Genomic DNA, 114,620 nt, shown 5'->3' on the forward strand with positions numbered 1-114,620 from the left:
CCGTATGTTCCCCTCACCCTAACCCTCTCCCCGGAGGGGCGAGGGGATTGCTCAGTGCTCGCATTAATTTGTGGGGATCCCTCAGCCCACAGGGAGAGGGAGAATCTCATTTCGCAATTCCTGCGCTTTAACTTCTCGTTTCTTGATACTTACCCTGATAACTATTATTGTGACCGCGTGTGACGAGAGGTTTCCCCATGAGTGAAGAAGAACTGTTTAGCCGCAGGCCGATGGGCATGCGGATGGCGATGATCGTGCGCCAGTGGCGTGCCGTCATTGACGACGCCATTCTCGATACCGGGTTAACCCAGTCGAGCTGGACGGTGATGATGCAGTTGCATCAGCTCGGGGATAACGTCTCGGTGAGTGAGCTGGCGGAGGTGCAGGGCATTGAACTGCCGCCGCTAATGCGCACCCTGACACAGCTGGAAAAACAGGGTTACCTGCTGCGCACCGTCTCGCCGTATGACAAGCGCATCCGGCTTCTGACGCTGACGCCTGAGGGAAAAGCTGTACTTAACAGGCTCACCCAGGTAATTGAGACGCTTCAGACGCGCGTATCGCAAAACATCGCGCCTGAACATCTCGACATTTTCAGCGCCACCCTAAATCAAATCGCCTGCAATTTGCGGACAATCCGCGAAGAAGATAACAAGACCGAAAAATAATGACTCCTGAACAAAAGTTTGCCCGCTGGGTAAGGGTAAGTATTGCCTCTTTCCTGCTGATGTTTGTCTACTTTATCGTCGCGGATATCTGGATCCCGCTGACGCCGGATTCCACCGTGATGCGCGTGGTGACGCCGGTGTCTGCCCGTGTCTCCGGCTATGTGGCGGCGGTCCATGTCCACAACAATAGCCAGGTGAAGAAAGGCGATCTGCTGTTTGAGCTCGACGACACCCCGTTTCGCAATAAAGTGGAAGCGGCGCAGATCGCGCTTGAGCAGGCTCGCCTTTCCAACGAACAACTGGACGCGCAGATCGCCGCCGCGCAGGCCAGCCTGAAGACCGCCGTGCTGACCGCGCGTAACGACAAAGTGACTTTCGACCGCTACCAGAAACTGAGCACCCTGCAGAACGTGTCGCAGGCGGATCTGGATAAAGTCCGCACTACCTGGCAGAGCAGCGAGCAGTCCGTCAGCTCGATTCAGGCGAATATTCATAACCTGCGCATTCAGCGCGGCGAGCGGAATGAACACCGTAACGTGACGCTGCAAAAATACCGTAACGCGCTGGATGAAGCGGAGCTGAATCTTGGCTGGACGAAGGTCTACGCCGAGGCGGACGGCACGGTGAGTAATCTGCAATTAAGCCCCGGTTTTTACGCCTCGTCCGGTTCGGCAGCGCTGGCGCTGGTGAATACGCAGACGGATATTGTGGCGGATTTCCGCGAGAAGAGCCTGCGTCATACCCACCAGGGGACCGACGCCGCCGTGGTGTTTGACGCCTTTCCGGGACGGGTTTTCCGCGCCCACGTGACGAGCAGTGACGCGGGGATCCTCGCCGGTCAGGAAGCCGTTAACGGTCAACTTTCTGAACCGGAAACCTCTAACCGCTGGGTGCGCGATGCCCAGCGAATGCGCATTCACGTGGCGCTGGACGAAGCCTTACCGAAGTCGCTGCCGACCGGCGCGCGCGCCACCGTACAGCTCTACAACAGCGAAGGGCCCTTTGCGCGCTTCTTCTCCGGGATGCAAATCCATCTGGTGAGCCTGCTTCACTATGTCTATTAGCACCCTGGCGCGGGTATTTACCCCGCACGGCAACATCGTCTACACGGCAAACGACTTCCGCCAGACCCTGCGCATTGTCTTTGCCGGGATGATTGCGCTCAGTATTTCGAGCTTCTATAACACCAGCTACGGCGTGTTTTTTGTGGTCTACCCGATCATGCTGCTGTCGCTGGTGCCGGTGTTTAACCGCCACGTGGCGAAGCAGTTTATCTTCAGCGCATCGCTCAACTGCGTCGAAATGGTGATCATCATCGGCTTTCTGTCGCAATGGCCGGTCATTATGACGCTGGTGGTCTTTGCCCTGTACGTGATGCGCTTTCGCTTTATGAGCAAGGGGCCGCTGTTTCTGTTCGGTTCGATGGGCGTGGTGTGCCAGAGCGTAATGCTCAACTTTATGAGCTACCCCACCACCAACTGGCACACGCTTTTGTTCTCCAACATTGAAGCGAGCGTGATGGCGGTGTGTCTGAGCGCGCTGATGAATTACCTGCTGCCGGACGTGGAGCCACGTAAGCCGCCGCCGCTGATAGAGAAAGACGATGCCCGCGTGCGCCACGAGTCGCTGCTCTCCGGCACCGTGGCGACGCTGATTTTCGTGGTATTTCAGATGAGCGACTTAAGCGATTCGCTCTCGGCGCTGATGGCGGGCATTCTGATCCTGTTCCCGATGCACTACCGCGGCGCGGTGATGAGCTCTATCTGGCGCGTGGTCGGCGTGGTGCTGGGCTGTCTCTATATCCTCGTCGTTCAGCTTATCCTGTACGATCACAGCAGCCATATGCTGCTGATGATGCCGCTGATCGGCCTCGGGCTGGCATTTGGCGCGCGCCTGCACGTGATGGAGAAGGTCGGGGCCGGGGTGGGATTTTCCAGCATTACCACCATCGGCATTATGTTCGGGCAAAACATGCATCCGGACAGCGATCTGGTGTTCAGCGATCTGTACCGCATCACCTCCGTTACCTTCGCGCTGGTGGTCACGCTGACGATGGTCTTTCTGGTGCACCTGATCCTGAACCGCTTCGAGGCGACGCGCTACGTTATCGCGCCGCCAAAAGCGGATTAATGCCCCAGCACGGCGGGCAACTGAGAAAGTAAAAACAGGATCAGGCCAATCGTTCCGCCTACCAGGGTACCGTTTACGCGAATGAACTGAAGATCTTTACCGATATTGAGTTCTATCTGGCGTGACATATCTTTGGCGTCCCAGCTTTTCACCGTGTCGCTGATATGGCGCGTCAGGAATGCCGCAAAATCCGGCGCGACGCGGTGCGCGGCCTGCTCCAGATGCTCGTTCAGCGACGCACGCAGGCTGGCATCATTCGACAGCGTCTCACCAAACCACAGCCCGGCGTTGGCGATACGTTGCTTCACGCGGGAATCGTCGCTCTGCATGTCATTTTTCAGCCACTGGCGCAGGTCAGCCCACATTTCACCCAGGTAGCGGTTAAATGCTTCATCATTCTTCAGATAGTGCTTGATGTTGTCGGCTTTGGCCGTCATCTCCGGGTCGTTTTTCAGGTTGTCGATAAACTTCAGCGTGGCGCGGTCAAATGCCCGACGGATCTGGTGCGTGCGGTCGTGGCTGATATCATCCAGCAGCGTGTTCACCGCGTTCGACACCATCTCTGCGCTCTGATCGCCCAGCCACTCGGTGGGCAGCACCATCGCCTTGCGCGGATGCTCGGTCTTCAGCCAGTGGACGATCTGGTCAGAGATAAATTCCCGCGTGCTCTCGCGCTGAATCAGGGTAATCAGACGGTTGATGATGGCGTCCAGCAGCACCTGGTGACGGTTGTTTTTGGTCATGCTTTCCAGCATGACGGCGCTGGTCTCGGTTAAATCGACCTTGTCGATAGCCTTATGCACCGCGCGTTTGAGCAGGCGCTGAATGCGCCCGTCGTCAGTTAGCTCAAGAAAACCGCTCATCACCTGCATCAGATGCAGCCCGACGCGCTGGGCGTTGTCGGGCTTGCTGAACCAGGCACCAATCATCTGGGCCGGCTCGTAGCGGCGAATTAATGCGACCAGCGACTGGGTATCCAGAAACTTTTCCTGCACGAACTGGCCAAGATTGTCGCCGATGCGGTCCTTATTGCGCGGGATAATCGCCGTATGGCGCGAGATAAAGGGAATTGGCACCCGGCGGAACAGCGCGACAACGGCAAACCAGTCCGCCAGCGCGCCGACCATCGCCGCCTCGGCAATAGCTTTTGCGCCGCGTACCCAGAAGGTTTGCGGCAGGAACAGGGTAGTGATAAAGGCCGCAGCGGCAATCAGCAGCAGCGACAGCGCGAGAAGCTTGGCGCGTTTGAGTTCGGTATGTTTTTCCATGGGTTAAGGATAGAGGGATACGGGGGAAAAGTGCAAAAACCGCCACAGCACCCACCCACCAAACCCCATCAATACCACCCCCGCCGTGCGCTCTATCAGCCAGAGCGAACGGCTGAGCTTTCGCTGAACCGCCGGTAACCCCATCAGCGACACCAGCGCAAAATCCCATACCAGTACTACCATCACCATCCAGACGCCGCAGGTCGCCTGCTGAAGCAGCGTGACGTCCGGCCCGAGTAACGCCGTCATCAGCGCCAGGTAGAACAACGCGTTTTTGGGATTCAACAGCGCCGAACCCAGCCCCAGCAGGATCTGCTTACGCAGCGAGGGGCAGCGCTCATGTGTTTCATTTAGCGCCAGCGTCTGCGGTCGGCTGCGTACAAGATGCGAGCCGATCCAGAGCAAATACAGTGCGCCGGATAATTCAATCAACGTGAACAGCCACGCGAACTGACGCAGCGCGCTCCATCCCATAATGACCAGCAAAATGTAAAGCCCGTTTCCTGCCGCTATCCCGATGCACAATCCGGCGCTGCCGCGCAGTCGGTAGCGGGCGGCGTAGCCCATCAGCAGGAAGAAATCCGGGCCCGGGCTTAACAGGGCAACAAAATGCGCCAGCGCCAGGGCGAGAAAAGCGGAAGGGAAGAACAGTTCCATAGCGACCTCTGAAAGCAAAACTGGGGCCAGACTACGAAAACACAGAACCTATTTATTGTCTGATATTGATCGGCCCGTAGCGTACTGGCGCGGTGTGGCGGCGGTGTAGCGCACAAAGGTCTTATGAAAATGGCTCTGGTCGGCAAACCCGCTCTGGTAGCCGACATCGGCGATATCATCCCCGGCACGCAGCCGCGCTTTGGCGTACTCTACGCGGGAGATATTGAGGAAGCTGCCAGGCGTCAGGCCCGTGTCCTTCTTGAAGGTACGGATCAGCGTCTCCTTTCGCAGCGAGAATCGTTGCGCAAGTGCGTCGAGGGAAGGCGGGCTGGAAAGACTGGAAAGAAATGCCTGCTGAACCTGCTGGCTGGTTGATCCAGGCTTTTCTGCCTCATCCATGCAATGGGGAAGGGCAGCAAGCAGCTTGTCCACGGACGCAGGGGACATCCTCTCAACAACTTCCCGGTAATACATAAACAGCGTAGCGTTGCGAATCACCTGAACCGCAAGGGGAAGGTCCGTATCGATATAAAGCATATGATAACTACGCGGCTGCCCGGCAACAGGGTTGCAGCTGTGTGGGACATAAGCCGGGATCACAATCAGGTCCCCGGGCTGGAGGATGTATTCTCTGCCATTACACACGCAGCATGTCTGGCCTTCCACAATTGCGCCGATGGAGAGCTGAGGGTGGCAATGGCGTTTGTACGCCTGCATGCTCTGCCACGTGCTGCGTAGTTCAAGGCCCGAGGCGCGGTGAAAGGTCTGACGGATGTGGCGGGTATCGGTCATAGCAACTCCTTATGAAGGTTTTTTATACCACGCCAGCCACGGTATGGCATCGCTTTACTCAGAACCTTCCGGATATACCCAACTTTACGTCCATAGCCAGTCACATTGACTACCCTTAATACCCTAAGCGGTAAAACATGGAGATTCGATATGGCTTATCAGACAGTAAATCCTGCCACTAACCAGCTCATCAAAGAATATCCCTCCCACACTGACGCAGATGTTGAAGCGGCGCTGAAGGCAGCCGATGCGCTCTATCACTCCGACTGGGCGAAAGGCGACATAAGCCAGCGCCTGCCGGTACTGCATAAGCTGGCGGACCTGATCGACGAACGCGTGGAGGAGCTGGCGAAAATCGCCAGCCAGGAGATGGGTAAGCTCATCGAACAGAGCCGCGGCGAGGTGAAGCTGTGCGCGCAAATCGCCCGCTACTATGCGGACAACGCGAAGCAGTTCCTGGCCCCGGTGAAGTATGACTCTGAACTCGGGGAAGCATGGGTTGAACATCACCCCATCGGCGTGCTGATGGCCGTCGAACCATGGAACTTCCCGTACTATCAGCTGATGCGCGTTCTGGCGCCAAACCTGGCGGCGGGTAACCCTGTCATCGCTAAACACGCCAGCATTGTGCCGCACTGTGCGGAAACCTTCGCCCATCTGGTGCGTGAGGCGGGCGCGCCGGAAGGGGCGTGGACCAACCTGTTTATCTCGTCCGATCAGGTGGCGAACATCATCGCTGACGATCGCGTACAGGGCGCGGCGCTAACCGGTTCAGAAAAAGCGGGCAGCGTGGTAGCGGCCCAGGCGGCGAAGCACATTAAGAAATCCACGCTGGAGCTTGGCGGTAACGACGTATTCGTGGTGCTCGACGATGCGGACCTGGATAAAGCGGTGAAGATCGGCGTTAACGCACGGCTCAACAACGCCGGGCAGGTCTGTACCGCGGCGAAGCGCTTTATCCTGCATGAAAAGATTGCCGATGCCTTCCTGAGCAAATTCACCGAGGCATTTAAGCAGGTGAAGATTGGCGATCCGCTGGACGAAAGCACCACGCTGGGGCCGCTGTCCTCTAAAGACGCGCTCGACACGTTGACCAAACAGGTTAACGAGGCGGTGAAAAACGGCGCTACGCTGCACTATGGCGGCAAACCTGTGCAGCGAGACGGGAGCTTCTTTGAGCCGACCATCCTGACCAACATCTCACGCGACAACCCGGCGTACTTCGAAGAGTTCTTTGGCCCGGTAGCGCAGATTTACGTGGTGAAAAACGACGACGAGGCGGTCGCGCTGGCGAACGACTCCCACTACGGACTGGGCGGCGCGGTGTTCAGCCAGAACATCGAGCGTGCGAAGAAAATGGCGTCGCGCATTGAGACCGGGATGGTGTACATCAACTGGCTCACCGATACGGCGGCAGAACTGCCGTTCGGCGGCGTAAAACGTTCGGGTTACGGACGCGAGCTGTCGGATCTGGGGATCAAAGAGTTTGTGAACCAGAAGCTGGTGGTCGTTCGCAAGTAATGTCGGACATAAAAAAACCTGCCATCCGGCAGGTTTTTTTATTAACAGTCTCATCGCCTTTTTTGCCTGGTGGCGCTGCGCTTACCCGGCCTACAAGGTGCAATAATATTCATAAATTGCACCCTTCATTGTAGGCCCGTGCAAGCGTAGCGCCGCCGGGCGAAACGGGCAAACAGGCTTAGAAGGACACGCCACCGCCTACATATGCGCCGTCAATCAGCGTGTGGTTTGGACGACCGTCTTTACCGTCTACGCTCACGTGGCGGTAGCCCACTTTCAGCGTAACCGGTTTGACCGGGGTCCAGCTTACTCCGCCGTTCGCTTCAACGTAGTTCTTCACGCTGTTGTTCAGGCCGTCTGGCGCAACGTAGCCTTCACCGAATACCCTGATGCTGTCGGTCAGGGCAACGTTCACACCGCCGCCGACCGGGAACGCCACGCCGTTATCGCCTTTTTTCGGGCCAACGTAGAGGGCCTTAGCGCCTGCGTTCAGCATCACCGGGCCGACTTCAAAGTTGTAGCCTGCTCCTACGCCACCGGTTGTGGTGCCGTCATCTGTGTTTTTCAGCCAGCTACCTTCGGTGTACAGACCGGAGGTTGATTTCCCCATTTCCACATTCAGGTTGGTAAAGTTTTTACCCTGCTCAATGCTGCCGCCCATGGCCAGTGCGGAGCCCGATACGGCAGTCAGAGCGGAAAGAAGGAGAACGTTGAGCTTTTTCATGAGTTTTTCCTCGTCATCAAATTAATCTGAGGGCACCTTAACAAGAGCTGTTTATCTCTGCAAATGCGATGCTTGTCACGTTTTTATGCTGTTTTTGTTTGGTTTTTGAATTTTAAATGTTGTTCGAATGTTGACCCGGCAAGGAGTCAATACGTAATGCATTCGCGTTTAGGAAGGGTTCAGGATTCTCATTAAACGTACGCTGAACGGGTCGGAAAAAGTAGTTCAGGATGAATTAATTGAGTTTCTAATAATTTCCAAAAGTGTTTCAGTTGTCACAGATAAAGACACAGGTTTACATTTCTGGAGGTGGCTATACGCCCCGTTGTGCCGAACCGCTTTCACCATGTCATTTTTCTGACACGTTTCTTCATTACGTTGTTGGCTTCACTTACTGGGTGCTAACACTATGAAAAGAAAAATCATTCCTGTGCTAATTGGTTGTGCGCTCTCTTTCTCTGGCCTGGCGGCACAGCCAACCGCGGAGCGTTACATCGTCAGTTTTCCCGAAGGCGCGCATGTCAAATACAGCGGTGCGTTTGCCAGCGCGTTTCCGAACGGGCTGCCTGTGGGGATTGGCTCTGGCCTGCTGTTTACGGGCAAGCAGGGCGATGCCTTGACGTTTACGACCGTGACCGATCGCGGTCCTAACGCGGATTCGCCAAAAATGGGGAAAAATGACGCTAAAATCTTTGTTACCCCGGATTTCGCCCCGCTGCTAATGACGATCCGCGTGCAAAACGGTAAAGCGGAGGCCGTGGACGCGCGTCCTTTGCATGACGATAAAGGCGAAATCAACGGTCTGCCGCTGCAAAGTGGCGTGATTGGTTCCACCAACGAAATCGCGCTAAGCGACACCTTAAAAGTGCTGAAAGGCGATAACCGCGGGCTGGATACGGAAGGCATCACGCCGGACGGGAAGGGCGGCTACTGGCTGTGCGATGAGTATGGCCCGTTCCTGATTAATATTGACAGTAAAGGGAAAATCCTCGCGATCCACGGTCCACAGGCGGCGGAAGGGGAGAAATCCATCGCGGGCGGTCTGCCAAATGTTATCAAATGGCGCCAGGCAAACCGGGGATTTGAAGGCCTGACCCGCATGCGGGACGGACGTATTATCGCCGCTGTCCAGAGTACGTTGGATATCGACGGGAAGAGCAAAAAGCAGGCGCTGTTTACGCGACTGGTCAGCTTCGATCCGGCGACCGGAAAAACCGCGATGTACGGCTACCCTGTCGACAGCGCGGCCTACAGCAAAAACAGCGACGCCAAAATCGGCGATATCGTGGCGCTGGATAACCACACTATCCTGCTGATTGAACAGGGCGAAGATAAAAACGACGTAATGCGTAACCTCATCTACAGGGTGGATCTGAGCAAGGCGAGCGATCTGGCCGCCTTCGACAAGCCGGGCGAATACCCGGAATTTGACGATGAGAAAACGCTGGCGCAGCGCGGCATTACACTTGCGGAAAAAACGCAGGTGGTCGATCTGCGTGCGCTGGGCTGGCAGCAGGAAAAGGCCGAAGGGCTGGCGCTGATTGACGACAAAACGCTGGCGGTGGCGAACGATAATGACTTTGGCGTGAAGGTGGCGATGCACAACCCGGCCGAGGGCAAGAAGCTCAAGGATTATCGGGTGAACGCGGAAGGCAAGCTGACGCTGGATGACAAAGCGGTTGAAACTACCCTCAGCGTCAAGCCGCTGAAGAAGCCGGAGTCCGACAGCGAGCTGTGGATTGTGACGCTGCCGGAGGCGTTGAAATAATATTGGACTTTACCCCTCACCCTGGCCCTCTCCCCACAGGGGAGAGGGGATTGTTCGGTGCAGATACTTTTCAACGCGGAATAGTTAGATCGACTTAACGCTCTTTTCCCAGGTCTCGACCAGATGATCTCGCAGGCTTCCGGTTCCGTGCATTGTCACCAGAAGATTCTGTCGTGCGCGGGTAATGCCGACGTAAAGGCGCTTGATATCGTCACTCAGATCTTCACTGTCCCTTTCCTTTGCCGCATCCATAATGGCGACCGAATTAAACTCAAGCCCCTTGCTGCTGGGCAGCGGCATGACGCAGAGGTAATCATTCTGCGGGGACCAGTGCTTTTTATCATCGCTGGAGACAATCATCTGGTATGGGATCTTGCGGGCTTCAAGCCTTGGCGCGAGCATGCCTGAAATGCTGTAGGTTGAGGGGCACAGTATGGCGATTTCTGACCACGCAACACCTTCCTGTCGCTGCTCTGTGACCCAATCGAGGACGCGCGTAATCTCCTCGTCCTGATTATCAAAGCTGGCCAGCGCGGGATACTTCCCGGACAGGCCACCTGCGGCAGGCTGCTGGTATTTGAGAGAAGCTTCTATGTGATTATTGAGATAATTAAATGCTACGCTGCTGGCAAAATGGAGTATTTGCCGGGTGTTGCGATAATTGGTATCCAAAATAGTTGTACGGCCCTGAGCCTTTATATCGACGCTGGACAGGGTAAAATCGAGAGCTTTCTTTTTCTGATAAATTGACTGAGCGTCATCGTACAGAAACAGCAGGGAGCTATCTTTATTGTCCGGCATTTTGGCGAGGATTCTTAGCCATTCCGGTTTAAAATCGTGTCCTTCATCTATCAAAACGGCGCTGTACTGCTCCGGTTTGATTGCTCCCTCTTCAAATGCCACCGTCAGCGCATTCTCCATCAGCTCAATAAAGTTTTTGCTCCTGGGGGGAAGACGCCGATGCGCGTTTAATTGCTGATAACACCAGGCGTGGAAATGGATAACTTCGACGGGAAGTCTGAGGCTATGCTGTTCGAGCTGCGCTTTGAGTTTTTTAGCCAGCGTAATGTTGTAGCAAATCACCAGTATCGGTTTGGTGTTTTCAATGTTGTTGGCAAGCTCAATACATCGGTGGTGCAAAATGAGCGTTTTGCCCGAACCTGCCACGCCATGAATTACCCTGTGTCCCGCCCCCATACTTCTGGCGAGTTGTTCCTGGTTCCTGTCCATCATGCATACCACATCAGGGGTGTGGAAAGTAAAATTATCCAGGTCAACCCGCGTAACGGATGGGTTAATGCGGACATCGGGATAAAGATGCCACCGGATGCGGTCGAGCTGCTGTGGTGTTGTGTTATGAACAAAGTGATGTTTGAGAAGGGATTCGAGCCGGCCAGAGATTTGTTCTCGAGTCATAAACTCGTTGAGTTCGTCTTTGCATATCACCTGGCTGGCGGGCAATATTTCATTCAACTCCTCAGGTGTAAAACTCTTTTCCAGCTGTGCCCGAGTGATGTTGCTCAAATAAACACCGTATCCATACGGCATAATAAAACCGCCCTCATGCTCTCCCTGTTTCTGGCGAAGCAGGGGATCTTTTTTCAGGCTATTGATGATATGAAAGGTATATTGTCGAACTTGTTCGAGTGGGTTCTTCAACGGCTCTATGCCGTTTTTGGTTTCATAATTAATATGGGTTTTATTAGCCGATTTTATTTTTGTGATATACCAGTCTTTCACTTCTATAAACAGCAGCCCTTTATCGGGGGCCAGAATCACAAAATCAGGATGTTCGTCTTTGTCTCCCATTCGGGTATCATACCAGCAGGTACATTGTTCGCTGAGCCCACCCTCCAGAAGCCTTGCCAGTCTTTTTTCTCCTGCCGTAATTTTCTCGCTACAGCTGCTAACCGTGGGAATAATGATTGCCATATTACGCCTACCAATTCATGAAAATTATATGAATCCAATTAATTAATATTGTAACCAATATTAATCAAAGCATGATTTCATTCATGATAAGAACATTAACAGACAATATTGCAAACAGAAAGGGCGAAACCCGCATTTTGCCCTAATGAAATACGCCCCCTTTACTGTTTAAAGGGGAGCGACGATTTACTTTTTCAGTCCCGCAAACGCTGCCCGAATTTCCTCTTCCGGCAGCTGTATTCCAATAAACACCATCACGCTGTGCGGCGGTTCATCGCCCCACGGACGATCCCAGTCGGCGCTGTACAGGCGCTGCACGCCCTGGAACAGCAGGCGGTTCGGCTCGCCGTCGATCCACAGCATTCCTTTATAGCGCAGCAGATTGTCGGCAAACGACAGCAGCAGGTTCTCCATCACGCGCGAGACCTCGCTGATGTCCACCGGGTAGTCCAGCTCCACCACAATCGACGCTACGTCATTTTGCTTGTCTGCCATAAAGTGGAAGCGCGGTTTCGCGGTGACGTTCTCCTCCAGCATAAAGCCGTTGGTGTTGAACAGCTGAGACAGGTCGATATCGCCGTGCGTCACGGTATAAATGGGTGCGCGCGAGTTGATGCGCGTCAGGCGCTCACGCAGTTTTTCGCTTTCACCCGCCACGTCGGTTTTGGTCAGCAGAATGCGGTCGGCGTAGCCAATCTGAGACTGGGCGATGGTGAACTGGTTCATCTGCTCGTCGGCGTGTACCGCGTCGACCAGGGCGATGACGCCGTCCAGCAGGTAGCGCTGGCACAGAATGTCGTGGGAGAAAAAGGTCTGAATAATCGGGCCGGGGTCGGCCATGCCGGTGCACTCGATCACCAGACGGTCGAAGACGATGTCACCGCGATCGCGGCTGTCGAGCAGGTCCAGCAGGGCGTCTTCTAATTCACTGGAGCGGGTGCAGCAGATGCAGCCGTTGGTCAGGGTTTTGATCTGCGTGGCGCGGTCGCCAATCAGCTGATCGTCAACGGAGACTTCGCCAAATTCGTTTTCAATGACGGCGATTTTGAAGCCGTGCTGTTCATTCAGGATGTGGCGCAGCAGGGTGGTTTTACCGGCGCCGAGAAAACCGGTCAGCAGGGTAACGGCAATCGGGGTCATGGTTTCTCCTTTAGCAGCAGCGGACGCCGCCTTCTCCACTTCCGCCGTAGCGCGCTTCCTGACGCTCGCGGAAGAATTCAGTGTAGGTCATGTACGGCATATCCGGATGGTTGGTCTTCATATGCTCAACGTAGTTGTCATAGTCCGGAATGCCAATCAGCATTTTCGCCGCCTGACCGAGGTATTTTTTTGCTTCGCCTAAGTTACCAAACATAACGTGTCCTGATAAGAAAAAGCCCGGTGGCGCTACGCTTACCGGGCCTACAGTAACGTTGTAGGGCTGGTCAGCGCAGCGCCACCCGCCATTTTATTAATGGTGTGAAGACGTCTTCACGCCGCCTTCCGGCACCGGCACGTACGGGGTTTCTTTGTCCGTACGGCCATCGGCGTTACGCACTTTCATCCAGGTTTTAATGCCGTAGAAGATAATGCTGTACACCACCACCAGGAAGAGAATGCTCAGACCCGCGTTGGTGTAGTTGTTCACCACGATATGGTTCATGTTGGCAATCTGCTGCGCGGTCAGATCCGCGCCGCCTGCGGCAATCTTCTCTTTGTACTGGTTAGCCATGAAGAAGAAGCCTTCCAGCTGCGGGTTGGTGCTGAACAGTTTCAGACCCAGCGCCCAGGTAGTGCAGAGCAGCAGCCACAGCGCAGGCACCACGGTTACCCAGATGTATTTGGTGCGTTTCATCTTCACCAAGACAACGGTGCCCAGCACCAGGGCCACAGCCGCCAGCATCTGGTTAGAGATGCCGAACAGCGGCCACAGGCTCTTCACGCCGCCCAGCGGGTCTACAACGCCCTGATACAGCAGGTAACCCCACAGACCTACGCAGCCCGCAGTACCCAGAACACCTGCTACCAGAGAGTCGGTTTTCTTCAGGAACGGCACGAAGTTACCCAGCAGATCCTGCAACATGAAGCGGCCTGCACGCGTACCGGCATCCAGCGCGGTGAGGATGAACAGCGCTTCAAACAGGATACCGAAGTGGTACCAGAAGCCCATGTCCGCCCACGGCAGCACTTTGTGGAACACGTGTGCGATACCCACCGCCAGCGTCGGTGCGCCACCTGCGCGGTTCAGCACGGATGGTTCGCCGATGTCTTTCGCGGTCTGCATGATCTGCTCAGGCGAAATCACAAAGCCCCAGGAGCTGACGGTCGCCGCCGCGTGTGCGCTGGCCTCTTTCAGCTGCGCCATGATCAGCGCGGTATTTTCGCCGCCCATCTCATGCAGGTTAGGCATGGTGATGCCCAGACCCGCTGGTGGCGTGTTCATCGCGAAGTACAGGCCAGGCTCGATAATCGACGCCGCAACCAGCGCCATGATCGCCACGAAGGATTCCATCAGCATCGCGCCGTAACCGATGAAGCGTGCGTCGGTTTCGTTGGCCATCAGCTTCGGCGTGGTGCCGGAGGCGATCAGTGCGTGGAAGCCAGACACGGCACCGCAGGCAATGGTGATAAACAGGAACGGGAACAGGGCGCCTTTCCACAGCGGACCGGTACCGTCAATGTACTGCGTCACCGCCGGCATTTTCAGCTCCGGGTTGATGATCACAATCCCGATTGCCAGCCCGACGATCACGCCGATTTTCAGGAAGGTCGCCAGGTAGTCACGCGGAGCCAGAATCAGCCACACCGGCAGCAGCGCTGAGATGAACGCGTAACCAATCAGCGCGAAGGTGATGGTGGTGTCTTTAAAGGTCAGCGCCGGGCCCCAGTACGGGTCGTGCGCAATCACACCGCCGAAGTAGATGGAGGCGACCAGCAGCACGATACCGATGACCGACACCTCGCCAACGCGGCCAGGGCGCAGGAAACGCATGTAGATGCCCATGAACAGCGCAATCGGCACGGTAGAGCAGACGGTGAAGACGCCCCACGGACTTTCGGCCAGCGCTTTCACCACGATCAGGGCCAGCACAGCCAGGATGATGATCATGATCAGGAAGCAGCCGAAGAGGGCGATCGTGCCCGGCACGCGGCCCATCTCCTCTTTGATCATCTCGCCCAGCGACGAACCATTACGGCGCGAGGAGATAAACAGCACCATAAAGTCCTGCACCGCTCCCGCCAGCACTACGCCCGCCAGCAGCCAGAGCGTACCCGGCAGGTAGCCCATCTGCGCAGCCAGCACCGGACCGACCAGCGGACCCGCGCCTGCAATGGCGGCGAAGTGGTGACCAAACAGCACGTAACGGTTGGTTGGCACATAGTTCAGGCCGTCATTGTTAATGACCGCCGGGGTGGCGCGCGTCGGGTCGAGCTTCATGACCTTCTGCGCGATGTACAAGCTGTAGTAGCGATAAGCCACAAGATAGACGGAAACCGACGCGACCACGATCCACAGGGCGCTGACGTGCTCGCCCCGGCGTAATGCGACAACCGCCAGACAGAAAGCGCCAATGATCCCGAGGATGGCCCAGGGCACGTGCTTAAGTAGTTTTTTAGTATCCATAGTAAGACCTGGTTTTTTATGTAAAGAAAAAAGGGTCAGGGTTCGTTGTGAGGAGGTATTGATTAATGCTGGAGCGATCGTGCCAGATCCTCGCGCGTGTAAAGCACGGTAAATGGGTGAGTGGTTGAAAGCGATGCGTGAGCGGTCAAAAGCGAGGGTGAGTGGTTAAGGCTCACCCCCGGCGGGAGAAAATATGTGATTGAGATCACTGAGAATAATCTAGCCCTGCGGGGTTTCGTCGTTCGCATCAGGGCATTGCGTGCAGCGGCAGGGCTGATATGCGGGCAGCAGCTGATAGCGTCCTTTGCCGTCGTGTTCGATAATTGGGGAAAGGGCCTGTAGATCGCGGTACACCGTACGTTCGGTAATGCCAAATTTTTGCATCAGATCGCGGCGATTAACGCTTCCGTTGCGGTGCAGGGCAATAATGATGTCAACCAGACGTTCAGCCGAGCGGCTTCGGGGTGAAGGGGCCATAAGACTTTCCAGCGTTAAGGGGGCGGCTGACGACGTCGTCAGCCGCCCCGAAAAATTTATCTTATGGATAGTTAACGGCGCACCTTTGCGGAAACCTTAGCGTTTTTTTGTGCAACGGGATCAAACCGCGGCTTCCATCTCCATCATCACCGGGTGGAAACGGCGTTTGAAGTAGATCAGGCCGTGCCCCTCGCTGCTGAGGATGATGTTCTTAATCTCCACCAGGTAGACCAGATGGGTGCCGATGGTTTGCACCTGGGTTATCTCACCTTCCAGGCTTGCCAGGGCGCCTTTCAGCACCGGCTGCGCCAGCGGTCCTTTCTGCCAGCAGGAGAGAGCAAAGCGCTCCTCCATGGCCATGCCGGTCATCCCGGCAAAGTGGCGGGCCATGATCTCCTGCTCGTGGTTCAGCACGTTGACGCACAGTTTGCCGTTGCCCTGGAAGACCGGGTTCATGGCGCTGTTGGCGTTGATGCAGACCATGACCGAGGGCGGGGTATCCGTGACCGAACAGACGGCGGTGGCGGTAATGCCGCAGCGGCCCGCATCGCCCTCGGTGGTGACCACATTCACCGCCGCCGACAGGCTGGCCATCGCGTCGCGAAAACGCAGGCGTTCTTCAGATTGCATTGAAACCTCCTGCTGCGTTATTTCAGCAGCTTATCCAGCATGTTGATATCAGTGTTGTTGTGCAGGTGCGGTACGGTCCAGCCGTGCTGGTCGTACTCGGACATGCAGCGGTCAACCATCGCCATCATCTTGTCCATGTTGCCGGAGCTTTGCGCCTGACGCAGGCATTGCAGGCGGATCTCATCCTGGCTACCGGAGTAGTTGATTTCGTACAGCTCGTGACGTCCGCCAAACTCGCTGCCGATGGCATCCCACATCAGTTTCAGAATCTTGATGCGTTCGACGTGATCCATCCCGTTGGAGCCGCGCACATACTTCGCCAGATACTGGTCGATCTGCGGGTTGTTCAGGTCCCGCGCGCTGGACGGCAGGTAGATCAGCCCGGAGGTCACGTTGCGTTCGATGATGTTCTTGATTTTCGCGTAGGCCATTGGCGCCATCACGCGGTAGGTCTGTAACGCCGCGTGGTCTGGCAGGTACGCGCCGTTTACCCACGGCGTGGCTTCGGAGCACATGGAGTCGCTCAGCGCCCAGAACATGTTGCGCCACGCCACCACTTCGCCGAGATCCGCCTGCACGCCGCGGAACTCGAGGGTGCCGGTACACTCCAGCGATTTCTTCAGCAGAGCGGTGATGAAGTCGAGCTTCACCGCCAGACGCACGCAGGCCTGAAGCGGGTACATGCGGGCGAAGCCACCTTCCATCGTCCAGCGACGGCAGCGGTCGAAATCGCGGTAGATCAGCACGTTTTCCCACGGGATCAGCACATGATCCATCACCAGAATGGCGTCGTTCTCGTCAAAGCGGCTGGAGAGCGGGTAGTCGTACGGGGAGCCGGTCGCCCCTGCCACCATCTCGTAAGAGGCGCGGGAGATCAGCTTCACCCCTTCGGCATCCATCGGCGCGACGAACATTAGCGCGAAGTCCGGGTTTTCGCCCATCACCTGCGCAGAGCCAAAACCAATCATGTTGTAGTGGGTCAGCGCAGAGTTGGTGGCCACCACTTTCGCGCCGCTGACGATGATCCCGGCGTCGGTCTCTTTCTCCAGCTTGATGTAAACGTCTTTCACCTCGTCCGCCGGTTTATGGCGGTCGATAGGCGGGTTGACGATGGCGTGGTTAAAGTACAGGCCGGTTTCCTGAATACGGGTGTACCAGTTGCGGGCGTTCTGCTCGAACTGACCGTAGAAGGCAGGGTTAGCCCCCAGCGCGCAGCCGAACGCGGCTTTGTAGTCTGGCGTGCGGCCCATCCAGCCGTAGCTCAGGCGCGACCACTCGGCGATGGCGTCGCGCTGCTGGCGCAGATCGTCGGCGCTTTTCGCCACGCGGAAGAATTTATGGGTGTAGCCGCCGCTGCCGGTGTCGGTGCCCCAGCAGAGTGTATCCTGCATGTCTGGCTTGTGCAGGGCATCGTACATCTGGGCGATGGACGCCGCCGCATTGCGAAATGCCGGGTGGGTAGTAACGTCCTTAACGCGCTCGCCGTAGATATAAATCTCACGGCCATCTTGCAGGCTTTTTAAATACTCTTCACCGGTTAACGGACGTTTGGCATTAGCGCGGAAATCTTCAGGCTTCATAGGGACCTCGTATCGGAAGATGGTTGTTAAATTTATGTTTTGTTTTTGTTGTTTAATTGAAGCGTGAGAGGGGCGGAACGTGAAGGGACGATTGGGACAACGGCAGGTACTTTTCGGGTGGGATGTTGTTTTGTGATCTGTGCGGCTTTTCGGCGGGTGGCGCTGCGCTTACCCGCCCTACGAACCGTGATGCGTTCAGGAAACCGGTACTTTCTGCGCCCGGTATGCGCTGGGTGAGCACCCCGTCAGTCGGTTGAAAAAACGGGCGAAATAGGCCGGATCTTTAAACCCCAGTTGCCAGGCAATTTCGCTCACTGTGCTGTCGGAAAACAGCAGCAAGCGCCTGGCTTCCCGCAGCTGGCGGTCGAAGATCAGCCGTTTCGGCGAGCGGTTGGCAAAGCGGCGGCAGATATCGGTCAGGCGGGATTCGGTAAGATGCAGTTCGCTGGCGTATTCCGGCACCGTCCAGTGCTCGTGGTAATGCGCATCTGTCAGCTGGTTAAAGCGCTGAAACAGCTTCAGCTCGCCGCGCATGCCGCCTGAAGCGTGGTCGTCGAGCTTCGCGTTGCGCAGCAGCAGGGTAAATACGGCCTGCGCCAGCAGAACCAGCGTATGCTCACGGCCCGGCAGCTGTTCCGTGGATTCCCGGGCAATGAGCTGCCAGTAATGCTTCAGCGCCGCCAGCTCGTCAGGCCTGTCGGCAAGCGACAGGCAGATCCCCGGCAGACCGAACGCCTCCCGCGTGCCGGGGTAGAGCACTTCTAACAACGGCCAGATAAGATCCTCGCGCACCGTCAGCACGTGGCCGTCGCTGTCGGATTCAGTGATAAACGCGTGCGGCACCGACGGCGGCGTCAGAACGAACAGCGGCGCCTGCACCGAGTAGCGGTGGTCGTCGAGCTGCAGCTCAATCTGCCCGGTGTCGAGAAAATGCATCTGAAAATACTGGTCGTGGCGGTGCGCCTGCATGTCGCGGCCAAAAAAGGCCGCCATGCGGGCGAACGACTGGTAGTGCACATCGTCGGTGCCCAGACTTTCGTCGTACTCCTTGCTGATATCAATGTTGGCGATAGGGCTCTGGCACATGATCGTTCCTCTTTTGAACCCGCTGCGTCATCGGAATGCGCGTCAGCACCAGCGCGCCCACTACCAGCAGACCCGCCACGAACCACAGCCCCGAGCTGAAGCTGCCGGTCGCGTCGCGCAGAATACCAATCAGCAATGGGCTGACGGCAGACCCGACGTTGCCGATGGCGTTGATCACCGCCAGCGCCACCGCGCGGGATTGCAGGCTAATCACCTGGTCCGGCGTGGTCCAGAATATCGCCATGGCGGTAAACGATCCGGTTGAGGCCATGATGATGCCAAGCAGCTGGATCAGGCTGTGATCGGTCGCCGAGGCCAGCATCCATCCCGCCGCCGCAAACAGATACGGCAGGATGGTGTGCTTTTTTCGCTCTTTCAGCCTGTCGGAGCGGCGGCTCCACCAGATCATCCCGAGGATGGTGCAAAACTGCGGGATCGCCGCCAGCAGGCCAATCACGATATTGCTGCTGCCGGTGTTGAAGCTTTGCAGGATCTGCGGCGTCCAGATGTTGATCGCGCTCAGCGTATTCGTCAGGCAGAAGTAGGCCAGCGTGTAGAGCAGTACGGCGGGCGTCAGCACCTCGCGCAGCGTCGATCGCGGCGTGGCGACGTGCGCAATGGCCAGTTCCTGCTCGCGGGCGATCATCGTTTTGAGTGCCTGCTTTTCATCATCATCCAGCCAGGTGGCCTGATCCGGGGTGTCGTTAAGGTAGAACCAGGTCACCACGCCGAGCACCACCGACGGCAGCCCCTCCAACAGGAACAGCCACTGCCAGCCCTTCAGGTTCCACAGCCCGTCCATCGCCAGAATGTACCCGGAGAGGATCGAGCCGAGCATCATGGTCACCGGCATGGCGATCATAAACAACGCGTTGGCGCGGGCGCGGTGATACGCCGGGAACCACCAGGTGAGATAGACCAGGATCCCCGGCAGGAAACCGGCTTCGGCAATGCCCACCAGCATGCGCAGGACGTAGAGCGTTTCGGGGCTGGTGGCGAACATGGTGCAGGTAGAGGCGATGCCCCACACCACCATGATCCCGGCGATCCAGCGCCGCGCGCCGATTTTCGCCAGCATGATGTTGCTGGGGATCCCGCACAGCACGTAGGTGACGTAAAACAGGGTCGCGGCCAGGCCAAACATGGTCGACGTGAGGCCCAGATCTTTGCCCATCGTTAGCCCGGCAAAGCCGATGTTGATGCGATCGAGAAACGAAAAGACAAACAGGATAAAGAGAAACACGATCAAACGACGGAACAGCTTGTTGATAACGCGATGTTCTATATCTTTCTTATCTTGCAGGGTAGAGGTCGTCATGCTGCGCTCCAGATCTTACGTTTAGTAGACGGATTTATTGTTATTAACTGACGTAACCGGTTGTTCGATAAAGCGTGCCGCCAGCGCTTCCGCGCCGCGGGCGAGCAGGGTGGTGTCGACGCCGACGGCGACAAACAGCGCGCCGAGTGCAAGGTAACGTTTCGCCAGCTGCTCGTTCGCCATCAGGATGCCGGGCGCTTTACCGGCGGCGCGTATCTGCGCGATCGCCTGCTCAATGGCGGCCTGCACCTCCGGGTGCTGCGGATTACCGGCAAAGCCCATGTCGGCACTCAGATCCGCCGGGCCGATAAACACGCCGTCGACGCCGTCCACGTCCAGGATCTGCGGCAGGTTTTTCAGCGCTCTTAGGGTTTCGATTTGCACCAGCACGCACATGGCGTCGTTAGCCTGATGCAGATAGTCCGGGATACGGTTCCAGCGCGACGCCCGCGCCAGCGCGCTGCCGACGCCGCGAATGCCCGCGGGCGGATAGCGGGTGGCGCTGACCGCCAGCCGCGCTTCGTCGGCGTTTTGCACCATCGGCACCAGCAGGGTTTGCACCCCCACGTCCAGCAGCTGCTTGATCTGCACCGGATCGTTCCACGACGGGCGCACCACCGGCTGGCTGGGATAAGGGGCGATGGCCTGTAGCTGAGTCAGAACGGTCTGCACGCTGTTTGGCGCGTGCTCCCCGTCGATCAGCAGCCAGTCAAAACCGGCCCCGGCCAATAGCTCAGCGCTGTAGCTGCTGGTTAGCCCCAGCCATAACCCGATTTGCGGTCGGCCCGCTTTCAGCGCCGCTTTGAATGCGTTTTGCATGATCATCTCCTTACACAAAGCGGCAGCTGATGGAGCCCATGTTGCCGTAGTCGACGTGGAAGGTGTCGCCTCTGCTGGCGGCAACCGGGCGGGTAAACGAGCCGCCGAGGATGATCTGGCCTGGCTCAAGCTGCACGTCGTATGGCGCGAGTTTGTTCGCCAGCCACGCCACGCCGTTCGCCGGATGATTAAGGACGCCTGCGGCCACGCCGGTCTCTTCGATCACGCCGTTGCGGTAGAGCAGGGCGGAGATCCAGCGCAGATCCAGCTCGTCGGGTTTAATCGGGCGGCCGCCGAGGATCACGCCCGCGTTGGCGGCGTTATCGGAGATAGTGTCGAATACCTTGCGCGGGCGCTGGGTTTCCGGGTCAACGTTGTGGCAGCGGGCGTCGATCAGCTCCAGGGCAGGGATGACGTAATCCGTGGCGTTGTAAACGTCGAAGATCGTGCAGTTCGGGCCGCGCAGCGGTTTTGCCAGCACGAAGGCCAGCTCCACTTCGATGCGCGGGACGATAAAGCGATCCACGGGAATGTCGCTGCCGTCGTGGAAGAACATATCGTCCAGCAGCGCGCCGTAGTCTGGCTCGCTGATCTGCGAGCTGGCCTGCATCGCTTTGGAGGTGAGGCCGATCTTGTGGCCTTTCAGCACGCGGCCTTCGGCAATTTTCAGGCTCACCCATTCGCGCTGGACGGCGTAGGCGTCTTCAATGGTGATCTCCGGATACTCAAGCGAGATCGCGCGGATCTGCTCCCGGGATTGTTCCGCCTGATGCAGGCGGTGGGCGATCAGGGTATGGGTGTGTTTGTCGAGCATGGCGATATCCTGTTGTTGCCGGGTGGCGCGTAGCGATCCCGGCCTACGTTCGAGCCGTTGTAGGCCCGGTAAGCGAAGCGCCACCGGGCGAGCAGACGGCTACTTAAACAACGCGTGCACGTTGTTCTGCTTGTAATTGAGCGTCGGGTGCAGCTCGTCGAGCTCGAAAGACAGCGCCAGATAGCGGGCGGTCATCAGCGCTGCAAAATGCGTTTTGATCAGCGCAAACAGCATTTCACCGACCTCTTCCCGGCTCTCCAGACTGCGCCCGGCGCCGATTTTGAGCGTCATATGCACAAAGGCGTAATCGTGCTTGCCGTCGGCCATCTGCCAGGTGTCCAGCCAGTGGGCGCGGCTGCGGATACCGCCGAGCGGGAAAATACCCGTGGCGGCGAGCGCCTCGTTCACTTTGGCAAACAGCCCCGGCAGGTCGGCCTGCTCGCGGATGTTGTCGGTACATTCAGCAATAAAGTGCGGCATGGTGGCTCCTTACGCGGGCAGCGGGAAAACGGCGTTGACCTGGCCGGTGCCGGAGCTGGCGAACGGCTCGGTGAGAAACTCCACCTTACCGTCGTAGTTGTCCCAGCCGAGCACCCCCAGCAGCATCACCGTGTCGTGCATGTTGCCCTCGCCGTAGCAGTAGTCGGCGTACTCCGGCAGCATGCTGCAAAACTCTTTGAACTGCCCCTCGCGCCACAGCTTCACTACCCGCTCATCCATCTGGCGGTCAAACTCGCGGGTATAGCTGTTCATCCCTTCCTCCGCGCGCTGGTCGTCGATAAAGCGGTGCGACAGCGAGCCGCTGGCGAGCACCGCCACGGTGCCGTCGTATTTTTCGATGGCGCTGACGATGGCCTCGCCCAGCCTGCGGCTGTCGGCGAAGTCGTGAACCGTGCAGAACGCCGAGATGGAGACCACTTTGAAGTGCTTATCCGCGTTCATGTAGCGCATCGGCACCAGCGTGCCGTACTCCAGCTTGAGGCTCGGGATGTTGTGCGCCTTGGCGCGCACGCCAAGCTTCACCGCTTCGTCGGCGATCAGCTGGCCGAGTTCCGGGTTGCCGTCGTAGTCGTAGGTCATGTCGCGAATAAAATGCGGCAGCTCGTTGCTGGTGTAGACGCCTGAAAAATGGTCCGCACAGTTGATGTGATACGCGCTGTTCACCAGCCAGTGGGTGTCGAAGACGATAATGGTATCGACGCCCAGCTCGCGGCAGCGCTTGCTGATCTCTTTATGCCCGTCGATGGCTGACTGGCGGCAGCCGTGGTTTTTGCCCGGCAGTTCAGAGAGATACATTGACGGCACGTGGGTGATTTTTGCCGCTAACGCTAACTTTCCCATGATCAGATCCCCCATTTTGGAATCGGATGGTCGCCCATGGAGATACAGACGTTTTTCATCTCCGCGAAGACCTCAAAGCTGTACTCGCCGCCCTCACGCCCGGTGCCGGAGGCCTTCACGCCGCCAAACGGCTGGCGCAGGTCGCGCACGTTCTGGGTGTTAACGAACACCATGCCGGCTTCAATGTTGCGCGCCAGACGCAGCACTTTGCTGACGTCCTGCGTCCAGATGTACGACGCCAGGCCATACTCCACGTCGTTTGCCAGGCGCAGGCCTTCCGCTTCGTCCTTAAACGGCAGCAGGCAGGCCACCGGCCCGAAGATCTCCTCCTGCGCCACGCGCATGCGGTTATCGACATCGGCCAGCACGGTCGGGCGCAGGAAATTGCCGCCTTTCAGGTGCGCAGGCAGATCGGTCGGTTTGTCCGGGCCGCCCGCCAGCAGGGTTGCCCCCTCTTCAATGCCGAGGCGGATGTAGCCGGAGACCTTCTCCCAGTGCTGCTTGCTAATCAGCGCGCCAATCTGGGTGTTCGGATCGGTCGGGTCGCCCACGCGCAGGCGGCTGGCGCGCTCGGCAAAGCGTTTGACGAACTCCGGGTAGATGCTCTGCTGGATGAAGATGCGCGAGCCGGCGGTGCAGCGTTCGCCGTTGATGGAGAAGATGGTGAACAGGGCGGCGTCCAGCGCGCGCTCGATGTCGGCGTCTTCAAATATCAGCACCGGAGATTTGCCGCCCAGCTCCATGGAATACTTCTTCAGCCCGGCGTTTTTCATGATGTTACGCCCGGTGGCGGTGCCGCCGGTGAAGGAGACGGCGCGCACGTCATGATGACGCACCAGCGCGTCGCCCGCCGTGGCGCCATAGCCCTGCACTACGTTCAGCACGCCCGCCGGAATGCCCGCCTCCAGCGCCAGCTCGCCCAGACGGTCGGCGGTCAGCGGGGAGAGCTCGGACATCTTCAGCACCGCGGTGTTACCCAGCGCCAGGCACGGCGCGACCTTCCAGGTGGCGGTCATAAACGGCACATTCCACGGCGACACCAGCGCACAAACGCCTACCGGCTGCACGAGGGTGTAGTTGAGCATCTTGTCATCGACCGGGTAGGTTTTGCCGTTCATCTGCTGGCACACCTCGGCGAAAAACTCAAAGTTGTGCGAGGCGCGTGGAATGAGCACGTTTTTGGTCTGGTGGATCGGCAGGCCCGTGTCGGCGGTTTCCATGGCGGCAATGTCCGGCACGTTCTGGTCAATCAGATCCCCCAGGCGACGCATCAGGCGCGCACGCTCCTTCATCGGCAGGTTGGCCCATTTCGGGAACGCCTCTTTGGCGGCGGCAACGGCCTGATGGATTTCGGCTTCGCCGCCGGAGGCCACTTCTGCCAGCACCTCGCCGGAGGCCGGGTTAGTGGTTTGGAAGTACTCACTTCCGGCGACGTTTTTCCCGTTGATCCAGTGGTTAATCTTTTTCATTTTGCAGTCTCCTCACTGACAATTCGGTTTACCAGGCGGCCTACGCCTTCCACTTCCACTACCACTTCATCGCCCGGTACCACGTCGGACAGCCCCTTCGGCGTGCCGGTGGCAATCATGTCGCCCGGTTGCAGGGTCATGAAATCGCTCAGATACGCAATCAGGAATGGGATGCTGAAAATGAGATCGGCGGTGGTGCCTTCCTGACGCAGTTCACCGTTGACGTAGGTGCGAAGACGAAGGTTGTGCGGGTCAGGGATGGCTTCTTTTGGCACTACGTTCGGGCTGATGGGGGTCAGCCCGTCGCGGCTTTTCACCCGCAGGTTCGGGCGATAGTAATTTTCGAGATAATCGCGGATGGCGTAGTCGTTGCACACCGTGTAGCCCGCAACATAGTCCATCGCCTCGGCTTCGCTGACCTTACGCGTGGTTTTACCGATGACCACCACCAGCTCGGCTTCGTAATGCATGTATTCAATGTTGTTTGGGCGCACCGAGGTCTGGTTGTCGCCGTTAAAGGTGTTCGGCGCTTTGATAAACACCAGCGGCTCGGTGGGCGGTTTGAAGTCCAGCTCGCTGGCGTGATCGGCGTAGTTCAGGCCGAGGGCGAACAGCGTGGCGTGCGGCGGCGTGCGCGAAGCGATGGTAACGTCGCGTTCCTCCACCACCGGGTTTTCCAGCGGCGGAAATCCCTCCGCCAGAATGCGTACCCGATCGCCCGGGCGAATTTCGACGCGGCTTTGCGGGGTACCGAGCAATATCGCATCGCCGGGGTTCAGGGTGGCAAATTCGCTCAGGGCGCTCAGCAGTTCGGCGGCGTTGCGGTGCAGATCGGCCGTGTTCCAGTGGTCCGCTTCGCGACCGTTGATCTCGGTGATGATGGTCAGGTTGTCCACGTTATCAACGGCGACAGGTTCGCCGAGCGGGCAAAATCCATCCCGGCATTTGGCTTTAATAGCCGGGCGGTAGAAGCTCTCTTCCGGCAGGCTGATTTCGTTGGCCAGCGCGTAGCCGGCGATGTACGCCGCCGCCTCTTCAACGCGTACTTTGCTGGCGGTTTTGCCCACCACCAGCGCCACCGTTGCGCCGCTTAACACGGTTTCTCCCTGCGGGAAGGGAATCGGCTCGCCTGCGCGAATAACAGTGTTATGTGGCTTGATAAACCACACCGCCGTTTTTGGCGGCGCGTTATAGGGGGCTTTTTCAAACGCCTCAGCCCAGGCCGCACGCTGGCTTTGGTGGTTTAGCGCTACGGCAAAAACAGTACCTTTCATTCCCATACTCCTCAAACCGGCTGTCCGGTTTTTATTTCATTAATATGTTAATGATCTGGTTTTATGCTTTTGCTGTTCGTTTCGCAATCAGAAGTGAATAATTTGTGATATGAATAACAATAAATTTACACCAATGGTTTAATTATCATTTAAATCAATGCATTAAAAAAATGACGTTGTTTCTGTTAGACTTTTTGGGTTACAACGTATTGTCTATAAAAGCATCTGTTTTAAATTGTTTACTTGTTAATGATGTAAGGGGAAGGTGATGCATGATTCATTAACCATCGCGCTGTTGCAGGCGCGTGAAGCGGCGATGGGCTACTTCCGCCCGATAGTGAAACGGCATAATCTGACCGAGCAGCAGTGGCGTATCGTCCGCGTACTGGCCGAGCATCCCTCCATGGATTTCCATGATCTGGCGTTCCGCACCTGCATTTTGCGCCCAAGCCTGACCGGCATTCTGACGCGGATGGAGCGCGACGGTCTGGTGCTGCGCTTAAAGCCGGTGAATGACCAGCGCAAGCTGTACGTATCGCTGACGAAAGAAGGCAACGCGCTGTACCAGCGTGCTCAGGCTCAGGTGGAAGAGGCGTACCAGCAGATTGAGGCGGAATATACCCCGGAGAAGATGAAGCAGCTCACGGCGCTGCTGGAAGAGTTTATTGAACTCGGAAACCGACATATTGCCGCGCGGGACGAAGCGTAAAAACCCTAAATTCCAGGATGATTTTCGTAAAGTTTTCTCATGCCAGGCCGAATATTCTGTATCTGTCTGAGGAAAGAGAAAACATGTTAAATCGTATCAAGATTGTCACCAGCTTACTGCTGGTTTTAGCGATATTTGGCCTTTTACAACTCACATCCGGTGGTCTTTTCTTCAATGCCCTGAAGCATGACAAAGAGAATTTCACCATCCTGCAAACCATTCGCCAGCAACAATCCACCCTGAACGGTAGCTGGGTGGCGCTGCTGCAAACCCGTAACACCCTGAACCGCGCGGGTATCCGCTATATGATGGATCAGAACAATATCGGCAGCGGCTCAACCGTCGCCGAGCTGATGCAGATTGCCTCTGCGTCTCTGAAACAGGCGGAAAAAAACTGGGCGGATTACGAAGCACTTCCGCGCGACCCGCGTCAGAGCGACGCTGCGGCACTGGAAATCAAACGTAATTACGATATCTACCACGGCGCGCTGGCCGAGCTGATCCAGCTGCTGGGGGCGGGCAAGATCAACGAGTTCTTCGACCAGCCGACCCAGAGCTATCAGGATGGCTTTGAGAAGCAGTACGTCAGCTACCTGCAACAAAACGACGCGCTCTATCAGACCGCGGTTGAAGACAGCAACAGCTCTTACCGCCAGGCTATCTGGGTGCTGATTAGCGTGCTGGCTGCGGTGCTGGTGGTGATTGTTGCCGTCTGGCTGGGTATTCGTCAGGCGCTGATTTCGCCGCTGAACCGTCTGATTGACAGCATTCGTCATATCGCCAGCGGCGACCTGGTGAAGCGCATCGACGTGGAAGGCTCCAACGAGATGGGTGAACTGGCTGACTCCCTGCGCCATATGCAGGGCGAGCTGGTGCGTACCGTGGGTGACGTGCGTAACGGCGCAAACGCCATTTACAGCGGTGCGAGCGAAATCTCGATGGGCAATAACGATCTCTCATCCCGTACCGAGCAGCAGGCTGCCTCTCTGGAAGAGACCGCCGCCAGTATGGAACAGCTGACCGCCACCGTGAAGCAAAACGCCGAGAATGCCCGTCAGGCGAGCAACCTGGCCCTGAGCGCATCCGAAACCGCGCAGAAAGGCGGGAAAGTGGTGGATAACGTGGTGCAGACCATGCGCGACATCGCCGGCAGTTCGCAGAAAATCGCCGATATTATCAGCGTGATCGACGGGATTGCTTTCCAGACTAATATTCTGGCGCTGAACGCGGCGGTAGAAGCGGCACGTGCGGGCGAGCAGGGCCGCGGCTTTGCGGTGGTTGCAGGTGAAGTACGAAACCTGGCGCAGCGCAGCGCCCAGGCGGCTCGCGAGATCAAGAGCCTGATTGAAGACTCCGTGGGGCGCGTGGAATTGGGATCAACGCTGGTAGAAAGCGCCGGTGAAACCATGGGTGAGATCGTGAATGCGGTAACGCGCGTGACGGACATCATGGGCGAAATCGCGTCTGCGTCTGATGAGCAGAGCCGCGGTATCGACCAGGTGGGGCTGGCGGTGGCGGAGATGGATCGCGTGACCCAGCAGAACGCCTCGCTGGTGGAAGAGTCTGCGGCGGCCGCGGCGGCACTGGAAGAGCAGGCGAGCCGTCTGACGCAGGCCGTTGCGGTGTTCCGTATTCAGCAGGAACAGATGAAGGCGCGCGAGTTCGCCTCCGCGAAAAGCGTTGCCGCACCGGTAGTGGCGCGTAAACCGGCGACCGCAGATGCGGGCGATAACTGGGAAACGTTCTGACGTTGTGTGTTTTGCCGGGTGGCGGCTACGCCTTACCCGGCCTACGGATTGTGGGTTTTGCCGGGTGGCGGCTACGCCTTACCCGGCCTACGGATTGTGCAATTTGCCGGGTGGCTGCGTCTGACCTGGCCTGCGGAATTGGGTTTTGTAGGCCCGGTAAGCGCAGCGCCACCGGGCGATTTTACAGAGGCAGGCGCATGGCGCAGCGGGAACCATACGCTAAACCGTGCGCCGTCTCTTCTTCACGTTTCTGGCGCATTTCCGGCGTCAGCGTCGTCATCATTTCAAACCCTAATCGCCTGTAGTAGGGCGCGTTCCACGAGACATCACGAAACGTCGTTAACGTCAGCGAGGTTAGCCCCAGCGTGCGGGCATGCTCTGCGACACGGTTAATCAACCGGCGTCCGAGACCTCGTCCCTGCCAGTCCAGATGAACCGAAAGTTCCACAATAAACAGCGAAGATGGCTGGGCTTCGGCGAGAATAAAGCCCACGGGCCTGTCATCAGCCAGTGCCAGCCAGCTTAATCCGCGTCCGGCGTAACCGAGGTGATCTTCAACGGAAATAACCTCGCTGTCTGCCAGCCAGGCCAGCTCAGGAACGTCGCGAAATCGCTGCCCCGCCGCGCGTTCAATGGCGGGCAGGGCAGCGACGTCGTCGATGCGCGTCGGGCGAAGGGTGAACGCCGTCATCAGCCAGCGCTGCTCACAATTTTAATCTCCACCATGCCGATCCCCAGCTTGCGCGGAGCGTGACCGAGAATATTCCCTTCGTTAGTGGACTGCGGCTCGGGCGGCACAATGACCAGCGTATTGCTGCGTGTGGGGTTATCGAAATGCAGCGTGCTGGTGGTGACATCATTGCTCAGCGTCAGCATCTGTTCTTTATCGCCGACGCGCACCGGCACAGGACGGTTTGCGTTGGGACCAAATGCCCTGGCGGTGATCACCAGATCGAATTTCTCCGGCAGCGGATGGGTATACTCAATTTTCACCTCATCACCTAACTGCGCGTTAGACCAGCGCCCCCACGATTCGGGACGTGAAATACCGCTGAACTGCTTCACCTCTTCAGGCGCGCCGGCAACGTTAAAGATAAAGCTGTCAGCTTTATAACGAATGTCGTTGTCGACGATTTTCAGCAGGTCTACGTTGCGCTGATAGCGTGCGGTATCAATAACCGTATCTTTAAACGCGGTTTTCCCCTGCCACTGCGGTTTATCAACGTGTTGCACGGTCTGCTCGCCACCGAGTTGCCCCTGAGAGACGCACCAGTCGGTGGACAGTGACAGCTCTTGTGACCAGAGCTGGCCCATTTTGTAGCATTTATCGACCCAGACGAAATTATCGCGCGGGGCGAATTCCGCCAGCTGGAAGCGCAGTGGCGCGGAGTATTCGCTTTCCGGTAGCGGCTCGACGCGGTTATCCGATACGCGCAGCAGCAGAGGCAGGCGGAAATGGCTGCCGGAGAACGCGATCATTTTTTTATCCTGATCGATGGTGAAGTCGTTTATCTCTTTCGGGAAGTTCCACAGGCGAATGATATCCGGCTTCCAGGCGAGGATTTTTTCCTTCATGTTGAGGAAGATTTCCGACAGGGACTGGCCCGACAACGTACTGCGGCCCAGGCCAATGAAGTTATCGCCACCCAGAATATCCAGCACGGTGGCGCCGTTATCCATCGAGTTACGTTTAGCGGCAATGATCTCCTGCTGCGGTTTATCGCCGCGCAGCACAAAGAACAGGTTGCTGCGATCCAGCTTATTCAGCTCATCCCAGGCGCTGTTTTTCATCGCCAGATGGTCAGATGAGACGACGATGACCGTATTTTTGAAATACGGCGACGCTTTGATTTTCTCGATTAACGCCGCGATATGTTCCTGGCTACAGGTCACAGCGCTGAACGACTTGTTGTTTTTACCGTCAATGTCGTAGCCCTGACGTTTACAGGTGCGTGAGACGAAACCATCCGGATGATGCGTGTCGACGGTCAACGCAAACAGCGAGAAGCGTTTACCGGCGCGGGAAAGCTCCTCGAATTTCTTCCAGGTTTCATCCAGAACGGTATCGTCGTAAAAGCCCCAGTCGTTGCGGTAGGCCGGATCGGCGACCGTGGTTTTCAGCTCTTCGGAACCATATAAGTGATCGAAACCGTGGGATCTCAGGAACACATCTTTCCCGGCAAAGCGCAGGTTAGCGCCCTGCATAAAGTAGTTTTCATAGCCCGAGTTTTTCAGGATATCGCCGAGGCAAATGTTCTGCGGGAAGAAGCTCGACATCGAGGCGGAGGCGTTGCCTTCAAACGGGGCGAACAGGGGAATGCCGCACTGGGAAGCCACCATCCCGGCGATGGTGTAATCCGTGCCAGGCAGTTGCATGGTGTGGCTGAAGTCGAGGCCCTGGTTTTTCAGCGCGCCGAGCTCTGGCGTCAGGTTCGGGAAAGCATCGTTATCAAACCAGGTGCGTTCCAGACTTTCGCCGTATATATAGACCAGGTTGAGTCTGGGATTGTCGATCTTCTTCGAGGGTTCTTTGTAATAGGCCGCAAAGTCCGGATCGCCATCGCGCGACTGGGATTTTACCAGCTCGGTAATTTGATGGAATGCCGGGCTGGCATCCACGGAGGCCAGCGCCAGGCACAGCGCCAGCAGGCTGTAGCCATGATGATGCGGACGGTGACGGCGACGGCGCAGAACCCAGGCCAGCGCGGCGAAGATGCCCACCAGGGCGACCACCAGCCCCAGACCCGGAAGGATGTACTTACCCACACCAGCGCCGGTGAGGCTGTTGGTCAACGTGTAGAGCACCGCGTCGTTAATACCGTCGCCGGTAAAGTAATCGCTGGCATATAACGTAATGTTTAAAACAATAAAAATGCCGAGCACCACCAGGGTGGCCACAAACCACCAGGTGTGACGACCGGCTTTCCAGGCATAAACGCCGATGGAAGCCAGGAAAAGGACAAGGGACATTAACTCTGACAACAGCAGATCCTCATCATGCCGGACGCTTAGCCGGCTAATTGCTTATTTTTTGGGTAATACAATGTAATTGCGATGTCGCTTAGCTGCAATTTTAGTGTCACGAAAGTGTGCTGTTGTTAGGATTTGGTTTATAAAATCGGATTTTTGAATACAGTCGCATCGTGGCACACGGAGGCTGAGGTGGTGGCAGGGGGTAAAAAAACGCACTTCACGCCGCGGTGTAAGACTAACGTAATAAACCCGGCGTGTTGTGGCAGAAAATGGGAGGCGATCAGGAGAGGAAATTAACGCCTTGTTTCAGCACCAGATCGCAGGCTTTCGTTTTCACCTGTTTCGCCAGAGATGAATTTCCAAGGGTGCTGAGGTTCAGCTGCTGACCATTTTGCGCGTTCAGCAGGCCCTGAATACCGTCCATATAGTTGGTGTCCGCTTTCTGCTCCTGGGTGTCCAGTCCCAGTTTACCCAACACCTGGTTTTTGATGTTTTCGGTATCGGTGACGGAAGCCAGTTTCTGCTTCGCGCAGTATTCCAGAATACCCGCCGCGTTGTTCATCGTTCCGGCACTCAGGCTTTGGGAGCTGTTGCCCAGCAGGCCGGTGAGGGACGAGGCTGACAGTCCGCCCTGGGACGTGCCGCTCTCTTTGGTTAACTCACTTGCTGCGCTGGAGAGCGACTCCTGCCATGATGCGGCCTGCGCTGCGCCAGTCACCAGCAGGGCGCCAGTAAGGATGCTGATAAGAAATTGTTTTTTCATAATGATTTACTCAACAAGGTCCGTTTTGGGCCAGAAGTGGGTTCAGTATATACCTCTGCTCTTCCGGCGCTCCCTGGAAATATCTTAATACTCTTTGCCGGTGACGCGGCTGCGGTAGCTGTCCCAGTCGAAGATGACGTACAGGCTGTTACCCAGCTTCATGCGATCCATCACCCGCTCGCCAAGAAGTCGGGTCATCTCGTCGATATTGTGGTTCGTCAACATACCGGTTGGGCGTTTTGACGACGAACGGCGATCGACAATCTGGTTGATGATCACTTTTTCGTAGCGGGACTCCGTCTGGACACCGATCTCGTCGATGACCAGCAAATCCACGTTACTTAAATCATTCAGCAACTGTTCTTCGCTGGTTTCGCGATTACTGAAGGTGTCTTTCATGGCGGACATAATATCGGCCACGGTGATAATCAGCACTGACTTCCCGCGCAGCAGCAGCTCGTTGCAGATAGCGGCGGCGAGGTGATTTTTCCCGGTGCCGGGTTTTCCGCTAAAGATGAAGCTGGCGATGTTGCCGTCAAATTCATCCACGTACTGGCGCGCCTGGTTAAGGGCGTTCATCTGCCCCTGAGACTCGACCTTATAATTCTCGAAGGAGCAGTTCTGGTGCAGAGGGCGAATGCCCGAGCGGTTAAAGGTGCGCTGCATTTTCATCGCGCGGTTTTCGCGGGCGAGGGCTGCCGCGCGAATTTTACCCTGCTCTTTTTGCCATGCCAGCAGCTCTTCACCGGTGGTGAAGGCGGGCTTCACGTTGGCAGGCATCATCTTCTGCAAACGTTTCATCAAGTCGCCGACGTTTTTCATTTCGCACCTCGGAATCCATCAGGGATTTTTTTGTCCGGTTCTGAAAAAGCATTGATATCACGTTTTGGCTGGCCGTTGTTGCTGGCGCGGTTGATTTGCAGACTGCGCGCGAATTTTTGCTGCCACTGAACATGGTGGAAGACTTTTCCTTCAGCTTGCCAGTATGCGGTAAAGGCTGCCAGCTCTTCCGGTGTCGCGGGCTGCGAGAGGGCTATTCCCCATAAGGCCGCCTGCCGCTGAAAATCGGCGTCCGGCTGCCAACCGGCGTACATGGGAAATTTCCCCATTGGAACGGCCACCGGGGCGCTGGCGGGTTCGTCAAAAAACTGATTATCCAGCATGACATCGCTCGCCGGGCGCGACAGCTTCTCTTCAATTTCCAGAAGCTGCGCCAGACGTTCCGGCGTGACCGCATAAAACGCCGGGGCGTTGTCGGCAAATACCGCGAGCGTGCCGCCTTCGGCGTGCGTCAACACACCGCGAGGATCGCGCATAAAGGCATCAATGCCAGCAATGCTGGTGGTCAGAATTCTGGAGGACATAACACTTTCTCAACTGATTACTACGGGCGTGATTGAGGGTTATGGTAGCACAGAGAGAGGGGAGGAAAGGAGAGGATTTCCCCGGTGGCGTTACGCTTACCGGGGCTAAAATCACAGGGGCTGGTTACGCGATGATATTCAGCGTCACGTCGATATTGCCGCGCGTCGCGTTAGAGTACGGACAGACGATGTGCGCCGCATCCACCAGTTTTTTGGCTTCCGCTGCGTCCATCCCTTCAACGTGGATGTTCAGCTTCGCTTCGATACCAAAACCGGTTGGCAGCGGGCCAATCCCTACTTCGCCTTCAATAAAGGCGTCTTTTGGCAGAGCGAATTTATCGCGTGCCGCAACGAACTTCATTGCGCCCAGGAAGCAGGCGGAGTAGCCCGCAGCGAACAGCTGTTCAGGGTTGGTTACTTCACCCCCCATGCCGCCCATCTCTTTTGGCACACCCAGTTTGACATCCAGAACGCCATCGGAAGACGTGGCGCGGCCATCACGGCCTCCGGTTGCTTTGGCTTTGGCAGTGTAGACAACTTTTTCTAAAGACATGGCAGGTTCCTCATCTTACGTTTATATGCGCTATTAAATAGCGCGCGATGTTTTAAGTTAAAATTAGACGCGTAAAGTACAGCCTTACGCGCGATGCAGCTGTTGGCGCAAACTTTCGAGCTGTTGCTTGAGCGCCAGCATGGTGTCGGTATCACACTGCGCTGCACAGCCCACGGCGTGGGGTATCGTCACGGCCTGCTGTTGCAGCGCCCGACCCGCGTCGCTCAGGGTGACGGCGACCTGACGCTCATCCTGACGGGAACGCTGGCGGAGGATCAATCCTGCGCTTTCCAGGCGTTTCAGCAGGGGAGTCAGCGTGGCGGAATCCAGGAATAGCCGCTCGCCAATGTCTGACACCGTAATATCATCCTGTTCCCACAGCACCAGCATCACCAGGTATTGCGGGTAGGTCAGATTAAGCGGCGCCAGCAGTTGCCGGTACAGCTTGTTAAGCGCCAGATTTGCCGAATAGAGGGCAAAACAGAGCTGGTTATCCAGCAGAAGCGCGTTGGTGGTGTCGTTCGTTTTTGCGTCCATGAAATGAATATAGATAGTGCGCGATACAATTGCAAGCGATTTTATTATACGCGTGGACGTTTGCGGTAAAGCCATAAGCCGGGGATCGACAGGCCGATGGAGAGCGCACCCACGATCGACGAGGCTTTAAGGAAGTTGCTCAGGAGCAGGATCATCTGGGGTTCGCTGTAGCCAAAATGGCTGATTTTGACGGCGGAGATCATCGCCGTATAGGCTGAAATGCCTGGGAACATAGGAATCACTGCCGCCACGGTGAATACCTTCGGGTGCGCCAGATACCAGCGGGACCACTGAATACCGATGCTGCCAACCAGCATGGAGGCGATAAACGTCGACCATTCAATATTAAAGCCCGCTGTCATCATGATCATACGAGAGCCGTGGCCAATGGCACCCAGCAGCGCACACCAGGGTAATGCACGCTGTGGGACGTTAAACACCATCGCAAAACCAACGGCGGGAAGGGCAGACAAGAGCATGTCCTGTGCCAGTGCGAGCATAAAATCCATCACGCCCATCCGCGTAACCCCCAGAGTGTCATGGCCATTACCACCCCGATACAGGTCGCCAGCGTCAGCAGGCTGGCTATCGCCCAGCGCGCCAGACCGGTGTTGATATGGCCTTTGAACATATCAGCGACGGCATTAATTAAGGGAAAACCCGGCACCAGCAGCAATACGCTGGCGGCCATCGCAACAGTAGGCGTGCTGGCGAAGTAGGGCTGGCGCAAAAGCAGGCCGGATACGGTTGTCGCCACAAATGCCGTGATGCAGAAGTTAATTTGCGGATGTAGCTGTCTGTGCGTCAACAGCTGGCGGACATACATTGCGATGCTGCTGGCAAAGAAGGTCACGACAGCGCCGTCCCAGCCGCCCGCGTTGAGCTTGCAGAAGCAGGCGCAGGACAGTCCCACCATCAGCACAACCAGCCAGCGCGGATACCGGAGGGGTTTGATTTGATTGAAACGTTTTTCTATCTCCCGGAGATCGAGCAGCTTGTGTTCAGCAAGGATCACGATGTGCTGCACTTCCGTCACGACGTGCATGTTAATGCCGCGGTCATGATTTTTACGGGTGGAGGTCAGGCACTGTCCGTCTTTAATGGTGGTCAGCACAATGGCATTTGACGAGATGGAACTCTCAACGCTGTCCATCCCCAGCGCCAGCCCAAGGCGTGTGGAGAGCTCTTCGACGAGGGCGCTTTCTGCGCCGTGCTGTAAGAGAAAAAGCCCGCACTGAATACATAGCCGCGTGGTGGCACGTTGCGTAGACCGATCTGCCTGCATGAAACGCCCTGAAGAGAAGAGAGATTGCTTACTTTTAACACAAAGTGCAGGGCCCTTTGCGCTGGGCCAGATCAACATTTGTGCGATCAGTGGCGCGATGGGGGCGGAGGAAAGACAGCATTGTTATTTATTTAATGAATATGAAATTAGGATTTATAAAAACAATATATTAAGTATTTCTAATTTCATATTTTCGATCTTTTCACGCAATTTGAATTAAATTTAAATGGTCTTTATGCGATATTAGGCCTGTATTGGGCGTTTCTTAACCCATGTGATATTTGTTCTATTTTGCGAGTATTAACCCGTTTGTACTTCGGAATGCAAACGTGTTTAACCTTGCAGGGTTAGTTCGTTCTTAAATAAAGAATTCATGACAGGGAGGGTCTATGTTGCCATTGAATGGTAAACACGGAGTGGTGATCAGCAGAGTACCGGTTATGCAAAATGGGTTAGGTGGCGTCATGTCGCGTCATTTTCCCGATTTTGAGATAACGTACTGCCGTTCGATGCAGGAGTTGACGTTATTACAATTGCGTCGCGCTGGGGTCGTTATTGCCGATATTTCGGGTGAGTATCGTAATCCACGCGGCACGCTTGAGCAATATTATGGGTTAATGAATCAGTACCGGGATATTCACTGGATATTCCTCGTTTCGCGCCCCCTTTATCCACTTGCAGTAGAGCTTCTTATGCGTCCGGAAAGCACGCTGCTTTCGGATATGGAACCCATTGAAGGCGTAATTAACGCTATTCGCGCGGGGAGTGAACGTGCCGAGCGAATAAGCCAGACGTTATTGATACCGGAAAATCCTGATATTGAAGAGGAGAGTGAGCAAATGATTGCGCTTACCCACTCTGAACGCAAGGTGTTGCGTTTGTTAGGTAAAGGTTGGGGAATCAACCAAATAGCCACGCTACTTAATAAAAGTAATAAAACGATCAGTGCACAGAAAAACAGTGCAATGCGTCGCTTATCACTTCGCAGTAATGCCGATATGTACGCGTGGATAAGCAGTACCCAGGGAATGCGAGAACTCAGTTTAATGTCGGCTTATGGAGAGTTTGAGGAATGGAAAAGACCACTGCAACAAAACATATCGCCGTCATCGAAAGCTGCTCAATGAGCGCTATGGGGCTGAAGCATCTTTTTGCGATGCCCGCCCTAAGCCATTACCAGGTGCACCTGTTTGCCAGATTTGACAGCTTCAAAGCGGCGCTCTCGGAAATCTCATTCTTTGCCGTAATTTATTCATTGTCCGATGAGCGTGAGGAGCGGCGAAACTGTCTGGCCTGTTTGCGGGATCTCACCTTCACCCACAGCGACGTCAAGCGTATCGTGCTGGCCTCTGATGAAATGGAGGCGAGACTGGTCAGCCATCTTTCGCCTTCTCGCTTACATGGAATTATCAGTAAATCGGTTCCGCTGAAGCAGTTAATGGAGGGGCTGGAGACATTACTCAGCGAAACGCATCACGTGAACGACAACGTGTACAATCACTGGTGTGTGAGCCAGCATCGTATGCTAAGCCCAACTGAAAGGGCGATTCTGCGATATATGTCATCGGGTTTTTCGATCCCTGAAATTGCGGCACAGCTTGAACGCAATATCAAAACCATCCGGGCGCATAAGTTTAACGCAATGGTAAAATTGGGCGTCAATTCTGATGTGGGATTACTGGATGCGGCAGATATCCTGGCGCATCTCCCGGTCAGGGAAATACGCCGTTCCGCTCTCACCGTTCCTTCTTTCTCGTAGTGTTAAGTGATGCGCCAGAATTTTTCTGGCGCAACGTTCAAATACAGACATCAACCCATTTTGCTGCGGTCAGTTCCGCCATTCTGTCGGGCGATATACGCACCGCACTGTGGATGGCGCCCGCTGCGGGTAACACTTCGGCGTACTGTTTTAAAGTGATGTCACAGTAAACAGAGAGCGGATTTTCCAGTCCAAAAGGGCAGACGCCGCCAACAGGATGACCCGTCAGGGTTACTACCTCATCGCAGCTGAGCATGCGGGCTTTTGCGCCGAATGTCTCTTTGAGCTTTTTGTTATCCAGACGCGCATCGCCTTTTGCAACCACCAGAATCACATCATTTTTAATTTTCAGTGACAGCGTTTTGGCAATTTGGCCGGGTTCAACGTTGTGCGCGGCAGCAGCAAGGGCAACAGTCGCTGTGCTTTGGTTAAGCTCGATGATTTCTATATCCGGAGCGTGTTCGGCGAAAAACTGCTGTACAGACTGCAAACTCATTGATTCCTCCTGACAAATATCTTCCGTAATCTGTCATAAGAATTTAGTCGCTGTAAATATCCCTTAAGTAACAAATATCCGTCAGGGGCGATTTCTGGATCGCCTTCACATTCACAGAAACCGGTTACAGTAACCGGTTGCAGAGCGTGATGCAGAGATTAATACTGAGTGTGTAACTTCCCCTGTATCTAATAATAAGAGCTAAGTATGAAACCATTCCGTTTGAGCAGTACCGCAGGTACACGATCCGGCAAGGTTGTGACGCTGATGTATGGAACAACGTGTGACGTGAGAACGTCCGAAACGAACGTCTGACAGGAGATCTGCTATGTCTGCCAACCATGCTGCATTTAATCTGATTTTCCGCTTCGTTGAAAATTATGTCAGCCCTATTGCCGGGCGCATCTCTTCCCAGCGTCACGTTATGGCGATTCGTGACGGGTTCATCTCGGCAATGCCGTTTATGATTGTCGGGTCGTTTTTATTAGTGTTCGCTTACCCACCTTTTTCGCCAGATACCACCTGGGGCTTTGCTCGCGCCTGGCTGGATATGGCGAAGCAGTTTGAAGGTCAAATTCTGACGCCGTTTGATATGACGATGGGGGTGATGTCCCTCTATATCTGTGCGGCTATCGCCTACAACCTGGGCAAACATTACGTTAAAACCCATCAGCTGGATCCGTTCATGTGCGCGATGCTGTCGCTGATGGCGTTCCTGCTGGTCGCCGCCCCTAAAACCAAAGGCGCCTTACCGGTTGATAGCCTTGGAGGGACCGGGATTTTCACCGCGATCCTGGTGGCGATTTACTGCGTTGAGATGATGCGTTTCCTGAAAGCACATAATATCGGGATCCGCCTGCCAGATCAGGTTCCGCCGATGATCAAAAACTCGTTTGACCTGCTGATCCCGGTGCTGGTGGTGGTGCTGACACTCTATCCGCTGAGTCTGTTGATCCAGTCGCAGTTCGGTATGCTGATCCCACAGGCCATCATGTCGATATTCAAACCGCTGGTCTCTGCGGCGGACTCGCTGCCAGCGATCCTGCTGGCGGTGCTGATTGGCCACCTGCTGTGGTTTGCCGGGATCCACGGCGCAGCGATTGTCTCGGGTATGCTGCAAATGTTCTGGCTGACGAACCTGGGGGCGAACCAGACCGCGCTGGCGGCGAGCCTGCCTTTACCACACATCTTTATGGAAGCCTTCTGGACGTTCTTTATTGTGATCGGTGGGTCAGGAGCGACGATGGGGCTGGTGTTCTGTTACCTGCGTAGCCGCTCCGCGCACCTGCGCTCCATTGGACGTCTGAGCGTGGTGCCAAGCATTTTCAATATCAATGAACCGGTGATTTTTGGTACGCCGATTGTGATGAACCCGGTGTTCTTTATTCCTTTCCTGCTGGCGCCGATGGTCAATGCCGTACTGGCATGGGCAGCGATGAAGTTTGATCTGATTGGCCGCGTGATTTCCGTTGTGCCGTGGACGGCACCGGCTCCGGTTGGTGCCGCCTGGGCGCTGGGCTGGGATTTCCGTGCAGCCATTCTGGTGCTGGTTTTGGCCTGCGTTTCCGCCATTATCTATTTCCCGTTCTTCAAGGTGTACGAGAAACAGTTGCTTCAGCAGGAAGCGGAAGAAGCACAGCGTAATGGGGAAGAGGAAAATCAGCAGGTCGCTTAGGTAAAAGCAAAACGGCAACGCAGGTTGCCGTTTTTAGTGTTTGTTCCCTCTCTCTGCGGGTTTCAGGCAGGGCCAGACTACTTAAGCGTGCAATCGCCGCACTGCTGGACATCCGGCAGACGGTAGCGCTGACAGCAGGTACGACGCACCAGAAGTCCCTCACGCGGAACCACGGTGCGGTAAAGAGGGTTATCCCGCCCATCCGACAGCTGTCTGGCAAAGAAACAGCTCTGACGCAGCGCATCCACTTTCTCGTCGCCGAGCAGCGGCTTCATCTCCGTTAAATACCAGTGGATAAGATACCCGGTATTACTCCAGATCAGTTTGCCGTTGATCTCCCCCGTCGCTTCCAGCGCATCAATGACCGGAACCAGCGCTCTTGTAATCAGTCGTTCCATACGCGCCTGCGCTGACAGGTGACTCGCGCTCGGATCTTCGTGTACATCAATCCAGAAACAGGCGGCGCGTCCGGTCTCATGGAATTCGACGTGGAAATGTTCCGACGAGAGATCGAGCATCGTTTCCTGGGTCAACAGGGCCAGCATGACAGGCGGCACCATCAGCCCGATATACCATTGTGCCCAGAGGGAAAGCAGCGGTTTATTTTCCCGCGCCAGCGTCGGTTGGTTACGATAAATATGGTCGGAATAGGTTGCCAGCAGTGATCGCAGCTCGGCAGGTCGTTGCCACTGAGTCAGCGTCAGAGCATGATGCGGCGGTGCTTCATCCAGTTTGATGAAATCCAGCAGATGGGCGCGTGTTACGGCGATTTTTTCCCGAATGGCATCCGCAAGCGTCGTTTCTCCGGCGGAGAGTGGAGCTCGCCAGAGCAGTGGCTCAACGATGTGTGCGGTACGAGTCGCCATAGTGTGGATTACAAATCTAAATGATAATGATTGCCAATCCTAACTATAGATAAAACCGAGCGCAAGCGTTTTATCCTGGCGCTGTGAAGGCGGTTTCAGGCGATATGAAGCTCGTCGCTCAGCAGAATGCTGTTGCGTCCCATATGCTTGGCTTCATAGAGGGCTTTATCGGCTTTCGCCAGTGCGCCATCAACGTCTTCACCTTCGAACATGGCTATGCCAATGCTGATGGTCACGTTAGTGGCGACGCTTTCGTTAAACATGTGGGGGATTTTGAGATCGTAAACCTTCTGACGTATGCGTTCAGCTGTCTGGCGCGCTTGCTCCAGTGGGATGTTACTTAACAGCACCATAAATTCTTCCCCGCCAAACCGGGCGACAACATCGCGTGAGCGCACGGCGTCGCGGATCGCAGCCGAGACCCTGATCAAGGCCTGATCGCCCATCATATGGCCGTAATGATCGTTGTAGGCTTTGAAATGGTCGATATCCATCAGCAGCACAAAGTGCTCGCCAGCGTCAGGCCTGGGGAGGTTCTCAAGCCGGCTTTGCAGCCCGCGACGGTTATATAGGCCGGTGAGCGGGTCCATCATGCTGAGATCGGTCAGGGTTTCACGCTCTTCCAGCAGTTCGGAAAGCAGCTCCTGGGCGAAACGGTCATTACGCCGCTGAAGAACATGATGGATACCAATGGCGACCACCGGCAGCGCGAAAAAATAGGCCATTCTCAGCCAGTTTTCGGACGGGCTAAGCCACAGGCAGGATATAAAAGCGGGAAATGAATGTAACGTAAAGGCTTTAATATTACTGGCGAAAGCCAGAGACCCTATAAAAAGCACTGTTAATAGCGCCATCATTAAATAGGTTGCGTGATCGTGCGTTATTAACAGAAATTTTGAGACGATCTGCCATGCCCATAAAAACCCAAAAATAGCTGAAACAGCAGGGATATTTATTTTTCGCGTGCTATTTTTCCAGTGCCAGATAAGTAAGCCAGTGCTGGCAGCCAATACGGCAAACAGGGGGACTGATAACACACGAACGGAATAGAGAGGGTTTGTTACCGAGAACAATGCTGATGCAGCGTTCAGAAATAAAAATAAACGTAAAGAAAGCTGATATTTCTTGTTGACTAAGGACAGCCAGGATTGTGATGTCATATGCGTGCGTTTTTATTAAAACTCAATTAAAACAATGAGCAAGGTGTTGTTATGTATTATTGGTCGCTACAAAATTGAATTTTTATTATCAGAAAAACGTTATCGGAAGTTAACAGGTGGGCAATTTATCACCTTACACATTCTCTGTCATTATGGGAAAGCAATTGCTGGCGCAATTTCTTACGTCGCATGCTGACAAGTGATAATTACTATCATATGATACTGGTTATCATTATCAGTGCGAGAGGTGAAACCATGTTGAGCAAAGCGCTGGGAAGTGGGTGGGGAATATTGCTGCCTGGTTCCATTATCGGTGGGCTGATGTTTGCCGATCTTCCCATTGATGTCTGGAAAGCAATGATTGTTTCGGGCTTGCTGGTGACATCCGCGATGATCTGGCACAAACAGTTACGGCATTACGTGCTGTTGCCATCATGCGTTGCGCTAATCAGTGGACTGCTGGTGATTCTGATGAGTTTGAAATAAAAGGGAAAAACAAGAGGTACTGCTGAAGGGATGTAAGATAATTGGTGCGAGGGGGGGGACTTGAACCCCCACGTCCGTAAGGACACTAACACCTGAAGCTAGCGCGTCTACCAATTCCGCCACCTTCGCATACCATCGACACTGTAAAAGTATCGTAACCACGGAGGCGCATTCTAGATGTTTTCAGCTTTACGTCAACAGAAAATTGCGCACGTTGTTTTGATTGCTGCAAAAATGGGCGATGGCAGCGTCAGCCATCGCCGGGCAGGGGAATTACTTTTTCGCCTGGCGCGTCATCACGGTGCGATACACCTTAAAGCGGCCTGTCTGGGCGATCACTTCGTGGAAGCCGAAGGTTTCATCCAGCACTTTCGGATACGCCAGGAAGGCATTCGCCACAATACGTAGCTCACCGCCGCTGTTAAGGTGACGGGTTGCGCCACGGATCAGCGTTTGCGCCGCTTCAAGGCTGGTCTCCATCCCGTCGTGGAACGGCGGGTTAGAGATGATCATGTCAAAGCGACCGGTCACGTCGGAGAAAACGTTGCTGGCGATCACTTCGCCTTCAATGCCATTCGCAGCAAGCGTGGCGCGGCTGGCTTCTACCGCCGGGGCGCTCACGTCACACAGGGTTAAACGCACTTTTGGTGAGTGGCTGGCGAGAACCGTTGACAGCACGCCCGCGCCACAGCCGACGTCCAGCACCTTGCCCTTGGTGTGCGGCGTCAGGGTGGAAAGCAGCAGCTTGCTGCCCGTATCGAGCGCGTCACGGCTAAACACACCCGGCAGGGTTTTAATGGTCAGGCCGTCAAGCTGGTACTCGTCCCAGAAGGTGTTGGCATCAAAAGTGGTCTGTTTTTCCAGACGGCCATGATACAGGCCGCAGCGTCGGGCGCTGTCGATTTTCGTCAACGGCGCGTAGCCTTCGAGCATCTGCTCTGCGCTTCGCACCCCGCTGCGGTTCTCACCGACGACAAAAATATCGCAGCCGACCGGCAGCAGAGAAAGCAGGTTCATCAGCTGGAACTGGGCTTCCGGTTTGTTCTTCGGCCAGTAGTAAATGAGCGTATCGCAGTCAGCAATATCGCTCTGCTCCGCCACCAGGCTAAAGCGTGCGCGCTCGCCCATCTGGCGGCTCAGCACCTGCCAGTGGTGGTAGTATTGGGTGTGGGCACGGCTTTCAGCACAGTCGAAACGTGCGGGCAGGTCATCCTGCATATCTCCGGCAAACAGAATACGGCTTTCTTCGAAATCATCACTGTGACGCAGCAAGACTTCACTTGCCGGGGTAAATGCAGACATGAATTGTTCCTCAATAAACTCAGGCGGGGATTATAGTAGGTAGATGGCGCAGTTTCGACACATTTGCTATATTTGCGCGCCTGAGAGACAGGAGTTTTCGCTATGACATCCCGACGAGACTGGCAGTTGCAGCAGCTGGGCATCACCCAGTGGGCTTTGCGTCGCCCGACGGCGTTGCGGGGCGAAATAGCCATCTCCATCCCTGCGCATGTCCGCCTGGTGATGGTGGCAGAAGCGCCGCCTGCCCTGAACGAACCCCTGATTGAGGATGTCCTTCGCACCCTGAAGGTGACAAACGATCAGGTATTACAGCTGGCGCCCGAAAGCGTCGCGATGCTTCCCCCTGACAGCCGCTGTAACAGCTGGCGAATCGGGGCGGTGGATGAGCTACCTCTTGAAGGAAGCCAGATCAGCTCGCCAGCGCTGGACGAACTGAAAGCCAACCCAAAAGCGCGTAGCGCGCTATGGCAACAAATTTGCGAATATGAACACGATTTCTTCCCTCACGACGGCTGACCTGGCCACCGCGTTCGCGATTGAAACACGCGCCCATGCCTTTCCGTGGAGCGAAAAGACGTTTGCCAGCAATCAGGGCGAACGCTATTTAAATCTCCGCCTGGACGTTGACGGTGCGATGGCCGCGTTCGCCATCACGCAGGTCGTTCTGGACGAGGCGACGCTGTTTAATATCGCGGTCGATCCCGCTTACCAGCGCCGCGGGCTGGGCAGGGATCTGCTTGAGCACCTCATTCGTGAGCTGGAAACCCGTGACGTTTTCACCCTGTGGCTGGAGGTGCGCGCGTCCAATGTCGCCGCCATCGCGCTTTATGAAAGCTTAGGCTTCAACGAGGCGACTATCCGCCGTAACTACTACCCCACCGCAGAGGGACGTGAAGACGCCATTATCATGGCTCTGCCGATTGGATAACGAAAATAAGGTTGTAACGATGAAATGGGACTGGATTTTCTTTGATGCCGACGAAACGCTGTTTACGTTTGACTCGTTCGGCGGCCTACAGCGGATGTTTCTCGACTATAGCGTGACGTTCACCGCGGAAGATTTTCAGGACTATCAGGCGGTGAACAAGCCGCTGTGGGTGGATTACCAGAACGGTGCCATCACCGCGTTACAGCTTCAGCATCAGCGTTTTGACGTCTGGGCTGAACGGTTAAACATCAGTCCTGGGGTGCTGAACGAGGCCTTCCTGAATGCAATGGCAGATATCTGCGCGCCGTTGCCCGGTGCCGTTTCTCTGCTGGATTCGCAGAAAGGGAAGGTGAAGCTTGGGATCATCACCAACGGCTTTACCGCGCTTCAGCAGATCCGCCTTGAACGCACTGGCTTGCGCGATCATTTCGACGCGCTGGTGATCTCCGAAGAGGTAGGCGTGCCGAAGCCGGATCCGCGTATTTTCGATTATGCGCTGGCACAAGCGGGCAATCCTGACCGCGATCGCGTGCTGATGGTGGGGGATACGGCAGAATCTGATATTCTGGGGGGTATGAGATCGGGCCTGTCGACCGTCTGGCTGAATGCGCATGGCCGCACGTTGCCTGAAGGCATCGAACCGACCTGGACCGTAACGTCATTGAACGAACTGGAGCAGCTCCTGTGTAAACAATGATTGCCTGCCCCCTGTTGATGGGTAAAATAGCCGCATTTTTCGTATTCCATGATGCGCGGCCTGCTGCCGCGCTTACCTAAGAAGAATTGATTATGACGTTGTCTCCTTATCTGCAAGAGGTGGCCAAACGCCGCACTTTTGCCATTATCTCGCACCCGGATGCCGGTAAAACGACCATCACCGAGAAGGTGCTGCTGTTCGGACAGGCGATCCAGACCGCGGGTACCGTTAAAGGCCGTGGCTCCAGCCAGCATGCTAAATCCGACTGGATGGAGATGGAAAAGCAGCGTGGTATTTCGATTACCACCTCCGTGATGCAGTTCCCGTATCATGACTGCCTGGTGAACCTGCTGGACACCCCGGGGCACGAAGACTTCTCCGAAGATACCTACCGTACCCTGACGGCGGTGGACTGCTGCCTGATGGTGATCGACGCGGCGAAAGGTGTTGAAGATCGTACCCGCAAGCTGATGGAAGTCACTCGTCTGCGCGATACGCCGATCCTCACCTTTATGAACAAACTCGACCGTGACATCCGTGATCCGATGGAGCTGATGGATGAAGTGGAAAACGAGCTGAAAATCGCCTGCGCGCCAATCACCTGGCCGATTGGCTGCGGCAAGCTGTTCAAAGGGGTTTACCACCTCTATAAAGACGAAACCTACCTGTATCAGACCGGTAAGGGCCACACTATTCAGGAAGTCCGCATCGTGAAAGGGCTGGACAACCCGGAGCTGGACGCCGCTGTCGGTGAAGAGCTGGCCGCGCAACTGCGCGATGAGCTTGAGCTGGTCAAAGGCGCCTCTCACGAGTTCGACAGAGAGCTGTTCCTGAGCGGTGACATTACCCCGGTCTTCTTCGGTACTGCACTCGGCAACTTCGGCGTTGACCATATGCTCGACGGTCTGGTTGAGTGGGCCCCGCAGCCGATGCCGCGTAAAACCGACACCCGCGAAGTAGAAGCGAAGGAAGAGAAGTTCTCCGGCTTCGTCTTTAAAATTCAGGCCAACATGGACCCGAAACACCGTGACCGCGTCGCCTTTATGCGCGTGGTTTCCGGTAAGTACGAAAAGGGCATGAAGCTGCGTCAGGTGCGTATTGGTAAAGACGTAGTGATTTCCGACGCGCTGACCTTCATGGCGGGCGACCGTTCGCACGTGGAAGAAGCCTATCCGGGTGACATCATTGGTTTACACAACCACGGTACCATTCAGATCGGCGATACCTTCACGCAGGGCGAAATGATGAAGTTCACCGGTATCCCGAACTTCGCGCCGGAACTGTTCCGCCGCATTCGCCTGCGCGATCCGCTTAAGCAGAAGCAGCTGCTGAAAGGCCTGGTCCAGCTTTCGGAAGAGGGGGCTGTACAGGTGTTCCGCCCTATCGCCAACAACGATCTGATCGTGGGCGCGGTGGGTGTGCTCCAGTTTGACGTGGTAGTTGCCCGTCTTAAGAGCGAGTACAACGTGGAAGCGATTTACGAATCGGTGAACGTGGCGACCGCGCGCTGGGTTGAATGTTCAGACGTGAAGAAATTCGAAGAGTTTAAGCGTAAGAACGAAGTTCAGCTGGCGCTGGACGGTGGCGATAATCTGACCTATATCGCCCCGACTATGGTTAACCTGAACCTGACGCAGGAACGTTATCCCGACGTTCAGTTCCGCAAAACGCGCGAGCATTAATTCCCTCACAGAGCACGGCAGCCGCCGTGCTCTTCTTTAATTCCAGTGTTATTAAACCCTTGCGGAATGTTCTTAATTCAACGTAATTTTTCGCTATTCGTTCGTTTTTTCCCCAATTCTGAATGCACCCCTCTGATTGTGATCTATATTTAACTCAGTGTTTAGCACCGGGCGTGGATGAATTAACTGTTCAATGCATGTCCACTGGTTCTCCATTTCGCCCGTGTGTTAATTCGCAATATATAAAACCAAGATTTAGGGAAGTATGTCGCCCAAATAACGGGCAAAACACAGGAATAAATCGATGAATATGACAAGACTGAAGATTTCTAAAACTCTGCTGGCTGTAACGTTGGGTAGTGTCCTGGTAAGCGGTTCTGCTCTGGCGGAATCCAGCACCATGGATAAAGCGCAAAATACCGCTAATACCGCAGGGGAAAAAATCGATAGCTCTATGAATAAAGTCGGTAATTTCATGGATGACAGCTCTATCACAGCAAAAGTGAAAGCCGCACTGGTGGATCATGAATCCATTAAGAGCACCGATATTTCTGTTAAAACCGACAACAAGGTTGTCACTCTGAGCGGTTTCGTTGAAAGCCAGACTCAGGCTGAAGAGGCCGTTAAAGTAGCGAAAGGCGTTGAGGGCGTAAGCTCTGTAAGCGACAAACTGCACGTACGTGACAGCAAAGAATCGTCGGTGAAGGGCTATGCCGGAGATGCAGCAACTACCAGCGAAATCAAAGCTAAACTGTTAGCTGACGACATCGTGCCATCCCGTATGGTGAAAGTTGAAACCACTGATGGTGTGGTCCAGCTGTCCGGTACGGTTGAGAACCAGGCACAAAGCGATCGTGCCGAGTCAATTGCGAAAGCTATTGATGGTGTGAAAAGCGTCAAAAACGATCTGAAAACGAAGTAAAGCAGTACCACTCGCCCGTCTGGCTGAAAACCGCGGGCGAAATAAAAACGACTCTGGAAAAGCCGGTGAGTGACCTGAGCGCTCACGTTTAGCGGCCGACATTAACTATGGTAAAGGAGAGGCTTATGTTTCGTTGGGGCATTATATTTCTGGTTATCGCGTTAATTGCCGCCGCATTGGGCTTTGGTGGACTGGCGGGTACCGCGGCATGGGCAGCGAAAATTGTTTTCGTCGTCGGTATTATTCTGTTCCTGGTCAGCCTGTTTACGGGTCGACGTCGCCCGTAGCAAACGCAATAGTTATTAAACAAACTCAAGCCAGTCCTCGTGACTGGCTTTTTCTCGTTTGAGAACCATCGGGAATGTGCGTTACTGTGTCTCATCAAAATAATGAAAACAGGAAGGCAGAGGTGGGGCAACGAATTCCCGTGACGCTCGGCAATATTGCGCCGCTGACGTTAAAACCGTTTCATGCAGGCCAGCTTGCTCTGGTCTGTGAAGGGGGCGGGCAGCGCGGTATTTTTACCGCCGGCGTGCTCGACGAATTTATGCGCGCGCAATTCAACCCGTTCGATCTCTACTTCGGTACCTCTGCCGGGGCGCAGAACCTCTCCGCCTATGTCTGCAACCAGCCCGGCTATGCGCGCAAAGTGATTATGCGCTACACCACCTCCAAAGAATTCTTCAATCCGGTACGCTTCGTGCGCGGCGGGAACCTGATCGATCTCGACTGGTTACTGGATGCCACCTCCAGCCAGATGCCGCTGGCCATGGATACCGCGTCACGACTGTTCGATACCGGCAAAGCGTTCTGGATGTGCGCCAGCCGTGGCGATGACTATTCGCCGGGTTACTTTTCGCCGCAGAAAGAGAACTGGCTGGATATCATTCGCGCTTCCAGCGCGATCCCGGGTTTCTACCGTACCGGCGCGCTGCTGGAGGGGATAAACTATCTTGACGGCGGTATCAGCGACGCGGTGCCGGTACAGGAGGCCGCGCGGCGCGGGGCGAAAACCATTGTGGTGATCCGCACGGTGCCTTCGCAGATGTATTACACCCCACAGTGGTTTAAGCGGATGGAACGCTGGCTGGGCGACAGCAGCCTGCAACCGCTGGTGAATATCGCGAAGCAGCATGAAACCACCTACGGCGCGATGCAGCGTTTTATTGAAAAACCACCGGGCAAGCTGCGCATCTTTGAAATTTACCCGCCGAAGCCGCTGCTGAGCATGGCGCTGGGCAGTCGGCTGCCTGCGTTGCGTATGGATTACAAAACGGGGCGGCTATGCGGGCGTTACTTCCTGGCGACCGTCGGGAAAATGCTGGCCGAGCAACCGCCTCTTCATCGGCATAAAAGCATCATATTGCCACCCGCTAGTGTGGCCAATGACGCGGTGGCGATGCCGCTGGTGGACGCGCCGCAGGCCAACGACGGCATACTCGATAACGAGGACCTGGCGTGACGCACTCTTTTATCGATACCCATTGCCACTTTGATTTCCCGGCGTTTAGCGGGGAGGAAACATCAAGTATTGCGCGTGCGGCTGAGGCCGGTGTGAGAGCCATTATTGTGCCCGCTATTGAAGCGGCGAGATTCGAGAAAGTCCTGGCGCTTGCCCAGGGTCACGATGCGCTGTATGCCGCGCTGGGTCTGCATCCGATCGTGATTGAGCACCATCTTGATGACCATCTCGACAGGCTGGATGCCACGCTGCAAAACGCGGATACGAAGCTGGTTGCCATCGGTGAGATCGGCCTCGATCTCTATCGTGAAGATCCGCAGTTTGAACGCCAGCAGACGATCCTGGATGCGCAGCTCCGGCTGGCAAAGCGCCACGATCTGCCGGTGATCCTCCACTCCAGGCGCACCCATGACAAACTGGCGATGCACCTGAAGCGCATCGACGTGCCGCGCAGGGGCGTGGTCCATGGTTTCGCTGGAAGCCTTCAGCAGGCGCAGCGTTTTATCGAGCTGGGCTATAAAATTGGTGTCGGTGGCACTATCACCTATCCGCGTGCCAGCAAAACCCGGGATGTGATGGCGCAGCTCCCCCTGTCTTCGCTCCTGCTGGAAACGGATGCCCCTGACATGCCGCTGAATGGTTTTCAGGGCCAGCCCAACCGCCCGGAGCAGGCGGCGCGCGTTTTTGATGTGCTGTGCGAGCTGCGTCAGGAGCCTGAAGATGTGATTGCCAGCGCGCTGCTGGAAAATACCCGCGCGGTCTTCGGCATCACGCTATAGATAAAGGGCCGGGCGGATCACCGTGATCTGCTGCCTTTCCAGGGCCTGCGCCAGCGGCTCGATGTCCTCCGGCGCGGCGCTCCGCCATCGCGCCGCCTCCCCGTAAACCCCATGGGCATGAAACGCGTTGATCCGCACCGGAACGTTCCCCAACGCGTGGATAAAAGCGGTCAGCGATGACAGATGTTGCAGATAATCACACCGATCGGGGATCACCAGCAGGCGCAGCTCCGTCAGGCGATGACGATCGGCCAGCCAGCGGATGCTCTGCTTGATCAGCGTGTTTTCGCGCCCGGTCAGAAAACGGTGATGTTCATTGCCCCAGGCTTTCAGATCCACCATCGCGCCGTCAAACACCGGTAACAGCTTTTGCCAGCCGGTTTCGCTTAACAGGCCGTTGCTGTCCACCAGGCACGTCAGATGGCGCAGGGACGGATCGGCTTTGATCGCGGTGAACAGCGCAACCACAAACGGCAGCTGCGTGGTGGCCTCACCCCCGCTGACGGTCACGCCCTCAATAAACGGCGCGGACGTGCGGATCCGTGAGAGGATCTCCTCGACGCTGTATCGCTGCGCCATCGGCGTCGCCTGCTGCTGACACAGGTGCAGGCAGGTATCGCACTGCTGACAGTGACTCTCCTGCCACCAGACGCGCCCGGCCTGAATCGTCAGCGCATCATGAGGACAGTGGGGAACACAGTCGCCGCAGTCGTTGCAGCGCCCGATGGTCCACGGGTTGTGGCAGGTTTTGCAGCGCAGGTTACAGCCCTGGAGGAACAGCGCCAGGCGGCTGCCCGGCCCGTCCACGCAGGAGAAGGGAATAACCTGACTAACTAAAGCGCATCTGCTGTTCATGGCTTATCACGCGTGGCTGACGTTCCAGAATACGGGTATTGCGCGCGGCCTCCTCGCCGAGCCAGGTGGTGTTGGTGCGCGAGCCGGCCTCCCGATATTTCTCCAGATCGGAGAGCCGCACCATATACCCGGTAACGCGCACCAGGTCGTTTCCGGCCACATTCGCGGTGAACTCACGCATACCGGCGTTGAACGCCCCCAGGCACAGCTGCACCACCGCCTGAGGATTGCGTTTAACCGTCTCATCCAGGGTGAGAATATCGCTGATCCCCGAATGATAATGTTTATGGTGCGGGGCTACGGCCAGCAGGTGGCTGATGGGATCTGGCTCGTCACCGTACGGCAGACGCGCCCCCGGCGTGGTGCCTGAATCAGAACTGATCCCTGACTGCGCGTGCAGCATCGCGCGGTGCTGCCAGCCGTGTTTCACCGGCGTGTTTTCAACGAACGCCGCCAGCTGTTCACTGATGCGGTAACCCAGCGCATTGGCCTGCTCGTTTTTACCGTACCGTCCCGTAATGCCTGCTTTCTCGCACAGCACGTTTACCGCTTCGGCCAGACCGTACATGCCAAACATCGGTACAAAACGATCGGCATCAATCAGCCCCTCTTTCACCAGGAAGCTATTCTCAAAGAAGCCGGATTGTTCATATAAAAAATCGCAGCGCGCATTGATGATCGCGATTTGTTGCTGGCAGTAGTGGGGAAGGGTACGGGTGAAAAAGTCTTCCGGTGAGCGGCTGTGCTCCGCAATCGCTTTCAGGTTAAGGCGCACCAGCGTGCTGCCGCCGCCCGCCAGCGGCAGGGAGTTGTAACAGCTCACCACGCCATAACGACCTTTTGTGAAAATTTTATCATTCACCGGGCCATTGGAAATATGCGGCTTACTGCACTCACAAATGTTTTTCGCCACGCTCAGCAGCAGATCGTCAGGGGTGACGTCCGGGTCGTAAATAAAGGTCAGGTTCGGCGCGACCTGCTTCAGATCTGCGTCCGCTCGCAAAATAGCACGCGTGACGGGCGTATCCGCCGGGCCGATATTGGCATGCATAAAGGCATCGGGCAGGGTTCTGTCCAGGTAACGCCAGAAACGTTTTATTCGGCTATCGATTTCATCCTGTGTTAGAATTTTAACATATGGGTTGAGTATCTCATCGAGCTGACCCAGATAGACTGGCATCGATGTGACGGACGGAACATGGTGATAAAGGATAGTGAGCAGTGAGAGGGCATCATCCAGATCTTTCGCCCCTTCCAGCTCCAGCCATTCTGAGCCGTTAGCCAGAAATTTAGCGTAGTCCGGCAGCACGTACCGCGGTTTGTAAGGCGCATGACCTTCGAACATGTCGCAGATGTATCCCTCGTCCAGCGCGGCGCGGGCCGCCTCTGGCAGAGCGGGATAGAACAGATTGTTCTCCGCTTCCAGCGCCAGAAAATGACGTTTTTGTTCCGGGGTTAACACCGGGCTGGTCACAATGTGCTGGCATCGTTGTTGCAGGGCGTCGGGCATGTTCAACTTCCTTGAGGGTTCTGCGGATGGTGAACGAATTGTAAGAAGCCAGCCTGCCGGGGCTTTTGATCCGACAGGGGGTATCGCTGCTTTTGTCGGCGGTTGACGCATGAAAGTTTGAAGAAGATCTCATTACAGTAATGCAAATTTGCACACAGTTTTCATTAACTGTGATGAATGTCGAAGTGTGGATGCGGGTGAATGTTAGAATACTCACAGACCCGCAAGGTAAAATTTATACGGCACTGCCGTTGGAGAATGTTATGACCGATTTAACTGCAAGCAGCCTGCGCGCGTTGAAACTGATGGACCTGACCACCCTGAATGATGACGACACCAATGAAAAAGTCATCGCCCTGTGCCATCAGGCAAAAACGCCAGTGGGTAATACCGCCGCCGTCTGTATCTACCCGCGCTTTATCCCGATTGCCCGCAAAACGCTGAAAGAACAGGGCACGCCGGACGTGCGCATTGCGACCGTGACTAACTTCCCGCACGGTAATGACGACATCGAGATCGCGCTGGCGGAAACCCGCGCGGCGATTGCGTACGGCGCAGACGAAGTTGACGTGGTTTTCCCGTACCGCGCGCTGATCGCCGGCAACGAGCAGGTCGGTTTTGACCTGGTGAAAGCCTGTAAAGACGCGTGTGCGGCGGCAAACGTGCTGCTTAAAGTGATCATTGAAACCGGCGAGCTGAAAGAAGAGGCGCTGATTCGTAAGGCGTCTGAAATCTCCATCAAAGCGGGCGCGGATTTCATTAAAACCTCTACCGGTAAAGTGCCGGTCAACGCGACTCCGGAAAGCGCACGCATCATGATGGAAGTTATCCGTGATATGGGCGTGTCCAAAACCGTTGGCTTCAAACCGGCAGGCGGCGTGCGTACCGCAGAAGACGCGCAGCAGTTCCTGGCGATTGCCGACGAGCTGTTCGGCGCCGACTGGGCGGACTCCCGCCACTACCGCTTCGGCGCGTCCAGCCTGCTGGCCAGCCTGCTGAAAGCGCTGGGTCACGGTGACGGTAAGAGCGCAAGCAGCTACTAAGTTTGAATTGCCGGGTGGCGCTACGCTAACCCGGCCTACAGGATCGTAGGGCGGGTCAACATACCCGCCGCCATTCACCCGATTCCGCATGGAGGTTACCGTGTTTCTCGCACAAGAAATTATTCGTAAAAAACGTGATGGTCATGCATTAAGCGACGAAGAGATCCGCTTCTTTATCAACGGCATTCGTGATAACACCATCTCTGAAGGGCAGATTGCGGCTCTGGCGATGACCATTTTCTTCCACGATATGTCGATGCCTGAGCGCGTGTCCCTGACCATGGCGATGCGAGATTCAGGAACCGTTCTGGACTGGAAAAGCCTCCACCTCAACGGCCCTATTGTGGACAAACACTCCACCGGCGGCGTGGGCGACGTGACCTCCCTGATGCTTGGCCCGATGGTGGCAGCCTGCGGCGGTTACATCCCGATGATTTCCGGGCGCGGCCTGGGTCATACCGGCGGTACGCTCGACAAACTGGAAGCCATTCCGGGCTTCGATATCTTTCCGGATGACAACCGCTTCCGCGACATTATTAAAGACGTTGGCGTGGCGATTATCGGCCAGACCAGCTCTCTTGCGCCAGCAGACAAGCGTTTCTACGCGACGCGTGACATTACCGCGACCGTAGACTCCATCCCGTTGATCACCGCCTCTATCCTCGCCAAAAAGCTGGCGGAAGGGCTGGACGCGCTGGTGATGGATGTGAAAGTGGGCAGCGGCGCGTTTATGCCGACCTATGAACTCTCTGAGGCGCTGGCTGAAGCGATCGTTGGCGTTTCCAACGGCGCGGGCGTGCGCACCACCGCACTGCTGACGGACATGAACCAGGTGCTGGCGTCCAGCGCCGGTAACGCCGTTGAAGTCCGCGAGGCCGTGCAGTTCCTCACAGGCGAATACCGTAACCCGCGCCTGTTCGATGTCACCATGGCGCTGTGCGTTGAGATGTTAATCTCCGGCAAGCTGGCCAAAGACGACGCTGACGCGCGCGCGAAGCTTCAGGCGGTGCTGGACAACGGCAAAGCGGCGGAGATCTTTGGTCGGATGGTGGCGGCGCAGAAAGGCCCGACCGACTTCGTGGAAAACTACGCGAAATACCTGCCCACCGCGATGCTCAGCAAAGCGGTCTATGCGGACAGTGAAGGCTTTGTCTCGGCTATGGATACCCGCGCGCTCGGCATGGCGGTCGTGTCTATGGGCGGCGGTCGTCGTCAGGCATCGGACACCATTGATTACAGCGTCGGCTTTACCGATATGGCCCGTCTGGGCGACAGCGTTGACGGCCAACGTCCGCTGGCGGTGATCCACGCGAAAGACGAAGCCAGCTGGCAGGACGCGGCGAAAGCGGTGAAGGCGGCAATAACTCTTGACGATAAAGCACCGGAAACCACACCGACGGTCTATCGTCGTATCACTGAATAGCGGTATACTGATCTGATCGCATTTTTATGAAGCACTAAGTACGGAGAACAATTATGAAACGTGCATTTATTATGGTGCTGGACTCATTCGGCATCGGCGCAACCGAAGATGCAGAACGTTTTGGTGACGTGGGTTCCGATACCCTGGGTCACATCGCGGAAGCCTGTGCAAAAGGCGAAGCGGACAACGGTCGTAAAGGCCCTCTGAACCTGCCAAACCTGACCCGCCTCGGGCTGGTAAAAGCGCATGAAGGTTCTACCGGTAAAATCGCAGCCGGTATGGACGGAAACGCGGAAGTGGTGGGCGCCTACGCGTGGGCGCACGAGCTCTCTTCCGGTAAAGATACGCCGTCCGGTCACTGGGAAATCGCTGGCGTGCCGGTGCTGTTTGACTGGGGTTACTTCTCCGATCACGAGAACAGCTTCCCGCAGGAGCTGCTCGATAAGCTGGTGAAGCGCGCCAACCTGCCGGGCTACCTCGGCAACTGCCACTCTTCCGGTACCGTGATTCTGGATCAGCTCGGCGAAGAGCACATGAAAACCGGCAAACCGATTTTCTATACCTCTGCTGACTCTGTGTTCCAGATCGCCTGCCACGAAGAGACGTTTGGCCTGGATAAACTGTACGAGCTGTGCGAGATCGCCCGTGAAGAGCTGACCGAAGGCGGCTACAACATTGGCCGTGTTATCGCGCGTCCGTTTATCGGCGACAAAGCGGGTAACTTCCAGCGTACCGGCAACCGTCACGATCTGGCCGTGGAGCCACCGGCGCCGACCGTGCTGCAAAAACTCGTCGACGAGAAAGACGGCCAGGTCGTTTCCGTAGGTAAAATCGCGGACATCTACGCTAACTGCGGCATCACCAAAAAGGTCAAAGCGACCGGTCTGGATGCGCTGTTCGACGCCACCATCAAAGAGATGAAAGAAGCGGGCGACAAGACCATTGTCTTCACCAACTTCGTGGACTTCGACTCCTCCTGGGGTCACCGTCGCGACGTTGCCGGTTATGCCGCGGGTCTGGAGCTGTTTGACCGCCGTCTGCCAGAGCTGATGGAGCTGGTGGGGGAAGATGACATTCTGATCCTGACCGCTGACCATGGCTGTGACCCGACCTGGACCGGTACCGACCACACCCGTGAGCACATTCCGGTGCTGGTGTACGGCCCCAAAGTCAAACCGGGCTCGCTGGGTCACCGTGAAACCTTCGCGGACATCGGCCAGACGATTGCGAAATACTTTGGTACGTCTGACATGGAATATGGCAAGGCTATGTTCTAAACGGATTGGGTGAGGCCTGATGCCCTCACCCCGACCCTCTCCCACAGGGAGAGGGAGAACAGAATGTAGGCCGGGTAAGGCGCAGCCGCCACCCGGCAAAAACAACAATGTAAAAGGAACTGAAGATGGCAACTCCTCACATTAATGCAGAAATGGGTGATTTCGCTGACGTCGTATTGATGCCGGGCGACCCGCTGCGCGCGAAACACATTGCAGAAACCTTCCTCGAAGACGTGCGTGAAGTGAACAACGTGCGTGGCATGCTGGGCTTCACCGGTACCTATAAAGGCCGCAAAATCTCCGTGATGGGTCACGGCATGGGTATCCCATCCTGCTCCATCTACACCAAAGAGCTGATCACCGATTTCGGCGTGAAGAAAATCATCCGTGTCGGCTCCTGCGGCGCGGTGCGCATGGACGTTAAGCTGCGTGACGTGGTGATCGGCATGGGCGCGTGCACCGACTCTAAAGTCAACCGCATTCGCTTTAAAGATCATGACTTTGCGGCCATCGCTGATTTTGACATGGTGCGTAACGCGGTTGACGCAGCAAAAGCGCTGGGCGTTGACGCGCGCGTGGGCAACCTGTTCTCTGCCGATCTGTTCTACTCGCCAGAAGGCGATATGTTCGACGTGATGGAAAAATACGGCATTCTGGGCGTAGAAATGGAAGCGGCCGGTATTTACGGCGTGGCGGCTGAATTCGGTGCGAAAGCGCTGACCATCTGCACCGTGTCTGACCATATCCGTACTCACGAGCAGACCACCGCTGCCGAGCGTCAGACCACCTTCAACGACATGATCAAAATCGCGCTGGAATCCGTTCTGCTGGGCGATAAAGAGTAAGAGCTGTTGTGCCGGGTGGCGGCCTCGCCTGACCCGGCCTACGGTTTTGTAGGCCCGCTAAGCGCAGCGCCAGCGGGCTTTTTTACTAGCGCACGGCCTGAGCAATCCACGCCGATACATCCCGCAGCTCTTTTTCCTGCTCAGGAAAATCCCCAATTAATGCATCACATTCCTGCTGCAGCATATCCGCCCGATACAGACAGCCCTGTAAACGTGCGGCCAGCGCCTCCAGCGGTGCAGGATTGAGACTATCCGTAAAGACCTGCGTGCGGGTAATATGGCCCTTCTCCACGTCAAAGTGCAGCTCAACGCCGCCCCATGTAAATCGCTCATCCAGCAGGTGTGAAAACGCCGGTGCCTGACCGAAGTTCCACTCCCAGCTGCTCTGGCGCGCAAAGGTTTCCGCGAAGTTGGGCAGGTCCGGGGTTTTATCCGGAGAAATCACCTCGGCTTCTACGCGTTCACCGTAATGCTTGAAAAAGGCTTCACGGATCGCGTCGCAAATCTGCTCATGAGTAATCCCCGGCAGCAGATCCACCAGATTCGCCACGCGACCGCGCACGGAGGTAATGCCTTTCGCCTGGAGCTTTTTCTTGTCCGGGTTCAGATAGTTTGCCAGACGGCTCAGATCGGCATTCAGCAATAATGTGCCGTGGTGGAATCCGCGATCCATCGTTTCGCGGTAGGCTGAGCCTGACACTTTCCGGTCGCCTTCAGGTGTTTTCACCACCAGATCGTTACGACCCGAGGCTTCAGCCGTCACGCCGAGCGAATTGAGCGCGTTGAGCACAATGGAGGTCGAGATGGTTTTGTCGTATTCCGGCTTGCCCGCCATAAAGGTAAAGCAGGTGTTGCCGAGATCGTGGAACACCGCACCACCGCCGCTGCTGCGGCGCGCCAGGCGGACGTTGTCCTCTTCCATACGGCGGGTGTTACACTCTTTCCACGGATTTTGCGCGCGGCCAATAACGACCGTATCAGCGTTGCGCCAGAGAAACAGGACGCGCTGGGTGGCGGGCATCTGGCGGAAGATGCACTCTTCCACCGCGAGATTAAACCAGGGATCGTAAGAGTCAGAGATAAGCAGGCGTAACGTCGACATGGCAGAGTTCCTTTTCCGAATCATCCGCCTACTTTATCACTATTCTTTCTTCTCGCTCTCTTCCTCTTCGGGAACCGATTTGCTGGCGGTTAACAGGAACGGCGACTGCTGCCAGCGGGTGCGCTTGCCTTGCAGCAGCGTGCGCGCCAGTACCACGCCAATCGCCAGCGAGAGCAGCAGCATCAGGCGCAAAATATTGGTGGTGTTATCCACCTGTTTGGCTTCGGTTGGCAGGGTGTGGGTGTCGAGTGTCAGACGTAAATAGCCGAGTGGGCCATTCTTGCCCTGAATGGGTTCAACGATTTGTTGATTGAAATAACCGCCAGCTTTTTTGCCGTCCAGCGCCAGCCTGTCGCGCACGTCGACATGCTCACCCGCGCGGGCAATCAGGTCGCCCTGTTCATCGTACACGCCCGCATCCAGAATGCGGCTGTTTTCCGTAAGCTGGCGCAATACCTGGGCTATCCGCTTGTCATCCGGCGTTTCGGTGCGCATAGACGGTGCAACGTTGAGCGTCACCTGGCGCGCCAGCGTACGGGCCAGTTCTTCAAACTGCGGGTTACGCTGTCGTTGGTGATTCTGGCTAAACCAGGATGCCCCCTGCATAAGCGCCACTAATAGTGCGAGACAGATCAGGACAATCACGGCGCGATGAAGCCGGAATTTCAGTTTTGCGCGAGCCATATTCCACCTGCTTAAAATTTACGGCTTAATGTTGCCAGAAGTGATGGTTACAGGGTAGCCTCATGCGTTATTTTCCCTCTGGAACCTTCCGGCGCGAACGAAATTACAGGAGCTTCAATGCCGAACATTACCTGGTGCGACCTGCCAACGGATGTCTCTTTATGGCCAGGATTGCCGCTCTCTTTAAGTGGCGATGAGGTGATGCCTCTCGATTACCACGCTGGCCGTAGCGGCTGGCTGCTGTACGGACGCGGCCTGGATAAGCAACGCCTCACCCAGTATCAAACTAAACTGGGCGCAGCGATGGTCATCGTTGCGGCCTGGTGCGTGGAAGATTATCAGGTTATTCGCCTGGCGGGTTCCCTGACGCAGCGCGCCACGCGTCTGGCGCACGACGCCGGGCTGGACGTAGCCCCGCTCGGCAAGATCCCGCATCTGAAAACGCCGGGCCTGCTGGTGATGGACATGGACTCCACCGCCATTCAGATCGAGTGTATTGACGAGATTGCTAAACTGGCGGGCAGCGGCGAGCTGGTGGCGGAAGTCACCGAGCGCGCGATGCGCGGCGAGCTGGATTTCACCGCCAGCCTGAGACAGCGCGTGGCGACCCTGAAGGGGGCCGATGCTAACATTTTGCGTCAGGTGCGCGATGAACTGCCCCTGATGCCAGGGCTGACGCAGCTGGTGCTCAAGCTGGAGACGCTCGGCTGGAAAGTGGCGATTGCCTCCGGTGGGTTCACCTTCTTTGCCGATTACCTGCGTGACAAGCTGCGTCTGACCACCGTGGTGGCAAACGAGCTGGAGATCATGGACGGCAAACTCACCGGACAAGTGATTGGCGACATCGTGGATGCGCAGTACAAAGCCAATACGCTGACGCGTCTGGCGGAGAAATACGCCATTCCGGTCGAACAGACCGTCGCCATCGGCGATGGCGCGAACGATCTGCCGATGATCAAAGTTGCCGGACTGGGTATTGCCTACCACGCCAAGCCGAAAGTGAATGAAAAGACGGAAGTCACTATCCGTCATGCTGACCTGATGGGCGTGTTCTGCATTCTCTCCGGCAGCATTAATCAAAAATAGCGGCCTGCTTTTGTAGGCCGGGTAAGCGTCAGCGCTATCCGGCGCGCAGACCGCACAGAAATAACGAGGTAAACCGTGGCGAAAGCTCCAAAACGCGCATTTGTCTGTAATGAATGTGGTGCGGATTATCCGCGCTGGCAGGGGCAATGCAGCGCCTGTCATGCCTGGAACACCATCACCGAAGTGCGTGGTGTGGCGGCTTCGCCGAGCGTGGCCCGCAATGAACGCCTGAGCGGCTATGCGGGCAATGCAGGCGTGTCGAAGGTACAAAAACTTTCGGATATCAGCCTTGAGGCGCTGCCGCGCTTCTCAACCGGATTCAAAGAATTTGACCGCGTGCTCGGCGGTGGCGTAGTGCCGGGCAGCGCTATTCTGATCGGCGGTAACCCGGGCGCGGGTAAATCGACCCTGCTGCTGCAAACGCTCTGCAAGCTCGCCGAACAGATGAAAACCCTGTACGTTACGGGCGAAGAGTCACTCCAGCAGGTGGCGATGCGCGCGCACCGCCTCGGTCTGCCGACCGGCAATCTGAATATGCTCTCGGAAACCAGCATCGAGCAGATCTGCATGATCGCCGAAGAAGAGCAGCCGAAGCTCATGGTGATCGACTCCATCCAGGTGATGCACATGGCGGACATTCAGTCGTCACCGGGGAGCGTGGCGCAGGTGCGTGAAACGGCTGCGTACTTAACGCGCTTTGCCAAAACGCGCGGCGTAGCGATAGTGATGGTGGGCCACGTCACCAAAGACGGCTCGCTGGCCGGCCCGAAAGTGCTTGAGCACTGTATCGACTGCTCGGTGATGCTCGACGGCGATGCGGATTCCCGTTTTCGTACCCTGCGCAGCCATAAAAACCGCTTCGGCGCGGTGAATGAACTGGGCGTGTTTGCCATGACCGAGCAGGGGCTGCGCGAAGTCAGCAACCCGTCGGCCATCTTCCTGAGCCGTGGCGACGAAATTACGTCCGGTAGTTCGGTGATGGTGCTGTGGGAGGGGACGCGTCCGCTGCTGGTTGAAATTCAGGCGCTGGTGGATCACTCGATGATGGGTAATCCGCGGCGCGTGGCGGTCGGTCTGGAACAGAACCGCCTGGCGATCCTGCTGGCGGTGTTGCACCGTCACGGCGGCCTGCAAATGGCGGATCAGGACGTGTTCGTCAACGTGGTTGGTGGGGTGAAGGTTACGGAAACCAGCGCGGATCTGGCGCTGTTGCTGGCGATGGTCTCCAGCCTGCGTGACAGACCGTTGCCGCAGGATCTGGTGGTATTTGGCGAAGTAGGGCTGGCGGGCGAAATTCGCCCGGTGCCGAGCGGTCAGGAGCGTATCTCCGAAGCGGCAAAACATGGCTTCCGCCGCGCAATTGTTCCGGCCGCCAACGTGCCGAAAAAAATTCCGGAAGGGATGCAGGTTTTTGGCGTTAAAAAACTCGCAGATGCGTTAAATGTCTTTGACGACTTATAATTACGTATTCGATTTTGCAGGAGGCACCGTAATTTATGTCATCATTTGACTACATCAAGACCGCTATCCGCCAGAAGGGTTGCACGTTACAGCAGGTAGCGGACGCCAGCGGCATGACCAAGGGCTACCTGAGCCAACTGCTGAACGCCAAAATCAAAAGCCCTAGCGCGCAGAAGCTGGAAGCACTGCACCGTTTTCTGGGGCTTGAATTTCCGCGGATGCAAAAGAACATTGGCGTGGTGTTCGGTAAGTTCTACCCGCTGCATACCGGCCACATCTATCTGATCCAGCGCGCCTGTAGTCAGGTCGACGAGCTGCATATCATCATGGGTTATGATGAAACCCGCGATCGCCAGCTGTTTGAAGACAGCGCCATGTCGCAGCAGCCCACCGTGCCGGACCGCCTGCGCTGGCTACTTCAGACATTTAAGTATCAGAAAAATATTCGTATTCATGCCTTTAACGAAGAGGGCATGGAGCCGTACCCGCACGGCTGGGACGTGTGGAGCAACGGCATCAAAGCGTTTATGGAAGAGAAGGGCATTGCGCCTAACTGGATCTACACCTCTGAAGAGTCCGACGCGCCGCAGTTCCGCGAGCATCTGGGCATCGAAACCGTGCTGATCGATCCTAAACGCACCTTTATGAACATCAGCGGGGCGCAGATCCGCGAGAACCCGTTCCGCTACTGGGACTACATTCCGACCGAGGTGAAGCCATTCTTCGTGCGTACGGTGGCGATCCTCGGCGGCGAGTCGAGCGGGAAATCGACGCTGGTGAATAAGCTGGCGAATATCTTCAATACCACCAGTGCGTGGGAGTATGGCCGCGATTACGTCTTCTCACACCTCGGTGGTGACGAGATGGCATTACAGTATTCCGACTACGATAAAATCGCGCTCGGTCATGCCCAGTACATTGATTTCGCAGTGAAATACGCCAATAAAGTTGCCTTTATTGATACCGATTTCGTCACCACGCAGGCGTTCTGCAAAAAGTACGAGGGGCGCGAGCACCCGTTTGTGCAGGCGCTGATTGATGAATACCGCTTTGATCTGGTGATCCTGCTGGAAAACAACACCCCATGGGTTGCCGACGGCATGCGCAGCCTGGGCAGCTCGGTGGACAGGCGGGAGTTCCAGACCATGCTGGTGGAGATGCTTAACGAGAACAACGTTGAGTTTGTGCATGTGGAAGAGTCGGATTACGACACCCGTTTCCTGCGCTGCGTCGAGCTGGTGAAAGAGATGATGGGTGAGCAGGGGTAAAAGATTTACCCCTCACCCTGCCCTCTCCCCAAAGGGGAGAGGGGATCGCACGGAGCTGTCTTTACCCTCTCCCCCGTGGGGAGAGGGCAGGGTGAGGGGGAACAAACCACTCAATACTCAACCACCACTTTCCCACGCATATGCCCCTCCAGCACCATGCGGTGCGCTTCGGTAATGCTTTCCACGCTCAGCCCGTGCAGCGTTTCGCTGAGCGAGCTTTCCACCACGCCGTTATCCACCAGCTTCGCCACCTCATTTAAAATCTCGCCCTGGCGCGCCATATCCGCGGTCTGGTACATGCTGCGGGTGTACATAAATTCCCAGTGCAGGGCGGCAGATTTGGACTTCAGCTTGTCCTGGTTTAGCGGATGCGCATTTTCAACGATGGAACAAATGTGTCCCTGAGGGGCAATCAGATCGCTGACCGCATCCCAGTGCCCGTCGGTGTCGTTGAGGATAAAAATGTAATCCACAAAGGTGAGCCCCTGTTTCGCCAGTTCACCCTTCAGGTCGCGGTAATCTACGACAACGTCAGCCCCGCGATCGCGACACCATCGGGCGGAATCTTCTCGTGAGGCGGTTGCGACGATCTTCACCTTGCTGTTGTGCTTCGCAAACGGGATCGCCAGCGATCCGACTCCACCCGCGCCGCCAATTATCAGCAGCGTTTTATCTGCGTCGGCATCCTGAATCTTCAGCCGTTCAAACAGGCCTTCCCACGCGGTGAGCGCCGTCAGCGGCAGTGCTGCCGCAGAGGCCCAGCCAAGGTTTGCAGGCTTGTGCCCGACAATGCGCGCATCGATAAGCTGGTGCGTGGTATTGCTGCCCGGTCGGGTGATATCCCCCGCGTACCATACTTCGTCACCCGGTTTAAATCCGGTGACGCCAGCCCCGACGGCTTTGACGATCCCGCTGGCATCCCACCCGAGAATGCGCGGCTCCTTCAGTCCGCTTTTGGCAATGCCTGCATGTACTTTGGTATCCACCGGGTTTACGGAGACGGCTTTCACCTCCACCAGCAGATCGTACTCGCCGGGCTGCGGCATCGGCGGGGTAATTTCAACGAAGGTGGAGGGATTTTCTGGGTTAACGGCAATGGCTTTAACAGACATGATGTTCTCCTCAATGAATGCGTTGTGTTGAGGCTAGTCTATTAAGTGGTCAGTTGCATGATAAGATGGACAATCAAGAACTCAGCGTTCGTACAGGGTGAACAATCATGTTTAAACAGCTACAGGATATGGCGCTGTTTGCGCTGGTGGCTGAGATGGGCAGCTTTACTGCGGCGGCGCAGAAGGCTGAACTGCCGAAATCCAGCGTCAGCCAGCGCATTAGCCAGCTGGAGCAGCAGGTGGGGATCCGCCTGCTTAACCGCACGACGCGCAGAATAAGCCTGACGTTTGCGGGCGAGCACTATCTGGTGCACTGCCGCGAGATGCTGGCGGCCAGCGAGCGCGCGGAGTATGCCATTCAGCGGCTGCGAGAAAACCCCAGCGGACGGCTGAGGATCACCTGTCCGGCAGGGATTGGCGCGACGCTGCTGGCGCATATGAATGCCGAGTTCCAGCTTCGCTACCCTGACGTGTCGCTGGATGTATCAATTTCAGACGATGTGGTAGATCTGGTCGAGTCGGGTTTTGACGTGGCGCTGCGCACCGGCAAACCGCAGGATTCTTCCCTGATTGGTCGCATGATTGGGCACTGTCCGCGCTACATGCTGGCCTCGCCTGACTATCTGGCACGTCGGGCGCCGTTAATCCATCCCCGACAGCTGGTGGATCACCGCTGCATTACGCACCGGGCATGGTCGGAGTGGCTTCTGCGAAGCGAGAGTGAGGATTACCGCTACCTGCCGGATAACGCCCACATGACGGATAACCTGGTGTACGCCCGAGAATGCGCCATTGCCGGGGCGGGGATCACGCTGTTACCCGCATTCCTGCTGGAAGATAAAATCGAAAAGGGCGCGCTGGTAAAGGTGCTACCGGAGTGGCGCGTTGAGGGGAACGATCTCTGGCTGGCCTATCCGAGCCGTAAGCTCAATTCGCCTGCGCTGATGAGCTATATCGACTTTGCGATGCAGTTTGATGAGGTGAAGCGGTATTACGTGGGCAAATAAAAAAGCCGGGTGGCGGCTTCGCCTTACCCGGCCTACACACTGTGCGGCCTGATGCCCTCACTCTGGCCCCCTCACGGGGAGAGGGAACAAACATAAAAAACGGCAACCGAAGTTGCCGTTTTGCTTTTATTTCGCAATACGCTTGTACTTAATACGCTTCGGCTCCAGCGCGTCTGCGCCCAGCGTGCGTTTCTTGTACTCTTCGTATTCGGTGAAGTTACCTTCGAAGAACTCCACTTTACCTTCGTCCTGGTAGTCCAGAATGTGGGTTGCGATACGGTCAAGGAACCAGCGGTCGTGCGAGATAACCATGGCGCAGCCCGGGAATTCCAGCAGGGCGTTTTCCAGCGCGCGCAGGGTTTCGATGTCCAGGTCGTTGGTAGGTTCATCGAGCAGCAGAACGTTGCCGCCAACCTGAAGCAGCTTCGCCAGGTGCAGACGACCACGCTCACCGCCAGACAGCTCGCCCACGCGTTTGCCCTGGTCGGTGCCCTTGAAGTTAAAGCGGCCAACATAGGCGCGGCTTGGCATCTCGGTGTTGCCGATACGCATGATATCCAGACCGCCGGAGACTTCTTCCCACACGGTTTTGCTGTTGTCCATCGCGTCACGGAACTGGTCAACGGAGGCCAGCTTCACGGTCTCACCCAGGGTGATAGAGCCGCTGTCAGGCTGTTCCTGACCGGACATCATGCGGAACAGGGTGGATTTACCCGCGCCGTTCGGACCGATGATGCCGACGATAGCGCCTTTCGGTACGGAGAAGGTCAGATCGTCGATCAGCAGGCGGTCGCCGTATGACTTACGCAGGTTGGTCACTTCAACCACTTTATCCCCCAGACGTGCTCCAGGCGGGATAAACAGTTCGTTGGTTTCGTTACGCTTCTGGTATTCGGTGTTGTTCAGCTCTTCGAAGCGTGCCAGACGGGCTTTGCCCTTGGACTGACGGCCTTTCGCGCCCTGACGAACCCACTCCAGCTCTTTCTCGATAGACTTACGACGCGCCGCTTCCTGAGACGCTTCCTGCGCCAGACGCTGATCTTTCTGTTCCAGCCAGGAGGAGTAGTTACCTTCCCACGGAATACCTTCGCCGCGGTCCAGCTCCAGGATCCAGCCCGCCACGTTGTCGAGGAAGTAGCGGTCGTGGGTAATTGCCACCACGGTGCCTTCGAAGTCGTGCAGGAAGCGTTCCAGCCACGCCACGGATTCCGCATCCAGGTGGTTGGTCGGTTCGTCGAGCAGCAGCATGTCTGGTTTTTCCAGCAGCAGGCGGCACAGCGCCACGCGGCGGCGTTCACCACCGGAGAGATTCGCGATTTTCGCATCCCAGTCCGGCAGACGCAGGGCATCTGCCGCGCGCTCCAGCTGCACGTTCAGGTTGTGACCGTCGTGCGCCTGGATAATCTCTTCAAATTTGCCTTGCTGAGCGGCCAGTTTGTCGAAGTCCGCATCCGGCTCGGCGTATTTGGCATACACTTCATCCAGACCTTTCAGGGCGTTAACCACTTCGGATACCGCTTCTTCAACGGATTCACGCACGGTGTGTTCCGGGTTCAGCTGAGGTTCCTGCGGCAGGTAGCCGATCTTGATGCCAGGCTGCGGACGGGCTTCACCTTCGATGTCTGTATCGATGCCGGCCATGATGCGCAGCAGGGTGGACTTACCGGCACCGTTGAGACCCAGAACACCGATTTTTGCGCCCGGGAAAAAGCTCAGCGAGATATTTTTAAGAATATGACGTTTCGGCGGGACAACTTTGCCGACACGATGCATGGTATAAACGAATTGAGCCACGTTGGACTTCGCCTCTTTTATCGTGATGAGAATGAATTTCAGCCTCGAAGTGTAGCCTTTTTCACGCCCTAATCCCAGCCAGGAACGTCGGGAGTGTTAAAACGCGCAAGAAAGGTAAAAAAGTGTCCATGACGTGGCGCGTTGTGGGATGCCTGGTTAGCATAAGTTGAGGTAACTTTAACGTGGCAAGACGCTGCAACTGACGAAAAACAATGAGGAAGAGCTTGTGGAAAAAGCCAAACGGGTGGTCTGGCGTCTGCTGGCTGCCAGCGTATGCGTAATGGCGGTAAGCCAGGCGGTGCATGCCGATTCACTGGATGAACAACGTAACCGCTATGCCCAGATTAAGCAGGCATGGGACAACAAGCAGATGGATACCGTGCAGGCGCTGATGCCGACGCTGAAGGATTATCCGCTGTATCCGTATCTGGAGTATCGTCAGATCACTGATGATCTCATGAATCAACCGACCGTCACCGTAAATAACTTCATTCAGGCGAACCCGACACTGCCGCCTGCGCGCACCCTGAAGTCACGGTTTGTGAACGAGCTGGCCCGTCGCGAAGACTGGCGCGGCCTGCTGGCTTTCAGCCCGGATAAACCGGGCGCGACGGAAGCGCAGTGTAATTACTATTATGCGAAATGGGCGACCGGTCAGCAGGAGGAAGCCTGGACCGGCGCGAAAGAGCTGTGGTTGACGGGCAAAAGCCAGCCAAACGCCTGTGACCCGCTGTTCAGCGCCTGGCGCGCCTCGGGCAAGCAGGATCCGCTCTCTTACCTGGAACGTATTCGCCTGGCGATGAAGGCCGGTAACACCCGGCTGGTCACCGTGCTGGCGGGCCAGATGCCCGCGGATTATCAGACCATTGCCTCTGCCGTTATCAGTCTGGCAAACGATCCCAATACCGTGCTGACGTTTGCGCGTACCACCGGCGCGACCGATTTTACCCGCCAGATGGCGGCGGTGGCCTTTGCCAGCGTGGCGCGTGAGGATGTGGAAAACGCCCGGCTGATGATCCCGCAGCTGGTGCAGGCCCAGCAGCTTAATGACGATCAAACCCAGGAACTGCGCGATATTGTGGCATGGCGACTGATGGGAACAGATGTCACCGACGAACAGGCGCGCTGGCGTGACGACGCGGTAATGCGTTCAAACTCTGTCTCGCTGGTGGAGCGTCGCGTGCGCATGGCGCTGGGAACGGGCGATCGTCGTGGCCTCAATACCTGGCTGGCGCGCCTGCCGATGGATGCTAAAGAGAAAGATGAATGGCGTTACTGGCAGGCGGACCTGCTGCTGGAGCGTGGTCGTGAAGACGAAGCCAAAGCGATCCTCCACTCCCTGATGCAGCAGCGCGGCTTCTACCCGATGGCGGCGGCGCAACGTCTGGGTGAGGAGTACACCCTGAAGATCGACAAAGCGCCAGCCAACGCGAACCCGGCGCTGACGCAGGGTCCGGAAATGGCGCGCGTGCGCGAGCTGATGTACTGGAATCTGGATAATACCGCGCGCAGCGAATGGGCCAACCTGGTCACCAGCCGTACCACCGACGAGAAGGCGCAGCTCGCCCGCTATGCGTTTGATAATCGCTGGTGGGATCTGAGCGTGCAGGCGACGATCGCCGGCAAGCTGTGGGATCATCTCGAAGAGCGTTTCCCGCTGGCTTATAAGGATCTGTTCGATCGCTACACCAGCGGCAAAGATATTCCGCAAAGCTACGCGATGGCCATTGCCCGTCAGGAAAGCGCCTGGAACCCGAAAGTGCGTTCGCCGGTGGGGGCCAGCGGCCTGATGCAAATTATGCCGGGCACCGCGACGCACACGGTGAAGATGTTTAATATCCCAGGCTACAGCAGCCCGTCCCAGCTGCTGGATCCGGAGACCAACATCAACATCGGTACCAGCTACTTGCAGTACGTCTATCAGCAGTTCGGTAATAACCGCATCTTCGCGTCAGCCGCGTACAACGCCGGGCCAGGCCGCGTGCGGACATGGCTTGGCAACAGCGCAGGGCGACTCGACGCCGTGGCGTTCGTCGAGAGCATTCCGTTCTCGGAAACGCGCGGATATGTGAAGAACGTGCTGGCGTATGACGCCTACTATCGGCACTTCATGGGGGAGAAAGATGCCCTGATGAGCGATGCCGAGTGGCAGAGACGTTACTGATCGGCGCGGGTTGTGTTATGCTGTACTCGTTAATGAGTACAAGAGGCAGCATAACATGACCCAGCATTCCCCGTATTCCTCGGCCATGGCCGAACAGCGTCATCAGGAGTGGCTTCGTTTTGTGGAGTTGCTCCGCCAGTCTTACGACAAAGATCTGCATTTACCCTTGCTACAGCTGATGCTGACGCCAGACGAGCGTGAAGCGCTGGGTACACGGGTACGCATTATTGAGGAACTGCTGCGTGGCGAGATGAGCCAGCGCGAGCTGAAAAACGAGCTGGGCGCGGGCATCGCGACGATTACCCGGGGTTCAAATAGCCTGAAGTCGGCGCCGGTTGAACTGCGTCAGTGGCTTGAAGCGGTATTGCTGAAAAACGCCGGATGACGGCTTCGCCTTATCCGGCCTACAAACTTAACGATAAATCGCGTTATGGAACGGACTTAACGCCAGAATAACGGCCTGGTGGTAAACGCTCGAACGGGTGAGCTTGCCCGCGGTAAAGACGCCAATCGCCCCCTCTTTACGACCAATCTCATCAATGCCGGTGTAGTGCGACATTACCGGCCCCAGCGCCTCACCCGCGCGGACTTTCTCCAGTATGACCTCCGGCAGCGGCAGCGTGGCTGAACGCGCTTCGCCGCGCTGCTCGCGGCTTTCGATGACAACCCAGCTGAAGGTCGCCCCTTCGTCGATACCTGCTTCAATCGCGACCCAGAAGTCAGCATCTGGCGCGGCGGCTTTTGCATTCGCCACGCGATTTCGTGCGCCAGCGCGTGTTTCCTCGCTGCCAAACGGCTGTTCCGGCACACCGCTCTCGACGCCGACGGCGTCAATATGGCAGGATCCTTCGCCGAAGATCTCTTCAAATGCCCTTAGAATTGCCTGAATTTTGGCAGGATTGGTGGTAGCAGAGACAACATGGTGCATAATTAAGCTCGATTTAAAAAATTCATCGCAGTATAACGGAAAAAAAGCATGTTACAGGTATACCTTGTTCGCCACGGTGAAACGCAGTGGAACGCCGAGCGACGTATTCAAGGCCAGTCAGACAGTCCTCTCACCGACAAAGGTGTGCAGCAAGCGTGGCAGGTGGCGGAGCGCGCCAGAACGCTGGGTATCACTCACGTCATCTCCAGTGATTTAGGCCGCACGCAGCAGACGGCACGCATCATCGCCGATGCCTGTGGCTGCGACGTGACCCTTGAACCGCGCCTGCGCGAGCTGGATATGGGCGTGCTGGAAAAACGCCCTATCGATACGCTGACGGAAACCGAAGAAGGCTGGCGTCGCACGCTGGTGAACGGCACTGAAGATGGTCGCATCCCTGAGGGGGAATCCATGCAGGAGCTGAGCGTGCGCATGCATGCCGCGCTGGCCGAGTGCCTGAAACTCCCGGCAGGTAGCCGACCGCTGCTGGTGAGCCACGGTATCGCGCTGGGTTGCCTGGTGAGTACCATTCTGGGGCTGCCAGCTTACGCCGAGCGCCGTTTGCGTCTGCGCAACTGTTCCATTTCCCGTATCGACTATCAGGAAAGTGCCTGGCTGGCATCGGGGTGGGTGGTTGAGATGGCAGGGGACATTTCGCATCTTGATGCCCCTGCACTGGATGAGTTGCAGCGTTAACGACGTACCGGAATCAGGAATTCCATCCGCAGATTGATAGGGCCTTCTTCCGGTTTTGCATCTTGCGCCGGATAGTAGCGCTCAATGTCCTGACCTTTACGGCGATTCAGATTCAGCATTGGCATGCAGGTCCCGTAAACGGTCAGGATGAACTCCTGAACGCCCGTTCCTAACCCTTCGTATGAGAACATCACATACTCGCCGCCTTCCAGCACGACAGGCTTCGAGCCATGAATGTAACCGTTCGCCATGTCAGGCGTCAGCGCCGTGGTATAGAACACTTCCTGCTCGTCGTCTTTTTCCTGGCTTGGATACGTTTCGTTCAGGCCATACAGAATCGGCGGGATCGCCGGAGCGTGACTTAAAAATTCGCGCCAGAACTGAACGCGCATCTGATGGCGGAACTCGGAGATCTGCTCCAGGGAACAGGAGTAGCTCTGCGTGGTGCCGACCAGGTGCGTTTCCGGCAGGGTGATGATTTCATATTTTGGCATCGCAAACTCGCCCAGACGCAGCGGCGGACGCATACCAAAGGAGCTCCAGTCCGGCGAGCGGCGATAAAGCGCTGGCGTTAACGAGAACTGTTTTTTAAAGGCGCGAGTGAAGGTTTGCTGTGAATCGAAGCGATATTGCAGGGCAATATCCAGGATTGGTCGCGCGGTCAGGCGCAACGCGACAGCAGACTTTGATAAACGACGTGCGCGAATATAGGCACCGATAGCATGACCGGTGACATCCTTGAACATCCTTTGCAGATGCCACTTGGAATAGCCTGCTTTTGCCGCCACATTATCCAGTGACAAAGGCTGGTCGAGATGACCTTCCAGCCAGGTGAGCAGGTCGCGAATAATTCCAGCCTGATCCATATACTATCCTCATCCTTAAAACTGCCGCAGGTGCCTGTTTACAGGTTAGCGGATAATAGCATTTTTTGACGTTTTAGCATTCAGTGTTTTTTTTGCGCATAAATGCTTTTTGTGGTGATTTAAGTGCGGATATATTCTAATCCTGTGATCTTGCTACATTTTTATCAAACCTGTTGAATAATCGCTCAGCGTAATTTTTATGAATGGTAACAATATGAAATACAAGGTTTTAGTCTTTGCAGCACTGGCGCTGATGGCAGGGCGCGTGGCACAGGCGGAGCAAATTGGCTCCGTGGACACCGTGTTTAAAATGTTTGGGCCGGACCACAAAATTGTGGTGGAGGCCTTTGACGATCCGGACGTTAAAAACGTCACCTGCTATGTCAGCCGGGCGAAGACCGGCGGGATTAAAGGCGGCCTGGGGCTGGCTGAAGACACGTCTGACGCGGCCATCTCCTGCCAGCAGGTTGGTCCGGTGGAATTGAGTGACAAAATTAAAAACGGCAAAGCGCAGGGCGACGTTGTATTCCAGAAACGGACCTCGCTGGTGTTCAAAAAGCTACAGGTGGTCCGTTTTTATGACGCGAAGCGCAACACACTGGCTTATCTGGCTTATTCCGACAAAGTCGTGGAAGGCTCACCGAAAAACGCGATTAGCGCGGTGCCGATTATGCCGTGGCATTGATAAAAAAAACGGCGCAAAAGCGCCGTTTTTTACTGCGTGACGGGAGGATTACTCCTGGAGGTCACCGCAGAAACGATAGCCTTCACCATGGATCGTGGCGATGATTTCCGGCGTATCAGGCGTAGATTCGAAATGTTTACGAATACGACGGATGGTTACGTCAACGGTACGATCGTGTGGCTTCAACTCACGACCGGTCATTTTCTTCAGCAGTTCTGCACGGGACTGGATCTTGCCCGGGTTTTCGCAGAAGTGCAGCATCGCGCGGAATTCACTGCGCGGCAGTTTGTACTGCTCACCGTTCGGGCTAATCAGCGAACGGCTATTGATATCAAGTTCCCAGCCGTTGAATTTGTAGCTGTCGACGCTACGACGCTCTTCACTGACCGTACCCAGATTCATGGTGCGGGACAGCAGGTTGCGTGCACGAATGGTTAACTCGCGAGGGTTGAACGGCTTGGTGATGTAGTCATCCGCGCCGATTTCCAGACCAAGAATTTTATCAACCTCGTTGTCACGGCCTGTCAGGAACATCAACGCGACGTTCGCCTGTTCACGCAGTTCGCGCGCCAGAAGAAGCCCGTTTTTGCCCGGCAGATTGATATCCATAATCACCAGGTTGATATCATTTTCAGAAAGGATCTGATGCATCTCTGCGCCATCGGTCGCTTCAAAGACATCGTAGCCTTCTGCTTCGAAAATGCTCTTTAACGTGTTGCGTGTTACCAACTCGTCTTCAACGATAAGAATGTGCGGGGTCTGCATGTTTGCTACCTAAATTGCCAACTAAATCGAAACAGGAAGTACAAAAGTCCCTGACCTGCCTGATGCATGTCGCAAATTAACATGATCGGCTTAACGTGACTAAAGTACGTAATTGCGTTCTTGATGCACTTTCCATCAACGTCAACAACATCATTAGCTTGGTCGTGGGTACTTTCCCTTTGGACCCGACAGTGTCAAAAACGGCTGTCATCCTAACCATTTTAACAGCAACATAACAGGCTAAGTGACACCGGACACCCAATAAAACTACGCTTCGTTGACATATATCAAGTTCAATTGTAGCACGTTAACAGTTTGATGAAATCATCGTAGCTGAATGCTAGCCTTTGTCACAATTTTTCAATAAACCAACTAGTTGCGGACATTGATTGATAAACGGTACGAATCCAATCGGAAAAGAGTATTCATAAGGTCATTATCATTACAAAACATAAGGATAATGGACTTCTGTTAACATTCTAACTGATTGTTCAGCCACAAAATAGTTTAGCTTTTTTTAATTGTTATGAAACGCTATTTCGGTGATTTGTGTTGCAAAATTGTAAATTCGTGCTGCGTAATATGTTGAAGTGAATCACATTTTTACCTGCTAACTGATTAAAAAGAGAGCATAAATGCATCTGTCGATTGTGCTGGTGGCACCAGCAAGAGCTGAAAATATTGGCGCTGCGGCGCGTGCCATGAAGACCATGGGTTTTACCGATTTGCGTATCGTAGACAGCACGGCGCATCTGGAGCCTGCTGCGCGATGGGTGGCGCACGGTTCGGGTGATATTCTCGATAATATAACCACTTACGCTACGCTCGCTGAGGCGCTGCACGATATTTCGTTTACCGTCGCGACGACCGCGCGCAGCCGGGCGAAGTTTCATTATTACGCCACGCCTGCTGAACTGGTGCCAATGCTGGAAGAAAAAAGCCAGTGGCTGGAGAAAGCCGCGCTGGTGTTTGGGCGAGAAGATTCCGGGCTGACTAACGAAGAACTGGAACTGGCTGACGTGCTGACGGGCGCGCCGATGGTGGCGGATTATCCGTCACTCAATCTGGGGCAGGCGGTGATGGTGTACTGCTATCAATTAGCATACTTAATACAAATTCCTCAGCCGCCAGCGTCAGTAACGGATGAAAACCAGCTGGCGGCGCTGCGTATTCGTGCAGATAAGCTTCTCGAGCAACTGGGCGTCGCTGACGATCAAAAAATGGTGGACTGGTTACAGCAGCGCCTGGGGCGTCTTGAACAGCGCGACACGGCAATGCTGCACCGGTTGCTTCATGATATTGAAAAAAAATTAGCCGAGTAAAATAGTGTCATAGGTTTTTATTATGGCCGATCCTGCTGATGTCTGGGGTTGCATCTGGGGTATTCCGATGAAAATAAATCTGCACGCAGCGGGACGTGAGAATGTCCCGAGTTGTGATCAAATTAAAAATTCATTGACTTAAGGTGTCCGATCCTTTAACCCTAAAAGAATAGAGCACAGACAGATAATAATGACAGAGTACACAACATCCATGAAACGCATCAGCATCACCACCATTACTACAACCATCATCATTACCACAGGTAACGATGCGGGCTGACGCGTACAGGAAAAACAGAAAAAAGCCCGCACCTGAACAGTGCGGGCTTTTTTTTCGGCTAAAGGAAATGAGGTAGAACCATGCGAGTGTTGAAGTTCGGCGGTACATCAGTGGCAAATGCAGAGCGTTTTCTGCGTGTTGCCGATATCCTGGAAAGTAACGCCAGGCAGGGGCAGGTTGCTACCGTGCTCTCTGCCCCGGCAAAAATCACGAACCACCTGGTGGCGATGATTGAAAAAACCATCGGTGGCCAGGATGCACTTCCGAACATCAGCGACGCCGAACGTATCTTCGCTGAACTGCTTCAGGGGCTGGCAGACGCCCAGCCTGGCTTCCCGCTGGCGCAGCTGAAAACCACCGTTGAACTCGAATTTGCCCAGATTAAACACGTTCTTCACGGTATCAGCCTGCTGGGTCAATGCCCGGACAGCATCAACGCGGCGCTAATTTGCCGGGGTGAAAAACTCTCTATCGCCATCATGGCAGGCGTGCTGGAAGCGCGCGGTCATCACGTGACGGTCATCGATCCGGTTGAAAAACTGCTGGCTGTGGGACACTACCTTGAATCCACCGTCGACATTGCCGAGTCGACACGCCGCATTGCGGCGAGCAAAATCTCGTCTGACCACATGATCCTGATGGCAGGCTTCACCGCCGGTAACGAGAAGGGCGAACTGGTGGTGCTGGGGCGTAACGGCTCTGACTACTCCGCTGCCGTGCTGGCGGCCTGTTTACGTGCAGACTGTTGTGAGATCTGGACTGACGTTGATGGTGTATATACCTGTGACCCGCGCCAGGTGCCGGACGCCAGGCTGTTGAAGTCGATGTCGTACCAGGAAGCGATGGAGCTTTCCTACTTCGGCGCCAAAGTGCTTCACCCACGTACCATCTCCCCGATTGCCCAGTTCCAGATCCCTTGCCTGATTAAAAACACCGGTAATCCGCAGGCGCCGGGTACGCTGATTGGCGCCAGCGCTGATGAAGATGACCTGCCGGTAAAAGGCATTTCGAACCTTAATAACATGGCGATGTTCAGCGTCTCTGGCCCGGGTATGAAAGGTATGGTTGGCATGGCGGCACGCGTATTTGCGGCCATGTCCCGTAACGGGATCTCCGTGGTGCTGATCACGCAGTCTTCTTCCGAATACAGCATCAGCTTCTGTGTCCCGCAGGGCGATTGCCTGCGCGCCCGTCGCGCGCTGGAAGAAGAGTTCTACCTGGAGCTGAAAGAAGAGCTGCTGGAGCCGCTCTCTATTCAGGAGCGTCTGGCCGTGATCTCCGTGGTAGGCGACGGCATGCGCACCCTGCGCGGAATCTCCGCCAAATTCTTTGCCGCCCTGGCGCGGGCCAATATCAATATCGTGGCGATTGCCCAGGGCTCATCAGAGCGTTCAATTTCCGTTGTCGTGGATAACGATGACGCCACTACCGGCGTGCGCGTGGTGCATCAGATGCTGTTCAACACCGACCAGGTGATTGAGCTGTTCCTGGTGGGCGTCGGCGGCGTCGGCGGCGCGCTGCTAGAGCAGGTAAAGCGCCAGCAGGAGTGGCTTAAGAAGAAACATATCGATTTGCGCGTCTGCGGAATTGCGAACTCGAAAGCGTTGCTGACTAACGTCCACGGTCTGAACCTGGAAAACTGGCAGGCGGAACTGGAAGAGGCGAAAGAGCCGTTCAACCTGGGTCGTCTGATCCGTCTGGTGAAAGAGTATCACCTGCTTAACCCGGTGATCGTCGACTGTACCTCCAGCCAGGCTGTGGCCGATCAGTACGCGGATTTCCTGCGCGAAGGTTTCCATGTGGTGACGCCGAACAAAAAGGCCAACACCTCGTCGATGGATTACTATCACCAGCTGCGTCTGGCGGCGAGCAAGTCGCGCCGCAAGTTTCTGTATGACACCAACGTGGGCGCAGGCCTGCCGGTCATCGAGAACCTGCAAAACCTGCTGAACGCGGGCGACGAACTACAGCGTTTCTCCGGCATCCTCTCCGGCTCCCTGTCGTTTATCTTCGGCAAGCTGGACGAAGGGATGAGCCTGTCGGAAGCCACCCGCGCCGCGCGCGAGCTGGGCTACACCGAGCCGGATCCGCGCGACGACCTCTCCGGTATGGATGTGGCGCGTAAGCTGCTGATCCTGGTGCGCGAAACCGGCCGCGAGCTGGAGCTTTCGGATATCGTGATTGAGCCGGTGCTGCCAGCAGAATTTGATGACAGCGGCGACGTCAGCGCTTTTATGGCCAGGTTGCCGCAGCTTGACGACGCCTTTGCCGCCCGCGTTGCGAAAGCCCGTGATGAAGGTAAGGTATTGCGCTATGTTGGCAATATTGAAGAAGACGGCGTCTGCCGCGTGAAGATTGCCGAAGTGGATGGCAACGATCCGCTGTACAAGGTGAAAAACGGCGAGAACGCCCTGGCGTTCTACAGCCATTATTATCAGCCACTGCCGCTGGTACTTCGCGGCTATGGCGCAGGGAATGATGTGACGGCGGCGGGCGTGTTTGCCGATCTGCTGCGTACCCTGTCATGGAAGTTAGGAGTTTAAGATGGTTAAAGTATATGCCCCGGCTTCCAGCGCCAATATGAGCGTCGGATTTGACGTGCTGGGCGCGGCGGTTACGCCGGTGGATGGTTCGCTGCTGGGCGATACGGTAACGGTTGAGGCGGCAGAGCGCTTCAGCCTGAATAACGTCGGCCGTTTTGCCAGCAAGCTGCCGCCTGAACCGCGTGAGAATATCGTTTATCAGTGCTGGGAACGCTTCTGTCAGGAGATTGGTAAAAACGTGCCGGTCGCCATGACGCTGGAAAAGAGCATGCCGATTGGTTCGGGACTCGGCTCCAGCGCCTGCTCGGTGGTCGCCGCGCTGGTGGCGATGAATGAGCACTGCGGCAAGCCGCTGAACAACAGCCGCTTGCTGGCGCTGATGGGCGAGCTGGAAGGGCGCATCTCCGGCAGCATTCATTATGATAACGTGGCGCCGTGCTTCCTTGGCGGCATGCAGCTGATGATTGAAGAAAATGGCATCATCAGCCAGCAGGTGCCAGGGTTTGATGAGTGGCTGTGGGTGCTTGCCTATCCGGGCATTAAGGTTTCTACCGCCGAAGCGCGTGCGATCCTGCCGGCGCAGTATCGTCGTCAGGACTGTATCGCCCACGGGCGTCATCTGGCGGGCTTTATTCATGCCTGCTATACCCGACAGCCGCAGCTGGCGGCGAAACTGATGAAAGACGTTATTGCCGAGCCGTATCGCACGAAGCTGCTGCCGGGCTTTAACGAAGCGCGACAGGCATCCATGGATATCGGCGCACAGGCGTGCGGCATCTCCGGCTCCGGCCCAACGCTGTTCGCCTTATGCGACAAGCCAGACACCGCGCAGCGCGTGGCGGACTGGCTCTCTAAACACTACCTGCAAAATCAGGAAGGCTTTGTTCATATTTGCCGTCTGGACACGGCTGGCGCACGAGTACTGGGATAACGAATGAAACTCTACAACCTTAAAGATCATAACGAGCAGGTCAGCTTTGCGCAGGCGGTAACGCAGGGTTTGGGCAAAAATCAGGGGCTGTTCTTCCCCCACGACCTGCCGGAATTTCAACTGACTGAAATCGATGAACTGCTTAAGCAGGACTTTGTCACCCGCAGCACCAAAATTCTGTCTGCGTTTATTGGTGACGAAATCCCGCAGGAGCTGCTCGAAGAGCGCGTGCGCGCGGCGTTTGCTTTCCCGGCCCCGGTGAAGCAGGTGGAGCCTGACGTTGGCTGTCTGGAGCTGTTCCACGGCCCGACGCTGGCGTTCAAAGATTTCGGCGGTCGCTTCATGGCGCAGATGCTGACCCACATCAGCGGCGACAAACCGGTGACCATCCTGACCGCGACCTCAGGTGATACCGGTGCGGCGGTGGCTCATGCGTTCTACGGCCTGAAAAACGTCCGCGTGGTGATCCTCTATCCGAAAGGCAAAATCAGCCCGCTTCAGGAAAAACTGTTCTGCACTCTTGGGGGCAACATTGAAACCGTGGCGATCGACGGCGATTTCGATGCCTGCCAGGCGCTGGTGAAGCAGGCCTTTGATGACGAAGAGCTGAAGGCGGCGCTGGGGCTGAACTCTGCCAACTCCATCAACATCAGCCGTCTGCTGGCGCAGATCTGCTACTACTTCGAAGCGGTGGCCCAGCTGCCGCAGGACGCGCGCAATCAGCTGGTAGTTTCTGTGCCAAGCGGGAACTTCGGCGATCTGACGGCGGGCCTGCTGGCGAAATCACTCGGCCTGCCGGTGAAGCGCTTTATCGCCGCTACCAACGCCAACGACACCGTGCCGCGTTTCCTGAAGGACGGAAAATGGGCGCCGAACGCGACGCAGGCCACGCTCTCCAATGCGATGGATGTGTCACAGCCTAACAACTGGCCGCGTGTGGAAGAGCTGTTCCGCCGTAAGGTCTGGCGTCTGGGCGACCTGGGCTACGCAGCGGTGACGGACGAAACCACGAAAGCCACCATGCGCGAGCTGAAAGCGGTGGGCTATACCTCTGAGCCGCACGCGGCGATTGCCTATCGTGCCTTGCGCGATCAGCTTCAACCGGGTGAGTATGGCCTGTTCCTCGGTACCGCCCATCCGGCCAAGTTCAAAGAGAGCGTGGAAGCGATCCTGGGTGAAACGCTGCCGCTGCCAAAAGAGCTGGCCGAGCGCGCCGACCTGCCGTTGCTGTCCCATGAGCTGCCCGCAGACTTTGCCGCACTGCGTAAGCTGATGATGACCCGAGCGTGAGTTTATTGCCCGGTGGCGGCTACGCCTTACCGGGCCTGGAACATTTCAGAAAGTAGGCCGGGTAAGGCGAAGCCGCCACCCGGCTTTTTTATGGAGAAAATAAGGAGAAAAACAGCAGGAAAAAAGCAGAAATTCCCAATAAATGCGGTCACTTAGGGTTTAGGATTGCAGAGAATAACATCCACCGTTCCCATCACGTACTCTCCTTACATCGGCCCACGTTGGGCAAGAAGAATAAGGAGTCACCTATGTCTACACTGAAACCTGCACTTATCGCGCTTTCACTGATGCTGGTCGCTCCCATGGCGGTGCAGGCAGCTGAGATCACCCTCGTCCCTGCGGTAAAACTGCAAATTGGCGATCGGGATAATAACGGACACTACTGGGATGGCGGCCGCTGGCGCGACCATGACTGGTGGAAAGCGCACTATGACTGGCGCGATAACCACTGGCGTCCGCACGATGAACATCGCGATCGTCACGATCATCACCGTCATGACGATCATCGCCCGGGGCCGGACCGGAAGCACCATTAATACAAACCCCGCCAGCTGGCGGGGTTGTCTTTTATTGCTCGTGACGCTTAAACACCAGCTCGTTTTTTCCTGACGATGCCTCGTCGAAGAAATACCCTTCACTGTTAAAGCCAGTGAGCTGCTCTGGCTTCGTCAGGCGGTTTTGAATGATGAAGCGGCTCATCAGACCGCGCGCTTTTTTGGCGTAGAAGCTGATCACTTTAAATTTGCCGTTTTTCTCGTCGAGGAACACCGGCTTGATAATGTCCGCATCCAGCTTTTTCGGCTTCACCGATTTGAAGTACTCATCGGAGGCCAGGTTGATCACCACGTTGTCCCCCTGGGCTTGCAGCGCCGCGTTAAGCTTATTGGTAATGACATCGCCCCAGAACTGGTACAGATCTTTGCCTTTGGCATTTTCCAGGCGGATACCCATCTCCAGACGATATGGCTGCATCAGATCCAGCGGGCGCAGCACCCCGTACAGGCCGGATAACATGCGCAGATGCTGCTGGGCAAAATCGAAATCGGCTTCGCTAAACGTTTCTGCTTGCAGGCCAGTGTAGACGTCACCTTTGAAGGCCAACAGCGCCTGGCGGGCGTTAGCGGGCGTGAAGTCAGGCTGCCACTCGTGAAAACGGGTGGCGTTCAGGTCGGCGAGTTTATCACTGATGCTCATCAGCGAAGCGATTTGCGGAGCCGAAAGCTTACGCGCCTCGTGGATCAGCTGTTGCGAGTAGTCCAGCAATTCCGGCTGGGTATAACGCTCAGTGGCGAGAGGGCTCTGGTAGTCGAGCGTTTTGGCAGGTGAAATCAGAATCAGCATATCCAGTCCTTGCAGGAAATTTAGAGCGACTTTAACAAAAAATCGCCCTGAATTGATCGATAGCTGTTATTGCCGCGGCAAATCATCCCAGGTGCCAGGAGCAATTTGTGACTCGATTTCGGGATAGCGTGAGGCGTCAAAGACGGGCTGTACGCCGAGCTTGCGCTGACGCAGATAATCGCGCGCGATCAGCGCCACAACCGGTGAAAGAAGCAAAATTGCCGTCAAATTGGTGATGGCCATCAGCGCCATAATGACATCCGCCAGTTGCCAGATCATCGGCATGCTGAGCAGGCAACCGACAAATACCATCGCCAGCACACCCGCGCGAAGGATGTTGCGGGCCAGACGCGAGTCAACTTTCAGGAAAATAAGGTTGTTCTCGGCATAGATATAGTTAACCACAATAGAACTGAAGGCAAAAAGTCCCACGACAAGGGCGACAAGGCCTGCGCCCCAACCGCCGACGAGGGAGACCAGCGCCTGTTGTACCCAGTGAATGCCTGCTGTACTGCCGGATGGATGTTCAACGGCGCCGGACAGCAACATTATCATCGCACTGGCGGAGCAGATAACAATGGTGTCTGTGAAGACGCCAATCATCTGTACAATGCCCTGCGCGGCGGGATGCGGGGGCCAGGATGCGGCCGCTGCGGCGGCATTCGGCGTGGAACCCATTCCCGCCTCGTTGGAGAACATGCCTCGCTGAAAACCCGCAGTGAGAGCCTGGCTAAGGGTGTAACCCAGCGCGCCGGAAGCCGCTTCGCGCCAGCCGAACGCGCTTTGGAAAATGGTGACGATGACGTTCGGCACTTCGTCGATATGTATCGCGCATACCAACAGGCTGGTTGACACCCACAGCAGCGCCATCAGCGGAACCAGCCACTGCATCAGGCGGGCAACCCCTCTCAGCCCGGTCACAATGGTCAGCAGGGTGAGAAGGGCAAGCGCGCTGCCCGTCAGCCACTCCGGACAATTGAAGGCAAAGCGCAGCGCGTGGGCGACGGAATTAGCCTGAACGGTATTGAAAATAAGACCATAGGCCATCAGTAAAAAGATTGAGAACAGGACGCCCATCCAGCGCATTCCCAGTCCGCGAGCCATATACCAGGCGGGGCCGCCGCGAAATTGACCGTTGCCGTCTTTTTCTTTGTAGAGCTGCGCAAGCGAGCATTCAGCAAAGGAGGTGGCCATACCGATAATCGCCGTCACCCACATCCAGAATACCGCGCCCGGACCGCCCGCGCCGATTGCCAGCGCGACACCGGCCAGGTTACCGCTGCCGACGCGCGCGGCCAGGCTGGTACAGAGCGCCTGAAATGAGGTCAGGCCGCCCGGCTGTGGTGTGACGCTGTTTTTCAGACTTCTGCCAAATTTGCGAATATAGCGAAACTGAATCAGTCCGCTGCGCCACGTAAACCAGATACCTGCTCCTGAAAGCAGGTATATCATGATAGAACCCCAGAGGACTTCGTTAATAAAGAAAAAGAAATCAGGCACTAACGTCCCTCTTGTTGATGCCAACGTGAATATGTAAGCGCTACCACTGATTGTGCATGCTGTTACTTAGCAGCCTGTTAATATTCTGAGTTTATCATACTCTGCCTAAGCGCACTGTCTGCGGTTGCGCTGCCTCTCACTCGTGTTATCATCAGGGCAGACCGGTTACATCCCCCTAACAAGTAAACCTGTCATTTTTCCGCTGCTGGCAGGCTGTCGGTAGTGTGAATTATCCAGGGAACGTTAAAAGAGAAACACTATCATGACGGATAAATTGACCTCCCTTCGTCAGTTCACCACTGTCGTCGCTGACACCGGAGATATTGCGGCAATGAAGCTGTACCAGCCGCAGGATGCTACAACCAACCCTTCTCTGATCCTTAACGCCGCGCAGATCCCTGAGTATCGCAAACTGATCGACGAGGCGGTGACCTGGGCAAAAGCACAGAGCAATGACCGCGCGCAGCAGGTTGTAGATGCGACTGACAAACTGGCAGTAAACATCGGTCTGGAAATCCTGAAGCTCGTTCCTGGCCGTATCTCTACTGAAGTTGATGCTCGCCTGTCCTACGACACCGAAGCGTCTATTGCCAAAGCAAAACGCCTGATCAAACTGTACAACGATGCGGGCATCAGCAACGACCGTATCCTGATCAAACTGGCCTCTACCTGGCAGGGCATTCGCGCCGCTGAACAGCTGGAAAAAGAAGGGATCAACTGTAACCTGACTCTGCTGTTCTCCTTCGCACAGGCGCGTGCATGTGCCGAAGCTGGCGTATACCTGATTTCTCCGTTTGTGGGCCGTATTCTGGACTGGTACAAAGCCAACACCGACAAGAAAGAGTATGCGGCGTCTGAAGATCCAGGCGTGATTTCCGTGACGGAAATCTACGAATACTACAAACAGCACGGCTATGAGACCGTTGTTATGGGCGCAAGCTTCCGTAACGTCGGTGAAATCATTGAGCTGGCTGGCTGTGACCGCCTGACCATCGCCCCTGCGCTGCTGAAAGAGCTGGCAGAAAGCGAAGGAGCTATCGAGCGTAAACTGTCCTACACCGGTGAAGTGAAAGCGCGCCCAGAGCGCATCACCGAGTCCGAGTTCCTGTGGCAGCACAACCAGGATCCAATGGCCGTAGATAAACTGGCGGACGGTATCCGTAAGTTTGCTATCGACCAGGAAAAACTGGAAAAAATGATCGGCGACCTGCTGTAATCATTCTGCGTGACCGGGTTCCCGGTCACGCCTCTTTCCCCCGCCTCTGTCTGAATTTTCTCTCTGCGTGTATCATTCCCTTTAATCAGTACTTTTTGAATGGAATGGATATGAATACCTTACGCATCGGCTTAGTGTCGATTTCTGACCGCGCCTCCAGCGGTGTTTATCAGGATAAAGGCATCCCTGCTCTGGAAGCGTGGCTGGGCAGCGCGCTCACTACCCCGTTTGAGATCCAGACTCGCCTGATCCCGGACGAGCAGCCGATCATCGAGCAGACCCTGTGTGAGCTGGTGGATGAGATGAGCTGCCACCTTGTGCTGACGACGGGCGGAACCGGCCCCGCGCGCCGCGATGTAACGCCGGACGCGACGCTGGCTATCGCCGATCGTGAAATGCCGGGCTTCGGTGAACAGATGCGCCAGATCAGTCTACACTTTGTCCCGACGGCCATTCTTTCCCGTCAGGTCGGGGTGATCCGCAAACAGGCGCTGATCCTGAACCTGCCGGGGCAGCCGAAGTCGATAAAAGAAACGCTGGAAGGAGTAAAAGCCGAAGACGGCAGCGTTATCGTCCACGGTATCTTTGCAAGTGTACCGTATTGTATACAACTGCTTGACGGTCCGTACGTGGAAACTGACGGCAATGTGGTAGCAGCATTTCGCCCTAAAAGCGCTCGCCGCGAAACAATCTCCTGAAAATGCTTTAAATGTGACATTAGCGCCAGCCGCAGTAGCGTGTAAATGGATTTACGATATAGTAATTTTTTCTTTACGATTGCTGTAAAAAATAATCCACAACACATGCACAATGGTTCGCTATGTCACATAACACCCGACCTCTGAATCGACAGGACTACAAAACCCTCACGCTCGCTGCTCTGGGCGGCGCGCTGGAGTTTTACGACTTCATCATCTTTGTCTTCTTCGCCGCCGTCGTGGGGGCGCTGTTTTTCCCGGCGGATATTCCTGAATGGCTGCGTCAGGTGCAAACCTTCGGCATTTTCGCTGCCGGGTATCTGGCGCGTCCGCTGGGCGGCATTGTTATGGCGCACTTTGGCGATCTGGTTGGGCGCAAGAAGATGTTTACCCTCAGCATCCTGCTGATGGCCGTGCCGACGCTGGCGATTGGCCTTTTGCCTACATATGAGTCGATGGGCATTATCGCCCCGTTATTGCTGCTGCTGATGCGTATTCTCCAGGGCGCGGCCATCGGCGGGGAAGTGCCGGGCGCGTGGGTGTTTGTCGCTGAGCACGTCCCGGTGCGCCGCATCGGCATTGCGTGCGGAACGCTGACCGCAGGACTGACGATCGGGATCCTGCTTGGCTCCGTGGTTGCAACCATCATCAATACCAGCATGACGCAACAGGCCGTTCACGACTGGGGCTGGCGTATCCCGTTCCTGCTGGGCGGGGCGTTTGGGCTGGTGGCAATGTACCTGCGACGTTGGTTGCAGGAGACGCCAGTATTTCTGGAAATGCAGCAGCGGAAGGCGCTGGCGCAAGAATTGCCGGTAAAAACCGTAGTAGTGCGGCATAAAAAAGCGGTAGTCGTGTCGATGCTTCTGACCTGGCTGCTGTCTGCGGGTATCGTGGTGGTCATTTTGATGTCGCCGGTCTGGCTGCAAAAACAGTACGGTTTTGCGCCTGCTGTGACGTTACAGGCGAACAGTATCGCGACAATTATGCTCTGCTTTGGCTGTCTGGCCGCGGGACTGGCGGCGGATCGTTTCGGTGCCAGCGTGACCTTTATTGTCGGCAGCCTGCTGCTGGCCGCGTCGAGCTGGGCATTCTACCATCTTGCGGGCAGCCATCCTGAACAGTTGTTCCTGCTGTACGGCATCGTCGGGCTGTGCGTGGGCGTCGTTGGCGCCGTACCGTACGTAATGGTCCGCGCCTTCCCGCCGGAGGTACGCTTCACCGGCATCTCTTTCTCTTATAACGTCTCGTATGCCATTTTCGGTGGGCTGACCCCGATTGTGGTCACGGTGTTGATGGGGCTGTCACCCCTTGCACCTGCATGGTACGTGCTGGCGTTATCGCTGATGGGGCTGGTATTGGGGATGTGGCTTCGCCAGTCAGAGGGATGTCGTGCCCGCGACGCGGGCACGACAGAGGGATCAGTGTTTTTCACCAATCGGTAATACGGTGCGGCCGAACTGCTCGTTCAGCACTTCACCCATTGCCAGGTAGATAGCGCTTGCGCCGCACACCAGACCGACCCAGCCGGCAACGTGAACGATGCCTTCGTTATCCGCCAGGTGACCCGCGGCAAGCAGAGCGAACAGCACGGTCAGGCTCAGGAAGACGAATTGCAGCGCGCGGTTCGCCTTCAGGGTGCCGAAGAACATGAACAGGGTGAACACGCCCCACAGTCCCAGGTACACGCCCAGGAAATGGGCGTTTGAAGCATCTGCCAAGCCCATTTTAGGCATCAGCAGAATGGCGACCAGCGTCAGCCAGAACGAACCGTAAGAGGTAAAGGCGGTTAAGCCGAAGGTATTGCCTTTCTTATATTCCAGCAGGCCCGCGAAAATTTGCGCGATACCGCCGTAAAAAATGCCCATCGCCAGGATTACGCCGTCCATCGGGAACATCCCGATGTTGTGCAGGTTCAGCAGAATGGTGGTCATGCCAAAACCCATCAGGCCCAGCGGAGCCGGATTAGCCAACTTAGTGTTGCCCATAAGTCCTCAAAAAAATCATCATTAATATGGTGAAATGGTTAAACCCGCGCCAGTTCTACCTGACGGGGCGCGGCATCATAATGGGCGGCATCGGCGCCGTCTATGATCTCATCGGGGTGAAATTAAAAAATTTTTTATCCTTCCCCCTTGATGGATGCCGTTGTGACCCCATCTTGTAAGCAACCGCAGTGTGTGGACCTGAAAAAAATCAAATCTGGGCAGTTGAAAAAGCACGTTCTGCCCTTATTACAGGTACACAACCACATGTTGACTGAATTTTTAGTGGAGACGTTTAGATGGGTAAAATTATTGGTATCGACCTGGGTACTACCAACTCTTGTGTAGCGATTATGGATGGCACTACTGCACGTGTGCTGGAGAACGCCGAGGGCGATCGCACCACGCCTTCTATCATTGCTTATACCCAGGATGGTGAAACTCTGGTTGGTCAGCCGGCTAAACGTCAGGCAGTGACAAACCCGCAAAACACCCTGTTTGCGATCAAACGCCTGATTGGCCGCCGCTTCCAGGACGAAGAAGTTCAGCGTGACGTTTCCATCATGCCTTACAAAATCATCGCAGCCGATAACGGCGATGCATGGCTTGATGTGAAAGGCACCAAAACTGCACCTCCGCAGATCTCTGCTGAAGTGCTGAAGAAAATGAAGAAAACCGCGGAAGATTACCTGGGTGAACCGGTAACTGAAGCTGTTATCACCGTACCTGCTTACTTCAACGATGCTCAGCGTCAGGCAACCAAAGATGCTGGCCGTATCGCAGGTCTGGAAGTAAAACGTATCATCAACGAACCAACCGCAGCTGCGCTGGCTTACGGTCTGGATAAAGAAGTTGGCAACCGTACTATCGCGGTTTACGACCTGGGTGGTGGTACCTTCGATATCTCTATTATCGAAATCGACGACGTTGACGGCGAAAAAACCTTCGAAGTTCTGGCAACCAATGGTGATACCCACCTGGGTGGTGAAGACTTCGATACCCGTCTGATCAACTACCTCGTTGACGAGTTTAAGAAAGATCAGGGCATTGACCTGCGTAACGACCCGCTGGCCATGCAGCGCCTGAAAGAAGCCGCTGAGAAAGCGAAGATCGAACTGTCTTCCGCTCAGCAGACCGACGTGAACCTGCCGTACATCACCGCAGACGCGACCGGTCCAAAACACATGAACATCAAAGTGACCCGTGCGAAACTGGAAAGCCTGGTAGAAGACCTGGTGAACCGTTCTATCGAGCCACTGAAAGTTGCATTGCAGGACGCTGGCCTGTCCGTGTCTGATATTCAGGACGTTATCCTGGTAGGTGGTCAGACTCGTATGCCAATGGTTCAGAAGAAAGTTGCTGAATTCTTTGGTAAAGAGCCACGTAAAGACGTGAACCCGGACGAAGCGGTTGCTATCGGTGCTGCGGTTCAGGGTGGTGTTCTGACGGGTGAAGTGAAAGACGTACTGCTGCTGGACGTTACTCCGCTGTCACTGGGTATCGAAACCATGGGTGGCGTGATGACTCCGCTCATCAACAAAAACACTACTATCCCGACGAAACACAGCCAGGTGTTCTCTACCGCTGAAGATAACCAGTCTGCGGTAACCATCCATGTGATTCAGGGTGAGCGTAAGCGTGCGGCGGATAACAAATCTCTGGGTCAGTTCAACCTGGACGGTATTAACCCGGCACCACGCGGCATGCCACAGATCGAAGTCACCTTCGACATCGATGCTGACGGTATCCTGCACGTGTCTGCGAAAGACAAAAACAGCGGTAAAGAGCAGAAGATCACCATCAAGGCATCTTCTGGCCTGAACGAAGCGGAAATCGAAAAAATGGTTCGTGATGCCGAAGCTAACGCGGAATCCGACCGTAAGTTCGAAGAGCTGGTTCAGACCCGTAACCAGGGTGACCATCTGCTGCACAGCACCCGTAAGCAGGTTGAAGAAGCGGGCGATAAACTGCCAGCGGAAGACAAAACTGCGATCGAAACTGCACTGAGCGCGCTGGAAACGTCTCTGAAAGGCGAAGACAAAGCGGACATTGAAGCGAAGATGCAGGAGCTGGCACAGGTTTCTCAGAAGCTGATGGAAATCGCTCAGCAGCAGCACGCACAGCAGCAGGCGGGCGCTGATGCTTCCCAGAACAACGCGAAAGACGACGATGTTGTCGACGCTGAGTTCGAAGAAGTGAAAGATAAAAAATAATCGCCCTGATGCAGGGTAATTAATCGGCACGGGCGTAGGAGTATTCTCCACGCCCGTGCTCGCATGTTAAGGGGCTTAAAAAAACCAATGGCAAAGCAAGACTATTACGAGATTTTAGGCGTTCCGAAAACTGCGGAAGAGCGTGAAATCAAAAAGGCATATAAGCGCCTGGCCATGAAATTCCACCCTGACCGTAATCAGGGTGACAAAGAGGCTGAAGCCAAATTTAAAGAGATTAAAGAAGCCTACGAAGTCCTGACCGATGCACAAAAACGTGCGGCTTATGACCAGTATGGTCACGCGGCCTTTGAACAGGGCGGCATGGGCGGCGGTGGATTTGGTGGCGGCGGCTTCGGCGGCGGCGCTGATTTCAGCGACATCTTTGGCGATGTATTTGGCGATATCTTCGGCGGCGGTCGTGGTCGTCAGCGCGCGGCGCGCGGCGCAGATCTGCGCTATAACATGGACCTGACGCTGGAAGAAGCGGTTCGTGGCGTAACCAAAGAGATCCGTATCCCGACGCTGGAAGAGTGTGACGTTTGCCACGGCAGCGGCGCGAAAGCGGGGACTCAGCCACAGACCTGTCCAACCTGTCACGGTTCCGGTCAGGTACAGATGCGCCAGGGCTTCTTCGCGGTGCAGCAGGCCTGTCCGCATTGTCATGGTCGCGGTACGCTGATTAAAGATCCGTGCACCAAATGCCACGGTCACGGTCGTGTGGAGAAAACCAAAACGCTGTCCGTTAAGATCCCGGCAGGCGTGGATACGGGCGACCGCATCCGTCTGGCAGGTGAGGGGGAAGCGGGCGAGCACGGCGCACCGGCAGGGGATCTGTACGTTCAGGTTCAGGTTAAACAGCACGCCATCTTCGAGCGTGAAGGTAACAACCTGTACTGTGAAGTGCCGATCAACTTTGCGATGGCGGCGCTGGGCGGCGAAATCGAAGTGCCGACGCTGGACGGTCGCGTTAACCTGAAAATCCCTGGCGAAACCCAGACCGGGAAGCTGTTCCGCATGCGCGGCAAAGGCGTTAAATCCGTTCGCGGTGGCGCGCAGGGTGACCTGTTATGCCGCGTGGTTGTTGAAACGCCGGTCGGCCTGAACGACAAGCAGAAACAGCTGCTGAAAGAGCTTCAGGAGAGTTTTGGTGGCCCGACGGGTGAGAAAAACAGCCCGCGCTCCAAAAGCTTCTTCGATGGCGTCAAAAAATTCTTCGACGATTTAACCCGCTAACCTGCCAGCTGGTTACTATCCTTTAAAGCCCGGAAGCGATTCCGGGCTTTTTGCTTTATAGCGTTATTCCTCGGTTAAACTGAATCTATAACCAATATTAATCTGTTTTTACCGATCTGTTTGCGCTGATATTATGGTTTTACCGAGGTATTGTTGTAAAAGAGAGTTTAAACGTGAAATTACTACACCGTTTCTTTAGCAGTGAGGCATCCGGCGGCGTCATCCTGATTATTGCTGCTGCAGCCGCCATGCTGCTCGCCAATATGGGCATGACGCGCGATCTCTATCACGCATTTCTGGAAACCCCCGTCGAGCTGAAGGTCGGGGCGCTGGAAATTAACAAGAACATGCTGCTGTGGATCAACGATGCGCTGATGGCGGTGTTCTTCCTGCTGGTAGGCCTGGAGGTCAAACGTGAGCTGGTGATCGGTTCTCTTGCCAGCCGACAGCGCGCGGCGTTTCCGGTGATCGCGGCGATTGGCGGGATGATCGTTCCCGCTTTGCTCTTTCTCGCGTTTGCGTGGCAGGATCCGGTTGCGCGTGACGGCTGGGCGATCCCGGCCGCAACGGATATCGCGTTTGCGCTCGGGGTCTTAGCCTTGCTCGGTAGCCGCGTCCCGGTAGCACTGAAAATTTTCCTGATGGCGCTGGCGATTATCGATGACCTGGGCGCTATCGTGATTATCGCGCTGTTCTACACCAGCGATCTGTCGGTTCTGTCGCTGAGCGTGGCGGCCGTGGCTATTGCGGTGCTGGCGTTGCTGAACGTCTTCAACGTCCGACGCACGGGTATTTATATTCTGGTGGGGATGGTGCTGTGGACGGCGGTGCTGAAGTCTGGCGTGCATGCCACGCTGGCGGGCGTCATCGTTGGCTTCTTTATTCCGCTGAAGGAGCAGGACGGCAAATCGCCTGCCAGACAGCTGGAGCATGTGCTTCATCCGTGGGTGGGCTTTATGATCCTGCCGCTGTTTGCATTTGCCAACGCGGGTGTTTCCCTGGCCGGTGTTACCCTGGACGGACTCACCTCTGTGCTGCCGCTGGGTATCATCGCTGGTTTGTTTATCGGTAAGCCGCTGGGTATCAGCCTGTTCTGCTGGCTGGCGCTGAAGCTGAAGCTGGCGTCATTGCCAAATGGAACCACCTTTAGTCAGATTATGGCCATCGGCGTGCTATGCGGTATTGGATTCACCATGTCGATCTTTATCTCGACGCTGGCGTTTGGCACCAGCGCGCCTGAGCTTATCGTCTGGGCGAAACTCGGCATTCTTATCGGGTCGTTACTGGCCGCGGTTATTGGTTATACCTTGTTGAAGGTGAAGTTGTCCGGACAGGCTGTCCAGGCATAACAGGAAACCGGGAGAAGGGAAGCCTTCTCCCGATAAACTATCAGGGAGTGAAAACGTGATGTCTCATTTGAACTATAACCATCTCTATTACTTCTGGCATGTCTACAAGCAGGGCTCGGTCGTGGGAGCGGCAGAGGCGCTCTACCTGACACCACAAACTATTACCGGGCAAATCAAAGCCCTGGAAGAGCGCTTACAGGGCAAGCTTTTTAAGCGGAAAGGACGTGGCATTGAGCCGAGCGAGCTGGGCGAACTGGTGTTCCGCTATGCGGACAAGATGTTCACCCTGAGCCAGGAGATGCTGGATATCGTTAACTATCGCAAAGAGTCGAACCTGCTCTTTGACGTGGGCGTGGCGGATGCGTTGTCCAAACGGCTGGTAAGCGGTGTGCTGGATGCGGCGGTGGTGGAAGATGAACAGATTCATTTACGCTGCTTTGAGTCCACTCACGAGATGCTGCTGGAACAGCTGAGCCAGCATAAGCTGGATATGATTATCTCGGACTGCCCAATCGACTCCACGCAGCAGGAAGGCTTGTTCTCGGTGAAAATTGGCGAATGCGGCGTCAGTTTCTGGTGCATTAATCCGCCGCCGGAAAAACCGTTTCCTGCTTGCCTGGAAGAGCGCCGCCTGCTGGTGCCGGGTAGGCGGTCTATGCTCGGACGTAAGCTGCTGAACTGGTTTAACTCGCAGGGGCTGAACGTGGAGATCCTCGGTGAGTTCGACGATGCGGCTTTGATGAAGGCTTTTGGCGAGGCGCACAACGCTATCTTCGTTGCCCCGACGCTGTACGCGCACGATCTCTATTCAGACGACAAGATTACCGAGATTGGCAGGGTGGATAACGTGATGGAAGAGTATCACGCCATATTCGCCGAAAGGATGATTCAGCACCCGGCGGTGCAGCGAATCTGCAACCGCGACTACTCGGCGCTGTTTACGCCGCCGGCAATCTGAAGACATAAAAAAACCCGCGTTAAGCGGGTTCTTTCAAACAAGCAACAACAAGTAGCGATTAAGCCAGTTTGTTGATCTGCGCGGTCAGGTTTGCTTTATGACGCGCTGCTTTGTTTTTGTGGATCAGACCTTTAGCAGCCTGACGATCCACGATTGGTTGCATTTCGTTAAATGCGTTCTGCGCTGCAGCTTTGTCGCCTGCTTCGATTGCTGCGTATACTTTCTTGATGAAAGTACGCATCATAGAGCGACGGCTTGCGTTGTGCTTACGAGCCTTTTCAGACTGAACGGCACGTTTCTTAGCTGATTTGATATTAGCCAAGTCCAACTCCCAAATATGTTCTATGTGGACAATTCAAAGGCCGAGGAATATGCCCTCTTTGCCTTCTTTTGTCAATGGATTTGTGCAAATAAGCGCCGTTAATGAGCGACGCTACGTTACGTAGTGATGGCGCAGGATTCTACCAGCTTGTCTTTCGTGAATACAGCCTTTCGGGATAAAAATCGCAGTTCTCGGGCAGATTTTTTTGCTGTGAAAGGTCAGCCTGATGAAATCATACGGCTTTCTGTTTCGCGTGAACAATCGCCGGTTAACCTTAACCGCCGTACAAGGTATACTTTGGCGATTTTCACTGTTTTGAGCCAGTCATGAAGCTGATACGCGGCATACATAATCTCAGTCAAGCCCCGCACGGGTGCGTGCTGACCATTGGTAATTTTGACGGCGTGCATCGTGGGCATCAGGCGCTGTTGCAGGGATTGCGTAAAGAAGGGGAGGCGCGTGGCCTGCCCGTTGTGGTGATGATTTTCGAACCGCAGCCGCTGGAGCTGTTTGCCGGCGAGAAATCCCCCGCGCGGCTGACGCGTCTGCGTGAGAAGTTACGCTACCTGGCGGAGTCCGGCGTGGACTACGTCCTGTGCGTACGCTTCGACCGTCGGTTTGCCGCGCTGACCGCACAAAACTTTGTCAGCGATCTGTTGGTCAGGCAGCTTGGCGTGCAGTTTCTCGCCGTGGGCGATGATTTCCGCTTTGGCGCTGGTCGTCAGGGCGATTTCTTGTTATTACAGAAGGCTGGCCTGGAGTACGGGTTTGACGTCACCAGTACGATGACCTTCTGTGAGGGCGGGGTGCGCGTCAGCAGCACGGCGGTACGTCAGGCGCTGGCGAACGATGAACTGGACACGGCAGAAACGCTGCTGGGTCATCCGTTCACAATTTCAGGTCGTGTGGTCCATGGCGATGCGCTGGGCCGCACGATAGGTTTTCCGACGGCGAATATACCGCTGCGTCGTCAGGTCTCCCCGGTTAAAGGGGTCTATGCGGTGGAAGTGGCAGGACTGGGTGAGAAGCCTTTTTACGGTGTTGCCAACATTGGTACACGTCCAACGGTTTCCGGTGTGCGTCAACAGTTAGAAGTACACCTGCTGGACGTTGTAATGGACCTCTACGGTCGCCATATAGATGTGATACTGCGTAAAAAAATACGCAATGAACAGCGATTCGCTTCGCTGGATGAACTTAAGGCGCAAATCGCGCGAGATGAATTAACGGCCCGCGAGTTTTTTGGGCTTTAGAACCGGCTTAACTGCCTACGTGATAAATACGGAACCGAGAATCTGATGAGTGACTATAAATCAACCCTGAATTTGCCGGAAACAGGGTTCCCGATGCGCGGCGATCTCGCCAAGCGCGAACCGGGAATGCTGGCGCGTTGGACTGATGATGACCTGTACGGCATCATTCGTGCAGCCAAAAAAGGCAAAAAAACCTTCATTCTGCATGATGGCCCTCCCTATGCGAATGGCAGCATTCATATTGGTCACTCTGTAAACAAGATTCTGAAAGACATTATCGTGAAGTCCAAAGGACTCGCGGGATATGACTCGCCTTATGTTCCGGGCTGGGACTGCCATGGTCTGCCAATCGAGCTGAAAGTGGAGCAAGAGTACGGTAAGCCGGGTGAGAAGTTCACCGCCGCAGAGTTCCGCGCGAAATGCCGCGAATACGCTGCCACCCAGGTAGACGGTCAGCGCGCTGACTTCATCCGTCTGGGCGTGCTAGGCGACTGGTCGCACCCGTACCTGACCATGGACTTCAAAACCGAAGCCAACATTATCCGTGCGCTGGGTAAAATCATCGGTAACGGTCACCTGCATAAAGGCGCTAAGCCGGTGCACTGGTGCGTGGACTGCCGTTCTGCGCTGGCAGAAGCGGAAGTAGAGTATTACGACAAAACCTCGCCTTCTATCGACGTGGCGTTCGAAGCGGTCGATCAGGATGCGATCAAAGCTAAATTTGGCCTGCCAGGCGTAAGCGGTCCAGTCTCGCTGGTTATCTGGACCACCACCCCGTGGACGTTACCAGCCAACCGTGCCATTTCCCTGTCCGGTGAGTTTGAGTACGCGCTGGTACAAATTGATGGTCGCGCGGTTATCCTGGCAAAAGATCTGGTTGAAAGCGTGCTTAAACGCGCGAACATCACCGATTACAGCGTGCTGGGCACCGTAAAAGGCGACGCGCTGGAGCTGATGCGCTTCAAACACCCGTTCCTGGACTTCGACGTTCCGGCGATCCTGGGCGACCACGTCACGCTGGACGCGGGTACCGGTGCGGTGCATACCGCCGGCGGCCACGGTCCTGACGACTACAACATCAGCCTGAAATACGGTCTGGAAATCGCCAACCCGGTCGGTCCGGATGGCTCTTACCTGCCTGGCACCTACCCGGCGCTGGACGGTATCAACGTCTTTAAAGCCAACGACATCATCGTTGACATGCTTCGCACCAGCGGCGCGCTGCTGCACGTTGAGAAAATGCAGCACAGCTATCCGTGCTGCTGGCGCCATAAGACCCCGATTATCTTCCGTGCGACCCCGCAGTGGTTCGTCAGCATGGACCAGAAAGGCCTGCGCGAGCAGTCTCTGAAAGAGATCAAAGGCGTGCAGTGGATCCCGGACTGGGGCCAGGCGCGTATCGAATCCATGGTGGCTAACCGTCCTGACTGGTGTATCTCCCGTCAGCGCACCTGGGGCGTGCCGATGTCGCTGTTCGTGCATAAAGAGACGCAGGAACTGCACCCGAACACCCTGGAACTGATGGAAGAGGTGGCGAAGCGCGTTGAAGTTGACGGCATTCAGGCGTGGTGGGATCTCGATTCCCGTGACATCCTGGGCGCTGACGCGGACAACTACGAGAAAGTGCCGGATACCCTGGACGTGTGGTTCGACTCCGGGTCTACCCACTCCTCCGTGGTTGACGTGCGCCCTGAGTTCGCCGGTCACGCTGCCGACATGTATCTGGAAGGCTCCGACCAACACCGCGGCTGGTTCATGTCATCCCTGATGATCTCCACCGCCATGAAGGGCAAAGCACCTTACCGCCAGGTACTGACCCACGGCTTCACCGTGGATGGTCAGGGCCGTAAGATGTCCAAATCCATCGGTAACACCGTTTCTCCGCAGGACGTGATGAACAAGCTGGGCGCGGATATTCTACGCCTGTGGGTGGCATCCACCGACTACACGGGCGAAATGGCGGTGTCTGACGAGATCCTGAAACGTGCTGCTGACAGCTATCGTCGTATCCGTAACACCGCGCGCTTCCTGCTGGCGAACCTGAACGGGTTTGATCCGGTAAAAGACATGGTGAAGCCGGAAGAGATGGTGGTGCTCGATCGCTGGGCGGTAGGCTGCGCGAAAGCGGCACAGGAAGATATTCTGAAAGCCTATGAGTCTTACGACTTCCACGAAGTGGTGCAGCGCCTGATGCGCTTCTGCTCCATTGAGATGGGGTCGTTCTATCTCGACATCATCAAAGACCGCCAGTACACCGCGAAAGCGGACAGCGTGGCGCGTCGTAGCTGCCAGACCGCGCTGTTCCACATCGCAGAGGCGCTGGTACGCTGGATGGCGCCGATCATGTCCTTCACCGCAGATGAAATCTGGGGTTACCTGCCGGGCGACCGTGAGAAGTATGTCTTCACCGGCGAGTGGTACGAAGGTCTGTTCGACCTCTCCAGCACTGAAGCAATGAACGACGCCTACTGGGACGAGCTGCTGAAAGTGCGTGGCGAAGTGAACAAGGTTATCGAGCAGGCGCGCGCTGACAAGAAAGTCGGTGGCTCTCTGGAAGCGACGGTGACCCTGTACGCAGAACCTGAGCTGGCCGCGAAGCTGACCGCGCTGGGCGATGAATTACGATTTGTCCTGTTGACCTCCGGTGCGAAAGTTGCGGATTATGCCGAGGCATCTGCTGATGCTCAGCAGAGCGAACTGCTCAAAGGACTGAAGGTCGCACTGAGCAAAGCCGATGGTGAAAAATGCCCGCGTTGCTGGCATTACACTACCGATGTCGGCCAGGTGGCGGAACACGCAGACATCTGCGGACGCTGTGTAAGCAACGTCGCCGGCGACGGCGAAAAACGTAAGTTTGCCTGATGAGTAAAACTCTCTGTTCAACAGGACTGCGCTGGCTGTGGCTGGTGGTAGTGGTGCTGATTATTGATTTGGGCAGCAAGTTCCTGATCCTCCAGAATTTCGCTCTGGGGGAGACGGTCCCGCTGTTCCCGTCGCTTAACCTGCACTACGCCCGCAACTACGGCGCGGCGTTTAGTTTCCTTGCCGACAGCGGTGGCTGGCAGCGTTGGTTCTTCGCAGGTATCGCAATGGGTATCTGCGTCGTGCTCGCGGTGCTGATGTACCGCTCGAAGGCCACGCAAAAGCTGAATAACATCGCCTACGCGCTGATCATTGGTGGCGCACTGGGTAACCTGTTTGACCGCCTGTGGCACGGCTTTGTAGTCGATATGATCGACTTCTACGTCGGCAACTGGCACTTTGCGACCTTTAACCTCGCCGATAGCGCAATATGCGTTGGTGCAGCGTTAATCGTGCTGGAAGGCTTCTTGCCTAAACCGGCCGCGAAAGAGCAGGCGTAACAAAACCAGCCGGGTGACGCGTAGCGATCCCGGCCTACAGAATTTGTGGCCCCCGTAGGCCCGGTAAGCGTAGCGCCACCGGGCAACAGGTGACCCAAAACAAGCGAGCAATTTGCATGTCTAAATCCGTACAGAGCAACAGCGCGGTTCTCGTTCATTTCACGCTGAAGCTGGATGACGGCTCCACGGCCGAGTCCACCCGCAACAATGGCAAACCGGCGCTGTTTCGTCTGGGCGACACCTCCCTGTCTGAAGGCCTCGAACAACAGCTTCTCGGGCTGAAAGTGGGTGAGAAAAAAGCGTTCTCACTGGAGCCGGATGCGGCATTCGGTGTGCCAAGCCCGGATCTGATTCAGTACTTCTCGCGCCGTGAGTTTATGGATGCGGGTGAACCGGAGATCGGGGCGATTATGCTCTTTACCGCTATGGACGGCAGCGAAATGCCTGGCGTGATCCGCGAAATCAACGGGGATTCCATCACCGTTGACTTCAACCATCCGCTTGCCGGGCGTACCGTTCATTTTGATGTAGAAGTGCTGGAGATCGATCCGGCGCTGGAGGACTGAAATGCAGATCCTGTTGGCTAACCCGCGCGGTTTTTGCGCTGGTGTAGACCGCGCTATCAGCATTGTTGAAAATGCGCTGGAGATTTACGGCGCGCCGATTTACGTGCGTCACGAAGTGGTGCACAACCGCTACGTGGTCGACAGCCTGCGCGAGCGCGGTGCGATTTTTATCGAGCAGATCAGCGAAGTGCCGGACGGCGCAATCCTCATCTTCTCCGCGCACGGCGTATCCCAGGCCGTACGTAACGAAGCCAAAAGCCGCGATCTGACCGTATTCGATGCCACCTGTCCGTTAGTGACCAAGGTGCATATGGAAGTGGCGCGTGCAAGCCGTCGTGGTGAAGAGTCGATTCTGATTGGCCATGCCGGTCACCCGGAAGTTGAAGGAACCATGGGTCAGTACAGCAACCCGGAAGGGGGCATGTATCTGGTTGAGTCGCCGGAAGACGTTTTTACGCTGAATGTGAAAAACGAAGCGCGTCTGTCGTTTATGACCCAGACGACGCTTTCCGTGGACGACACCTCAGACGTGATTGACGCCCTGCGCCAGCGCTTCCCAAAAATCGTCGGGCCGCGCAAAGATGATATCTGCTACGCAACCACCAACCGTCAGGAAGCCGTGCGCGCGCTGGCTGAACAGGCGGACGTGGTGCTGGTGGTCGGTTCAAAAAACTCCTCTAACTCTAACCGTCTGGCCGAACTGGCGCAGCGTATGGGGAAAGCGGCGTTTCTGATCGACGACGCAACGGACATTCAGGAAGCGTGGGTGAAAAACGCGGCCTGCGTCGGTGTTACCGCAGGTGCTTCAGCGCCGGATATTCTGGTGCAAAACGTCATTGCCCGCCTGCAAGAGCTGGGTGGTGGCGAAGCGGTGCCGCTGGAAGGCCGTGAAGAGAACATTGTCTTTGAAGTGCCGAAAGAGCTGCGAATCGACGCCCGCGAAGTGGAATAATTTCTTTTCTGATGAAAGGCCAGCACCTTCTGTGCTGGCCTTTTTTTTGCTTCGTATCTTATCGTGACGACAAAATCATGTCTTTTACTGATATCTGAGTCGGTTTCACGTTAAATTCTAATTATTGGTGTTTTCAGTTGGCAGCCTTAGCGAAGGCTGGTTAATCTGAAAACGGTTTACATCATTTTAACGTAAGAGAATAACTATGCATGATGCACAGATCCGTGTCGCCATTGCGGGCGCGGGTGGACGTATGGGTCGCCAGCTGATACAGGCGGCACTACAGATGGATGGCGTGGCACTTGGCGCGGCGCTGGAGCGTGAAGGTTCATCTCTGCTGGGCTCCGATGCAGGCGAGCTGGCAGGCGCGGGCAAGACAGGCGTTACCGTGCAGAGCAACCTGGAGGCGGTGAAAGAAGACTTTGACGTGTTCATCGACTTTACCCGTCCGGAAGGCACTTTGACTCATCTGGCGTTTTGCCGCCAGCACGGTAAAGGGATGGTGATTGGCACCACCGGTTTCGATGATGCCGGTAAACAGGCCATTCAGGAAGCAGCCGCCGACATTGCGATTGTCTTCGCCGCGAACTTTAGCGTAGGCGTTAACGTTATGCTGAAACTGCTGGAAAAGGCAGCGAAGGTGATGGGCGACTATACCGACATTGAGATTATTGAAGCGCACCACCGCCATAAAGTCGATGCCCCATCTGGCACGGCGCTGGCGATGGGCGAAGCGATTGCTTATGCAATGGATAAAGATTTGAAAGACATCGCGGTCTATTCTCGCGAAGGTCACACTGGCGAGCGCGTGCCTGGCACCATTGGTTTTGCCACCGTTCGCGCGGGTGATATCGTCGGCGAACATACCGCTATGTTCGCCGATATTGGTGAAAGGGTCGAAATCACACATAAAGCATCCAGCCGCATGACGTTTGCAAACGGGGCGGTACGTTCCGCACTGTGGCTAAAAGGTAAGCCAAATGGTCTTTTTGATATGCGAGATGTGCTCGAACTCAACAATTTGTAAGCGTTATTACCCATCGTGATGTGGTTATTGCAGTCGTAACTGTTTGATTGCATAGGGCAATATTTTATTGCCCTTTTATTTTGTCTATTTCAAATGATTATTGCATTTAACTCATTTAAAGTAAGTGTTTTCATGCTATTTTATGTTGCTGTACTGTAAATTTTGACCATCTGGTCCACTTTTTATTCCCGCAAGACGATTGTTTCTTTTAAACTGCCTGCGCAAGCGGTTTCCACAGTGATTTAGTTGATCTTTTTGCCGCTTAATTTGAAATCAAGCCATCAGGCCTGCAAAAGAATAAACAAAATCCCCGTTTTAAGTTGACTTTTACATGGCAAATCCCCAGAATGCCGCCGTTTGCCAAAAATCCGCTGGCAACACATTTGCATTGATCCATGACATGGTTATGAATTAATATGCAAATAAAGTGAGTGAATATTCTCTGGAGGGTGTTTTGATTAAGTCAGCGCTATTGGTTCTGGAAGACGGAACCCAGTTTATCGGTCGGGCCATAGGGGCAACGGGTTCGGCGGTTGGGGAAGTCGTTTTCAATACTTCAATGACCGGTTATCAAGAAATCCTCACTGATCCTTCCTATTCTCGCCAAATCGTTACTCTTACTTATCCTCATATCGGCAATGTCGGCACCAATGCGGCTGACGAAGAATCCTCTCAGGTACATGCACAAGGCCTGGTCATTCGCGACCTGCCGCTGATTGCCAGCAACTTCCGCAACACCGAAGACCTCTCTTCTTACCTGAAGCGCCATAACATTGTGGCGATTGCCGATATCGATACCCGTAAGCTGACGCGTCTGCTGCGCGAGAAGGGTGCACAAAATGGCTGCATCATCGCAGGGGACAACCTCGATGCGGCGCTGGCGCTGGAAAAAGCGAAAGCCTTCCCGGGCCTGAACGGGATGGACCTGGCGAAAGAAGTGACTACCACAGAAGCCTACAGCTGGACGCAGGGAAGCTGGACGCTGGAAGGCGACCTGCCGGAAGCGAAACCGGAAAGCGAGCTGCCGTTCCACGTGGTGGCCTACGATTTTGGTGCCAAGCGCAACATCCTGCGTATGCTGGTTGACCGTGGCTGCCGCCTGACGGTCGTCCCGGCACAAACGTCTGCGGAAGATGTTCTGAAGATGAACCCGGACGGCATCTTCCTCTCTAACGGTCCTGGCGACCCGGCGCCGTGTGACTACGCTATCGACGCCATTAAGTCCTTCCTTGAAACCGATATCCCGGTATTCGGCATCTGTCTCGGCCATCAGCTGCTGGCGCTGGCGAGCGGAGCGAACACCGTCAAGATGAAGTTCGGCCACCATGGTGGTAACCACCCGGTGAAAGATATCGACAACAACACGGTAATGATCACCGCGCAGAACCACGGCTTCGCTGTGGATGAAGCGACGATGCCAGCTAACCTGCGCGTGACGCATAAGTCACTGTTCGATGGTACCTTGCAGGGTATCCATCGCACCGATAAGCCTGCGTTCAGCTTCCAGGGCCACCCTGAAGCCAGCCCGGGCCCACACGATGCCGCGCCGCTGTTCGATCACTTCATCGAACTTATCGAGCAATACCGTAAGACTGCTAAATAATCAGGAGCTGAGAAGACCATGCCAAAACGTACAGACATAAAAAGCATCCTGATCCTTGGCGCTGGCCCGATCGTGATCGGCCAGGCCTGTGAATTTGACTACTCCGGCGCGCAGGCGTGTAAAGCCCTGCGCGAAGAGGGTTACCGCGTCATCCTGGTCAACTCTAACCCGGCCACCATCATGACCGACCCGGAAATGGCAGATGCGACCTACATTGAGCCGATTCACTGGGAAGTGGTACGCAAAATTATCGAGAAAGAGCGTCCGGATGCGGTGCTGCCGACCATGGGCGGCCAGACGGCGCTGAACTGTGCACTGGAGCTGGAGCGTCAGGGCGTGCTGGAAGAGTTCGGCGTGACCATGATTGGTGCAACCGCCGACGCGATTGATAAAGCAGAAGACCGTCGTCGCTTCGACGTAGCAATGAAAAAAATTGGCCTCGACACCGCGCGTTCCGGTATCGCACACAACATGGAAGAAGCGCTGGCCGTCGCGGCTGACGTGGGCTATCCGTGCATCATCCGTCCATCATTCACCATGGGCGGCACCGGCGGCGGTATCGCCTACAACCGCGAAGAGTTCGAAGAGATTTGCGAACGCGGTCTGGATCTCTCCCCAACCAAAGAGCTGCTGATTGATGAATCGCTGATTGGCTGGAAAGAGTACGAGATGGAAGTGGTGCGTGATAAAAACGACAACTGCATCATCGTTTGCTCCATCGAAAACTTCGACGCGATGGGGATCCACACCGGCGACTCCATCACCGTTGCGCCAGCTCAGACGCTGACCGACAAAGAGTACCAAATCATGCGTAACGCCTCGATGGCGGTACTGCGTGAAATCGGCGTGGAAACCGGCGGCTCGAACGTGCAGTTCTCGGTGAACCCGAAAACCGGCCGTCTGATTGTTATCGAAATGAACCCGCGCGTGTCCCGTTCCTCCGCGCTGGCCTCCAAAGCCACCGGCTTCCCGATTGCGAAAGTGGCGGCGAAACTGGCGGTGGGTTACACCCTTGACGAGCTGATGAACGACATCACCGGTGGCCGCACGCCAGCGTCCTTCGAACCGTCCATCGACTACGTTGTGACCAAAATTCCTCGCTTTAACTTCGAGAAATTCGCCGGCGCGAACGACCGTCTGACTACCCAGATGAAATCCGTTGGTGAAGTCATGGCGATTGGCCGCACGCAGCAGGAATCCCTGCAAAAAGCGCTGCGTGGCCTGGAAGTGGGCGCGACCGGCTTTGACCCGAAAGTCAGCCTGGACGACCCGGAAGCACTGACCAAAATCCGCCGCGAGCTGAAAGACGCGGGCGCAGAGCGTATCTGGTACATCGCCGATGCCTTCCGTGCAGGCCTCTCTATCGACGGCGTATTTAACCTGACTAACATCGACCGCTGGTTCCTGGTGCAGATTGAAGAGCTGGTGCGTCTGGAAGAGAAAGTGGCAGAGCTGGGCATCAACGGCCTGGACGCAGACTTCCTGCGCATGCTGAAGCGTAAAGGCTTCGCCGATGCGCGTCTGGCTAAACTGGCGGGCGTACGTGAAGCGGAGATCCGCAAGCTGCGCGACCAGTATGACCTGCACCCGGTTTACAAGCGCGTGGACACCTGTGCGGCAGAGTTCTCGACCGATACCGCGTACATGTACTCCACCTATGAAGATGAGTGCGAGGCGAACCCGTCCGTCGACCGCGACAAGATTATGGTGCTGGGCGGCGGTCCAAACCGTATCGGCCAGGGCATTGAGTTCGACTACTGCTGCGTGCATGCCTCGCTGGCGCTGCGCGAAGACGGTTACGAGACCATCATGGTCAACTGTAACCCGGAAACCGTCTCGACCGACTACGACACTTCCGACCGCCTCTACTTCGAGCCGGTTACGCTGGAAGACGTGCTTGAAATCGTGCGCATCGAGAAGCCGAAAGGCGTGATCGTGCAGTATGGCGGCCAGACTCCGCTGAAGCTGGCGCGTGCGCTGGAAGCAGCAGGTGTGCCGGTCATCGGCACCAGCCCGGACGCTATTGACCGTGCGGAAGACCGCGAGCGTTTCCAGCAGGCAGTTGATCGTCTCAAGCTGAAACAGCCGGCGAACGCCACCGTGACCGCGATTGAAATGGCCGTTGAGAAAGCGAAAGAGATTGGTTACCCGCTGGTGGTGCGTCCATCCTACGTACTGGGCGGCCGTGCGATGGAAATCGTCTATGACGAAGCCGACCTGCGTCGCTACTTCCAGACGGCGGTGAGCGTTTCCAACGATGCGCCAGTGCTGCTCGACCGCTTCCTCGACGACGCGGTTGAAGTCGACGTTGACGCTATCTGCGACGGCGAAATGGTGCTGATTGGCGGCATCATGGAGCACATCGAGCAGGCTGGCGTGCACTCCGGTGACTCCGCATGTTCTCTTCCTGCGTACACCCTGAGCCAGGAGATTCAGGATGTGATGCGTCAGCAGGTGCAGAAGCTGGCCTTCGAGCTACAGGTTCGCGGCCTGATGAACGTTCAGTTCGCAGTGAAAGACAACGAAGTTTATCTGATTGAAGTCAACCCGCGTGCGGCACGTACCGTACCGTTCGTCTCTAAAGCGACCGGTATTCCGCTGGCGAAAGTGGCGGCGCGCGTGATGGCTGGCCAGACGCTGACTCAGCAGGGCGTCACGAAAGAAATCATCCCGCCGTACTACTCGGTGAAAGAGGTGGTGCTGCCGTTCAACAAATTCCCGGGCGTTGACCCACTGTTAGGGCCAGAGATGCGCTCTACAGGGGAAGTGATGGGCGTGGGCCGCACCTTCGCAGAAGCGTTTGCCAAGGCACAGCTGGGCAGCAGCTCCACCATGAGAAAATCGGGCCGTGCGCTGCTCTCCGTTCGCGAAGGCGATAAAGAGCGCGTGGTTGACCTGGCCGCCAAGCTGCTTAAACAGGGCTTCGAGCTGGATGCAACCCACGGCACGGCAATTGTGCTGGGTGAAGCTGGGATCAACCCGCGTCTGGTGAACAAGGTGCATGAAGGTCGTCCGCACATTCAGGACCGTATCAAGAATGGTGAGTACACCTACATCATCAACACCACCGCAGGTCGCCAGGCGATTGAAGACTCCAAGCTGATTCGCCGCAGCGCGCTCCAGTATAAAGTGCATTACGACACCACCCTGAACGGCGGTTTCGCGACGGCCATGGCGCTGAATGCGGATGCCACCGAGAAGGTGATTTCGGTGCAGGAAATGCACGCTCAGATTAGCAAGTAATCTGCGTAGGCCCGGCAAGCGTTAGCGCCGCCGGGCAAGTGGCGGGTGGCGCTTCGCTTACCCGCCCTACGGTTTTCTTTACCCATCTTAAGAACCTTCTGGTTTTTCATCCGCTTTCAGTCAGTTAGCCTAAAATGGTTAGGTCGATAACGAAAATTCAACTGAGAGCAGGGGAAAACACCATGCAAAATAAACTACTGATCGCTTCCGTTCTGGCTGCCACTGCAATGTTCACCGTGGCGGGCTGTTCGTCAAATCAGGCCGTAAAAACCACCGATGGTAAAACTATCGTTACTGACGGGAAACCGCAGGTGGATGACGATACCGGTCTGGTATCGTACAAAAACGCCGAAACCGGTCAAACTGAACAGATTAACCGTGACCAGGTTAAATCAATGGGTGAGCTGGATAACTAAAAAAAAGCAGTGGCACATGCCACTGCTTTTTTTGCGTCAGAATGATCGATTACCAGCGATGGTTTAACAAAATATGACCGCCGTAAGCGGCATAGCTGTTTTCACCCCACTCACCGCTGGCACGCAGGGAGATCGTTGTGGTTTCGTTCAGGTTGCCGGTTACGCCCAGCTCTAACTGACCACGATCTTCTGGCGTATCGTTGCTGACGGTTTCGTCGTTGAATGCCAGATCGTTTTGACCAGCACCTTTCAACCAGTTAACTGCGACGTATGGCTGCCAGGCCTTGACGTCCTTCTGCTGGAAGTAGCTTGCTTTAACGCCAAGACGACCAAAGACGCTGTCATTGTCCAGCGTGGTTACGCGTACGCCGTCGCGATCGGTGTGATTTTCCTGATCGAGATAGCTGTAGATCACCTGCGCCTGTGGCTCGATCTTCCATGTACGTTCATTTTCAGACTGGATAACCCACGCGTGGCCGACTTCAACAGACGCGGCGAAACCTTCGCTATCGTAATCTTCATCGTTACGATTGCTGGTGACTTTGTTGTTGTACCAGCTATAAGCGGCCCAGGTATCAACGTAGCTGCCCAGACGTAATTTCTGATCTTCCTGCCAGGTGGCGTAAAGCCCAACATTGAAGCCATCAACTTTACCCTGTGCGTCACGCACGTTGTGCTTCGCATCAGAGTGGGTCTTCGCCTGGCCTGCACCGAACATACCACCGGCACGCAGGATGCCGTTATCCATTGGCTTGCTCATGAAATCGCTGCCGACTTGCAGAACGGTGGTGGTGGTGTCGTAGCTGACTTTATCGCCACCCGCATCGTTCTCATGATAGCGACCCTTAACGTACATCCATGTGTTCAGATCGTCTTCATTGCGGAAAGTGAGCTGGTCGCGATCGTCGCGCTTATGCAGGAACATGCTCTGCGCGGCAAGGTAGTTACCTAAGTAAGCACCCACTTCAGGTGCCATAACTTCCGGGGCACTGTTACCGCCGTTATCGGTGTTGCCGCCGTTATCGGTGTTGCCGCCGTTGTCAGTGTTGCCGCCGTTATCGGTGTTGCCACCGTTGTCAGTGTTGCCGCCGTTATCGGTGTTGCCGCCGTTGTCAGTGTTGCCGCCGTTGTCGGTGTTACCACCATCATCGGCGTTACCACCGTCATCTGTGTTACCACCGTCATCGGTGTTACCACCATTATCGGTGTTGCCACCGCCGTCGGTGTTACCGCCGTCATCATTATTGCCACCGTCATCGGTGTCGTCGGAAGGATCATCAGAAGGCGTCGCCTTTGATTCCAGATACCAGTTTCCGTCACTGTGCTGGTAGAGGTTATACTCCCAAGCGCCTGCGACGACCGGTTTTGCCAGCGTCAGCTGGGCTTCGGAACTGCCGCCAATGCTGACAATTTCCATACCGTTAAGGGTTTGCGCGCCTGCGCCGCCAATGTTGGTAATGCTGACGCCGGACTGACCGAAGCTGCTGCCCGTAATGGTGAGGTGGTCAGTTGGTGAGTTATCTTCACCCAGAGTGCTGTTCATCACAATCTGGCTACCGTCAGAGCCGGTGTAGTCGCCATTAATCGTAAAATTATTGCCAACGCTATTATCAGCCGCACTCAGCAACAGCGTGCCGCCATTAGCCACGTTGCCGTTGATGGTATCAACACCGGAAGCGCTGAGCGTGGAATTACCCTGGACTGCATTCCATGCCGCCAGCGTACCGCCGCTAAGAATCGCGATATTGTTGTTCACTTCGCCTGCGGTGGCAAAGGTCGCGCCGTTTTCAACGGTAACGGTGGCGTTACTGCCCTTGACGCCGAGCGTTGCTCCGGTGGAGACCAGCGTGGTGCCACCGTGCAGAACCGTATTCCCTGTATAGCTATTTTTGCCTGTCAGGGTCAGCGTGTTGGAATCAACTTTTTCGACGTTACCGCTACCGGTCATGTCGGTGGCGAAAGTGAAATCGCTACCCTGATTAAAAATGACGGTACCATTGTTGGTGAGCCCACCGCTGAGCGTCGCAGTTTTTTCGCCATCGCCCAGTTGCAGCGAGGCGTCTTTGGCCACCCGCGTATTACCGGTATTCGATACCGCACCCGACAGGGTTAACGCGCCAGTCTCTATCAGCAAGGAGTCGCCAGAGCCAATAATGTCGAGATCGCCCGACAGTGCCCAGCTTTCACCCTCCATTTTTACGCTGGCAAAACCGTCGCCTTCATTCAGACCCACGAAGTTACTGTCTTCCGTACCGGTGCCGATCAGAGTGAGAGTGTTTCCCATGGAATTGGTGGAAATAACGTCACCGATAAGAGTGGAACCCGTATCAAGTACCAGGGTGTTATTTTTATTGCTGGCGAACATAATAGCCGCAGTATCGCCACTAATCGTTCCGCTATTCGTAATATCTACTTTTGCCGTATCTTTTACATTAATGCCGTTCTGGGTTCCTTGTACGGTACCACTGTTTAATATCTTTGTATTGCCAGTGCCTAGTGTGATAGCGTCACCGCTTGTACCAATAATTGCACCACTGTTATTAATACCAATGCCAGTCTGAGAACTCAGGCCTGTTTTTCCTTTTATCACTCCAGTGCTGGTGTTGGTAATATTTACTGCTGAGGAGCTTTCACTGACATAAATGCCATTTTCCGCACCGATGATATTTCCATTGTTGTTGAAATCGCCGAGTAATGACTGAATATTCACAGCATTCGCTGTGGTGGAAGAAATGGTTGCACCACTGTCATTGTTAATAACTACACGTTGCGCGCCAGTATTAATATCCAGGCCAGTTCCTGTACCGGAAATATTTCCTTTGTTAGTGACATTATCGATCGCAAACCCAGAGACCGATACCGCCGCTTCACTACCGGCGGAGGAGATCGTCACGTTTTTATTAATAATATATGCAGCATCGGCTGAGAAATCTTGAGGAACAGAAGTTGATTGGTCAATCGTTGCAGAAAATGCAACCGCAGGGGTGCATATCAACAAGGCAGGAAATATCTTTCCAAGAGTTTTGGTTGTATGATTTAATCTAAAGAAATTGTTGCTCATGTACACATCCATTTGAGTGAGAAGGAACATTAGATAACGTGCGTAAAACGTATTTAGTCCGTCTTAAAGCGTGAGCTCAAAACAAAAAAGCATAAAATTATTATTTTTTCAATGGGTTATGTACAGGTTGATTTATTAAATAATGACTTAAGTTTCTCTAAAACTATCTGATGATAATATGAATGGCCATAACTATTTTGTAGGATGAATTTGTCTCGCGTATCGCTCTTCGTGTTTAGCGCCACTGTCGCTGGTAAGGTGGGATGGGTTGCCAATACTTGCGTTTTACTTTTAACCGTTAGATAGCCCCTTTAAGTCGGGGTGGTAACTGTCTACACTCAATGCTACAAGAAAAGTAAAAGACAGGCATATTCATGGTTCTGATAATTTATGCGCATCCCTATCCGCAACATTCGCATGCGAATAAACGGATGCTTGAGCAGGCAAGGACGCTCGAAAACGTTGAGATACGTTCCCTCTATCAACTCTATCCTGATTTCAGTATCGATGTCGCCGCCGAACAGGAGGCGCTCTCTCGTGCCGATCTGATCGTCTGGCAGCATCCGATGCAGTGGTACAGCACACCTCCGCTGCTGAAATTGTGGATCGACAAAGTCTTGTCGCACGGTTGGGCATACGGACATAACGGCAAAGCGCTTCAGGGAAAAAGCCTGATGTGGGCTGTAACCACCGGTGGGGGTGAAAGCCACTTTGAGATTGGCGCTTTCCCCGGATTTGACGTGCTGGCGCAGCCGCTCCAGGCTACCGCCCTTTACTGTGGCCTGAACTGGCTTCCGCCTTTTGCAATGCACTGTACCTTTGTCTGCGACGATGAAACCTTGCAGGCGCAGGCTCGTCACTACAAACAACGCTTACTCGAGTGGCAGGAGGGGCACAATGGATAGCCATACGATGATACAGGCGCTGATTTACCTCGGCGCGGCGGCATTAATTGTGCCCGTGGCGGTCCGTCTGGGGCTGGGCTCGGTGCTCGGCTATCTGATTGCCGGGTGTGTGATTGGCCCCTGGGGCTTTCGGCTGGTGACGGATGCCGAGTCAATCCTGCATTTTGCGGAAATCGGCGTGGTGCTGATGCTGTTTGTGATTGGCCTGGAATTGGATCCGCAGCGGCTGTGGAAACTGCGCGCCTCGGTGTTTGGCGGTGGCGCTTTGCAAATGCTGGCCTGCGGTCTGCTGTTGGGCGGGTTCTGCATTTTGCTGGGGATGGAGTGGAAAGTCGCAGAGCTGATTGGCATGACGCTGGCGCTCTCCTCGACGGCGATTGCCATGCAGGCAATGAACGAACGTAACCTGACGGTCTCGCAAATGGGGCGCAGCACCTTCTCCGTACTGCTGTTCCAGGATATTGCCGCCATCCCGCTGGTAGCGATGATCCCGCTGCTGGCAACCAGCGGCGCATCAACGACGCTGGGGGCATTTGCCTTATCTGCGCTGAAGGTTGTCGGTGCGCTGGCGCTGGTAATTCTTCTGGGGCGCTACGTAACGCGTCCGTTGCTGCGCTTTGTGGCTCGCTCTGGCCTGCGCGAAGTATTCAGCGCCGTTGCGTTATTCCTGGTGTTTGGTTTTGGATTGCTGCTTGAAGAGGCTGGGCTGTCGATGGCGATGGGCGCTTTCCTCGCAGGGGTCTTACTGGCAAGCTCCGAATATCGTCACGCGCTGGAAAGCGATATCGAGCCGTTTAAAGGATTGCTGCTTGGGCTGTTTTTCATCGGCGTCGGGATGTCTATCGACTTCGGGACGCTGGTAACCCACCCGCTGCGCATCATCATTCTGCTGGTGGGTTTCCTGGTCATTAAAATGGCGATGCTGTGGCTGATTGCCCGACCGTTAAACGTGCCAAAACCGCAACGCCGTTGGTTTGCCGTGCTGCTGGGGCAGGGGAGTGAGTTTGCTTTCGTTGTCTTTGGCGCAGCGCAGATGGCAAATGTACTCGATCCGGAATGGGCAAAAGCGCTGACGCTGGCGGTCGCGCTGTCGATGGCCGCAACACCAATTCTGCTGGTGCTGCTGACGCGTCTGGAAAAAACGGGAAGCGAACAGGAGCGAGAAGCCGATGAGATCGACGAGGAGCAGCCGCGCGTGATCATCGCCGGATTTGGCCGCTTCGGGCAGATCGCAGGCCGTTTACTGCTCTCCAGCGGTGTGAAAATGGTTATCCTCGATCACGATCCTGACCATGTTGATACGCTGCGTAAATTCGATATGAAAGTGTTTTACGGTGATGCGACCCGGGCGGACCTGCTGGAATCCGCCGGGGCGGCGAAAGCCGAGGTGCTGATTAACGCCATCGACGATCCTGAGACCAGCATGCAGATGGTTGAGCTGGTTAAAGAGCATTTTCCGCATCTGACCATTATCTCCCGTGCGCGCGATGTGGATCACTACATCCAGCTGCGTCAGGCGGGGGTGGCAGCCCCTGAACGTGAAACCTTCGAAGGGGCGCTCAAATCTGGCCGCATGGCGCTGGAAAGTCTGGGGCTTGGTGCGTATGAAGCGCGTGAACGTGCCGATCTGTTCCGCCGTTTTAATCATGAGATGGTGGAAGAGATGGTGGCGATGGCAAGCAGTACGGCAACCGAACGCGCTGCGGTGTTTAAACGCACCAGCACCATGCTGACGGAGATCATCAACGAAGATCGTAATCACCTGTCGCTGGTTCAGCGCCACGGCTGGCAAGGGACGGAAGAGGGCAAGCATACCGGTGATCCTGCGGATGAACCGGAGAGTAAACCCTCTGCGTGAAGTGGAGTTGCCAGCAATATTAAAAAATTTCTAATTCTTTACCCTGCCGCCAGTCGACGAAAGATTAAGCTTTCCGTATAGTGGCGGCAATTTTTTGCATCCGGGAAATTTTCAATGATCAGTCTGATTGCAGCGCTGGCGGTAGACCGCGTTATCGGCATGGAAAACGCCATGCCGTGGAACCTGCCTGCCGATCTCGCATGGTTTAAACGTACTACGTTAAACAAGCCGGTAGTGATGGGCCGCCTGACCTGGGAGTCGATTGGTCGTCCATTGCCGGGTCGTAAGAATATTGTGATCAGTAGCCAGCCGGGCACTGACGATCGCGTTCAGTGGGTTAAGTCCGTTGATGAAGCCATTGCCGCCTGCGGCGATGCCGAAGAGATCATGGTGATCGGCGGCGGGCGTGTGTATGAGCAGTTCCTGCCAAAAGCGCAGAAACTGTATCTGACGCACATTGATGCGGAAGTGGAAGGGGATACCCATTTCCCGGATTACGATCCGGACGAGTGGGAGTCTGTATTCAGTGAGTTTCACGATGCGGATGCACAGAACTCGCACAGCTACTGCTTCGAAATTCTGGAACGTCGTTAACGGTTTTATCCTCTCCTCAAAGGAGAGGATAAACATCTTCAGGAGGCGACCGCCTCACCCTCGCCTAAGTCCAGCTGTCGGTTGGATGGCTGCACAAAGTAGGTCTTATCTTCCCAGCGTAAGCAGGTTAAATCCCCGCCCCAGCAGCATCCGGTATCCAGCGCGTAGATATTTTCCGGGGTGCCTTTTCCTTCCAGCGATGCCCAGTGCCCAAATACCACGCTGTATTCGTCAGTCACGGGGCCAGGAATGGCAAACCACGGCTTAAGCGGCGCAGGCGCATTTTCTGGCGTATCTTTGCAATACATATCCAGCTGCCCGTTCGGGAAGCAGTAGCGCATCCGCGTAAAAGCATTGGTGATAAAACGTAGCCGCGCCAGGCCGCTGAGGTCATCACTCCAGTTATTCGGCATGTCGCCGTACATCGCATCGAGGAAGAACGGGTAGGAGTCGCTCGCCAGCACCGCTTCGGCGTCGCGCGCGCAGGTTTTTGCCGTCTCAAGATCCCACTGAGGCGTGATGCCGGCATGAGCCATCACCAGCTTTTTCTCTTCGTCAATCTGTAGCAGTGGCTGGCGACGCAGCCAGTTGAGCAACTCATCGGCATCCGGTGCTTCCAGCAGGGGGGTAATGCGATCTTTCGGCTTATTACGGCTGATCCCGGCGTATACGGCCAGCAGATGCAGATCGTGGTTGCCCAGTACCAGCCGCACGCTGTCGCCCAGAGATTTGACGTAACGCAGGACGTCAAGGGAGCCAGGGCCGCGCGCCACTAAATCGCCTGTAAGCCAGAGCGTGTCCTGCCCGGGAGTAAAATCGACCTGTTTTAATAATGCGATCAGTTCATCGTAGCAACCGTGAACGTCGCCAATCAGATATGTAGACATTAGATTAATGAATAAGTGTAGGTACGGCGAGACGGAACACAGGAATAGCAATGCGGAAAGCATTACCGTCGGCATCGACCATTTCGTAATGGCCTTGCATGGTACCCAGTGGCGTTTCAATGACCGCACCGCTGGTGTACTGATACTCTTCGCCAGGGGCGATATGGGGTTGTTCACCGACCACACCTTCACCCTGGACTTCAATTTCGCGGCCATTGCCGTTGGTGATAAGCCAGTAGCGCCCGAGCAGTTGCACAGGCATCCGCCCCAGATTGCGAATGGTTACGGTATAAGCAAAGACAAAACGTTCTTCATCCGGTGTGGATTGGGACTCAATGTAGACGCTTTGAACCTGAACACAGACGCGGGGCGAATCAATCATGGCTTAGCTCTCCTTCGGCGGCGCATTGTCGCTGATGTAATTAGCCAGCTTGCAGTACTGCTCTACGGAAATATTTTCCGCACGCATTGCCGGGTCGATGCCCAACTCAGCTAACACGTCAACGGTAAACAGATTGCCAAGGCTGTTACGAATCGTTTTACGGCGCTGGTTAAAGGCTTCTGTCGTTATACGGCTCAGCACGCGCAGGTCTTTGACCGGATACGGCATCGTTTTATGTGGCACCAGGCGCACAACCGCAGAATCCACTTTTGGTGGTGGCGTGAACGCGGAAGGCGGCACTTCTAATACCGGGATCACATTGCAGTAATATTGCGCCATCACGCTTAAACGACCATACGCTTTACTGTTCGGCCCTGCAACCAGACGGTTAACGACCTCTTTTTGCAACATGAAGTGCATGTCGGCAATGGCATCAGTATAGCTAAACAGATGGAACATCAGCGGGGTGGAGATGTTGTACGGCAGGTTACCGAACACGCGCAGCGGCTGTCCCATTTTTTCTGACAGTTCGCCAAAGTTCATGGTCATCGCATCCTGCTGATAAATCGTCAGCTTCGGCCCGAGGAAAGGGTGCGTTTGCAGACGCGCGGCCAGATCGCGGTCGAGTTCGATAACGGTCAGTTCGTCAAGGCGTTCGCCTACCGGCTCGGTCAGCGCGGCAAGACCCGGGCCGATTTCGACCATGGCCTGGCCTTTCTGCGGATTAATGGCAGAAACGATACTGTCGATCACAAACTGATCGTTGAGGAAGTTTTGCCCGAAGCGTTTACGGGCTAAGTGGCCCTGATGGACTCGATTAGTCATTGAGTATTAACAATCATTTTGATGGCGAGATTAAGCGCCGTGATAAAACTGCCGACATCCGCTTTTCCCTGGCCTGCCAGATCCAGCGCAGTACCGTGGTCAACAGACGTTCGAATAAAGGGTAAGCCGAGGGTGATATTCACCCCGCGACCAAATCCCTGGTATTTTAGCACGGGCAGACCCTGATCGTGGTACATCGCGAGTACGGCATCGGCTTTATCCAGGTATTTGGGCTGGAAAAGGGTGTCGGCAGGCAGTGGCCCGCTGAGGTTCATCCCCTTCGCCCGCATCTCCTCAAGCACCGGAATGATGGTGTCGATCTCTTCAGTGCCCATATGTCCGCCCTCACCCGCGTGCGGATTCAGGCCGCAAACCAGCACATGCGGCTGCGGAATACCGAATTTGGTTTGCAGATCGTGATGCAAAATGCCAATGATCTCACGCAGGAGTTCAGGCGTAATGGCATCCGGAATGGCTTTGATCGGCAGGTGCGTTGTTACCAGCGCAACGCGCATTGCTTCGGTTGCCAGCATCATCACCACTTTCGGGCTGTGCGAACGCTCTTCGAAAAATTCGGTATGCCCGGTAAACGGAATGCCCGCGTCGTTGATTACGCCTTTATGCACCGGACCGGTGATCAGGGCTGCAAATTCGCCCTGAAGGCAACCGTCACAGGCGCGCGCCAGCGTCTCGACAACGTAGTGGCCGTTTTCGATGTGTAACTCACCGGGGACAACAGGTGCACGGAGCGGAACAGAAAGCAGGGTGAGAGTACCAGCCTGCTGCGGTGCGGGCTGTTGGCCTTCAACGTAAGGGAGGAGCGTTAAAGGCAGACCGAGCAAGGCTGCCCGGTCTTGTAACAGTGTTGCATCTGCGCAAACAACCAACTCTACCGGCCAGCTGCGCTGGGCGAGCTGAACCACAAGGTCAGGCCCAATCCCGGCGGGTTCGCCGGGAGTGATCACAACACGATGCGGTTTCATTAGTTGCTCAACACTTTCACGTAAGCGCTGGCGCGTTGTTCCTGCATCCAGGTTGCGGCTTCTTCAGAGAACTTACGGTTAAACAGCATCCGATACGCACGATCTTTCTGCGCCGCGTCGGTTTTATCCACGTTGCGCGTGTCCATCAGCTGGATCAGATGCCAGCCGAAGGAGGAGTGCACTGGCGCGCTCATCTGACCCTTATTCAGCTTCATTAACGCATCGCGGAAAGCTGGATCGTAAATATCCGCTGCCGCCCAACCCAGGTCACCGCCCTGGTTTGCAGAGCCAGGATCCTGAGAGAACTCTTTTGCCGCTTTATCGAAGGTGGTTTTACCGCTCTTGATGTCTGCGGCGATCTGTTCCAGCTTTGCACGGGCCTGATCGTCAGTCATGATCGGAGACGGTTTGAGCAGGATATGGCGCGCATGCACTTCGGTAACCGAAATGTTCTGGCTCTGACCGCGCAGGTCGTTCACTTTCAGAATGTGGAAGCCCACACCGGAACGGATTGGACCGACGATGTCGCCTTTCTTCGCCGTGCTCAGCGCCTGGGCAAACAGGGATGGCAGCTCCTGAATACGACCCCAGCCCATCTGGCCGCCTTTCAGCGCCTGCTGGTCAGCAGAGTAGGTGATCGCCAGTTTGCCGAAGTCATCGCCATTACGCGCCTGCTCAACGATAGCGCGCGCCTGACTTTCCGCCTCAGCCGCCTGATCGGAGGTTGGGTTTTCCGGCAGTGGGATCAGGATGTGGCTCAGGTTAAGTTCAGTGCTGGCATCATTCTGATTACCCACCTGTTTCGCCAGGGCATCCACTTCCTGAGGCAGGATGGTGACTCGGCGACGGACTTCATTGTTACGCACTTCTGAAATCAGCATCTCTTTACGGATCTGATTACGGTAGGTGGCATAGCTGATGCCGTCATAGGCC

108 protein-coding genes, 1 tRNA gene, 1 pseudogene and 1 other annotated feature (1 of these 111 running past the window's edge) are annotated in these 114,620 nt (G+C 55.7%); of the genes and pseudogenes, 58 read left to right on the forward strand and 52 right to left on the reverse strand.

Going from position 1 to position 114,620, the window contains the following annotated elements:
* Window positions 1-197 precede the first annotated feature (197 nt).
* Genes IM282_RS05025 through IM282_RS05035 form a run of 3 tightly spaced genes read left to right on the forward strand, consistent with a single transcriptional unit; the run spans window position 198 to window position 2,798 of the window.
* The gene (locus IM282_RS05025) at window positions 198-668 is read left to right on the forward strand and encodes a MarR family winged helix-turn-helix transcriptional regulator (protein WP_022646938.1); all 471 of its coding nucleotides are present in this window, start codon (window positions 198-200) and stop codon (window positions 666-668) included.
* Entirely contained in the window at window positions 665-1,732 is a 1,068-nt protein-coding gene (locus IM282_RS05030) for an HlyD family secretion protein (RefSeq protein ID WP_088581776.1), read from the forward strand. Before IM282_RS05025 ends, IM282_RS05030 begins: the two co-directional genes overlap by 4 nt.
* Window positions 1,722-2,798, forward strand: a complete 1,077-nt coding sequence (locus IM282_RS05035; RefSeq protein ID WP_022646940.1) for a DUF2955 domain-containing protein — start codon at window positions 1,722-1,724, stop codon at window positions 2,796-2,798. Before IM282_RS05030 ends, IM282_RS05035 begins: the two co-directional genes overlap by 11 nt.
* On the opposite strand, the gene IM282_RS05040 is transcribed toward IM282_RS05035, so the two are convergent.
* Genes IM282_RS05040 through IM282_RS05050 form a run of 3 tightly spaced genes read right to left on the reverse strand, consistent with a single transcriptional unit; the run spans window position 2,795 to window position 5,515 of the window.
* Entirely contained in the window at window positions 2,795-4,066 is a 1,272-nt protein-coding gene (locus IM282_RS05040) for a DUF445 domain-containing protein (RefSeq protein WP_022646941.1), read from the reverse strand. The two genes, IM282_RS05035 and IM282_RS05040, sit on opposite strands and share 4 nt — an antisense overlap.
* A 3-nt stretch (window positions 4,067-4,069) precedes the next feature.
* Window positions 4,070-4,723, reverse strand: coding sequence for a LysE family translocator (locus IM282_RS05045; protein WP_022646942.1), 654 nt, complete (start codon window positions 4,721-4,723; stop codon window positions 4,070-4,072).
* 48 nt (window positions 4,724-4,771) lie between these two features.
* Window positions 4,772-5,515: an AraC family transcriptional regulator gene (locus IM282_RS05050; protein ID WP_126490041.1), complete on the reverse strand. Its 744-nt coding sequence runs from the start codon at window positions 5,513-5,515 to the stop codon at window positions 4,772-4,774.
* A 150-nt stretch (window positions 5,516-5,665) separates the two neighbouring features.
* On the opposite strand from IM282_RS05050, the gene IM282_RS05055 reads away from it, so the two are divergent.
* On the forward strand, window positions 5,666-7,036 hold the full coding sequence (locus IM282_RS05055; protein ID WP_192970203.1) for an NAD-dependent succinate-semialdehyde dehydrogenase: 1,371 nt from the start codon (window positions 5,666-5,668) through the stop codon (window positions 7,034-7,036).
* A gap of 178 nt (window positions 7,037-7,214) precedes the next feature.
* Here the strand turns inward: IM282_RS05055 and IM282_RS05060 are convergent, their stop codons facing one another.
* Window positions 7,215-7,760, reverse strand: coding sequence for a YfaZ family outer membrane protein (locus IM282_RS05060; RefSeq protein WP_023299248.1), 546 nt, complete (start codon window positions 7,758-7,760; stop codon window positions 7,215-7,217).
* Between the two features lie 409 nt (window positions 7,761-8,169).
* Between IM282_RS05060 and IM282_RS05065 the strand changes: the two genes are divergently transcribed.
* Window positions 8,170-9,528, forward strand: coding sequence for an esterase-like activity of phytase family protein (locus tag IM282_RS05065; RefSeq protein ID WP_192970204.1), 1,359 nt, complete (start codon window positions 8,170-8,172; stop codon window positions 9,526-9,528).
* An 84-nt stretch (window positions 9,529-9,612) separates the two neighbouring features.
* Here the strand turns inward: IM282_RS05065 and IM282_RS05070 are convergent, their stop codons facing one another.
* The 15 genes from IM282_RS05070 to hpaG all read right to left on the reverse strand — a co-directional run bounded on the left by IM282_RS05070 (window position 9,613) and on the right by hpaG (window position 25,872).
* Complete coding sequence (locus IM282_RS05070) at window positions 9,613-11,460, reverse strand: 3'-5' exonuclease (protein ID WP_192970205.1); 1,848 nt, start codon at window positions 11,458-11,460, stop codon at window positions 9,613-9,615.
* Between the two features lie 186 nt (window positions 11,461-11,646).
* A complete protein-coding gene (gene yjiA, locus IM282_RS05075; RefSeq protein ID WP_192970206.1) occupies window positions 11,647-12,600 on the reverse strand; it encodes a GTPase in 954 nt (317 codons plus the stop codon).
* Between the two features lie 10 nt (window positions 12,601-12,610).
* Window positions 12,611-12,814 (reverse strand): YbdD/YjiX family protein, encoded by a 204-nt coding sequence (locus tag IM282_RS05080; protein WP_023299252.1) that lies wholly within the window; start codon window positions 12,812-12,814, stop codon window positions 12,611-12,613.
* 96 nt (window positions 12,815-12,910) lie between these two features.
* Window positions 12,911-15,064, reverse strand: a complete 2,154-nt coding sequence (locus IM282_RS05085) for a carbon starvation CstA family protein (RefSeq protein ID WP_063146386.1) — start codon at window positions 15,062-15,064, stop codon at window positions 12,911-12,913.
* Between the two features lie 219 nt (window positions 15,065-15,283).
* The gene (locus IM282_RS05090) at window positions 15,284-15,541 is read right to left on the reverse strand and encodes an HTH domain-containing protein (protein WP_022646951.1); all 258 of its coding nucleotides are present in this window, start codon (window positions 15,539-15,541) and stop codon (window positions 15,284-15,286) included.
* A 120-nt stretch (window positions 15,542-15,661) separates the two neighbouring features.
* Window positions 15,662-16,171: a 4-hydroxyphenylacetate 3-monooxygenase reductase subunit gene (locus IM282_RS05095; RefSeq protein ID WP_003856606.1), complete on the reverse strand. Its 510-nt coding sequence runs from the start codon at window positions 16,169-16,171 to the stop codon at window positions 15,662-15,664.
* A gap of 17 nt (window positions 16,172-16,188) precedes the next feature.
* Window positions 16,189-17,751: a 4-hydroxyphenylacetate 3-monooxygenase, oxygenase component gene (gene hpaB, locus IM282_RS05100; protein WP_063146387.1), complete on the reverse strand. Its 1,563-nt coding sequence runs from the start codon at window positions 17,749-17,751 to the stop codon at window positions 16,189-16,191.
* Between the two features lie 195 nt (window positions 17,752-17,946).
* Window positions 17,947-18,837 carry a 4-hydroxyphenylacetate catabolism regulatory protein HpaA gene (gene hpaA, locus IM282_RS05105; RefSeq protein WP_022646953.1) on the reverse strand — a complete coding sequence of 297 codons (891 nt, stop codon included), beginning with the start codon at window positions 18,835-18,837 and terminating at the stop codon, window positions 17,947-17,949.
* Window positions 18,809-20,155, reverse strand: a complete 1,347-nt coding sequence (gene hpaX, locus IM282_RS05110; RefSeq protein ID WP_063842017.1) for a 4-hydroxyphenylacetate permease — start codon at window positions 20,153-20,155, stop codon at window positions 18,809-18,811. The genes hpaA and hpaX overlap by 29 nt, the downstream gene beginning before the upstream one ends.
* Before the next feature lie 21 nt (window positions 20,156-20,176).
* Window positions 20,177-20,974 (reverse strand): 4-hydroxy-2-oxoheptanedioate aldolase, encoded by a 798-nt coding sequence (gene hpaI / locus IM282_RS05115; RefSeq protein WP_022646955.1) that lies wholly within the window; start codon window positions 20,972-20,974, stop codon window positions 20,177-20,179.
* A 10-nt stretch (window positions 20,975-20,984) separates the two neighbouring features.
* Entirely contained in the window at window positions 20,985-21,788 is an 804-nt protein-coding gene (hpaH, locus tag IM282_RS05120) for a 2-oxo-hept-4-ene-1,7-dioate hydratase (protein WP_015572593.1), read from the reverse strand.
* Window positions 21,789-21,887: 99 nt separating this feature from the next.
* Complete coding sequence (locus IM282_RS05125) at window positions 21,888-22,268, reverse strand: 5-carboxymethyl-2-hydroxymuconate Delta-isomerase (RefSeq protein WP_046619808.1); 381 nt, start codon at window positions 22,266-22,268, stop codon at window positions 21,888-21,890.
* A 9-nt stretch (window positions 22,269-22,277) separates the two neighbouring features.
* On the reverse strand, window positions 22,278-23,129 hold the full coding sequence (gene hpaD / locus IM282_RS05130; RefSeq protein WP_192970207.1) for a 3,4-dihydroxyphenylacetate 2,3-dioxygenase: 852 nt from the start codon (window positions 23,127-23,129) through the stop codon (window positions 22,278-22,280).
* A 2-nt stretch (window positions 23,130-23,131) separates the two neighbouring features.
* Complete coding sequence (gene hpaE, locus IM282_RS05135; protein WP_022646959.1) at window positions 23,132-24,598, reverse strand: 5-carboxymethyl-2-hydroxymuconate semialdehyde dehydrogenase; 1,467 nt, start codon at window positions 24,596-24,598, stop codon at window positions 23,132-23,134.
* Window positions 24,595-25,872: a 4-hydroxyphenylacetate degradation bifunctional isomerase/decarboxylase gene (hpaG, locus tag IM282_RS05140; RefSeq protein ID WP_045309045.1), complete on the reverse strand. Its 1,278-nt coding sequence runs from the start codon at window positions 25,870-25,872 to the stop codon at window positions 24,595-24,597. Before hpaG ends, hpaE begins: the two co-directional genes overlap by 4 nt.
* Before the next feature lie 268 nt (window positions 25,873-26,140).
* On the opposite strand from hpaG, the gene hpaR reads away from it, so the two are divergent.
* Window positions 26,141-26,581 (forward strand): homoprotocatechuate degradation operon regulator HpaR, encoded by a 441-nt coding sequence (hpaR, locus tag IM282_RS05145; RefSeq protein WP_045621229.1) that lies wholly within the window; start codon window positions 26,141-26,143, stop codon window positions 26,579-26,581.
* A gap of 83 nt (window positions 26,582-26,664) precedes the next feature.
* Window positions 26,665-28,329, forward strand: coding sequence for a methyl-accepting chemotaxis protein (gene tsr / locus IM282_RS05150; protein ID WP_023305399.1), 1,665 nt, complete (start codon window positions 26,665-26,667; stop codon window positions 28,327-28,329).
* 181 nt (window positions 28,330-28,510) lie between these two features.
* Here tsr and IM282_RS05155 read toward each other — a convergent pair whose 3' ends face one another.
* The 9 genes from IM282_RS05155 to IM282_RS05195 form a co-directional block, all read right to left on the reverse strand.
* Window positions 28,511-29,020, reverse strand: coding sequence for a GNAT family N-acetyltransferase (locus IM282_RS05155; RefSeq protein ID WP_048966619.1), 510 nt, complete (start codon window positions 29,018-29,020; stop codon window positions 28,511-28,513).
* The gene (opgB, locus tag IM282_RS05160; protein ID WP_063146390.1) at window positions 29,020-31,311 is read right to left on the reverse strand and encodes a phosphatidylglycerol--membrane-oligosaccharide glycerophosphotransferase; all 2,292 of its coding nucleotides are present in this window, start codon (window positions 31,309-31,311) and stop codon (window positions 29,020-29,022) included. The genes IM282_RS05155 and opgB overlap by 1 nt, the downstream gene beginning before the upstream one ends.
* Window positions 31,312-31,582: 271 nt before the next feature.
* Window positions 31,583-32,065, reverse strand: a complete 483-nt coding sequence (locus IM282_RS05165) for a DUF2501 domain-containing protein (protein ID WP_022646964.1) — start codon at window positions 32,063-32,065, stop codon at window positions 31,583-31,585.
* Between the two features lie 84 nt (window positions 32,066-32,149).
* Complete coding sequence (gene dnaC, locus IM282_RS05170) at window positions 32,150-32,887, reverse strand: DNA replication protein DnaC (protein WP_003856580.1); 738 nt, start codon at window positions 32,885-32,887, stop codon at window positions 32,150-32,152.
* On the reverse strand, window positions 32,884-33,429 hold the full coding sequence (gene dnaT / locus IM282_RS05175; protein WP_023299265.1) for a primosomal protein DnaT: 546 nt from the start codon (window positions 33,427-33,429) through the stop codon (window positions 32,884-32,886). The genes dnaC and dnaT overlap by 4 nt, the downstream gene beginning before the upstream one ends.
* Before the next feature lie 124 nt (window positions 33,430-33,553).
* Window positions 33,554-33,982 (reverse strand): organic hydroperoxide resistance protein, encoded by a 429-nt coding sequence (locus IM282_RS05180; protein ID WP_003856578.1) that lies wholly within the window; start codon window positions 33,980-33,982, stop codon window positions 33,554-33,556.
* 84 nt (window positions 33,983-34,066) lie between these two features.
* Window positions 34,067-34,519 carry a MarR family winged helix-turn-helix transcriptional regulator gene (locus IM282_RS05185; RefSeq protein WP_022646966.1) on the reverse strand — a complete coding sequence of 151 codons (453 nt, stop codon included), beginning with the start codon at window positions 34,517-34,519 and terminating at the stop codon, window positions 34,067-34,069.
* A 44-nt stretch (window positions 34,520-34,563) separates the two neighbouring features.
* Complete coding sequence (locus tag IM282_RS05190) at window positions 34,564-35,037, reverse strand: threonine/serine exporter (protein ID WP_032621429.1); 474 nt, start codon at window positions 35,035-35,037, stop codon at window positions 34,564-34,566.
* The gene (locus IM282_RS05195) at window positions 35,028-35,804 is read right to left on the reverse strand and encodes a threonine/serine exporter ThrE family protein (protein WP_017383842.1); all 777 of its coding nucleotides are present in this window, start codon (window positions 35,802-35,804) and stop codon (window positions 35,028-35,030) included. Before IM282_RS05195 ends, IM282_RS05190 begins: the two co-directional genes overlap by 10 nt.
* Before the next feature lie 389 nt (window positions 35,805-36,193).
* On the opposite strand from IM282_RS05195, the gene IM282_RS05200 reads away from it, so the two are divergent.
* A complete protein-coding gene (locus tag IM282_RS05200) occupies window positions 36,194-36,931 on the forward strand; it encodes a response regulator transcription factor (RefSeq protein WP_022646969.1) in 738 nt (245 codons plus the stop codon).
* Window positions 36,928-37,563 (forward strand): DNA-binding transcriptional activator BglJ, encoded by a 636-nt coding sequence (gene bglJ / locus IM282_RS05205; protein ID WP_063849736.1) that lies wholly within the window; start codon window positions 36,928-36,930, stop codon window positions 37,561-37,563. Before IM282_RS05200 ends, bglJ begins: the two co-directional genes overlap by 4 nt.
* Window positions 37,564-37,600: 37 nt before the next feature.
* Here the strand turns inward: bglJ and IM282_RS05210 are convergent, their stop codons facing one another.
* Window positions 37,601-38,059, reverse strand: coding sequence for a YbaK/EbsC family protein (locus IM282_RS05210; RefSeq protein WP_022646971.1), 459 nt, complete (start codon window positions 38,057-38,059; stop codon window positions 37,601-37,603).
* 328 nt (window positions 38,060-38,387) lie between these two features.
* Between IM282_RS05210 and IM282_RS05215 the strand changes: the two genes are divergently transcribed.
* Window positions 38,388-39,734 (forward strand): PTS cellobiose transporter subunit IIC, encoded by a 1,347-nt coding sequence (locus tag IM282_RS05215; protein ID WP_006810218.1) that lies wholly within the window; start codon window positions 38,388-38,390, stop codon window positions 39,732-39,734.
* 77 nt (window positions 39,735-39,811) lie between these two features.
* Here the strand turns inward: IM282_RS05215 and fhuF are convergent, their stop codons facing one another.
* Together fhuF and IM282_RS05225 are read right to left on the reverse strand one after the other, a co-directional pair.
* A complete protein-coding gene (gene fhuF, locus IM282_RS05220; protein WP_022646974.1) occupies window positions 39,812-40,600 on the reverse strand; it encodes a siderophore-iron reductase FhuF in 789 nt (262 codons plus the stop codon).
* A 95-nt stretch (window positions 40,601-40,695) separates the two neighbouring features.
* A complete protein-coding gene (locus tag IM282_RS05225) occupies window positions 40,696-41,760 on the reverse strand; it encodes a GGDEF domain-containing protein (protein WP_192970208.1) in 1,065 nt (354 codons plus the stop codon).
* A 216-nt stretch (window positions 41,761-41,976) separates the two neighbouring features.
* Here IM282_RS05225 and IM282_RS05230 point away from each other — a divergent pair, with 216 nt between their 5' ends.
* On the forward strand, window positions 41,977-42,246 hold the full coding sequence (locus IM282_RS05230) for a DUF1435 domain-containing protein (protein ID WP_026080652.1): 270 nt from the start codon (window positions 41,977-41,979) through the stop codon (window positions 42,244-42,246).
* A 42-nt stretch (window positions 42,247-42,288) separates the two neighbouring features.
* Here the strand turns inward: IM282_RS05230 and IM282_RS05235 are convergent.
* Together IM282_RS05235 and rsmC are read right to left on the reverse strand one after the other, a co-directional pair.
* Window positions 42,289-42,375: transfer RNA gene (locus tag IM282_RS05235), tRNA-Leu, on the reverse strand.
* A gap of 144 nt (window positions 42,376-42,519) precedes the next feature.
* The gene (gene rsmC, locus IM282_RS05240; protein WP_032625390.1) at window positions 42,520-43,548 is read right to left on the reverse strand and encodes a 16S rRNA (guanine(1207)-N(2))-methyltransferase RsmC; all 1,029 of its coding nucleotides are present in this window, start codon (window positions 43,546-43,548) and stop codon (window positions 42,520-42,522) included.
* Window positions 43,549-43,650: 102 nt separating this feature from the next.
* Here rsmC and IM282_RS05245 point away from each other — a divergent pair, with 102 nt between their 5' ends.
* The 8 genes from IM282_RS05245 to IM282_RS05280 all read left to right on the forward strand — a co-directional run bounded on the left by IM282_RS05245 (window position 43,651) and on the right by IM282_RS05280 (window position 50,018).
* On the forward strand, window positions 43,651-44,064 hold the full coding sequence (locus IM282_RS05245) for a DNA polymerase III subunit psi (RefSeq protein WP_022646978.1): 414 nt from the start codon (window positions 43,651-43,653) through the stop codon (window positions 44,062-44,064).
* A complete protein-coding gene (rimI, locus tag IM282_RS05250) occupies window positions 44,033-44,476 on the forward strand; it encodes a ribosomal protein S18-alanine N-acetyltransferase (RefSeq protein ID WP_022646979.1) in 444 nt (147 codons plus the stop codon). Before IM282_RS05245 ends, rimI begins: the two co-directional genes overlap by 32 nt.
* Window positions 44,477-44,495: 19 nt before the next feature.
* Window positions 44,496-45,173, forward strand: coding sequence for a pyrimidine 5'-nucleotidase (yjjG, locus tag IM282_RS05255; RefSeq protein WP_192970209.1), 678 nt, complete (start codon window positions 44,496-44,498; stop codon window positions 45,171-45,173).
* A 92-nt stretch (window positions 45,174-45,265) separates the two neighbouring features.
* The gene (gene prfC, locus IM282_RS05260; RefSeq protein ID WP_022646981.1) at window positions 45,266-46,855 is read left to right on the forward strand and encodes a peptide chain release factor 3; all 1,590 of its coding nucleotides are present in this window, start codon (window positions 45,266-45,268) and stop codon (window positions 46,853-46,855) included.
* A 304-nt stretch (window positions 46,856-47,159) separates the two neighbouring features.
* Window positions 47,160-47,777 (forward strand): molecular chaperone OsmY, encoded by a 618-nt coding sequence (gene osmY, locus IM282_RS05265; RefSeq protein WP_022646982.1) that lies wholly within the window; start codon window positions 47,160-47,162, stop codon window positions 47,775-47,777.
* 125 nt (window positions 47,778-47,902) lie between these two features.
* Window positions 47,903-48,064 carry a DUF1328 domain-containing protein gene (locus tag IM282_RS05270; RefSeq protein ID WP_003856556.1) on the forward strand — a complete coding sequence of 54 codons (162 nt, stop codon included), beginning with the start codon at window positions 47,903-47,905 and terminating at the stop codon, window positions 48,062-48,064.
* 122 nt (window positions 48,065-48,186) lie between these two features.
* Window positions 48,187-49,239: a patatin family protein gene (locus IM282_RS05275; protein WP_023299272.1), complete on the forward strand. Its 1,053-nt coding sequence runs from the start codon at window positions 48,187-48,189 to the stop codon at window positions 49,237-49,239.
* On the forward strand, window positions 49,236-50,018 hold the full coding sequence (locus IM282_RS05280) for a TatD family hydrolase (RefSeq protein WP_192970210.1): 783 nt from the start codon (window positions 49,236-49,238) through the stop codon (window positions 50,016-50,018). Before IM282_RS05275 ends, IM282_RS05280 begins: the two co-directional genes overlap by 4 nt.
* Here the strand turns inward: IM282_RS05280 and IM282_RS05285 are convergent.
* Window positions 50,013-50,873, reverse strand: a complete 861-nt coding sequence (locus IM282_RS05285; protein ID WP_023299274.1) for a YjjW family glycine radical enzyme activase — start codon at window positions 50,871-50,873, stop codon at window positions 50,013-50,015. The genes IM282_RS05280 and IM282_RS05285 overlap by 6 nt on opposite strands.
* Entirely contained in the window at window positions 50,848-52,383 is a 1,536-nt protein-coding gene (locus IM282_RS05290; protein WP_192970211.1) for a YjjI family glycine radical enzyme, read from the reverse strand. The genes IM282_RS05285 and IM282_RS05290 overlap by 26 nt, the downstream gene beginning before the upstream one ends.
* A gap of 263 nt (window positions 52,384-52,646) precedes the next feature.
* Here IM282_RS05290 and deoC point away from each other — a divergent pair, with 263 nt between their 5' ends.
* The 4 genes from deoC to deoD all read left to right on the forward strand — a co-directional run bounded on the left by deoC (window position 52,647) and on the right by deoD (window position 56,971).
* Window positions 52,647-53,426 (forward strand): deoxyribose-phosphate aldolase, encoded by a 780-nt coding sequence (deoC, locus tag IM282_RS05295; protein ID WP_003856543.1) that lies wholly within the window; start codon window positions 52,647-52,649, stop codon window positions 53,424-53,426.
* A gap of 100 nt (window positions 53,427-53,526) precedes the next feature.
* Window positions 53,527-54,849: a thymidine phosphorylase gene (deoA, locus tag IM282_RS05300; protein WP_058645783.1), complete on the forward strand. Its 1,323-nt coding sequence runs from the start codon at window positions 53,527-53,529 to the stop codon at window positions 54,847-54,849.
* A gap of 53 nt (window positions 54,850-54,902) precedes the next feature.
* Entirely contained in the window at window positions 54,903-56,126 is a 1,224-nt protein-coding gene (gene deoB / locus IM282_RS05305) for a phosphopentomutase (protein WP_022646989.1), read from the forward strand.
* 125 nt (window positions 56,127-56,251) lie between these two features.
* Entirely contained in the window at window positions 56,252-56,971 is a 720-nt protein-coding gene (gene deoD / locus IM282_RS05310; protein WP_003856538.1) for a purine-nucleoside phosphorylase, read from the forward strand.
* Window positions 56,972-57,056: 85 nt separating this feature from the next.
* Here deoD and lplA read toward each other — a convergent pair whose 3' ends face one another.
* Both lplA and IM282_RS05320 read right to left on the reverse strand, forming a co-directional pair.
* The gene (gene lplA, locus IM282_RS05315; RefSeq protein ID WP_022646990.1) at window positions 57,057-58,073 is read right to left on the reverse strand and encodes a lipoate--protein ligase LplA; all 1,017 of its coding nucleotides are present in this window, start codon (window positions 58,071-58,073) and stop codon (window positions 57,057-57,059) included.
* A 39-nt stretch (window positions 58,074-58,112) separates the two neighbouring features.
* Window positions 58,113-58,757 (reverse strand): YtjB family periplasmic protein, encoded by a 645-nt coding sequence (locus IM282_RS05320; protein ID WP_015572615.1) that lies wholly within the window; start codon window positions 58,755-58,757, stop codon window positions 58,113-58,115.
* A 117-nt stretch (window positions 58,758-58,874) separates the two neighbouring features.
* Between IM282_RS05320 and serB the strand changes: the two genes are divergently transcribed.
* The 3 genes from serB to nadR all read left to right on the forward strand — a co-directional run bounded on the left by serB (window position 58,875) and on the right by nadR (window position 62,572).
* A complete protein-coding gene (serB, locus tag IM282_RS05325; RefSeq protein ID WP_003856524.1) occupies window positions 58,875-59,843 on the forward strand; it encodes a phosphoserine phosphatase in 969 nt (322 codons plus the stop codon).
* A 75-nt stretch (window positions 59,844-59,918) separates the two neighbouring features.
* A complete protein-coding gene (gene radA, locus IM282_RS05330) occupies window positions 59,919-61,304 on the forward strand; it encodes a DNA repair protein RadA (protein ID WP_003856523.1) in 1,386 nt (461 codons plus the stop codon).
* 35 nt (window positions 61,305-61,339) lie between these two features.
* A complete protein-coding gene (nadR, locus tag IM282_RS05335) occupies window positions 61,340-62,572 on the forward strand; it encodes a multifunctional transcriptional regulator/nicotinamide-nucleotide adenylyltransferase/ribosylnicotinamide kinase NadR (protein ID WP_003856522.1) in 1,233 nt (410 codons plus the stop codon).
* A 110-nt stretch (window positions 62,573-62,682) separates the two neighbouring features.
* Here nadR and IM282_RS05340 read toward each other — a convergent pair whose 3' ends face one another.
* Window positions 62,683-63,684, reverse strand: a complete 1,002-nt coding sequence (locus IM282_RS05340; protein WP_045308048.1) for a zinc-binding alcohol dehydrogenase family protein — start codon at window positions 63,682-63,684, stop codon at window positions 62,683-62,685.
* A gap of 107 nt (window positions 63,685-63,791) precedes the next feature.
* Here IM282_RS05340 and IM282_RS05345 point away from each other — a divergent pair, with 107 nt between their 5' ends.
* Window positions 63,792-64,691 (forward strand): LysR family transcriptional regulator, encoded by a 900-nt coding sequence (locus IM282_RS05345; protein WP_022646992.1) that lies wholly within the window; start codon window positions 63,792-63,794, stop codon window positions 64,689-64,691.
* 126 nt (window positions 64,692-64,817) lie between these two features.
* On the opposite strand, the gene ettA is transcribed toward IM282_RS05345, so the two are convergent.
* Window positions 64,818-66,485, reverse strand: coding sequence for an energy-dependent translational throttle protein EttA (ettA, locus tag IM282_RS05350; protein WP_014882470.1), 1,668 nt, complete (start codon window positions 66,483-66,485; stop codon window positions 64,818-64,820).
* Between the two features lie 226 nt (window positions 66,486-66,711).
* On the opposite strand from ettA, the gene sltY reads away from it, so the two are divergent.
* Together sltY and trpR are read left to right on the forward strand one after the other, a co-directional pair.
* On the forward strand, window positions 66,712-68,649 hold the full coding sequence (sltY, locus tag IM282_RS05355; RefSeq protein WP_022646993.1) for a murein transglycosylase: 1,938 nt from the start codon (window positions 66,712-66,714) through the stop codon (window positions 68,647-68,649).
* Window positions 68,650-68,704: 55 nt separating this feature from the next.
* Window positions 68,705-69,034 (forward strand): trp operon repressor, encoded by a 330-nt coding sequence (trpR, locus tag IM282_RS05360; protein ID WP_003856511.1) that lies wholly within the window; start codon window positions 68,705-68,707, stop codon window positions 69,032-69,034.
* 27 nt (window positions 69,035-69,061) lie between these two features.
* Here trpR and yjjX read toward each other — a convergent pair whose 3' ends face one another.
* A complete protein-coding gene (gene yjjX, locus IM282_RS05365) occupies window positions 69,062-69,577 on the reverse strand; it encodes an inosine/xanthosine triphosphatase (RefSeq protein ID WP_022646994.1) in 516 nt (171 codons plus the stop codon).
* A 48-nt stretch (window positions 69,578-69,625) separates the two neighbouring features.
* On the opposite strand from yjjX, the gene gpmB reads away from it, so the two are divergent.
* Entirely contained in the window at window positions 69,626-70,273 is a 648-nt protein-coding gene (gene gpmB, locus IM282_RS05370; RefSeq protein WP_006810187.1) for a 2,3-diphosphoglycerate-dependent phosphoglycerate mutase GpmB, read from the forward strand.
* Here gpmB and robA read toward each other — a convergent pair.
* Window positions 70,270-71,139, reverse strand: coding sequence for an MDR efflux pump AcrAB transcriptional activator RobA (robA, locus tag IM282_RS05375; RefSeq protein WP_022646995.1), 870 nt, complete (start codon window positions 71,137-71,139; stop codon window positions 70,270-70,272). The genes gpmB and robA overlap by 4 nt on opposite strands.
* Window positions 71,140-71,353: 214 nt before the next feature.
* Between robA and creA the strand changes: the two genes are divergently transcribed.
* Window positions 71,354-71,824 carry a protein CreA gene (gene creA / locus IM282_RS05380; RefSeq protein ID WP_003856503.1) on the forward strand — a complete coding sequence of 157 codons (471 nt, stop codon included), beginning with the start codon at window positions 71,354-71,356 and terminating at the stop codon, window positions 71,822-71,824.
* 48 nt (window positions 71,825-71,872) lie between these two features.
* Here creA and arcA read toward each other — a convergent pair whose 3' ends face one another.
* On the reverse strand, window positions 71,873-72,589 hold the full coding sequence (arcA, locus tag IM282_RS05385) for a two-component system response regulator ArcA (RefSeq protein ID WP_003856501.1): 717 nt from the start codon (window positions 72,587-72,589) through the stop codon (window positions 71,873-71,875).
* Between the two features lie 95 nt (window positions 72,590-72,684).
* Here arcA and yjjY point away from each other — a divergent pair, with 95 nt between their 5' ends.
* From yjjY to IM282_RS05420, 7 genes are all read left to right on the forward strand, one after another.
* Window positions 72,685-72,825 (forward strand): protein YjjY, encoded by a 141-nt coding sequence (gene yjjY, locus IM282_RS05390; RefSeq protein WP_001541509.1) that lies wholly within the window; start codon window positions 72,685-72,687, stop codon window positions 72,823-72,825.
* Between the two features lie 399 nt (window positions 72,826-73,224).
* Window positions 73,225-73,911 carry a tRNA/rRNA methyltransferase gene (locus tag IM282_RS05395; protein ID WP_192970212.1) on the forward strand — a complete coding sequence of 229 codons (687 nt, stop codon included), beginning with the start codon at window positions 73,225-73,227 and terminating at the stop codon, window positions 73,909-73,911.
* A gap of 211 nt (window positions 73,912-74,122) precedes the next feature.
* Entirely contained in the window at window positions 74,123-74,191 is a 69-nt protein-coding gene (gene thrL, locus IM282_RS05400; protein ID WP_015572623.1) for a thr operon leader peptide, read from the forward strand.
* Window positions 74,130-74,247, forward strand: a sequence feature (Thr leader region). Its footprint overlaps the gene before it by 62 nt.
* Window positions 74,248-74,271: 24 nt before the next feature.
* A complete protein-coding gene (gene thrA / locus IM282_RS05405) occupies window positions 74,272-76,734 on the forward strand; it encodes a bifunctional aspartate kinase/homoserine dehydrogenase I (RefSeq protein WP_192970213.1) in 2,463 nt (820 codons plus the stop codon).
* A 1-nt stretch (window position 76,735) separates the two neighbouring features.
* Window positions 76,736-77,665 (forward strand): homoserine kinase, encoded by a 930-nt coding sequence (gene thrB / locus IM282_RS05410; protein WP_023299286.1) that lies wholly within the window; start codon window positions 76,736-76,738, stop codon window positions 77,663-77,665.
* A gap of 3 nt (window positions 77,666-77,668) precedes the next feature.
* Complete coding sequence (gene thrC, locus IM282_RS05415; protein WP_003856490.1) at window positions 77,669-78,955, forward strand: threonine synthase; 1,287 nt, start codon at window positions 77,669-77,671, stop codon at window positions 78,953-78,955.
* A 248-nt stretch (window positions 78,956-79,203) separates the two neighbouring features.
* The gene (locus IM282_RS05420; RefSeq protein ID WP_022646999.1) at window positions 79,204-79,491 is read left to right on the forward strand and encodes a DUF2502 domain-containing protein; all 288 of its coding nucleotides are present in this window, start codon (window positions 79,204-79,206) and stop codon (window positions 79,489-79,491) included.
* 31 nt (window positions 79,492-79,522) lie between these two features.
* Here the strand turns inward: IM282_RS05420 and yaaA are convergent, their stop codons facing one another.
* Both yaaA and IM282_RS05430 read right to left on the reverse strand, forming a co-directional pair.
* Entirely contained in the window at window positions 79,523-80,296 is a 774-nt protein-coding gene (yaaA, locus tag IM282_RS05425; RefSeq protein ID WP_069596227.1) for a peroxide stress protein YaaA, read from the reverse strand.
* 66 nt (window positions 80,297-80,362) lie between these two features.
* Window positions 80,363-81,796, reverse strand: a complete 1,434-nt coding sequence (locus tag IM282_RS05430; RefSeq protein ID WP_023299289.1) for a sodium:alanine symporter family protein — start codon at window positions 81,794-81,796, stop codon at window positions 80,363-80,365.
* A 262-nt stretch (window positions 81,797-82,058) separates the two neighbouring features.
* On the opposite strand from IM282_RS05430, the gene tal reads away from it, so the two are divergent.
* From tal to IM282_RS05445, 3 genes are all read left to right on the forward strand, one after another.
* Window positions 82,059-83,012, forward strand: a complete 954-nt coding sequence (gene tal / locus IM282_RS05435) for a transaldolase (RefSeq protein ID WP_003856481.1) — start codon at window positions 82,059-82,061, stop codon at window positions 83,010-83,012.
* A gap of 110 nt (window positions 83,013-83,122) precedes the next feature.
* Window positions 83,123-83,710 (forward strand): molybdopterin adenylyltransferase, encoded by a 588-nt coding sequence (gene mog / locus IM282_RS05440; RefSeq protein WP_003856479.1) that lies wholly within the window; start codon window positions 83,123-83,125, stop codon window positions 83,708-83,710.
* Between the two features lie 122 nt (window positions 83,711-83,832).
* The gene (locus IM282_RS05445; RefSeq protein WP_023305417.1) at window positions 83,833-85,155 is read left to right on the forward strand and encodes an MFS transporter; all 1,323 of its coding nucleotides are present in this window, start codon (window positions 83,833-83,835) and stop codon (window positions 85,153-85,155) included.
* Here IM282_RS05445 and satP read toward each other — a convergent pair.
* Entirely contained in the window at window positions 85,132-85,698 is a 567-nt protein-coding gene (satP, locus tag IM282_RS05450; RefSeq protein ID WP_022647004.1) for an acetate uptake transporter, read from the reverse strand. The two genes, IM282_RS05445 and satP, sit on opposite strands and share 24 nt — an antisense overlap.
* 296 nt (window positions 85,699-85,994) lie before the next feature.
* On the opposite strand from satP, the gene dnaK reads away from it, so the two are divergent.
* From dnaK to nhaR, 4 genes are all read left to right on the forward strand, one after another.
* Window positions 85,995-87,908: a molecular chaperone DnaK gene (gene dnaK, locus IM282_RS05455; RefSeq protein ID WP_006810169.1), complete on the forward strand. Its 1,914-nt coding sequence runs from the start codon at window positions 85,995-85,997 to the stop codon at window positions 87,906-87,908.
* An 87-nt stretch (window positions 87,909-87,995) separates the two neighbouring features.
* A complete protein-coding gene (gene dnaJ, locus IM282_RS05460) occupies window positions 87,996-89,141 on the forward strand; it encodes a molecular chaperone DnaJ (RefSeq protein ID WP_008502040.1) in 1,146 nt (381 codons plus the stop codon).
* 173 nt (window positions 89,142-89,314) lie between these two features.
* The gene (gene nhaA / locus IM282_RS05465; RefSeq protein ID WP_032625424.1) at window positions 89,315-90,490 is read left to right on the forward strand and encodes a Na+/H+ antiporter NhaA; all 1,176 of its coding nucleotides are present in this window, start codon (window positions 89,315-89,317) and stop codon (window positions 90,488-90,490) included.
* A gap of 58 nt (window positions 90,491-90,548) precedes the next feature.
* Window positions 90,549-91,448 carry a transcriptional activator NhaR gene (gene nhaR / locus IM282_RS05470; RefSeq protein WP_003856462.1) on the forward strand — a complete coding sequence of 300 codons (900 nt, stop codon included), beginning with the start codon at window positions 90,549-90,551 and terminating at the stop codon, window positions 91,446-91,448.
* A gap of 58 nt (window positions 91,449-91,506) precedes the next feature.
* Here the strand turns inward: nhaR and rpsT are convergent, their stop codons facing one another.
* Window positions 91,507-91,770: a 30S ribosomal protein S20 gene (gene rpsT, locus IM282_RS05475; protein WP_003856458.1), complete on the reverse strand. Its 264-nt coding sequence runs from the start codon at window positions 91,768-91,770 to the stop codon at window positions 91,507-91,509.
* 101 nt (window positions 91,771-91,871) lie between these two features.
* Between rpsT and IM282_RS22000 the strand changes: the two are divergent.
* The 10 genes and pseudogenes from IM282_RS22000 to IM282_RS05520 all read left to right on the forward strand — a co-directional run bounded on the left by IM282_RS22000 (window position 91,872) and on the right by IM282_RS05520 (window position 104,192).
* A pseudogene (locus IM282_RS22000) lies at window positions 91,872-92,089 on the forward strand (DUF2575 domain-containing protein).
* 7 nt (window positions 92,090-92,096) lie between these two features.
* A complete protein-coding gene (gene ribF, locus IM282_RS05480) occupies window positions 92,097-93,023 on the forward strand; it encodes a bifunctional riboflavin kinase/FAD synthetase (RefSeq protein WP_023299293.1) in 927 nt (308 codons plus the stop codon).
* A 45-nt stretch (window positions 93,024-93,068) separates the two neighbouring features.
* On the forward strand, window positions 93,069-95,885 hold the full coding sequence (gene ileS, locus IM282_RS05485) for an isoleucine--tRNA ligase (RefSeq protein WP_038415308.1): 2,817 nt from the start codon (window positions 93,069-93,071) through the stop codon (window positions 95,883-95,885).
* The gene (lspA, locus tag IM282_RS05490) at window positions 95,885-96,385 is read left to right on the forward strand and encodes a signal peptidase II (protein WP_192970214.1); all 501 of its coding nucleotides are present in this window, start codon (window positions 95,885-95,887) and stop codon (window positions 96,383-96,385) included. Before ileS ends, lspA begins: the two co-directional genes overlap by 1 nt.
* Window positions 96,386-96,501: 116 nt before the next feature.
* On the forward strand, window positions 96,502-96,951 hold the full coding sequence (fkpB, locus tag IM282_RS05495) for an FKBP-type peptidyl-prolyl cis-trans isomerase (protein WP_023299296.1): 450 nt from the start codon (window positions 96,502-96,504) through the stop codon (window positions 96,949-96,951).
* A 1-nt stretch (window position 96,952) separates the two neighbouring features.
* Window positions 96,953-97,903: a 4-hydroxy-3-methylbut-2-enyl diphosphate reductase gene (gene ispH / locus IM282_RS05500; protein WP_022647010.1), complete on the forward strand. Its 951-nt coding sequence runs from the start codon at window positions 96,953-96,955 to the stop codon at window positions 97,901-97,903.
* A 205-nt stretch (window positions 97,904-98,108) separates the two neighbouring features.
* Complete coding sequence (gene dapB, locus IM282_RS05505) at window positions 98,109-98,930, forward strand: 4-hydroxy-tetrahydrodipicolinate reductase (protein ID WP_022647011.1); 822 nt, start codon at window positions 98,109-98,111, stop codon at window positions 98,928-98,930.
* Window positions 98,931-99,384: 454 nt separating this feature from the next.
* Complete coding sequence (gene carA / locus IM282_RS05510; protein ID WP_023299297.1) at window positions 99,385-100,533, forward strand: glutamine-hydrolyzing carbamoyl-phosphate synthase small subunit; 1,149 nt, start codon at window positions 99,385-99,387, stop codon at window positions 100,531-100,533.
* A gap of 18 nt (window positions 100,534-100,551) precedes the next feature.
* Window positions 100,552-103,776, forward strand: a complete 3,225-nt coding sequence (carB, locus tag IM282_RS05515) for a carbamoyl-phosphate synthase large subunit (RefSeq protein ID WP_023299298.1) — start codon at window positions 100,552-100,554, stop codon at window positions 103,774-103,776.
* 182 nt (window positions 103,777-103,958) lie between these two features.
* On the forward strand, window positions 103,959-104,192 hold the full coding sequence (locus IM282_RS05520; RefSeq protein WP_003856439.1) for a YgdI/YgdR family lipoprotein: 234 nt from the start codon (window positions 103,959-103,961) through the stop codon (window positions 104,190-104,192).
* 49 nt (window positions 104,193-104,241) lie between these two features.
* On the opposite strand, the gene IM282_RS05525 is transcribed toward IM282_RS05520, so the two are convergent.
* A complete protein-coding gene (locus tag IM282_RS05525) occupies window positions 104,242-107,265 on the reverse strand; it encodes an autotransporter outer membrane beta-barrel domain-containing protein (RefSeq protein ID WP_370553595.1) in 3,024 nt (1,007 codons plus the stop codon).
* A 362-nt stretch (window positions 107,266-107,627) separates the two neighbouring features.
* On the opposite strand from IM282_RS05525, the gene kefF reads away from it, so the two are divergent.
* The 3 genes from kefF to folA all read left to right on the forward strand — a co-directional run bounded on the left by kefF (window position 107,628) and on the right by folA (window position 110,610).
* Window positions 107,628-108,158 (forward strand): glutathione-regulated potassium-efflux system oxidoreductase KefF, encoded by a 531-nt coding sequence (gene kefF / locus IM282_RS05530; RefSeq protein WP_023305423.1) that lies wholly within the window; start codon window positions 107,628-107,630, stop codon window positions 108,156-108,158.
* Window positions 108,151-110,016, forward strand: coding sequence for a glutathione-regulated potassium-efflux system protein KefC (gene kefC / locus IM282_RS05535; RefSeq protein ID WP_022647016.1), 1,866 nt, complete (start codon window positions 108,151-108,153; stop codon window positions 110,014-110,016). The genes kefF and kefC overlap by 8 nt, the downstream gene beginning before the upstream one ends.
* 114 nt (window positions 110,017-110,130) lie before the next feature.
* Window positions 110,131-110,610: a type 3 dihydrofolate reductase gene (folA, locus tag IM282_RS05540; RefSeq protein ID WP_003856431.1), complete on the forward strand. Its 480-nt coding sequence runs from the start codon at window positions 110,131-110,133 to the stop codon at window positions 110,608-110,610.
* Window positions 110,611-110,648: 38 nt separating this feature from the next.
* Here the strand turns inward: folA and apaH are convergent, their stop codons facing one another.
* The 5 genes in view from apaH to surA are tightly spaced (at most 4 nt apart) and all read right to left on the reverse strand, a layout consistent with a single transcriptional unit that may run on beyond the window.
* Window positions 110,649-111,497, reverse strand: coding sequence for a bis(5'-nucleosyl)-tetraphosphatase (symmetrical) ApaH (apaH, locus tag IM282_RS05545; RefSeq protein ID WP_192970216.1), 849 nt, complete (start codon window positions 111,495-111,497; stop codon window positions 110,649-110,651).
* A gap of 4 nt (window positions 111,498-111,501) precedes the next feature.
* On the reverse strand, window positions 111,502-111,879 hold the full coding sequence (gene apaG / locus IM282_RS05550; RefSeq protein ID WP_003856425.1) for a Co2+/Mg2+ efflux protein ApaG: 378 nt from the start codon (window positions 111,877-111,879) through the stop codon (window positions 111,502-111,504).
* Window positions 111,880-111,882: 3 nt separating this feature from the next.
* Window positions 111,883-112,704 (reverse strand): 16S rRNA (adenine(1518)-N(6)/adenine(1519)-N(6))-dimethyltransferase RsmA, encoded by an 822-nt coding sequence (rsmA, locus tag IM282_RS05555; protein ID WP_003856423.1) that lies wholly within the window; start codon window positions 112,702-112,704, stop codon window positions 111,883-111,885.
* On the reverse strand, window positions 112,701-113,687 hold the full coding sequence (gene pdxA, locus IM282_RS05560; RefSeq protein ID WP_022647019.1) for a 4-hydroxythreonine-4-phosphate dehydrogenase PdxA: 987 nt from the start codon (window positions 113,685-113,687) through the stop codon (window positions 112,701-112,703). Before pdxA ends, rsmA begins: the two co-directional genes overlap by 4 nt.
* A protein-coding gene (surA, locus tag IM282_RS05565; protein ID WP_003856417.1) for a peptidylprolyl isomerase SurA crosses the window boundary here: on the reverse strand, window positions 113,687-114,620 show its 3' portion. Its footprint extends 353 nt past the window's final position; only the last 934 of its 1,287 coding nucleotides appear in the window; its start codon lies off the right edge, out of view; the stop codon is at window positions 113,687-113,689. The genes pdxA and surA overlap by 1 nt, the downstream gene beginning before the upstream one ends.

It is taken from the genome of Enterobacter cloacae complex sp. P29RS (assembly GCF_014893445.1).
GTDB lineage: Bacteria > Pseudomonadota > Gammaproteobacteria > Enterobacterales > Enterobacteriaceae > Enterobacter > Enterobacter intestinihominis.

Excerpts from the sequence above, each read along its gene's own strand:
- IM282_RS05025 (WP_022646938.1), top strand. The coding sequence starts at position 198 with ATGAGTGAAGAAGAACTGTTTAGCCGCAGGCCGATGGGCATGCGGATG.
- IM282_RS05035 (WP_022646940.1), top strand. The coding sequence starts at position 1,722 with ATGTCTATTAGCACCCTGGCGCGGGTATTTACCCCGCACGGCAACATC.
- IM282_RS05040 (WP_022646941.1), bottom strand. The coding sequence starts at position 4,066 with ATGGAAAAACATACCGAACTCAAACGCGCCAAGCTTCTCGCGCTGTCG.
- IM282_RS05045 (WP_022646942.1), bottom strand. The coding sequence starts at position 4,723 with ATGGAACTGTTCTTCCCTTCCGCTTTTCTCGCCCTGGCGCTGGCGCAT.
- IM282_RS05050 (WP_126490041.1), bottom strand. The coding sequence starts at position 5,515 with ATGACCGATACCCGCCACATCCGTCAGACCTTTCACCGCGCCTCGGGC.
- IM282_RS05055 (WP_192970203.1), top strand. The coding sequence starts at position 5,666 with ATGGCTTATCAGACAGTAAATCCTGCCACTAACCAGCTCATCAAAGAA.
- IM282_RS05060 (WP_023299248.1), bottom strand. The coding sequence starts at position 7,760 with ATGAAAAAGCTCAACGTTCTCCTTCTTTCCGCTCTGACTGCCGTATCG.
- IM282_RS05065 (WP_192970204.1), top strand. The coding sequence starts at position 8,170 with ATGAAAAGAAAAATCATTCCTGTGCTAATTGGTTGTGCGCTCTCTTTC.
- IM282_RS05070 (WP_192970205.1), bottom strand. The coding sequence starts at position 11,460 with ATGGCAATCATTATTCCCACGGTTAGCAGCTGTAGCGAGAAAATTACG.
- yjiA (WP_192970206.1), bottom strand. The coding sequence starts at position 12,600 with ATGACCCCGATTGCCGTTACCCTGCTGACCGGTTTTCTCGGCGCCGGT.
- IM282_RS05080 (WP_023299252.1), bottom strand. The coding sequence starts at position 12,814 with ATGTTTGGTAACTTAGGCGAAGCAAAAAAATACCTCGGTCAGGCGGCG.
- IM282_RS05085 (WP_063146386.1), bottom strand. The coding sequence starts at position 15,064 with ATGGATACTAAAAAACTACTTAAGCACGTGCCCTGGGCCATCCTCGGG.
- IM282_RS05090 (WP_022646951.1), bottom strand. The coding sequence starts at position 15,541 with ATGGCCCCTTCACCCCGAAGCCGCTCGGCTGAACGTCTGGTTGACATC.
- IM282_RS05095 (WP_003856606.1), bottom strand. The coding sequence starts at position 16,171 with ATGCAATCTGAAGAACGCCTGCGTTTTCGCGACGCGATGGCCAGCCTG.
- hpaB (WP_063146387.1), bottom strand. The coding sequence starts at position 17,751 with ATGAAGCCTGAAGATTTCCGCGCTAATGCCAAACGTCCGTTAACCGGT.
- hpaA (WP_022646953.1), bottom strand. The coding sequence starts at position 18,837 with ATGTGCCAGAGCCCTATCGCCAACATTGATATCAGCAAGGAGTACGAC.
- hpaX (WP_063842017.1), bottom strand. The coding sequence starts at position 20,155 with ATGACGACCTCTACCCTGCAAGATAAGAAAGATATAGAACATCGCGTT.
- hpaI (WP_022646955.1), bottom strand. The coding sequence starts at position 20,974 with ATGCAAAACGCATTCAAAGCGGCGCTGAAAGCGGGCCGACCGCAAATC.
- hpaH (WP_015572593.1), bottom strand. The coding sequence starts at position 21,788 with ATGCTCGACAAACACACCCATACCCTGATCGCCCACCGCCTGCATCAG.
- IM282_RS05125 (WP_046619808.1), bottom strand. The coding sequence starts at position 22,268 with ATGCCGCACTTTATTGCTGAATGTACCGACAACATCCGCGAGCAGGCC.
- hpaD (WP_192970207.1), bottom strand. The coding sequence starts at position 23,129 with ATGGGAAAGTTAGCGTTAGCGGCAAAAATCACCCACGTGCCGTCAATG.
- hpaE (WP_022646959.1), bottom strand. The coding sequence starts at position 24,598 with ATGAAAAAGATTAACCACTGGATCAACGGGAAAAACGTCGCCGGAAGT.
- hpaG (WP_045309045.1), bottom strand. The coding sequence starts at position 25,872 with ATGAAAGGTACTGTTTTTGCCGTAGCGCTAAACCACCAAAGCCAGCGT.
- hpaR (WP_045621229.1), top strand. The coding sequence starts at position 26,141 with ATGCATGATTCATTAACCATCGCGCTGTTGCAGGCGCGTGAAGCGGCG.
- tsr (WP_023305399.1), top strand. The coding sequence starts at position 26,665 with ATGTTAAATCGTATCAAGATTGTCACCAGCTTACTGCTGGTTTTAGCG.
- IM282_RS05155 (WP_048966619.1), bottom strand. The coding sequence starts at position 29,020 with ATGACGGCGTTCACCCTTCGCCCGACGCGCATCGACGACGTCGCTGCC.
- IM282_RS05165 (WP_022646964.1), bottom strand. The coding sequence starts at position 32,065 with ATGAAAAAACAATTTCTTATCAGCATCCTTACTGGCGCCCTGCTGGTG.
- dnaC (WP_003856580.1), bottom strand. The coding sequence starts at position 32,887 with ATGAAAAACGTCGGCGACTTGATGAAACGTTTGCAGAAGATGATGCCT.
- dnaT (WP_023299265.1), bottom strand. The coding sequence starts at position 33,429 with ATGTCCTCCAGAATTCTGACCACCAGCATTGCTGGCATTGATGCCTTT.
- IM282_RS05180 (WP_003856578.1), bottom strand. The coding sequence starts at position 33,982 with ATGTCTTTAGAAAAAGTTGTCTACACTGCCAAAGCCAAAGCAACCGGA.
- IM282_RS05185 (WP_022646966.1), bottom strand. The coding sequence starts at position 34,519 with ATGGACGCAAAAACGAACGACACCACCAACGCGCTTCTGCTGGATAAC.
- IM282_RS05190 (WP_032621429.1), bottom strand. The coding sequence starts at position 35,037 with ATGGGCGTGATGGATTTTATGCTCGCACTGGCACAGGACATGCTCTTG.
- IM282_RS05195 (WP_017383842.1), bottom strand. The coding sequence starts at position 35,804 with ATGCAGGCAGATCGGTCTACGCAACGTGCCACCACGCGGCTATGTATT.
- IM282_RS05200 (WP_022646969.1), top strand. The coding sequence starts at position 36,194 with ATGTTGCCATTGAATGGTAAACACGGAGTGGTGATCAGCAGAGTACCG.
- bglJ (WP_063849736.1), top strand. The coding sequence starts at position 36,928 with ATGAGCGCTATGGGGCTGAAGCATCTTTTTGCGATGCCCGCCCTAAGC.
- IM282_RS05210 (WP_022646971.1), bottom strand. The coding sequence starts at position 38,059 with ATGAGTTTGCAGTCTGTACAGCAGTTTTTCGCCGAACACGCTCCGGAT.
- IM282_RS05215 (WP_006810218.1), top strand. The coding sequence starts at position 38,388 with ATGTCTGCCAACCATGCTGCATTTAATCTGATTTTCCGCTTCGTTGAA.
- fhuF (WP_022646974.1), bottom strand. The coding sequence starts at position 40,600 with ATGGCGACTCGTACCGCACACATCGTTGAGCCACTGCTCTGGCGAGCT.
- IM282_RS05225 (WP_192970208.1), bottom strand. The coding sequence starts at position 41,760 with ATGACATCACAATCCTGGCTGTCCTTAGTCAACAAGAAATATCAGCTT.
- IM282_RS05230 (WP_026080652.1), top strand. The coding sequence starts at position 41,977 with ATGATACTGGTTATCATTATCAGTGCGAGAGGTGAAACCATGTTGAGC.
- rsmC (WP_032625390.1), bottom strand. The coding sequence starts at position 43,548 with ATGTCTGCATTTACCCCGGCAAGTGAAGTCTTGCTGCGTCACAGTGAT.
- IM282_RS05245 (WP_022646978.1), top strand. The coding sequence starts at position 43,651 with ATGACATCCCGACGAGACTGGCAGTTGCAGCAGCTGGGCATCACCCAG.
- rimI (WP_022646979.1), top strand. The coding sequence starts at position 44,033 with ATGAACACGATTTCTTCCCTCACGACGGCTGACCTGGCCACCGCGTTC.
- yjjG (WP_192970209.1), top strand. The coding sequence starts at position 44,496 with ATGAAATGGGACTGGATTTTCTTTGATGCCGACGAAACGCTGTTTACG.
- prfC (WP_022646981.1), top strand. The coding sequence starts at position 45,266 with ATGACGTTGTCTCCTTATCTGCAAGAGGTGGCCAAACGCCGCACTTTT.
- osmY (WP_022646982.1), top strand. The coding sequence starts at position 47,160 with ATGAATATGACAAGACTGAAGATTTCTAAAACTCTGCTGGCTGTAACG.
- IM282_RS05270 (WP_003856556.1), top strand. The coding sequence starts at position 47,903 with ATGTTTCGTTGGGGCATTATATTTCTGGTTATCGCGTTAATTGCCGCC.
- IM282_RS05285 (WP_023299274.1), bottom strand. The coding sequence starts at position 50,873 with ATGAACAGCAGATGCGCTTTAGTTAGTCAGGTTATTCCCTTCTCCTGC.
- IM282_RS05290 (WP_192970211.1), bottom strand. The coding sequence starts at position 52,383 with ATGCCCGACGCCCTGCAACAACGATGCCAGCACATTGTGACCAGCCCG.
- deoC (WP_003856543.1), top strand. The coding sequence starts at position 52,647 with ATGACCGATTTAACTGCAAGCAGCCTGCGCGCGTTGAAACTGATGGAC.
- deoB (WP_022646989.1), top strand. The coding sequence starts at position 54,903 with ATGAAACGTGCATTTATTATGGTGCTGGACTCATTCGGCATCGGCGCA.
- deoD (WP_003856538.1), top strand. The coding sequence starts at position 56,252 with ATGGCAACTCCTCACATTAATGCAGAAATGGGTGATTTCGCTGACGTC.
- lplA (WP_022646990.1), bottom strand. The coding sequence starts at position 58,073 with ATGTCGACGTTACGCCTGCTTATCTCTGACTCTTACGATCCCTGGTTT.
- IM282_RS05320 (WP_015572615.1), bottom strand. The coding sequence starts at position 58,757 with ATGGCTCGCGCAAAACTGAAATTCCGGCTTCATCGCGCCGTGATTGTC.
- serB (WP_003856524.1), top strand. The coding sequence starts at position 58,875 with ATGCCGAACATTACCTGGTGCGACCTGCCAACGGATGTCTCTTTATGG.
- nadR (WP_003856522.1), top strand. The coding sequence starts at position 61,340 with ATGTCATCATTTGACTACATCAAGACCGCTATCCGCCAGAAGGGTTGC.
- IM282_RS05340 (WP_045308048.1), bottom strand. The coding sequence starts at position 63,684 with ATGTCTGTTAAAGCCATTGCCGTTAACCCAGAAAATCCCTCCACCTTC.
- IM282_RS05345 (WP_022646992.1), top strand. The coding sequence starts at position 63,792 with ATGTTTAAACAGCTACAGGATATGGCGCTGTTTGCGCTGGTGGCTGAG.
- trpR (WP_003856511.1), top strand. The coding sequence starts at position 68,705 with ATGACCCAGCATTCCCCGTATTCCTCGGCCATGGCCGAACAGCGTCAT.
- yjjX (WP_022646994.1), bottom strand. The coding sequence starts at position 69,577 with ATGCACCATGTTGTCTCTGCTACCACCAATCCTGCCAAAATTCAGGCA.
- gpmB (WP_006810187.1), top strand. The coding sequence starts at position 69,626 with ATGTTACAGGTATACCTTGTTCGCCACGGTGAAACGCAGTGGAACGCC.
- robA (WP_022646995.1), bottom strand. The coding sequence starts at position 71,139 with ATGGATCAGGCTGGAATTATTCGCGACCTGCTCACCTGGCTGGAAGGT.
- creA (WP_003856503.1), top strand. The coding sequence starts at position 71,354 with ATGAAATACAAGGTTTTAGTCTTTGCAGCACTGGCGCTGATGGCAGGG.
- arcA (WP_003856501.1), bottom strand. The coding sequence starts at position 72,589 with ATGCAGACCCCGCACATTCTTATCGTTGAAGACGAGTTGGTAACACGC.
- IM282_RS05395 (WP_192970212.1), top strand. The coding sequence starts at position 73,225 with ATGCATCTGTCGATTGTGCTGGTGGCACCAGCAAGAGCTGAAAATATT.
- thrA (WP_192970213.1), top strand. The coding sequence starts at position 74,272 with ATGCGAGTGTTGAAGTTCGGCGGTACATCAGTGGCAAATGCAGAGCGT.
- thrB (WP_023299286.1), top strand. The coding sequence starts at position 76,736 with ATGGTTAAAGTATATGCCCCGGCTTCCAGCGCCAATATGAGCGTCGGA.
- thrC (WP_003856490.1), top strand. The coding sequence starts at position 77,669 with ATGAAACTCTACAACCTTAAAGATCATAACGAGCAGGTCAGCTTTGCG.
- IM282_RS05420 (WP_022646999.1), top strand. The coding sequence starts at position 79,204 with ATGTCTACACTGAAACCTGCACTTATCGCGCTTTCACTGATGCTGGTC.
- yaaA (WP_069596227.1), bottom strand. The coding sequence starts at position 80,296 with ATGCTGATTCTGATTTCACCTGCCAAAACGCTCGACTACCAGAGCCCT.
- tal (WP_003856481.1), top strand. The coding sequence starts at position 82,059 with ATGACGGATAAATTGACCTCCCTTCGTCAGTTCACCACTGTCGTCGCT.
- mog (WP_003856479.1), top strand. The coding sequence starts at position 83,123 with ATGAATACCTTACGCATCGGCTTAGTGTCGATTTCTGACCGCGCCTCC.
- IM282_RS05445 (WP_023305417.1), top strand. The coding sequence starts at position 83,833 with ATGTCACATAACACCCGACCTCTGAATCGACAGGACTACAAAACCCTC.
- satP (WP_022647004.1), bottom strand. The coding sequence starts at position 85,698 with ATGGGCAACACTAAGTTGGCTAATCCGGCTCCGCTGGGCCTGATGGGT.
- dnaK (WP_006810169.1), top strand. The coding sequence starts at position 85,995 with ATGGGTAAAATTATTGGTATCGACCTGGGTACTACCAACTCTTGTGTA.
- dnaJ (WP_008502040.1), top strand. The coding sequence starts at position 87,996 with ATGGCAAAGCAAGACTATTACGAGATTTTAGGCGTTCCGAAAACTGCG.
- nhaR (WP_003856462.1), top strand. The coding sequence starts at position 90,549 with ATGTCTCATTTGAACTATAACCATCTCTATTACTTCTGGCATGTCTAC.
- ribF (WP_023299293.1), top strand. The coding sequence starts at position 92,097 with ATGAAGCTGATACGCGGCATACATAATCTCAGTCAAGCCCCGCACGGG.
- ileS (WP_038415308.1), top strand. The coding sequence starts at position 93,069 with ATGAGTGACTATAAATCAACCCTGAATTTGCCGGAAACAGGGTTCCCG.
- lspA (WP_192970214.1), top strand. The coding sequence starts at position 95,885 with ATGAGTAAAACTCTCTGTTCAACAGGACTGCGCTGGCTGTGGCTGGTG.
- fkpB (WP_023299296.1), top strand. The coding sequence starts at position 96,502 with ATGTCTAAATCCGTACAGAGCAACAGCGCGGTTCTCGTTCATTTCACG.
- ispH (WP_022647010.1), top strand. The coding sequence starts at position 96,953 with ATGCAGATCCTGTTGGCTAACCCGCGCGGTTTTTGCGCTGGTGTAGAC.
- dapB (WP_022647011.1), top strand. The coding sequence starts at position 98,109 with ATGCATGATGCACAGATCCGTGTCGCCATTGCGGGCGCGGGTGGACGT.
- carB (WP_023299298.1), top strand. The coding sequence starts at position 100,552 with ATGCCAAAACGTACAGACATAAAAAGCATCCTGATCCTTGGCGCTGGC.
- IM282_RS05520 (WP_003856439.1), top strand. The coding sequence starts at position 103,959 with ATGCAAAATAAACTACTGATCGCTTCCGTTCTGGCTGCCACTGCAATG.
- IM282_RS05525 (WP_370553595.1), bottom strand. The coding sequence starts at position 107,265 with ATGGATGTGTACATGAGCAACAATTTCTTTAGATTAAATCATACAACC.
- kefF (WP_023305423.1), top strand. The coding sequence starts at position 107,628 with ATGGTTCTGATAATTTATGCGCATCCCTATCCGCAACATTCGCATGCG.
- kefC (WP_022647016.1), top strand. The coding sequence starts at position 108,151 with ATGGATAGCCATACGATGATACAGGCGCTGATTTACCTCGGCGCGGCG.
- folA (WP_003856431.1), top strand. The coding sequence starts at position 110,131 with ATGATCAGTCTGATTGCAGCGCTGGCGGTAGACCGCGTTATCGGCATG.
- apaH (WP_192970216.1), bottom strand. The coding sequence starts at position 111,497 with ATGTCTACATATCTGATTGGCGACGTTCACGGTTGCTACGATGAACTG.
- apaG (WP_003856425.1), bottom strand. The coding sequence starts at position 111,879 with ATGATTGATTCGCCCCGCGTCTGTGTTCAGGTTCAAAGCGTCTACATT.
- rsmA (WP_003856423.1), bottom strand. The coding sequence starts at position 112,704 with ATGACTAATCGAGTCCATCAGGGCCACTTAGCCCGTAAACGCTTCGGG.
- pdxA (WP_022647019.1), bottom strand. The coding sequence starts at position 113,687 with ATGAAACCGCATCGTGTTGTGATCACTCCCGGCGAACCCGCCGGGATT.